Below are 113,502 nucleotides of genomic sequence, written 5' to 3'. Positions count from 1 at the left end.
CCAGGTTGAGCAGTTTGAGCACGCCGTCGCGCAGATCACCCGAGCGCAGGTAGTCGTCGGCCTGATCGAGGAAGGCGCCGTGGTTCATCTCGTGCAGCCACGCGCCACCGGCGGTCTTCATGTGCACCCGCACCGACGCCTCGACGTCCTGGCAGCACAGCAGCCCGGCCCGGTCCCCGGACAGTTCCGACTTGCGGCTCCACTCCATCAGCGCCGCCACGATCGCGCGCAGCGCCCAGCCGCCCACGGGCATCCAGCCCACCGAGGCCGACAGTCGCATCAGATGCATGAGCATCGTGCGGTACACCGCGTGCCCGGACAGCGCGTGGCCCAGCTCGTGGCCGATGACGAAGCGCAGCTCCTCGGTGTCCATCAGTTCGAGCAGGCCGGTGGTGACGACGATGAACGGCCGGTCCATCCCGATGGTGAAGGCGTTCACCGACGGGTCCTGCAGCACGAACATCTCCGGCGTGGTCGCCGCGTCGAGCACGTCGACACAGTCGGCGCGCAGCTCGTGCAGCGTGCGGAACTGCCGCTCGTCGACGCGCACCGCCGTCGCCAGGTACAGCAGCCGGTGCTGACGCTCACGCAGCAGCCCCGACAGCGCCCGCAGCACGGTGTCGAAGCCGCTCAGCGAGCGCAGCGCCACCAGCGCGGTGCGGTCCGCCGGGTGTTCCCAAGCGCGCGTGCTGATTTCCGGCAAACGCACGCGTATCCGGTCAGGTGCCATGGTCATGGTTCGAAATCCCCCCTCGGTGTGGAACTCTCGTCGATTCGAATCATCATGTCGCAATCTGCTACAGTCTGCCTGTGTCGTCGAGTGTCGCCCCGCAGATCCGCCATGAATTGGCGTTGATCGCTGTCGGCAACCTCGCGGTCGCGGACATCCTCTGTCGATGATCGGCCACCGGACACGTCTGCGCGTTCCTGCCCAGTAGACTGGCGCGCGCTTTTCCTTTCGCAGTCGTAGTCCGTACTCCGGGGGCCAGCAGGCCCGAGTCGCGCCAACTGCCGCGGATCCACCGCGCGGCAGGTCTACCGATCGACATGTGCAAGTCCTCCCGCAACGAACGACGTTGCCGGGCAGGTCCTTTCCGAAAGGTTCACCCCGATGTCTCGCAACACCTGGATCGGTTCGCGCCGTCGCGCGGCCGCCGTCGCTCTCACTGCTGTCGCCGCGGTCGCCCTGACCGCCTGCGGCGGCGGTGCCAGCGACTCGGTCGACGGCGAGTCGACCGCCGACGGCAGCGGAGGAACCATCAACCTCTACGCCTACGCCGTGCCCAAGCCGGGCTTCGACAAGGTCGTGCCCGAGTTCAACAAGACCGAGGCGGGCAAGGGCGTGCAGGTGCAGGCGTCCTACGGCGCCTCCGGCGACCAGTCGCGCAAGGTCAAGGACGGCGCCGAGGCCGACGTCGTGAACTTCTCGGTCGAGCCCGACATCACCCGCCTGGTCGACGCGGGCCTGGTCGAGTCCACCTGGAACGCCGACGCGAGCAAGGGCATCCCGTTCGGTTCGGTCGTCACCCTGGTGGTGCGCAAGGGCAACCCCAAGGGCATCAAGGACTGGGACGACTTGATCAAGCCGGGCGTCGAGGTCGTCACCCCGAACCCGTTCAGCTCCGGTTCGGCCAAGTGGAACCTGCTCGCGCCGTACGCGGCCAAGAGCGAGGGCGGCAAGAACCCGCAGGCCGGTCTGGACTACCTGTCGCAGCTGATCTCGCCCGAGCACGTCAAGGTGCAGCCGAAGTCGGGTCGCGAGGCCACCGAGACCTTCCTGCAGGGCACCGGTGACGTGCTGCTGAGCTACGAGAACGAGGCCATCTTCTCCGAGCGCAACGGCGACCCGATCGAACACATCAACCCGCCGATCACCTTCAAGATCGAGAACCCGGTCGCGGTGCTCAAGAACGCCAAGAACCCGGCCAAGGCCGCCGCCTTCCGCGACTTCCTGTTCACCCCGGAGGGCCAGAAAGCCTGGGCGCAGGCGGGCTTCCGCCCGGTCGACCCGAAGGTCGCCGCCGAGTTCGCCGCCGACTTCCCGCAGCCGACCAAGCTGTGGACCATCGATGACCTCGGTGGCTGGAAGTCGGTCGACAAGGAACTGTTCGCGCAGGGCACCGGCAAGGTCGCGGTGATCTACGACCAGGCCACCAAGTAGGTCGTGACCCAGCGCACACGCGATACTGGACAACTGTGACTGACAGCAGTGGGCACGCCGGGACCGGGGACATCCCCGATCCCGGCGGTGCCGTGGAACCCGAAAAAACGACGCCGCCCACCCCGGCGGGCCGTCGCTGGGCGTGGCTGCGGGTCAGCGGCTCGGTGGGCCCGGTCGGCATCGGCGTCGCCGTGCTGTGGCTCAGCGTCATCGTGCTGCTGCCGCTGGCGGCGCTGACCGTCAGCTCCTTCGAGGACGGCTGGTCCGGCTTCTGGGACGCGGTCACCGCGCCCTCGGCGCTGGACTCGCTGCGCATCACCATCACCGTCTCGGTCGTGGTCGCGATCATCAACGTGCTGATGGGCACGCTGATCGCGTGGGTGCTGGTGCGCGACGAATTCCCCGGCAAGGGCATCGTCAACGCGCTGATCGACCTGCCCTTCGCACTGCCGACCATCGTCGCCTCGATCGTGCTGCTCTCGCTCTACGGCCCGAACAGCCCGATCGACATCCATCTCAACGCCTCCCAGCCCGGCCTGATCGTCGCGCTGGCCTTCGTCACGCTGCCGTTCGTGGTGCGGTCGGTGCAGCCGGTGCTCATCGAGGTCGACCGGGAGGTCGAGCAGGCGGCGCTGTCGCTGGGTGCCAGCAACTGGGTCACCTTCCGGCGCATCGTGCTGCCCACGCTGACCCCGGCGATCATCTCCGGCGGCGGCCTGGCCTTCGCCCGGGCGATCGGTGAGTACGGTTCGGTGGTACTCATCGGCGGCAACATCCCGCGCGAGACCCAGATGACCTCGCAGTACATCCAGCAGCAGATCGAGGTCGACCGGCCGATCAACGCCGCGGCGGTCTCGGTGGCGCTGCTGGTGATCTCCTTCGCCAGCCTGCTCGTGCTGCGGCTGCTGGCCGAGCGCACCGCGCGCAAGGAAGAGGCCGCCCGATGAAGCTGTCATTGCTGACCCGGCTCTCGCTGCGCACGGTCGCGCTGGGGTATCTGCTGGTCCTGCTGGTGCTGCCGCTGGTGATCATCCTGGTGCGCACCTTCGAACGCGGCATCGGCGCGTTCATCGACTCCATCACCACGCCCGCGGCGATCTCGGCGTTCCAGCTGTCGATGATCATCGTGGCCATCGTGGTGCCGTTGAACGTGGTGTTCGGCGTGGTCACCGCGCTGGCGCTGGTGCGCAGCAAGTTCCCCGGGCGCAGCCTGGTGCAGGGCATCGTCGACCTGCCGTTCGCGGTGTCGCCGGTCGTCGTCGGTGTCTCGCTGATCTTGCTGTGGGGCGCGGGGGGCTGGTTCGGTGGACTGGAGAGCCTCGGCTTCAAGGTCATCTTCAGCCTGCCCGGCATGGTGATCGCCACCATCTTCGTCACGCTGCCGTTCGTGGTGCGTGAGGTCGAGCCGGTGCTGCACGAGATCGGCGACGATCAGGAACAGGCCGCGGCCACCCTGGGCGCGTCGGGCTGGCAGACCTTCTGCCGCATCACCCTGCCCGCCATCCGCTGGGGCCTGACCTACGGCGTGGTGCTCACCGTGGCCCGCGCGCTCGGCGAGTTCGGCGCGGTGATCATGGTCTCGACCGCCATGCCCGGCAAATCGCAGACGCTGACGCTGCTGGTGCACGGGCGCTACATCGACGACCACAACACCTTCGGCGCCTACAGCGCGGCCACCCTGCTGATGGGCATGGCCCTGGTCGTACTCCTTCTGATGACACTCCTGGAACGCAAGCGGGGCACCGAATGATCACCGTGACCAACGCGCGCAAGAACTACGGTTCCTTCGCCGCTCTCGACGATGTCAGCATCGACATCACCTCCGGCGAACTCACCGCCCTGCTGGGTCCGTCCGGTTCCGGCAAGTCCACGCTGCTGCGCTCGATCGCGGGCCTGGAGTCGCTGGACTCGGGCATCGTGCGGATCGCGGGCAACGACGTCACCCACGTGGCGCCGCAGAAGCGCGACATCGGCTTCGTGTTCCAGCACTACGCGGCCTTCAAGCACATGACCGTGCGCGACAACGTCGCCTTCGGGCTGACCATCCGCAAGCGGCCCAAGAAGGAGATCGACAAGCGCGTCGACGAGCTGCTCGGCATCGTCGGCCTCGACGGCTTCCAGCACCGCTACCCGGCCCAGCTCTCGGGCGGTCAGCGCCAGCGCATGGCGTTGGCCCGCGCGCTGGCCGTCGACCCGCAGGTGCTGCTGCTCGACGAACCCTTCGGCGCGCTCGACGCCAAGGTCCGCACCGACCTGCGGACCTGGCTGCGCAGGCTGCACGAGGAGGTCCACGTGACCACCGTGCTGGTCACCCACGACCAGGAGGAGGCGCTCGACGTCGCCGACCGGATCGCGGTGATGAACAAGGGCCGGATCGAGCAGGTCGGTACGCCGGAGGACGTCTACGACCGGCCCGCCAACGAGTTCGTCATGTCGTTCCTGGGCGCGGTGGCCCGGCTCAACGGCCATCTGGTGCGCCCGCACGACATCCGCATCGGGCGTGACCCGAGCATGGCGCTGGCCGAGCACGAGGGCACCGCGGAGTCGGCCGGGGTCACCCGGGCCACCGTGGAGCGCATCGTGCGCCTCGGCTTCGAGGTGCGTCTGGAACTGCGCAACGCGGCCACCGGCGACCAGTTCGCCGCCCAGGTCACCCGGGGCGATGCTGCGGCGTTGCGGCTGACCGAGGGCGAGACGGTCTACGCCCGCGCCACCCGGATCCCGGATCTGCCGCAGGGCTGACCCGTCCGTACCCGCCACCGGGGCCCCGCGACATCGCGTCGCGGGGCCTCGGTCGCGTTGGTGGCCCGGGTCGCCGCCGAATCGGCGCAGGTTAACCGGTACCGCCGGTCCGTTTTCGGGCGCGACGCGCTCGGCCGGAACGAATTTTCGCCGTCTCGCCGCGCGGCGCGCGCGACTGTGCATGACGCGGTGTCACAGGTAGAGCCATTTTTACTGGTGAGTAGCTTTTTCGGACACGGTTTCGACGCGCCGAAGGAGCGGATTCGAGACGTCAGCAGAGTTGACGTGACTCCTCGTAGGTGTAACTATTGGAAACAGTAAACGTCCCTTGAGGAGAGGCAGTGACGACGATGTCTGCGCCCACCACCCCTGACGTCGATCCCGTAGTCGCGGAGGCTCAGGCGTACGCCGAGAAGTTGCTGATGCTGTCCGAGGCGTCGGTCAACCGCCACTTCGACCCGTTCGAGGACATCGACTGGGACAACCCGGACTTCGACCCCGACTGCAAGCCGGAGCGTTGGGTCCTGGTCACCTCGGCCGACCCGATCGGGCGCCACCCCTGGTACCAGGCGCTGCCGCTCGACAAGAAGATCGAGATCGGCAAGGTCCGCCAGGCCAATGTCGCCAAGGTCGGCCTGCAGTTCGAGGCCATCCTGATCATCGGCATGATGCAGCACATCTTCAACCTGAAGAACAACGACCCGGAGTTCCGGTACTGCTCGCACGAGATGATCGAAGAGCACAACCACACTCTGATGTTCCAGGAGATGGTCAACCGCGTCGCCGACGTGCCGGGTATGAACCCGCTCGTGCGTCAGCTGCGCCACCTGGCCTCCCCGGGCGGCGCGCTGCTGCCGAACTTCTTCTTCATGGCCGTGCTCGCCGGTGAAGAGCCGATCGACCACATCCAGAAGGACATCCTGCGCTCGGGTGACGACATCCACCCGATCATGCGCGGCGTGATGGCGATCCACGTGGCCGAGGAAGCTCGCCACATCTCCTTCGCCCACGAGTTCCTGAAGAAGAACGTGCCCGCGCAGCGGCCGTTCAACAAGTTCGTGCTCTCGCTCGCGATGCCCACGATCATGTTCATCCTCGGCCGCGCCATCGCGACCCCGCCGAAGTCGTTCTTCAAGCAGTTCGACATGCCGAAGGACGTCCGTAAGGAGCTGTTCTACGGTTCCGCCGAGGCCAAGCAGGTCTTCGCCGACTACTTCATCGACGTGCGCGCGCTCGCCGAGGAGATCGGCCTGATGAACCCGGTCGCCAAGCGGCTGTGGAAGCTGCTGGGCATCGACGGCCCGTCGAGCCGCTACCGCTCGGAGCCCAAGCGCTCCGTCAAGCACGCAGTGGCCTGAGGCACGGTCACCCATGCCTTATGTCGTCACGCAGTCGTGTTGTAGCGACGCGTCCTGCGTCTACGCCTGCCCGGTCAACTGCATCCACCCGACTCCCGACGAGCCGGACTTCCTGACCGCGGAGATGCTCTACGTCGATCCGGCGGCGTGTGTGGACTGTGGCGCCTGCGCCACGGCCTGCCCCGTCGACGCGATCACCTCGTCGAAGAAGCTGACCCACGAGCAGAAGCCGTTCATCGAGATCAACGCGGACTTCTACCGCGTGCAGCGCGACCGGCCCACGCTGGCCCGTCCGGTGATGCCGCCCGCCATCGACACCCGGCGCGCGGCGCTGCGGGTCGCGGTGGTCGGCTCCGGCCCGTCGGCGATGTACGCCGCCGACGAACTGCTCACCCAGGCCGGTGTCTCGGTGACGATGTTCGACCGGCTGCCGCAGGCCTACGGCCTGGCCCGGCTCGGTGTCGCACCCGATCACAAGCGCACCCGTAAGGTCGCCGACCTGTTCGACATCATGTCCGAGCAGGACGACTTCTCGACCTACCTCGACGTGGAGATCGGCAAGCACATCACCCACGCCGAGCTGCTCGAGCACTTCCACGGCGTGATCTACGCCGTCGGCGCGTCCTCGGATCGCAAGCTGGGCATCCCGGGTGAGGGTCTGGCGGGCAATGTCTCGGCCACCGACTTCGTGGCCTGGTACAACGGTCACCCCGACCACGCCGAGGACCAGTTCGACCTGGACCAGAAGCGGGTGGTGATCGTCGGCAACGGCAACGTCGCCCTCGACGTGGCCCGCATCCTGACCGTCGATCCGGCCACCCTGGCCAACACCGACATCGCGCCCTACGCGCTGAAGGCGCTGCGCGAGAGCAAGATCGAAGAGGTCGTGATCCTGGGCCGTCGTGGCCCGGCCGAGTCGGCGTTCACGGTGCCCGAGTTCGTCGGTCTGCTGGCCGCCGACATCGACATCGCGATCGACGGCGAGCTGCCCGAGGTCACCGCCGATCTGCCGTACAAGGTCGAGCAGAAGCTGCGCCTGCTGCACAGCGTCGCGCAGCGTCCGTTCGGTGAGCGTCGGCGCATCGTGTTCCGCTACCTGTCCTCGCCGGTGGAGATCGTCGGCACCGACGCGGTGACGGGCGTGCGGGTCGAGCGCAACGAGCTGGTCGCCGACGAGTCGGGCCGCACCAGCGCGGTGCCGACCGGCGAGATCGACCTGCTCGAGGCCGGTGTCGTGCTCACCTCGGTCGGCTACCGCGGGGTGCCGACCAAGGATCTGCCCTTCGACGACGCGCGCGGTGTCATCCCGAACGCGCAGGGTCGAGTCCTGACCGCCCCCGGCGGCGAGGTCGTGCCCGGCACGTACGTGACCGGCTGGATCAAGCGTGGTCCCACCGGGTTCATCGGCACCAACAAGTCCTGCGCGCAGGAGACCGTCCAGCAACTCGCGGCGGACTTCAACGCGGGCACGCTGCGCGAGCCCGTGCGGGACGCGCGGGAGTTCGACCGCCTGGTGCGCACCCGCCGCCCCCAGGCACGCGTCGGCGGGGCCGCGGTGCCCAAGCCGAGCTCGTTCAAGCGTCTGCTCGCGCGCGGCTGACGTAGTACGTCGCAGGCCCGCTCCGTCCACTGGGAGGACGGCGCGGGCCTTCGTCGTACTCAGCGCGCGGTGAAGCCGCCGTCCACCGCGACCGCCGCGCCGGTGACGAACGAGGCCTCGCCGCTGAGCAGGAACGCGCACAGCGCCGCGATCTCCTCCGGCCGCGCGATCCGCCCGATCGGGTGCAGCGCCACGATCGCGGCCTCGCCCTCGGGTGTGCCACCCATCGAGGACATCCCGACCACGCCGAGGTTGCAGGCGTTGTTGAGGATCGCGCCGCCGCCGGAGGTGATGATCGCCGGGACCTGGTGGCGCAAGCCGCGGAACACGCCGGTCAGATTCAGATCTCCTCGGCGGCCCGCTCGCCCTGAGATCCCTTCTCTGCCTTGGTCCCCGGAGGCGGACCGCTTCGGTGCCTCCGTGCTTCGAGTCAACCGAGGGTGGGTCAGGGGTGCTGGCGGGTATCCGCCGTGGCATTGACATGTCATGGAAAAGGGGAGTGGGTACTTCTCGCTGCCGATTCGCATTTACCGGTCTGTGGAATCTTGTGGGCATCAAATGAATTGATTACCGGCCGGTAAGTGCATTCGAATTCGGTCAAAGCAAACCGCAAGAATGTATTTTGACGACGCGTCAGGTGATTACTCGTGAGTAGCTGAATCTCGGCGTCTGTCAGGCGATTCCGCGCGTCGAGGGGACTGGACGGTTGTCCGCAAGCCCGCTCACCTGCGTCGATCATTCAACTAGGGTCTAAAGTCCCGTCTTTCGTATCAATCACGCAGCAATTCGGCCATGGCCCAGTTAATCTGTGCGAGCTGTTTGGAAGACGACCGCGGCCACATGGTGCGCTCGCGTGCTGGACGTGGTCACGGTGCGTTGACGGGATAGCAAAAACATGACCAGAGGTCTGGGCTTGAGTATCGGTGCGGTCAATGCGATTTCGGCGGTCGTCGCCGAGGATACGGCCAAACCGGCGGTGCGAACACGGCGCACCGCACTCACTTTCGACGCCGCGGGACGCCCGCGCATCGGCGCGATCAACGACTTCGCCTCGGCGATCACCGATTTCGCCGACCTGAGTCGCGATCCGGAGCCGATGGTGATCGGTGGCCGGTTCTACTCGGCGACCAATCTGATCGCCGCGGTGGTCACCGGTCTCATCGAACTGGCCGATCCGGCGGCGGGCATCGTGATGACCTATCCGGCGGTGTACACCGACAAACAGGTGTCGCTGCTCGGTCAGGCACTGCACCTGGCGGGCGCGGGCCAGGTGCTGCTCGCGCCGGAACCGGTGGCCGCGGCCGAATGGCTCGAGGTCGAGAACGGGCCGCTGGAACCGGGTTTCGTGCTCGTCTACGATCTCGGCGCCACCAGCCTGGACCTCACGGTGCTGCGGGTGGGGCCCGACTGGCCGCATCATCCGATGGTGGGCACGCCGGTGCGGTCCACCGACTTCGGCGGAAAGCCGCTGGGGGAGATGGTCGCTCGCTACGCGGGCGAGCCGCGCGCTGGCCGTCACGCCCAGACCCTCACCTCCATGGTGAACATCGACGCCTTACGCGGCGAACACATTCGCGACACCTTCCCGCTGGTCAGCAAGACCGTCGCGGGCGCGGGACTGCGCCTGGCCGACCTGTCGCGAATCCTGGTGGTGGGCGGGGCCAGTCGGGCGCCCGAGGTCGCGGGCACGCTCGCCGAACTCGGGGTGCCGCTGGTCACCGTCGCCGACCCCGCCCAGGTGATCGCCTCCGGTGCCGCCGCCCTTGCCGCCCGGACCTTCGCGCCCGAGCAGCCCAACACCGGCGCCGGACCGCACGTGGCCGTGTTCTCCAGCGCCGCGGTGGTTTCCGCGCTGGCCATGTCGGCGATGACGGTGTTCGGCAGCCCGTTCGACCCCGGCCTCACCCCGGTCCTCGACCGTTTCCCCGCCCTCGGCGCCCCCGCCGAGGCCCTGCTCTACGACATGAGCGCCGACCTCGTCGCGGCCCGCGCCTCCGGCCTGCTCGGCGCGATCGACCCCGCCACCGGCCGCGTCGACGTCGCCGGGGCCACCGTGGCCGCCCGTACGGCGTACGAGATGTTCATCGGCTCCGGCGCGGAACCCGGCAAGACGGTCACCGGCGGCGAGCGCGGCAACTCCGGCCACCAGGACGCGAGCGACCCTTGCCGCTCACCCCTGCTGGCCCGCACCACCTACGGCGACCCCGCCCGCTTCACCAACCCCCTGCCCTTCGCCGACCACACCACCCCGAAAACCCCAACCAAGCCGGGCACCCCGTCGAACCCGGGCCCCATCTCCGGCCCCGGCCCGATCACGGGCCCCGGCACCCCCTCGATCCCCGGCACCCCGAGCGACCCCGGTACCTCGAACCCCGGATCCCCTTCGACAGGCACCCCCTCCAACGGTTCCCCCACCCCCGGCACCGGCCTCCCCGGCGACATCGGCACCTCCCACCCCGGAACCTCCCCGGGCACCGGACCTTCCGATCCCTCGGCCCCCGGCCACACTTCCCCCGGTGGGACCGGGGATGGTGCCACCGGGGGAGGCTCGACCGGCGGCGGTACGACCCCGGGCGGCTCGACCCCGTCGCCCGGCGGTGGGACGGGTGAGGGTGGCACCTCCGGCGGCGGATCCGACAGTGGTGGGTCCGGTGGCGGAGCGTCCACCGGTGGCGGTGCCTCGGGTGGTGACAGTTCCGGTGGTTCCGGCGGTGGAGCGTCGGGTGGCGCCGGTTCCGGTGGTGCGTCCGGTGGTGGCGACGGCTCCGGTGGTGGCGCGTCGGGTGGTGGCTCCGGTGGTGGCGCGTCGGGAGGCGGTGCGTCGGGTGGTGGTTCCGGCGGTGGCGCGTCGGGAGGCGGTGCGTCGGGTGATGGCTCCGGTGGCGGTGCGTCGGGTGGTGGTGCCTCCGGTGGCAGTGCGTCCGGAGGGGGCGGCGCCTCGAGCGGCGGGTCCGGCGGAGATTCGTCTGGCGGCACTAGCGGCGGCTCCGGTGGTGGCGCCTCCGGCGGCGGTACATCCGGCGGTGGCGCCTCGAGCGGTGTGGGCAGCGGCGCATCCGGCGGCGGTGCCTCCAACAGCGGCGCCTCGACCGGCGCCTCAGGTGGCGCCTCCACCGGCGGATCCTCGAAGGGCGGCCAATCCTCCTCCGGCGGCGCCTCCAACGGCTCGAAGGGCGGTGCTTCCTCCGGCGGTTCATCCAAGGGCGGCAGCGCCGGTGGCGGTGGCGGCGGTGGAGGGGGAGGCGGTGGAGGGGGAGGCGGTGGCTCTCGCCGCTGACTCTCTCCGGCGACCGCATGGCGTCGTCGGGTGCCCGCTTCGCAGACATCATCTGCCGCACCCATAGTCTGTCGCCCGCATTGCTCGACGGTCGCGGCTGGTGGCCGTGTCGCCTCCCGGGGCCGCCATCATCTGCCGCAGGCGTCGTCTGCCGCGCGCATCACTTGTCGCCAGCGGTGTGTGGCCGCGTCGCCTACTGACCCCCATCATCTGCTGCAGGCGTCGTCTGCCACTCGCATCGCCTGGCGCCTGCATTGGTCTGCCACTCGCCTGGTCTGGTGCGCGCGTGGTCTGGCGCCCGCGTGGTCTTGTGCCCGCGTCGCCTACCCCCGCGTCGTCTGCCGGAGGCGTCGTCTGCCGCAGGCGTCGTCTGCAGCCGCATTGCTGCCGTGGCGCGTGGCCTGGCGGGGGCGCTTGCCGCCCCGCATGTCTGCCGCAGAGGCCACATCGCGCTTGTCGCACGCGTTGCCTGCTGCCCACGGCGCTTGGCGCCCACGATGTCTGTTCCCCGCATCGTCTGGTGTCCAGACGTCAACTGCCCGCACCGCCGCACGTCAGCGGGCGGCGGGCGAGGCGACGAACAGCAGCAGGGCGATGAGTCCGCCCGCGAAGGCGTTGATGGCGACGCCGGTGAGGATCAGGCGTTCCGGGGGTGTATCGGCGGGCCGGAATCGGCTGGGGTGGCGCGGGGTTCGGGGAAGGTGTGCTGGTCAGGGGGCGGAAAGTGGGGTGGGTGTCGGTGGGGGCGGGCACAATGGGGTGGTGGCTGTACGAGGGGGAGCGCCGAAGTTGATCGCGCTCGATGTGGATGGGACCCTGCTGGATTCGGGGTTCGCGGTGCGGGAGCGGGTGATCGCGGCGGTGGGGGCGGCGGTGGCGGCGGGGGCGCATGTGGTGGTCACCACCGGGCGCACGGTGCTCACCACCCGACCCGTGTTGCGGGAACTCGGCCTCACCGAGGGACATGCGTTGTGCTCCAACGGGGCCGTGCACGTCGACGTCGCCAGAGGCGAGCCGGTCGCCGTGCAGGCGTTCGACCCCGGCCCGGCGATCCTCGCGCTGCTGGCGCTGTTCCCGGAGATGGTCTTCGCCGCCGAACGGGTCGGGGTCGGTACCTGGGCGACGGGCCAGGGCCCGGGCGAGTTCTCGATCGGCGACTTCCAACTCGTCGACCATCAGGTGCTGAGCAGCGAACCGACACCCCGGCTCAACGGTTGGTGGCCCGCCGGTTCGGTGGAGCAGATGCTGCGCATGATCGCGTCCCTCGAGGTGCCCGACACCTCCTGGGTGCACGGCGAGTACGGACCGTGGCTCACCGTGTCGCGCAGGGGTGTGTCGAAAGGCTGGGCGCTGGAACGGCTCCGGCGCTCCCTCGATGTCGCCCCGGAGGCCACCCTCGCCATCGGCGACGGCTTCAACGATCGCGAGATGCTGCGCTGGGCGGCGCATTCGGTGGCGATGGCGGGCTCACCCGACTCCGTGCTCGCCCTGGCCGACGAGGTGACCGGCGGTGTCGCCGAGGACGGTGTCGCCACCGTCCTCGAACGCTGGTTCGGCTAACCGCGCTCGGCCGCGGCGGCCGCCGTCATCGCGACGAAGTGCGGATTGGTCATGATCCCGAGCACATTGCCGAACGGGTCCACCACCGCGGCGGTCGCGAAGCCCGCGCCGTCTCCGCGCTGGGTGATCGGCTCGTACTCGGTCGCGCCGAGCTCGAGCAGACGCTCGAAAGTGGCTGCCAGATCGTCGACGTGCCAGAACACCACCCCGCCCCCGCCGGGAGCATTGCGCGCACCCGCCGGGGCGTAGGCGCGATTGATGATGCCCAGCTCGGCCTGCATCGGACCCACCCGGAACTCGTAGTAGCCGCCCGGTACCTCGTAGTACGGGGCGAGGCCGAGGAATTCGGTGTACCAGTCCTTGGCGGCGGCGAGATCGTCGGCGTAGTAGGTGGTGGTGGCCATTCCGCGCAGCATGGGTGCTCCTCGGTAGTCGGTGTGATGAGAACCAGATTGCCAGCCAAAGTGCGCATCGAATGAGCACTTTTCCGGGCAGAATTCCGGAGTATGCGAGCGGACAGATTGGTGGCCACCCTGCTGTTGATGCAGGCGCGTGGCCGGGTGACGGCGGCCGAGATCGCCACCGAGCTGGAGGTGTCGGTCGCGACGGCCCGTCGCGACCTCGAGGCGCTCTCGGCGGCGGGCATCCCGGTGTATCCGCAGCCGGGCCGTGGTGGTGGCTGGTCACTGATCGGCGGGGCGCGCACCGACCTGTCGGGTCTGACCGCGGGAGAGACGCGGGCCCTGTTCCTGCTGGCGGGCCCGGCCGCCGAAGCCGCCCCCGAGCTGAAGTCGGCGCTGCGCAAACTCGTGCGTGCTCTCCCGCAGACCTTCCGTGCCGATGCCGCGGCCGCCGCCGACGCGGTCGTCGTGGACCCGGCCCGCTGGGGTCGCCCCGATGCCTTGCCGCCGCCGACGCTGCGCGATCTCCAGCGCGCGGTGGTGGACCGCCGCCGGGTCCGCGTCGACTACGAACGCGCGGGCACCCGCACCACCCGTACCGTCGACCCGTGGGGTCTGGTCGAGAAGGACACCCGCTGGTACCTCATCGCGGGCACCGACCGTGGCAAACGGACCTTCCGCCTCGACCGCATCGCCACCGTCGACTTCCTCGATGAATCCTTCGACCGCCCAGCCGATTTCGACCTCCGCGCCGAGTGGTCCACCATCGTCACCCGGATGGAGGAGCGCCGTTCCGCCGCCACCGCCACGGTCCTGGTCTCCGCCGCGCTGGCCCCGATCCTGGCCGACCAACAGGGTCGCCACTGCACCCTGCTCGGCCCCGCCGCCGACGGTCGCGTCCGCGCGCACGTCACCGCCGACACCCCGAAGATGGTCGCCCGCCAGCTCGCGGGCTGGGGTGCCGACGTCGAGGTGATCGAACCACCGGAGATCAGAGCCGAGCTCGTCGCCCTCGGCCGAGAGCTGGTCGAGGGCAACAGCTGAGGGCCGCGCATCGAGAACCCGCCGTTCCCCGGGCGGCGGCTTCCGCGTCGCCACCCTGGCCGAGTTCAGCAGCAAGCAGGGCGCGGTCCGCGACGCGGTGGTGGCCGACCGTGCGGTGAGGGCGACCCGGCGGCGCTACCCCGTAGGAGACGCCGCCGGGTGAGCTGTCAGTGGTGGTGGGCGTGTGCGGCGTGCTGGCGTGGCGCGGGGACCTCGGTGGTGAGGGTGAAGGCCGCGGTGCGGACGACATCACCATGACGGAAGTCGAGGAACAGGCGATAGGTGCCGGGGCCGGGGACCGCCGTGTGGAAGGTGATCTCGGGCCCGGCCGGGGTGATGCCGTCGCCGGGTTCGCCATTGGGGTGCACATGCACGTAGGCGAGGTCGCCAGCCCGCAGGATCACCAGGTGACCGAAGGCGGCGAGGTAGGGCTGCAGATCGGTCACCGGCGTGCCGTCTCTGCGGACGGTCAGGGTGAGGAGATCGCCCTCGGTGCGCAGTTCGCCGTCGACGGTGACCTCGTAGCCGTCCACCGTGGTCGTCCGGTTTACCGCCGGAACCGGCTGCGGCGCATAGTGTCCCGCGACCGCGAGATCGGCACCGAGGGTGATGGTGCGACCGAGTGCGTGCGGCGCGATATCGGTGAACACGCGGTAGGCGCCCGCCTCGGGCAGATCCAGCTCGATCGCCCAGGTGCCGTCCGCCTCGCGCCGCGGATGCACATGCCAGAATCCGGTGAGCTCCCGGCGCGCGACGATCAGATGCAGCTCCCGATCGTGAATCGGGTCGAACGCGGTCACCGGCGCCCCGTCCGGGCCGAGGATACGGAACCGGAAGTCGATCTTCCCCGGCTCGGCGATGGTGGTGTCGAGATCGAGGGTGTACCCGTCCTGGGTGATCTGCAGACCACCCGGAACCCCGGCATCGTGCCCGGCGTGGGCATCGTGCCCGGCGGTGTGGCCGGTGTGGTTGTGGTGGTCGGTGTGGGTGGTCATTCTCTTCGCCTCTCTGCCTCGCTTGCGTTGTCCCGAGCATATACCCCTGGGGGGTATGAGAGAAAGGGGTGGAAGCTTGTGAGGTGGGTCACCGGGAGTGGGGGTTCAGGCCAGCTTTGCGAGGAGGGACGCCAGGTCCTCGGCGTGGAGGGCGATATCGACGTGACCGGCGGGCAGGGTGTGGACGTCGAAGGGATTGTCGGGAGTGAGGCGGTCCGCGTCGGCGATCATCTTCGAGACGAGGGCGGGGGAGAGCACATTGTCGTGGGTGAGGCGGACGAAGCTGCGCGGGACGCGTCCCCAGGTCTGTGCGTCGACGCGGGTATCGGCGAACTGTGTGGGCGCTGTCCTCGGGCTGCATCGTGTAGTTGATCAGGGTGAGCGTCTGCGCCAGCGTGGCCTCCGGGCAGAAGGCCGAGACGTAGACCAGCCGCTGGATGGCCTCCGGAACCGCAGTGGCCACGAGCCCGATCGTGACACCGCCCAGACTGTGTCCGACCAGGATCACCGGGCCGTGCTGTCGCACCTTCCGCACCACATCGATCACCTGGGCGACATTGTCCGCCACGGTGATTCCGGCGATCGGTGAGTCGGCGGCCGTGAAGGCCGCGACATCCTGGGGCGCCTGATACGACAGGGGCAGGCGGGCGTCGAGGCCATGTCCGGGCAGATCCACCGCTAGGCCGCGATGTCCGAGCAGTGCGAGCTCGCGGAGCACCGGCATCCAGAAGAAGCTGTTACTGGCCAGGCCGTGAACGAAGACGAATGTCGGTGTGGCGGAGCCACTTTCCGGATCGCGGCGTGCTGGGTCGATCAAGGTGGCCCCCGGGGATCGCATCGGTCGATTCCTCGGCATTACCCGGCGTATCCCCGCCTCAACCCTGTCGCGCGAAGACCTGCGATTTCGTGCGATCACGAGCACGTCGAAGTACTGCCCGGACCGGACTCAGGCCGAGAGTTCGAGATCCGCGGCGACGGCGCTGTCGAATCGCGTCCAGATCACCTCGGTCAGTCCGGCGTGCACCCCGATGACCTCCGCGTGGGGGAGTTCGGGTGCGGCGGCGAGCAGCCGGTCGGTGAGCAGGCCGGGCGCCAGGAACCATGGCGCGACGACGATACGTTCGGCACCACGGGCACGCAGCCGTTCGATCGCGACGGTGATGCCGGGTTCGACTGTCGCGAAGCAGATCTCGGTCCGCAGCCCGGTCAGCGCGGCCAGTCTGCGCGCGACCGCGGCGGTGCGTCGGTTGGCCGCCGGATCGCTCGAACCGACCGCCGCGACCGCTACCCCGGGTCGCGCGTCGAGCGCGCCGTGTCCACGGGTGCGTCCAGCGCGGGCGAGAGTGCGCTCGATACCGCCGCCGAATTCTGGCGTCGCGTCGGTCGATCCCGGATGAGCGAGATGTGGTGTGGCCGAGGCGCGAGGCGATTCGACGTATCCAGCCGCACGGTCGGCGGCAGCGACACGATCACCCAGGGCCGCGACGAGCAGCGGATCGGGGCCGAGGACATCGGCCTGGGTCAGCCGCAGCCGGGGATGGCGCCGGGTCACCTCGGCCAGCAGCGCGGGCAGATCCACCCGCGCGTGGAAAGCGTTGCCCAGCAACAGGGGAACCACGATCACCTCGCGTTGGCCCTGAGCGGCCAGATCGTCGGCGACCTGCTCCACGGAGGGGGCGCTGAGATCGAGGAAGGCCAGCCGCACTGTGAGGTCCGGTCGCGCGGCGGCGACCTCGGCGACCACCGCCGCCATCGTCGCCGCGGACCGGGGATCACGGCTGCCGTGGGCGACCGCCAGCAACGCGGGCCCACCACCGCCGCGCGGCACCCCGACGGGGCCGCGCAGCGGGGCGAGCGTATGCGTCATCAGACCGCGGCACCGACCTCGACGGCGGTCAGCACGTCGCCGACCAGACCCGCGGCCAGGGTGTTACCACCGGCGGGGTCGATCAGCAGGAACGAGCCGGTGTGCCGGTTGGTGCGGTAGTCGTCGGCCGGGATCGGCTCGGCCAGACGCAGCGAGACCCGACCGATGTCGTTGAGCTCGAGCGACTCCGGGCTCTCCTGGGCGGTCAGGGTCTGCTCGTCGAAGCGCTCCACGAGCGCGCCGACGATCGCCTGGGTGGTTTTGGTGCCGTGCTTGAGCAGCAGCCGCGCGCCGGGGCGCAGCGCCTTGTCGCCGAGCCAGCAGACCGTCGCGTCGAAGGTGTCGATCGGCTCCGGGGCGTCGGCGGGCGAGGCGATGATGTCGCCGCGCGAGATGTCGACCTCGTCGGCCAGCAGCAGCGTCACGCTGCGGCCCACCTGCGCGACCGCCAGCTCGCCGTCGGGGGTGTCGACCCGCTCGACGGTGGTGCGCTTGCCCGAGGGCAGCACCACGATCTCGTCACCGGGGGAGACCGAGCCCGCCGCGATCTGACCGGCGTACCCGCGGTAGTCGGGGTACTCGGCGGTACGCGGGCGGATCACGTACTGCACCGGGAAGCGCAGGCCCAGCGCGTGCGCGCCGGTCGAATCCGCGTCCACCGGCACCGATTCCAGGTGCTCGATCAGCGAGGGGCCGTCGTAGTACGGGGTGTTCTCGGAGCGGCTGGCGATATTGTCGCCGTGCAGCGCCGAGACCGGGATCTCGAGCACGTCGGACTCGGCCCAGCCCAGCTTCGCGGTGAGGGTGCCGAACTCGGCCGAGATCTCGGCGAACACCTCGGCCGGGTTCTCCACCAGGTCGATCTTGTTCACGGCCAGCACCAGGCGCGGCACGCCCAGCAGCGCCAGCACCGCGGCGTGGCGGCGGGTCTGCTCGATGACACCCTTGCGCGCGTCCACGAGCAGGATCACCAGCTGCGCGGTGGACGCGCCGGAGACCGTGTTGCGGGTGTACTGCACGTGCCCGGGGGTGTCGGCCAGCACGAACGAGCGCTTGGGGGTGGCGAAGTAGCGGTAGGCCACGTCGATGGTGATGCCCTGCTCACGCTCGGCACGCAGGCCGTCCACCAGCAGCGACAGATCCGGAGTCGACAGACCCTTGTCGACCGAGGCGCGGGTGACCGCGTCGATCTGATCGGCCAGCACGGACTTCGTGTCGTAGAGCAGCCGCCCGACCAGAGTGGACTTGCCGTCGTCGACAGAACCGGCGGTGGCCAGCCTCAATAGGTCGGACATCAGAAATAACCCTCTCGCTTGCGGTCTTCCATCGCGGCTTCCGACACTCGGTCGTCGCCGCGGGTCGCACCACGTTCGGTCAGTCGGGACGCGGCGACCTCGGCCAGGATGGCCTCGTTGTCGGCGGCGTCGGAGATGATGGCGCCGGTGGTGGAACCGTCGCCGACGGTGCGGTAGCGCACCGAACGGGTCTCGAGCACCTCGTTCTCGGTCGGGCCGCCCCACACACCGGGGGTCATCCACATGCCGTCGCGCTGGTACACCGGGCGCTCGTGGGCGTAGTAGATGCTGGCCAGATCGATGTCCTCGCGGGCGATGTAGCGCCAGATGTCGAGCTCGGTCCAGTTGCTCAGCGGGAACACGCGCACGTGCTCACCCGGCGCGTGCTTGCCGTTGTAGAGGTTCCACAGCTCGGGACGCTGACGCTTGGGGTCCCACTGACCGAAGGCGTTGCGCAGCGAGAAGATCCGCTCCTTGGCGCGCGAACGCTCCTCGTCGCGACGGCCACCGCCGAAGACCGCGTCGAAGCGGTGCTCGGTGATGGCGTCGAGCAGCGGAACAGTCTGCAGCGGGTTGCGGATGCCGTCGGGACGCTCGGTGAGACGGCCGTCGGCCAGGTACTCCTCCACCGAGGCCACGTGCAGACGCAGGCCGTACTTCTCGACCACCTTGTCGCGGAACTCGAGCACCTCGTCGAGGTTGTGCCCGGTGTCCACGTGCAGCAGCGCGAACGGCAGCGGCGCGGGCCAGAAGGCCTTGAGCGCCAGGTGCAGCAGGACGGTGGAGTCCTTGCCGCCGGAGAACAGGATCACCGGCCGCTCGAACTCGCCCGCGACCTCACGGAAGATGTGGATCGCCTCGGACTCCAGCGCCGCGAGGGTGTCGAACTCGGTCAGGCCGAGCTCGCGTTCGGTGGTGTGGGTACTCACAGGCTCACTCCCAGAGGTGGTGACGGTCATGATTGGTGCAATCCGCATTCGGTCTTGGCCAGCCCGGCCCAGCGGCCGCTGCGCGGATCGGACCCCGGTTCGGGCTTGCGCGTGCACGGCGCGCACCCGATGGACGGGTAGCCCTCCTCCACCAGGGGATTGACGAGAATGCCGTTTGCCTCGATGTAGGCCTGCATCTCGTCGTCGGACCACGGTGCGATCGGGTTGATCTTCACCAGTCCGAAAGCTTCGTCGAACGAGATCAGCGGCGCGTTCGCGCGGGTGGGGGCCTCCACCCGGCGGATGCCGGTGATCCAGGCGTTGTAGCCCGCCAGCGAGGTGGTCAGCGGGACCACCTTGCGCAACCGGCAGCACTCGCCCGCGTCGCGCGCGAACAGGTCCTTGCCCAGCAACTCGTCCTGCTCGGCGACGCTGTGCTCGGGCCGCACGTTCACCACGTTCACCCCGTACACGGCCTCGACCGCGTCGCGGGTGCCGATGGTCTCGGCGAAGTGGTAGCCGGTGTCGAGGAACAGCACGTCCACACCGGGGCGGGTCTGCGCGGCCAGGTGCACCAGCACGCCGTCCTGCATGTTCGACGCCACGATGTAGCCGGTGCCGAAGGTGCGGTCGGTCCAGGCGATCAGCTCGGCCGCCGAGGCGTCGGGGCCGAGTTCGGCCGCGCCCTGCTCGGCGAGCGCGCGCAGCTCGTCTTCGGACAGTTTCGTCGCGAGGTTGGTTGTCACTGGGGGGATCTCCTCATCGCCTATCGGAGGTCGGCCTCGTCGGCGCGCACGGCCCACACCGCGAAGCGTTCACCGGCTTCCCGGTTCTTCACGAAGTTGCGCACGACGCGTTCGATGTAGTCGCCGAGCTCCACGCTGGTGACCTTGTGCTGACGCAGCTTGCGGCCGAATCCGGAGTCCAGGCCGAGGCTGCCACCCAGGTGAACCTGGAAGCCCTCGACCTGATTCCCGTTGCCGTCGTCGACGAGCTGGCCCTTGAAGCCGATGTCGGCGATCTGGGAGCGGCCGCACGAGTTCGGGCAGCCGTTGATGTTGATCGTGATCGGCACGTCGAGCTGGGCGTTGATGTCGGCCAGGCGCTGCTCGAGCTCCGGGGCCAGCACCTGCGAGCGCTTGCGCGTCTCGACGAAGGACAGCTTGCAGAACTCGATGCCGCTGCAGGCGAGCAGGTTTCGCCGCCAGATCGACGGACGAGCCTGCAGGCCCAGCGGTTCCAGCTCGTCGATCAGCGCGTCGACCTGGTCGTCGGCGATGTCGAGGATGATCAGCTTCTGGTACGGGGTGAACCGGATGCGGTCCGATCCGTACTTCTCGGCGGCGTCGGCGACCTTGCTCAGGATGGTGCCCGAGACGCGACCGGCGATGGGGGAGAAGCCCACGGCGTTGAGGCCGTTGCGCAGCTTCTGCACACCGACGTGGTCGATCGGCTTTTCCGGCTGCTCGGGCGCGGGACCGTCGATCAGCTTGCGCTTCAGATACTCGTCCTCGAGCACCTGGCGGAACTTCTCGATGCCCCAGTCCTTGATCAGGAACTTCAGGCGGGCCTTGGTGCGCAGGCGACGGTAGCCGTAGTCACGGAACACCGAGACCACGCCCTCCCACACGTCGGGCACCTCGTCGAGCGGGATCCACGCGCCGACCCGCTGGGCCAGCATCGGATTGGTCGACAGGCCGCCGCCGACCCAGAGGTCCAGGCCCGGTCCGTGCTCGGGGTGGTTCACGCCGATGAAGGCGACGTCGTTGATCTCGTGCACCACGTCCTGCTGGCCCGAGATCGCGGTCTTGAACTTACGGGGGAGGTTGGAGTACTCCTTCTTCCCGATGTAGCGCTTGACGATCTCGTCCACCGCCGGGGTCGGGTCGATGATCTCGTCGAGCGATTCGCCCGCCAGCGGCGAACCCAGGATCACGCGCGGGCAGTCGCCGCACGCCTCGGTGGTGTGCAGGCCGACCGACTCGAGCCGCCGCCAGATCTCCGGGACGTTCTCGACCTCGATCCAGTGGTACTGGACGTTCTCGCGGTCGGACAGGTCGGCGGTGTCGCGGCCGAACTCGGTGGAGATGCCGCCGACGGTGCGCAGCTGGGCCACGTTGAGCGCGCCGCCGTCGCAGCGCACCCGCATCATGAAGTACTTGGCCTCGAGCAGGTCGATGTTGTCGTCATCGGTCCAGGTGCCGTCGTAGCCCTCTTCGCGCTGCGTGTAGAGACCCCACCAGCGGAAGCGGCCACGCAGATCGGCCTTGTCGATGGAGTCGAAGCCGCCCTTGGCGTAGATGTTCTCGATGCGGGCGCGAACGTTGAGCGGGTTGTCGTCCTTCTTGGACTGCTCGTTCGGGTTGAGCGGCTCGCGGTAGCCGAGGGCCCACTGGCCTTCGGAGCGGCGGCGCACGGGCTTGCCGGTGCGGGCGCGCGGCGCCACCGGGGCGTCACCGTTCGACCGGTCGGGGCGGACGCGGCGCTCGCGCTCGGGACGGGCCTGCGTCGGCTGCTCGGTCGCAGCGGCGTCGGTGCTCGACGTCATGTGGGGTCGCTCCTGCGGGGTGGGTGGTACACGTGCTGAAGGCGCGAGGGGCTGGCTCGCGTCAGGTGGTCAGCGGGCCGATGAAAGTCGAAGGCACCGGGAGATACCCGGGCGTGGACGCCGCTGCGCTACCGGGGGAAACCGGGCCGACAACAGGCGCTGCAGACGCGCTGGAAGTCGACGTGGCGGCGGGCCACGAGTCGTACTCCAGTTGCGTGCATGTGCCTATTGTGCCATGTCAGCCGGGTCGTTCCGACCGCAAGGAGATATTTCCCGCACTTTCGAGGGAAATTCCCTGGACGGCCGTCCTGTTCTGTGACGGGGGTCATATCTAGGGGGCCGTAAGCGACCTCTGATACGCCCGAGCCCCCCGCTGTGCGGTGCGGCACAGCGCGTTGACCTGGAGTCTTGTTGAGGTTGCAGAGATCGACGAGTTCGTCGCGGTCTTCCGCGAGGACGCCATCTGGACCACCGGCCACGGCAAGCGGCTGTTCGGCCGGGCCGCCATCGCCGAGTTCACCGCCCAGGTGCTGCCGGGGGCCACCACCCACGGCAGCGCGACCTACGAGATCGAGCACGTGCTGTTCCTGCGGCCCGATGTCGCCGCGGTCAAGGTGCGCCAGAGCTACTTCACGTTCGATGGTGAGCTGTCGGGCCGGGGCACGCCCATGTACGTGATGACCAAAGAAGACGGCGCGTGGGTACTCACCGCCAACCAGAACACCCCGGTGGTCACCGACTGACCGTGTCAGCGAGGGGTGCGCTGCGCTGATGCGGTCCGTCCGGGGTGGTGACGGCGCTCGCAGCGGGCCAGGGCCCGTGCGGGACGGAGCGTCGGGGGCGGGCAGACTGGAGCCGTGACTTCCAGCGCTGCCACCGGGATCTCCGGCGTGACACCCGTCGACGCCGATCGACCGGTGCTGCGCGATTTCGGGGACGGCGCGTTCGGGGTGTACGTGCACGTCCCGTTCTGCGCGACGCGCTGCGGCTACTGCGACTTCAACACCTACACGGCGGGCGAACTGGGCACCTCGGCCTCGCCGCAGTCCTGGCTCGAGGCGCTGCGTGGCGAACTCGCGACCGCGGCGGCCGAGTTCGCCGCGCTGCCGAGCCCGACCCCCGAGGTGTCGACGATCTTCGTCGGCGGCGGGACGCCCTCGCTGCTCGGCGGCGACGGGCTGGCCGAGGTCCTCGACGCGGTTCGGGCCGATTTCGTGCTCGCCGCGGATGCCGAGGTGACCACCGAGTCCAATCCGGAATCCACCTCGCCCGCGTTCTTCGAGCGCCTGCGCGAGGCCGGGTACACCCGGATCTCGCTGGGCATGCAGTCCGCGGCCCAGCACGTGCTGCGGATCCTGGACCGCACCCACACGCCGGGCCGGGCGGTGGCGGCGGCGCGCGAGGCCAGGGCGGCCGGGTTCGAGCATGTGAATCTGGACCTCATCTACGGCACACCCGGCGAGACCGACGCCGATCTCGACGCGAGTCTGGACGCGGTGCTGGCCGCCGGTGTCGATCATGTCTCCGCCTATTCGTTGATCGTCGAGGACGGCACCGCGCTGGCGCGCAAGGTCCGTCGTGGTGAACTGCCCGCCCCCGACGAGGACGTGCTGGCCGCCCGCTACGAGCGCATCGACGCCCGCCTCGCCGCGGCGGGCCTGTCCTGGTACGAGGTCTCCAACTGGGCCGCGAACGACGCCGCGCGCTGCCACCACAACCTGGGCTACTGGGACGGTGGCGACTGGCTCGGTGCCGGGCCCGGCGCGCACAGCCACATCGGCGGCGTCCGGTGGTGGAACGTCAAGCACCCGGCCCGCTACGCCGAGCGCGTGGCCCTCGGTGGCCTGCCCGCGGCGGGCTGGGAAGCCCTCACCGAGGACGAGCGCTACCTCGAACACCTCATGCTCACCGTCCGCCTGCGCACCGGCCTTCCCCTGGCCACCCTCGCGCCCACCGCGAAGCCCGCGCTCGACCGGGTCGTCGCCGACGGCCTCGCCGAGATCGTCGGTGACCATCTGATCCTCACCGACCGCGGCAGGCTCCTCGCCGACGGCGTGGTCCGCGACCTGCTCGGCTGAGTCGCGGAATGCGGGTTGCGGGTGGCCGGACACAGGGCGCTTGACACCGATTCGTGACCAAATTTCCGGGTCGGCGAGCGGTGGCGGCGGCATCGATGATCGCCCGGTCAGCGGGATGGTCCGACGTGATGCACACCTCACCGGGTGCCCTGGGCACCGGGGTCGCGAAGTGCGCGTATCGATGGGTTCGCGGCCGAAGATAACGATTGGGGGCGTAGGCTTCGGCTCGAAACTAGGGAGCTATATGTCCACCGAACGGCACATCAGTCTCGTCCACGAGCAGAGCGAATTCGCGGAAGCGCGCTCTGCCGAGAAGGCGGAGAACGCGCGCCAGTGCGCGGTCGCCGCGCGGACGGTCGCGTCACATTCCAACGATGCGGACGATTGCATTTCGCTCTTGGCGATGCTCGGCCTCGATGCCCTCGCGGGCAAACAGGTAGGCGCCGCGGTTCCGGCGATCCGGAGCTGACTCCGCCGCGGCGGCCCAGCCAGGGCCGCCGCTGTTCGACCTCTCGGCTCATGGGCACGATCGCCCGCCCTGAGCCGCCGGTCCACGCTGCTCGTCCGGCGCCGCGTCGCCCCCGATCACCCCACCGGCGATCGCGGGCCGCGGCGTCCCGAGCAGCGCCTCGGCGTTCGCCCGGGTGACCAGATACTCCGGCACCCGGTGCTCACCCTCGTCCTCCGCTGCCACGGGCGCACCCGCCCCCACCGGACAGTGGACATGTCGATCGGTCATCCGGCCCTGCGTCGGCCCCGGCGAGACGTCCCCGCCGACAACCGCGCCCACCGTCCCCGGCACGCTCTGCCCACCTCCCGGCCGCACCGGCCCAGGCACCCCAGGCAGTTCCACCCGAGCACCCGACTCCGGCCGAACCGGTCCCGCCGAGATCCCGGCCGACCCGGTCCCCTCCAACGGCGGCCGCACCCCGTAGCCGAGATACGGCGCCCGCCCGTCGCTACCCGCACCCGGCGACGAAACGCCGGATACGCCCCCGCCACCGGGCGCGACGGGCCCGCCCGGACCAGACCACCCACCTGCCGAACCAGCCCGACCCGTCCCACCGTCATACCCGGACCCCGCCGACCAGCCGCTCGTACCAGAGCCCGCCGACGACCAACTTGTCCGCGCACCAGGCGAACCCGACCCGGCGGCCGCCCCGCCCGCAGTGCCCGACCCGGATGTCCCGCCCGCCGTGCCGGACCCGCCCGCTGTGCCGAACGCACCTGACGTGCCCGACCCGCTTGACGTGCCCGACCCTCCTGACGAGCCGGACCCTCCTGACGTGGTGGGGTCAGTGGATGAGGTGCCGGAACCACCCGCTGGACAGGAGCCCGAGGACGACCCGCTCGATGCGCCCGCGCCAGTCGCCGTGGAATCCGGTACCTCGGACGCGGCGGCAACGGTCTCCGACGCAGCCGATGAGGTGCTCTCGGCACCCGGTCCCGGTGACATGTCGGAAAACGCCGTAGAGACAGTGGCATCGGAGACGACGGATGACCCCGGCTTCTCGAATGCTGACGAAAACTTCTCCCGCATCACCGATGCTCCGTTCGAACCGTCGGCGACAGCGGATGTCCCGGCCGGGTCGACGGAGGCGTGGGCTCCGGTGAGGACATCGGCGGCCGCTGACGCGATTCCTCCGGACGGAGTGGCTCGATCGGGCACGGTGGCGGCGTCCGTCGCGGACCCGGGGTCTACTGCGGTGACCTGGTGGAGCCCGGGGCCTTGCTGTCCGCGTACGAGACCGGATCGGGCTTGGGCCGGATCTCGATCGTCGGGACCGGAACCGGGCGAGCGTGCGGCGGTCGGCTCGAGGAGTTCGGGCAGCAGGGGGATGCGGCCGGACAACTCGCCGAACGGCTCCACGTAGCGTTCGTGCATCGCGGTCCTGGCCTCGTCTTCGGCCATGGACGCGGCTCGGCCCGTTTCCGGGCGGCCCGCCGACCAGGCCGCCGCATCGGCATCGGTCACCACCGCCGGGATCGCGTACTTGGTCGCGACGATCGCCGCTGCGGCGGAACGGACTACGCCGGGTAGGTCGTACAGTGCTGCCACCAGTTCTCGGGCCTGCCGGACGTAAGCCCCGACAGCCTGGGTGGCGGCGTCAGCGCTCGCGCCGGACCAGGCCGTTGCCGAGGCGGCTCGGATATCGCGCGCGAAGACCAGTAGCCCCTCCTCGAAACACCGTGCGATCAGCTCGAATTTGTCCGCCTGTGCGTTCGCGGGTGTCACGTCGAGTCCGGCGAAGGTGGTGGCGATCTCGGCGTGCCGCCAGTGCCGCGCGTTCTCCCCGCCACCCGGAATGCCGGGCGGCTCATGGCCTTTCATCGGACCATCGCCAGGACGGGCGAATGAGTCTGTCCGGCAGGTGGTTCCACGGCACGGAGTCGCGCGCCCCACTCCTCGTCGACGTGCGCGAGCCGGTCGAGGGCGGTCCCGTGGGATCGGCGGAGGTCGTCGACGAGTCGAGCATGGCTCGCCAGCACGGCGCCGACACTGTTGCCGGGCCCGTCGGCCTTGGCGCGCAAGCGCGCGACGAGGGCGGGCGCGGACAGCAGCCGGGGGTCGCTCTCACCCAGACCCCAGCACTCCTGGTCGCCGATCTCGGCGGCGAGTGCGCCGACCCGCGCGAGCACCCGCAGGAATTCCGTACACGCGCGGTCGATTCCGGCGAACTCCGTCGGTCGCACCATCACCGACCCCGGAACCGCACGCACTCCATCCTGTCTCACCACAGCCCCTCCCCGTCTGCCATCGAGCATGAAAACCGCTGGTAGAACCGTCGATCGAGCTCGAAAGTACGTCCGGCCGCACGACCTGGGCAAGACCTCGAGCCCCGCCTGTGGACAACTCGGCCCTGTGGAGAACTTTCGACGGCGAAATCGCGCGCTGAAGCAGCGACCGGTACCGCCGGGAGGGGGCCTCGACCGCCGTACTCTCTCGATCGGCGAGCAGACAATTAGACTGGACAACGAGACGCTCCGAGCGTCGGCATGCGAGTCTGTGCGGCGAACACGGCACGCGTGCGGACGCATGACGTACCCGGCACGAGCGAGGAGGTGGGGTCGATGGCGTCGAGCACCGAGGATCGACGTTTCGAGGTCCTGCGAGCGATCGTGGCGGACTACGTCGCCACCAAGGAACCGATCGGCTCCAAGTCGCTCGTCGAACGGCACCACCTGGGCGTGTCCAGCGCCACCATCCGCAACGACATGGCGGTCCTGGAGGCCGAGGGCTACATCACCCAGCCGCACACCAGCTCCGGCCGCATCCCCACCGACAAGGGGTACCGCGAGTTCGTCGACCGGATCGCCGAGGTCAAGCCCCTGTCCGGCGCGGAACGGCGCGCGATCATGGAGTTCCTGGAATCCGGCGTCGACCTCGACGACGTCCTGCGCCGCGGCGTGCGCCTGCTGGCCCAGTTGACCAGGCAGGTCGCGGTTGTCCAGTACCCCACCGTCTCGGCCTCGACCGTGCGCCACATCGAGGTGGTGGCGCTGAATCCGGCCCGGTTGTTACTGGTGGTGATCACCGACACCGGCCGTGTCGACCAGCGCATCGTCGACCTGGGCGCCGTCATCTCCGACGACGATCTCGCCGCCGTACGCGGCCTGCTCGGGGGTGCCATGGACGGCAAACTGCTCTCGGTGGCCAGCGCCTCGGTGGCCGGGCTGCCCGAACGCGCACCGGCCAAGATCCGTGACGTGCTGGTCCGCGTCTCGACCGTGCTGGTGGAGACGCTGGTCGAGCATCCGGAGGAACGCCTGGTGCTCGGCGGTACCGCCAACCTCACCCGCAATGTGGCCGATTTCGGCTTCCCGGGCTCGCTGCGCACCGTGCTGGAGGCGCTCGAAGAGCAGGTCATCGTGCTGAAACTGCTGGCCGCCGCGCAGCAGCCGGGACAGGTGATGGTGCAGATCGGCGAGGAGACCAAGGTCGAGGAGATGCGCGGCACCTCGGTGGTCTCCACCGGCTACGGCGCCGCGGGCGCGGTACTGGGCGGGATGGGCGTGCTCGGCCCGACCAGGATGGACTATCCGGGCACCATGGCCTCGGTGGCGACGGTGGCCCGCTACATCGGCGAGGTGCTCGCCGAAAGGTGACCGCGGCACGAGAAGCGCGTCACCCGCACTGTTAAGGTCGATACTTCGGCCGGTAAAGTTGAGTGGATTCGACTAAAGGAGCGCGCCGCGCTCGGCTGGACCACAGCGACCAAGGACTAGAGAACTCAAGTGGCACGGGATTACTACGGACTGCTCGGCGTCGGCAAGAACGCCACCGACCAGGAGCTCAAGCGCGCCTACCGCAAGCTGGCCCGCGAACTGCACCCCGACGTGAACCCGGACGAGGCCGCCCAGGCCAAGTTCAAGGAAGTCTCCACCGCGTACGAGGTGCTCACCGACCCGGAGAAGCGCCGGATCGTCGACCTGGGCGGCGACCCGCTCGAAAACGGCGGCGGCGGTGCGGGATTCAGCGGCGCCGGTTTCGGCGGCCTCGGTGACGTCTTCGAGGCGTTCTTCGGCGGCATGAGCGGCCAGGGTGGTGGCGCGCGCAAGCCGCGCGGCCGCGTGCAGCCCGGCGCCGACTCGCTCATCCGCACCCGGCTGAGCCTGGCCGAGTGCGCCGTCGGCGTGACCAAGCACCTCACCGTCGACACCGCCATCCTCTGCGACATCTGCCAGGGCGCGGGCACCAACGGCAACTCCAAGCCGGTGCGCTGCGAGACCTGTGACGGTGCCGGTGAGGTGCAGTCGGTGCAGCGCTCGTTCCTGGGCCAGGTGCTCACCTCGCGTCCCTGCCCCACCTGCCGTGGCGCCGGGGAGACCATCCCCGACCCCTGCCACAAGTGCGGTGGCGACGGCCGCGTGCGCGCGCGCCGCGAGATCGCCGCGCCGATCCCGGCCGGTGTCGCCAACGGCATGCGGGTGCGCCTGGCCGCGCAGGGCGAGGTCGGGCCCGGTGGCGGCCACGCCGGTGATCTCTACGTCGAGGTCGTCGAGCAGCCGCACGACACCTTCGTGCGCGACGGCGACGATCTGCACTGCACCGTGCGGGTGCCGATGGTCGACGCCATCCTGGGCACCACGGTCGTGGTCGACACCATCCTCGACGGCCCCACCGAACTCTCCATCGCCCCGGGCACCCAGCCCGGCGAGGTCATCCAGCTGCGCGCGCACGGCATGCCGCGCCTGCGCTCCGGCGCGCGCGGTGACCTGCTGGCCCACCTCGACATCGTGGTGCCGAGCAAGCTCGACGGCAAGCAGACCGAACTGCTGCGCAAGTTCAAGGGCCTGCGCGAGAAGGACCGCGCCGAGGTGATGTCCTCGCAGTCCGAGCACAACAGCGGCCTGTTCGCCCGGCTGCGCGCCTCCTTCAGCGGACGCTGAGCCGGTGGCCGCGACGGTCTTCTACCTCGACGAGGTGCCCGAACCGGGGTCTGTCGCGGTCCTCGACGGGCCGGAGGGCAGGCACGCGGCCACCGTGCGCCGCATCGGGGTCGGCGAGCCGATCACCCTGTCCGACGGACGCGGGGTGCTCGCCGAATCCGAGGTCGTCGCGGCCCAGAAGGGCAGGCTCGAGCTGGCGGTGCGCACGCGCCGGATCGCCGAGCCGGTGACGCCGTCGGTGACCGTCGTGCAGGCGCTGCCCAAATCCGATCGCTCCGAGCTGGCCGTCGAGCTGATGACCGAGGCGGGCGTCGACCTGATCGTGCCGTGGCAGGCCGCGCGCTGTGTCGCCAACTGGGACGCCAAGGCGGCCAAGGGCATCGAGAAGTGGCGGGCGGCGGCCAAGTCGGCCGCGCGGCAATCGCGGCGCGCCTACATTCCCGACGTCGCCGAGCTGCACCGCACCCGCGACCTGGTCGAGCTGGTGCGCGAGGTGAAGGCCGACGGCGCGGTCGTGGCGGCCCTGCACGAATCCGGCGCGGGCAAGTTCACCGAGCTGCCGCTGGCCGCGGCGACCGATGTGGTGCTGATCGTGGGCCCCGAGGGCGGCCTCGACGACACCGAACTCACCGCCCTGGCCGAGGCGGGCGCCGACATCGTGTTGCTCGGCCCGACCGTGCTGCGCACCTCGACGGCCGCCGCGGTCGCCCTGGGCGCTCTTGGCGCGCTCACCACGCGCTGGTAACCCGCCGCGTCCCCGCTGTGACCTGCGATCACCGATCGATCGCGGTTGGGCCGATGCCGCCGTTATATCGCTGGGCGGTGTCGGTGGTGCGCGTTAAACTGAGGTCATCGAACACACAGTCGAGACCGGAAGCAGGCTATAGCCACTTTTGAAGAACACAGGCGAGATCGGCGACCCCACCAACCCCGTATCAGGCATCGGCGCAGGCGGAAACAACGCGGGTCCCGCGGCGCGAACAGTGCGTTCCAGCATCGAACTCGCCCCGGAGTCTGTTTTCCCCTTCCTCGGCTCGGCCGACCAGAATCTGCGTCAGCTGGAGAAGCTCCTTCCAGCCGACATCCATGTCCGCGGCAACACCGTCACCATCACCGGCAAGGCCGGTGACGTGGCGCTGGCCGAACGCGTCATCGAGCAGCTCGTGGCGCTGACCGGCCGCAATCGGGTGATCACGCCCGAGGCGGTGCGCCACACCGTGTCCATGCTCACCGAGGGCGTGTCCGAGTCGCCCGCCGAGGTGCTGAGCCTGGACATCCTGTCGCGGCGCGGCAAGACCATCCGGCCCAAGACGCTCAACCAGAAGCGCTACGTCGACGCGATCGACGCCAACACCATCGTGTTCGGCATCGGTCCCGCCGGTACCGGCAAGACCTACCTGGCCATGGCCAAGGCGGTGCAGGCCCTGCAGTCCAAGCAGGTCACCCGCATCATTCTGACCCGGCCCGCGGTCGAGGCCGGTGAGCGGTTGGGCTTCCTGCCTGGCACGCTCAACGACAAGATCGACCCGTATCTGCGGCCGCTCTACGACGCCCTGCACGACATGATGGACCCGGAAGCCATCCCCAAGCTGCTGGCCTCCGGTGTCATCGAGGTCGCGCCGCTGGCGTACATGCGTGGGCGCAGCCTCAACGACTCGTTCATCATTCTCGACGAGGCGCAGAACACCACGGCCGAGCAGATGAAGATGTTCCTGACCCGCCTGGGCTTCGGCTCCAAGATGGTCGTCACCGGTGACATCTCGCAGGTCGACCTGCCCAACGGGCAGCGGTCGGGTCTGCGCGCGGCCGCGGAGATCCTCACCGACATCGACGACATCCACTTCTCGGAGCTCACCAGCGCCGATGTGGTGCGTCACCGGCTGGTCTCCGACATCGTCGACGCCTACGACCGGTTCGAATCCGAGACCCGCGCGGTGCCGGGCCCGCACTACCCGGGCAACCGGGCGCAGCGGCGCGCGGCCGGGCGCGCCAACCGGGGCTGACGCGCGGCACGCTGGAGGCGATGCCGCTCCCGGCGGCATCGTGCCCAGACCGTACCCTGAACAGGTGAGCATCGAGATCGCCAACGAGTCGGGCATGGAAATCCCCGAAGAAGACCTGGTCAGCGTCGCCCGGTTCGTGATCGGCCGGATGGACGTGCATCCCGCCGCGGAACTGTCGATGGTGCTGGTCGATCTCGACACCATGGCCGACCTGCACGTGCGCTGGATGGACCTGCCCGGCCCCACCGACGTGATGTCGTTTCCGATGGACGAGCTGGAGCCGGGCGGTCGCCCCGACAGCCCCGAGCCCGGCCCGTCCATGCTCGGTGACATCGTGCTGTGTCCGGAGTTCGCCATGGGCCAGGCCCAGAAGGCGGACCATTCGCTCGATCACGAGCTCGCGCTGCTCACCGTGCACGGCGTGCTCCACCTGCTCGGCTACGACCATGCCGAGCCGGAGGAGGAGAAGGAGATGTTCGCGCTGCAGGCCCAGCTGCTCGAGGAGTGGTACGTGAGCCTGCGCGAGGAACAGCGCCGCGCCGAACTGGCCGAGCGCGACGCGCGGCTGCTCGGCAAGGCGGGCTTCACCGCGCCGGGCGACGCGCTGGGCCCCGCGTGACCTCGTTCTGGCTGATCGTCCTGGCGATCCTGCTGATCGGGATCGGGGGCGTGTTCGCCGGGGTCGACTCGGCGCTGAACACCGTCTCGCGAGCCCGGCTGGACGATATGGTCCGCGAGGACCGACCCGGCGCCGTCCGGCTGCGCAAGATCGTCGACGATCGCCCCCGGTACGTGAATCTCATGGTGCTGCTGCGCATCCTGTGCGAGATCACCGCCACCGTGCTGCTGGTCGCGGCCACCCTCGACATCTGGTCGGAGAGCCTCGCGTTGCTGATCACCGCCGCCGTGATGGTGGTGGTGTCGTATGTGGTGATCGGGGTCGGGCCGCGCACCCTGGGGCGTCAGCACGCGTATTCGATCGCGTTGGCCGCCGCGGTGCCGGTGCAGCTCATCGGTGCCGTGCTGGGGCCGGTCAGCAGGCTGCTGATCCTGCTCGGCAACGCCATCACCCCCGGTAAGGGCTTTCGCAACGGGCCGTTCGCCTCGGAGATCGAGCTGCGCGAGGTGGTCGACATGGCCCGCGAGCGCGGCGTGGTGGCCGACGACGAACGCCGCATGATCCAGTCGGTCTTCGAACTCGGTGACACCGCCGCGCGCGCGGTGATGGTGCCGCGCACCGAGATGGTGTGGATCGAGGACGACAAGACCGCCGCCCAGGCGATGTCGCTGGCCGTGCGGTCCGGACACTCCCGCATCCCGGTGATCGGCGAGAACGTCGACGACGTACTCGGCGTGGTCTACCTCAAGGACCTCGTGCCCTTCGCCGACCGCAGCCGCAAGGTGACCGTGCGCGAGGTGATGCGCCCGGCGGTGTTCATCCCGGATTCCAAGCCGCTCGACGAACTGCTCGACGAGATGCAGCGGCGCCGCAACCACATGGCCGTGCTGGTCGACGAGTACGGCGGCATCGCGGGCCTGGTCACCATCGAGGACGTGCTCGAGGAGATCGTCGGGGAGATCGCCGACGAATACGACACCGACGAGACCCCGCCGGTGGAGGACCTGGGGGAGGGGCGCTATCGCGTCTCGGCCCGGCTCTCGGTGGAGGACCTCGGCGAGCTCTACGGCCTCGAGATCGAGGACGAGGATGTCGACACCGTCGGCGGACTGCTCGCGCACGAACTGGGTCGCGTGCCGCTGCCGGGCTCGAAGGTGGCCGTGCACGGGTTGGTGCTGCGTGGCGAGGGCGGCGCCGACGCGCGCGGGCGCATGCGGGTGAACACGGTGCTGGTGCGCCGGGCGGCCGATCCGGCGAAGAAGAACGACAAGTCCCGCAAGGGCACCACCGACGAGGCGAGCGCCGACACCGACCAGGTGCGCGTGAGCACGCCCGACGACAACGGAGAGACCCATGAGTGAACTGGACGCCGAGGACAACAAACTGCTGGTGCTGGCGCGTGGCGCGCTGGGCCGCACCGGCGGCGCGAGCGGTGCCGCGGTGCGCGACACCGACGGCCGCACCTACGCCGCGGGCGAGGTCGCGCTCACCGCGCTGCGCCTGACCGCGTTGCAGGCCGCCGTGGCCGCCGCGATCTCGAGCGGTGCCGAGGGATTCGAGGCGGCGGTCGTGGTCGGCGGGGCCGCCGACGACGCGGGGATCGAGGCCGTGCGCGAGGTCTCGCCCTCGGCCTCGGTCATCCGGACCGACCGCACCGGCGCGGTGCTCAGCGAGGTGCACGGTGGCTGACAAGGAATTCCGTTCCGGATTCGTCTGTTTCGTCGGCCGTCCCAACACCGGCAAGTCGACGCTGACCAACGCCCTGGTCGGCACCAAGATCGCGATCACCTCCTCGCGTCCGCAGACCACCCGCCACACCATTCGCGGCATCGTGCACCGCGAGCACGCCCAGCTGATCCTGGTCGATACCCCCGGTCTGCACCGTCCGCGGACGCTGCTCGGCCAGCGGCTCAACGACCTGGTGCGCGACACCTACTCCGAGGTCGACGTGATCGCGGTGTGCATCCCGGCCGACGAGAAGATCGGTCCCGGTGACCGCTGGATCGTCGAGCAGATCAAGATGATGGCGCCCAAGACCACCGTGCTCGGCGTGGTCACCAAGATCGACAAGGTGGGCCGCGACCAGGTCGCCCACCAGCTCATGGCGGTCTCCCAGTTGCTCGGCCCCGAGGCCGAGGTGGTGCCGGTGTCGGCGGTCAAGGGCGAGCAGGTCGAGGTGCTCGTCGACGTGATCGCCTCGCAGATGCCCGAGGGCCCGGCGTTCTACCCCGACGGCGAGATCACCGACGAGCCCGAGGAAACCCTCATGGCCGAGCTGATCCGCGAGGCCGCGCTCGAGGGCGTGCGCGACGAACTGCCGCATTCGCTGGCCGTGGTCATCGAGGAGATCCAGCCCTACGAGGCCAACGAGGACATGCTCGAGGTGCACGCGCTGCTGTATGTCGAACGGCCGAGTCAGAAGGCGATCATCATCGGCCGCAACGGTGCGCGCCTGAAAGAGGTCGGCACCAACGCCCGCAAGCAGATCGAACACATTCTCGGTACGCGCATCTACCTGAACCTGCACGTGAAGGTGGCCAAGGACTGGCAGCGCGACCCGAAACAGCTGGGGAAGCTGGGCTTTTGACCGTTTGACGGTCGGCGGTTCGGGGTATCGTTCGGCGAACACGCCGGTTCGCTGGGCGTGCTCGCTGATCGTCCGGGGAGGCCGTCGAAGTGCCCGAAGCCAATGATGTCGGCAAGCTGCTGGAGTTGCTGCGGGCGCTCGAGATCCCCGATACCCGGCCGCGCGTGCTGCGGACATTGCTGCGTGGGCGGCGCACGCTGCCGCGTCCGATCGTCGAACTGGTCGGCGTGCAGGGTCATTCGGCGCTCATCGCCGAGCTCTACCGCTGGCTCAGCGAATCCGGTGGCCGCCGCGCCACCCCGCGCGCCAAGGTCGATCTGCGCGCGCCGGACCTGCCGCCGACCACCCTCACCCCGGACCCGCAGGCCCTGGCCAACGGACCGCAGGCCGAGCAGGAGATCTCCGGGCACTGTCTGCCGATCATCCAGCAGCTCGTCGCGGGTTTCGCCGCCGACGACACCGCCATGGGTGCGATCAAGTTCCCGCGCTATCGCACCGCCGACTGGCTGACCCGTCAGCGCGTCACCAGCGACGAGGCCGAGGCGCCCGACGAACTGCGGCGCAGGCTGCCCAAGTTGCTGCGCAGCGGCTCGCCGACCAGCCGTTCCGACACCGCCGAAGGCGTTGCCGGGGACACCATCTCGCGGGTGGTCTTCGGGGTGCTCGCGCTGTGGCCGGTGCTGCGGTTGTGGCTGTGGGTCTCCGGGCGGATACCCGGAATGTCGAAGGTGACGCGCTGGTTCCTGCACCAGCGCTACCTGGCCCCCGAATTGTCGGGTAGTTTCCTGGGTTTCGCGTCCCGGCTCACCGCCTCGCACCGCGTCGACGAGAACGAGGAGCAGGTCGCCAAGCTGCTCATCCACGCCTTCCTCGAAGACCTGCGCGACGCCTATCGGCGCCGGATCTGGCGGCCGTCGAGCTGGCGCCGCACCGCCTATCCGGTGGCGCTGCTGGGCGGGCTGGCCGAGGGCAGCGACGGGGCACGCATCCTCACCTGGATCAACGAGATCCGCAACGAGACCGGCATCTTCGATCCGCTGGTGGTGATCGCGCTGCGGGAGGAGGGGCCGCATCGCGAGGTCGCCGAGCTGTCCTACATCTCCGATCTGCGTCCGCTGCGGACCCTCGAGAGCCTGGCCGAACAGCCCACGCCGCAGCCGCCGGACCCGTTGCAGGTCTGGCTGCGCGAGATCGACAACCGGCGCACCCACCGCCAGGCCGACGCCTGGTTCCTGCCGTTGCGCGCCCTGCTGCCCGCCGACACCCCTCCGCGGGTCAGCGATTCGCGATTCCGCGGCATGGCGCTGCCGCCCGCGCCGCCGTTGGCCGCGCGCAGCTGGTTCGTCGGCCTGTGTGTGCTGGTTCCGGTGGTGCTCGCCGTCGCCGCCGCGCTGACCTACTTCCCGCCGCTGCGCGGGGCGCCGTGTTCGCACTGGCCGTGGACCGACGGGGTCTCGGTGAGCCTGCGCGAGGGCGAATGCGTCGGCTACAGCGACAATGTCGCCCAGACCTTCGCCGACGACCCCGAGCTCTCGGCCATGCAGCGAGAGGTGTTCCGGCTCAACGCCGACGCCGCCGCGGCGCGGCGCGACAACCCCAACCGCCCGCTGGTCTCGCTGGTGTACTTCGCCGGGCTCAGCTATGTCGACACCAATGTGAAGTATCCGCACGCACAGGTCGAGGAGCTGGCCGGGCTGGCGGTGCAGCAGCGACGCGCGCTGCTGGCCGCCGACGAATCGGAACCGTTGCTGCGCGTCGTCATCGCCAACGGCGGCTCGGACATGCGACACGCGCGCTGGGTCGTGGACAACCCGCTGCGCGAGCTCATCGCCGACGATCCCAGCGTGCTCGGCGTGGTCGGCATCGATCGCAGTACCGACGAAACCCGCACGGCCATCACCCGGCTCGGTGAACTCGGCGTGCCCGCGGTGGCCACGACACTGTCGGCCGACGGACTCGACCAGGCCTCGCCGCTGTATTTCCAAGCGGCGCCGAGCAATACCGTGCAGGCGAAACTGGTCGCCGACTACGCGCAGGGCGCCCGCGACGCCACCGGCCGACCCGCCTACGACAAGGTGGCCATCTACCACCCCGAAGGCGACGACGACCTGTACGTGACGACGCTGGTCGAGGACGTGCGCACCGAACTGGCCGAGCGCGGGATGGCCCAGGAGAGTATGAGCTGGCGTGAACAGCAGCAGCTCTACCGGTTCCCGGCGCCGTGCGAGTCGGCCGGGTTCGACCGGCGCACCCTGCTGTTCTTCGCCGGACGCAACGACGATTTCGCGACCTTCGCCAAGTCGGTGAGCCGGGGCTGTCTCAGCGGCGGCGGCCCGGCGATCCTCGGCAACGACGCGGTGACCCGCCTGATCACCGACCAGCGCGCCACGGCCGCGCTGCCCTCGAACCTGACCGTGCGCTATGTCGCCAAGGCCGCGCCGGTGATGCTCGGTGGCGCCGATTGCGTGCGCGGGATCGGCAAACTCGGCAACCAGCCGGTGCCGTTCGAGCACGAACAGCTCTGCGCCGAACTCGCCGGACTGATCGCGGACCTGCGCGTCTACCCCGGACTCGCGAACTACCAGCCCACCTGGGCGGGCGACCGCACCGGCCTGGCCTTCGACGTGAGCGGCCTGTTCCTGCAGGCCGTGCGCAGCAGTCGCGGCGTCCTCGGCGACCAGCCCCCGAACCGCACCGCCATCGCGGTCCAGTTGCGCGAGAGCGACTATCGCGGCGTCACCGGCACCCTGGCCTTCGCGACCAAACGCGTCGCCGACACGTCCTCGATCGCGGTGCTGGTCACCACCGCCGTCGGCGCGGGCGGCCCGCAGCGCTGCCTGCTGATGATGCCGCGCCAACCCGGTCAGGACGGTTGCCCGACGGGCACCGAGAGCGATCTCGAAGGCTGGACCGAACCGGGGCGGTAGTCCGTCGCCGCCCGAATTCCGGAACCGCACGGTCGGATTCGTGCTGTTATAGTCGCTCGAGCGTGACCGGGGGCAAGCGGTTTCCGGTCGACTTCGGGGCGGGAAACCAGCGAAACCGGGTGCCGCCCCGTCACCTGTCGGAAGGGTCCCGGCAGAGCTGTGACCGTGGGAGACCGGGCGGGTGAGTATTGCCGAAGGCGCCGAGTTCGCTGGCTATGTCATCGAGCGGCGGCTGGGCGCCGGAGGCATGGGCACCGTCTATCTGGCCCGCCATCCGCGGCTGCCGCGCCACGACGCGCTGAAGATCCTCGCCGACGATCACGCCGCCGACCCCGAGTTCCGGGCCCGCTTCCTGCGCGAGGCCGAACTCGCCGCCGGACTGGCGCATCCGAATCTCGTCGCGGTGCGCGATCGCGGTGAGAACGACGGCAAGCTCTGGATCGCGACGCAGTACGTGGCGGGATCGGATGCGGCCGAGCTGGTCCGGCGGGGGTCCGGCGGTCTCGATCCGGCGCGGGCGGTCCACATCATCGGGGAGGCGGCGCGCGGCCTCGACGCGGTGCATCGCGCCGGATTGCTGCACCGCGACGTGAAACCGGCCAACATCCTCGTCGCCGAGGAACCGGGCAAGCCCGATCGCGTGCTGGTCACCGACTTCGGGATCGCGCGCCGGGCCGAGGACACCGGCACGCTCTCCGCCGGAGGCGGTCTCACCGCGACGCTGTCCTATGTCGCGCCCGAGCAGCTCGGCGGCGACCGGGTGGACCTGCGCGCGGACGTGTACGCCCTGGGCTGCTCGCTGTTCCACTTGCTCACCGGCACCGTGCCGTTCCCCCGTCAGACACCGGCCGCGGTGATGTACGCGCATCTGCACGAGCCGCCGCCGCGACCGTCCTCGGTGCGGCCCGGGTCGCCCGCGGCGCTCGATGCGGTGATCGCGCGGGCCATGGCCAAGGATCCGGCGCGACGTTTCGCCTCGTGCGGTGAACTGGCGGCGGCGGCCCGTGCCGCACTGGAGAACCAGGAGTCGCCAGGGACGTCCGCGTCGGGCGCGGCACCCGTGGACCGGGAGTCGCTCGCGACGACGGGATCGGCACCCGATTCGCGAGCCCACCCACCCGCGTCGGCCCCGCGTGCGCCGGAGTTCACCGGTGGCAGCTGGACCTCGGACGGCCCCGATCCGTTCACCGCCGCGCTGCTGCGGCGGCGGACACCGTTCGGACGGCTGGTCCGTCGCCGGGGTTTCTGGGCGGTGACGGCGGTCGTGCTCATCGGGATCGTGACCACGGTCGCCGTCGGTATCGGTGGTCGTGGTGCCGACGCCGACTCGAACGCGCGGGTCACCACGTCGCCGCCCCCGCTGCCACCGGCCACCGCCTGGGGTGTCTACAGCTTCGTCGCCGACACCTTCGCCGAGCTGCTGCCCGCCTACCCCTACGGCGTGGGCTATCAGGAGATGACCGCCTGCTACCTGATCGACGACCAGGGCCGCCGGGTCCCCACCGACACTCTCGCGCCGCTGGCGCGGATGCGCTGTGAGGGCAACCGCGACCCGGCGGTGAGCGTGACGGTTGTGTGCAACACCGACCGTTCGCTGATGCTGGTGCCGCCCAGTACCGACAAGGTGGAGGGCCACGAACAGTGGCGTCGGGCGTCCGGGAGCGGAAATGTGTACTGGGGTAACAATCACGGTCGCGACCTCGTCGACATCGGCCATCTGTCCGTCCATTTCGACGAGGCGGCCCGGTCGTTCTGCCGGATCGAGGTCATCGGCGGCGCCGACGGGGCCGAACTGCGCGAGAGGTGGTGGGCCGATGCGCCGCTGTGATTTCCGCGCGGTTCGCGGGCTGCTCGGTGTCGTCCTGCTCGCCGCCGCGCTGACCGGATGCCGGATCTCGGGGACGCCGCAGCCCACCGACGTCGACCTCGCGGCCCTGGATTATGGCACCTACCAGCATGTTCCGCTGACCCCGCCGCCCGGCACCGAGTACTCGGGACGGGTGATCGAGTCGATCCGGATCGGCGAGGTGATGATCAATCCGGCCACCGCCGATTCCGCGCTCTCGGTCTCGCCGCTCGACAAGGGCGCGGTCCCGCTGCCGACCCCGGCGAAGGTGTCGGGGGTGCTGTCGGACCAGGCACGGGCCGTGCTCACCGAACACGGTCTGCTCGCCGGATTCCTCGTCGAGGGCACCGACACGGCGGGCGTCCGGCGGCTGACCGTGCTCGCGCTGCGCATGCCGAATCCGGAAGCGGCGAGCAAGGCGGCGGTGGCGTTGGACGCCGCCGATGCCGCGGTCAGTCCCGACAATGTCGCGGTGTCGGTTCCGAGATACCCGGCGGCCAGGGCGCATTGGCGTCCCACGGTGGCGAGTATGGCGGCCACCGTCGCGCACGGCGCGTTCGTGGTGAGCCTGCTCGCCGTGCACACCACCCCCGACGCCGCCGCGCTGACCGACCTGCTCGCCGCGGCCTTCGACGCGCAACTGCCCGAGCTGGACCGCTTCGTCGCGACGCCCGCCGAGCGCTTCGCCGACCTGCCGATCGATCCCGACGGCCTGCTCGCGCGGATGGTCCCGGAGAAGCCGGGACGCTGGTCGCCGCCCGCGGTGGTACTGATCGACGCGGACGAGATCGCCGGTGGCAAGGCGGCACTGCACGCCAGGGGAGTGGTGTACGGCCCCAACGCGGCCTATCTGTTCGGCTCCCGGCAGCAGCGGACCTCCGAGGATGCCCTGGCCCTGATGAGTTTCGACGGTCTCAAGCGCTACCCCGACGCCGTCGAGGCACGCCGCGCCTTCCAGCGCGGTGCCAAGAGCTTCGCCGACCTGACACCGATCCCCGGACCCGAGGGTATCGTCGACATCCGGTGCGGCGATTTCGGCGCGGGCCGCGGCGACCCGAACATCCGCTACGCGTGCGCGCTGCCGCACGGCCGCTATGTCGCCACCGTCTTCGCGGCGTCGGAGGAACAGATCCGGCAGAAGGCCGCCGCGCAGTACAGCCTGCTGGAACTGGCCGGATGACCGCGCGGTTGCGCCCGGGATCGGTCTTCGCCGGGTATGTGATCGAGCGGGTGCTCGGGAGCGGTGGGATGGGCACCGTCTACGCCGCGCGGCATCCGCGACTGCCGCGCTGGGACGCGCTCAAGGTCCTCAGCGACACCCACAGCGCCTCCGCCGAATTCCGGGCCAGGTTCGTGCGCGAGGCGGAACTGGCCGCGCGGATCGACCACCCGAATGTGGTGGCCGTCCACGATCGCGGCATCGACGACGGTGCGCTGTGGATCGCGATGCAGTACGTGGCGGGCACCGACGCCGCCACGATCCTGCGCCGGGGTGTGCCCGATCCGCGCCTGGCGCTACACATCGTCACCGAGGCGGCCGCCGGTCTGGATGCCGCGCACCGGGCCGGGCTGCTGCACCGCGATGTCAAGCCTGCCAACCTGATGCTGGAATCGCGGGCGGGGGAACCGGACCGGGTGTTGGTCGCCGACTTCGGCATCGCCAAGTCCGGCACCGACGGCACCGCGCTCACCGAAGCGGGCGCGTTCCTGGCCACCCTCGCCTACGCGGCGCCGGAACTCATCCGCCTCGACACCGTCGACCACCGCGCCGACGTGTACTCCCTGGGCTGCACCCTCCACGAGCTGCTCACCGGCCGCAAACCCTTCCCGCGCGAAGTCCCCGCCGCCGTCATCGAGGCCCACCTCACCGCGCCCCCACCCCGTCCCACCGAGTTCACCCCGCACCTGCCACCCGCGATCGACGCGGTCATCGCGCGGGCCATGGCCAAGAACCCCGACGAGCGCTATGCGAGTTGCGGCGCCCTCGCCGCCGCGGCGGCCGCGGCCTTCGGCGTCCCGATCGCGCCGACGGCCCGCGCCGGACAACCGGGCGCGGTGGTGATGTCGAATCCGCATGTCAGCCGACCGGACGCGGTGGTGTCGCCGAATCCGGTGGGCGGACAATCGGGTGCGGGGATGACGCCGACCCCACTCGCCGGACAGCCCGGTGCGGGGATGACACCGAACTCGAAGTTCGGCCAACCGGGTGCGGGGATGACGCCGAATCCGATGGGCGGACAATCGGGTGCGGGGATGACGCCGACCCCACTCGCCGGACAGCCCGGTGCGGGGATGACACCGAACTCGAAGCTCGGCCAACCGGGTGCGGGGATGACGCCGAATCCGCAGGCCGGACGACCTGACGCGCTGATGACCCCGAAACCGCAGTTCGGGCAACCCCGCGACTCCGCAGCTCCCCGGCGGCGCTGGCCGCTCGTCGCCGGGGCGGCCGTCGTCACCGCCGCTGTAGTCGCCGCGGGGATCGTCGCGCTGAACCGGGACGACGGGGCGTCCCCCGAACCCGCCGCGACCTCGGCGGCACCGACCACCCCCGCCGAGTCGCCCTGGAAAGCGCACGAATACATCATCCAGGCGTTTCCCGACCTGCTGCCGAAGTCCCCGTTCGCCAGCGGATACGACGGCACCCGATGCGCCGCGGTCGACAAGAGCTACGACCCGGTGCCCCTCGATCAGCTCGGTGACGTCGGCACCCTGAGTTGCAACGGTGACCGTGACCCGGTCGAGCGGATGACGGTGGCCTGCAAGGGCAATCGCGCGCCCGCCACCTCGGGCCGGTTCGCCGACGGCACGGCGACCAGGGAAGAGGCGTGGCAGCGGCCCTCGGGCAGCGGACGGATCGTCGTCCAGGACATTCCCGGTCGCGATCCCGGCACTGTCGCCGGGGCGCTGAGCATCCAATTCGACGACGTCGCCCGCAACTTCTGCCTGATCATCGTCATCGGCGGCGCCGACGGCACCGAACTCTACGACCGCTGGTGGACGACCGCGCCGCTGTGAGTCACCACCAGGAGGTGGGGCGCGCGCGGTCCCAGCGCAGCTCCGATTCGAGTTGGGCCGCCAACGCGATCAGGGTCGGTTCGGTGTTCGCCGTGCCCATGAGCTGGGCGCCGATCGGTAGTCCCGTGTCGGTGAATCCGGCGGGGACGTTCACACTCGGCCAGCCCAGGACGTTCCACGGCCAGGTGTAGGGGCAGGCGGCGGTGATGAGGTTGTTGGTCGCGCCGACACCGATGCCGTCGATCTCCTCGGCGACCGGCGGCGGGGTGGCGGTGGTGGGGGCCAGCACCACGTCGTAGTCGTCGAAGAAGCCGCCGATCCGTGTGTGCAGCAGCGGTTCCGCGAGACGGGCGGCGGCCAGGGCCGGACCGCCGAGGACCCGGCCGAGGCGGGCATTGGCCGTGGTGCGGGGGTCGACGATCGCTTCCGGCATGGCGCGGCGCACGGTACTGATACCCGCCATCGAGCGCGGCAGGAACGAGGCGCCGATCATCAGCCCGTAGTGCAGGTCGGCCACGGTGACCGTGTGGCCGAGGCCTCGCAGGGTCGTCGCCAGGGCGTGCACCGCGGCGGCGATCTGTGGATCGAGTGCGGTTTTGGTGGCGGTGAACGGTATGCGTAGGGACAGGGCGATGCGGAGTCGGCCGGGATCGCGGTCCATGGCGGCGCTCGCGTCGATCGGTGCCGGGGTGTGCCGGTCACCGTCGTGCGCACCGGCGGCGACGTCCAGCAGCAGGGCGGCGTCGCGGACGGTCCGGGCCAGCGGTCCGTTGACGGTGAGTCCGTAGAACGCCTCGGGATGCGGCCAGGTGGAGATGCGGCCACGCTGCGGCTTGATGCCGACCAGGTTGTTCCACGCGGCGGGAATGCGCACCGAGCCCGCGCCGTCGGAACCCAGTGCGGCGGGCACCAATCCGGCCGCCACCGCCGCGGCCGAACCACCCGAGGAACCGCCGGGCGTGCGGGTGCGGTCCCACGGATTGCGGGAGTGACCGAAGGCGGCGCCGCTGGTGAACGGCAGCTGCCCCAGCTCACACGTATTGGTCTTGCCCACGATCACCGCACCGGCGGCGCGCAGCCTGCGCACCGATTCGGCGTCCTCGGTCTTCGGTCGGAACTCGCCGCCACAGCCGAACGCGGTGATCTCCCCGGCCACGTCGGTGTCGTCCTTGACCGCGATCGGCACACCGAGCAGTGGCAGCCGGGCACCGGCGGCCAGGCGCGCGTCGGCCTCGGCGGCCTCGCGCAGGGCGGCCTCGCGACGGACCACGCGGAAGGCGTTGAGCGTCGGCTGGGACGCCTCGATGCGGTCGAGGGCGTCGGTGACGGCCGCGACCGAGGAGAGATGGCCGTCGGCCAGGGCGGCGGACAGTTCGGTGAGGCCGAGGTCGGCCTGGGGTGCGGTGCGGTCGGGCGCGGACATGTGAGCTCCGTCTCGTCAAGGGCGTGACACGACCGTAGCGCCGTAACTGGTCGATCGTCCACATCCCCTAGGGTGGGTATTCGATCTAGACATACATACGGAATGTATGTAACAGTGAACGGGTACCGACTTCGACCAGGGGAGGACCCCATGGGAATCAGTCCAGCGCTCGGCCCGGCCCGCGAGATCGCCCTGTCGACGGGGCGGATCCGCTATCACGACAGCGGCACCGGATCGCCGGTGGTGTTCGTGCACGGTCTGCTCGTCAACGCCGACATCTGGCGGAAGGTGGTGCCCGGCCTGGCCGCCGCCGGTCATCGCTGTCTCACTCCCGACTGGCCGCTCGGCGCGCACTCGATCCCGATGCCCGAGGCCGACCTCACGCCCACCGGACTCGCCGACCTGATCGCGGAATTCCTCGACGCGCTCGACCTCACCGATGTCACCGTCGTCGCCAACGACACCGGCGGCGCCCTCACCCAACTCCTGATGACCCGCAGACCGGACCGGATCGGCCGGGTCGTGCTGGCCGCCGTCGACTGCTACGAGGTCTTCCCGCCGTTCCCCTTCGGCGCCCTGCTGAAGGTCGCCAAGTGGCCGGGCACCATCGCGCCGCTGCTGGCGCCGATGCGCTGGAAGCCCGTCCAGCGGCTGCCGCTGGGATTCGGCTGGGTCACCAAGCACGCCCTGCCCGAGGAGATCGCGCAGTCCTACCTCGCGCCCGCCCGTCGAGACGCCGCCATCCGCGCCGACCTGCGCCGCTTCGCCGCCGGGGTGAGCAACCGCGACACCCTGGCCGCGGCCGAACGCTTCGCCGGGGTGGACCTGCCGGTCCGGGTGATCTGGTCCACCGAGGACAAACTGTTCCCCATGGCCCTGGCCGAACGCCTGGTCGCGGATCTGCCCCGGGCGAGCCTGCACACCGTCGAGGACTCCTACACCTTCCTGCCCGAGGACCAGCCGGAGTTGCTCACCGAACTGATCGTGGAGTTCACTCGGCTGCATGCAGCGCCGTAGTCAGGAGGATCGCTCCCGCACCACCCGGGCCGCGCTCGAGCGGGCAGGTCGCGACCTGTTCGCCGAGCGCGGCTTCGCGGGCACCTCCGCCGAACAGCTGGTGGCCGCCGCCGGGGTCACCCGCGGCGCCCTGCACCACCACTACGGCGACAAGCGCGGCCTGTTCCTGGCCGTGCTCGAAGAACTCGAAGGCGAGATCACCGCCGAGGTCCAGCGCGCGGTCGACGCCGCCGACCAGGCCGACGTCATGGCCGGGATGACCCTGGGCCTGGCCTGTTTCCTGGAGATCTGCGCCCGCCCCGAAGTCCTGCGCATCGCCCTGACCGACGCCCCGACCGTGCTGGGCTGGCAGGCCTGGCGCGAACTCGAGGCCCGCCACGGCCTCGGCCTCATCACCGAACAGCTCGACCGGGCCACCGGCGCGGGCCTGGTCGCCGCCGCGCCGGTCGCGGTGCTGGCGCAACTGCTGCTCAGCGCCATCGCCGAGGCCTCGCTCATCGTCGCGCACGCCGAGGACCCCGAGCGCGCCCGCGCCGAGACCCAGCAGTCACTGCTGCTGCTCATCACCGGACTGCTGCGCCGGGACTGACCCCCGGGGTGTGGCGTGTGCGCGGTGTCGGGCACCCGTGGAAGACTGGGCCCGTGCGGTTGTATCGGGACGAGGCGGTGGTGCTGCGTCAGCACAAGCTGGGCGAGGCCGATCGCATCGTCACGCTGCTGACCAGACAGCACGGGCTGGTGCGCGCGGTGGCCAAGGGTGTGCGGCGCACCAAATCGAAGTTCGGGGCGCGGCTCGAACCGTTCGCCTACATCGACGTGCAACTGCATCCCGGCCGCACCCTCGACGTCGTCACCCAGGTGAGCACGCTCGAGGCGTTCGCCACCGACATCATCGACGACTACGGCCGCTACACCACGGCCTGCGCCATCCTCGAGACCGCCGAACGGCTGGCCGGTGAGGAACGCGCGCCCGCGCCCAAACTGCACTCGCTCACCGCCAGCGCCCTGCGCGCCATCGCCGCCCAGCAGCGTCCGCACGAACTGATCCTCGACGCGTACCTGTTGCGCGCCATGGGTTTCGCGGGCTGGGCACCCGCGCTGGACGAATGCGCCCGCTGCGCCACCCCGGGTCCGCACCGCGCCTTCCATGTGGCCGCGGGCGGCGCGGTCTGTGTGCACTGCCGTCCGCCGGGTGCCAGCACGCCGGTCGCGGGGGTGCTCGATCTGCTCGTCGCCCTGCTGAAGGGGGAGTGGGCCTACATCGACGGCGTGCCGGACAACGTCCGCCGCCAAGCCAGCGGACTGGTCGCCGCGCACCTGCAATGGCATCTGGAACGTCAGCTGCGCACCCTGCCGCTGATCGAACGCACCGGCACCACCACCACGAATCGGTCCGACGCCGCTGTCGTCGAGCAGGTCGGCTGACCGGCACGCGCGACGCGTCACCCGGTGACGCCCGCGCCGACCGGCGGCCACGGCGGAGCCCGTGCGGGCGATATCCGGCGATCAGGCAGGATGGAGGCCGTGATCCTGCGTCGTGACTCTTCCACCGCGAGCAAGCCGGGTGGCGGCACCCGCACCGTGCGCCCGCCGTCGCCGCACCCCTCCGGCGCGCGTCCGCCCGAGATCCCGGCGGAGCTGGTGCCCAACCACGTCGCGCTGGTGATGGACGGCAACGGCCGCTGGGCCCAGGAGCGCGGGCTGCCGCGCACGGCCGGGCACGAGCGGGGCGAGGCCGTGCTCATGGACGCGGTCGAGGGCTGTATCGAGATCGGCGTCAAGTGGCTCTCGGCGTATGCCTTCTCCACCGAGAACTGGCGGCGCAGCCCCGACGAGGTGCGCTTCCTGATGGGCTTCAACCGCGACGTCATCCGTCGCCGCCGCGACGAGATGCACGAGATGGGCGTGCGGGTGCGCTGGGCCGGACGCCGTCCGCGCCTGTGGCGCAGCGTGATCAAGGAACTCGAGGTCGCCGAGGAGCTCACCCGCGACAACGACGTGATGACGCTGACCATGTGCGTCAACTACGGCGGCCGCGCCGAGATCGCCGACGCCGCCCGCGAGATCGCGCGCCGGGTCGCGGCGGGGGAGATCGATCCGGAGAAGGTCGACGAGGCCACCGTCGCGCGCTATCTCGACGAACCCGATATGCCCGATGTCGACCTGTTCCTGCGGCCCTCGGGCGAGTTCCGCAGCTCGAACTTCCTCATCTGGCAGGCCGCCTACGCCGAATTCGTCTACCAGGACACCCTTTTCCCCGACTTCGACCGGCGTAACCTGTGGGACGCGTGCCTGGAATACGCCAAGCGCGATCGTCGCTTCGGCGGCACCAAATGAGCGACGGAGCCGACATGGACGCGGTGGTCACCCCCGAACTGGACCTGCAGGCGCGCACCGGCGCCTGCCTGCAGATGCAGGACATCGATGTGCGCGTCGACGCCGACGGCTCGCTCGGTTTCGAATACGACGGCGCGCTGTGCTCGATCCGCGCGGTCACCCTCGCGCCCGGCCTCACCGTGCTGTCGCTGACCAGCGTGCTGGCCTGGGACCGGGCGCTCAAGCCGCAGCTGCACAAGCGGGTCGCCGAGCGCAACAACGAGATCCAGTTCGGCTCGGTCACGCTGATCGCGCGCGGCAAGCTCGGCGATGTGATCCTGCGCTACACCTTCCCCGCCGAGGGTCTCGACGACCAGGCGCTGACCACCATGCTGCTGCTGGCGCTCACCGGCGCGAGCAGAGCCCGCGAGGGTCTGCTCGCGCCGTAGCCGTCAGTTCTCGGGCTTCCAGGTGAGCTTGCCGCCCTGGAAGTCCTGGGCCTTGCCGCCAAGGTAGTCGTATTCGTCGCTGGTCGGGTAGCCGTAGCGGCCGGTCTCGGCGCCCGCGCGGATCCAGTCGGCCTGGATGCTGCCCCACACCGCGTGCGCGCCGGTGGCGGCGGTCCAGTAGATGGCGCCGGTCGGGAACATCGAGAACTGGCCGCCCTTGCCCGCGGCGGACACGTCGCTGAGCGGGAAGCCCAGCGGGCTCGACTCCCAGCCCAGCGCCGCCCACTTGTCGCGGATCGGGCCGCTGATCTGGTGCGCGCCGGTGCCGACGGACCAGTAGATCGAGCCCTGCTGGAAGTGGTTGTAGCGACCGGCGCCGTTGGGCGTCGACTCCTCGCGGGTCACCGGGTAGCCCAGCTTGCCCGACTCGTTGCCCAGCTCGGCGTACTTGTCGCGGATCTGACCGGCGACGGTGCGGGCGTCGGTGTCGGGGTGCCAGTAGATGGCGGCGTTGTTGGCGAAGGTCTGGTACTTGCCACCGGAGGCGGCGTCGGCCTCGGGGGAGGTGGGGTCGCCGAGCGCGCCGCCGCCCACCATGTCGTACTCGACCTCGATCGCGCCGCCGACCTCGAATTCGCCGATCTTCCTCGCCTGTGCGGTTCCGGCGACGGCCGCGGGGATCAGGACCGCCACGGTGGCGGCGGCGAGGGCGGCCAGGCCGCGTGAACGAAGGGTTCGTCGGTGCAATACCACAGGAAACTCCCTGGTCGGATCGATGTGTCGATGGCCTGGTGGCCCACGACCCCACCGATGCCGCACCCGAACCTACCCGTTCATCGCCCGTCGTAACAGTGAGCTGTCTTACGTCCCGCCGCGCTGGCCGCGCGATGGTGAGGTGTCAGGGCGTGCTCATCGGCAGCAGGAGTTCCAGGCCGCGGGCGAGGTCGTCGGGGGTGATGTCCTCGAGCAGCAGGTGCTGGAGGATGAAGCCGGGCAGCACACCGATGATCGTCTTGGCGAAGGCGTCCAGATCGGCGTCGGCGGGCAGATCGCCGCGCTCGCGCAGGCGCTCGCCGTACTCGCGCCACAGCTCGCGCATCGACGCGATGGCCTCGCGCACGGGCACGCCCGAATCGGGTTGCACCATGGCCAGCGCCCAGGCCTGCGGTGCCAGTCGCAGGGGGCCGCCGGGACCGCTGCGTCGCACGATCTCGGTGGTCAGCAGGCGCACCACTTCGGCGAGCGGGGGCAGTTCATCGGTGCGGATGATCTCGGCGAGGCGGGCGCGCAGCGGGCCCATGGTGTTGGTCACCAGCGCGCGGATGATCTCGTTCTTGCTGGTGAAGTACCGGTAGACGGCCCCGGCCGAGAGCCCCGATTCGGTGAACACGTCCTGCATGGAGGTCTCGTGGAACCCCTTGCGGGTGAAGCACACCTGGGCGGCGTCGAGGATCTGCTGCCTGCGGCGTTCGAGATGTTCTTCGCTGACTCGGGGCATGCCCAAAAATAAAACGAATATCCGTTCTTGACAAGTGAGCGGCGGCGGTGTCACCGTGGAAACACCAAAAAGAACGAACATTCGCTTTAAGGGAGAATGTCATGACGATCACCCGACGAGCAGTGGCTCTCGGTCTCGCGGCGACCCTGCTGCAGGCCCTGCTCCTGATCGCCTTCGCCTGGCCCGCCGTCAACCTCGCCCCGCGCGACCTACCCATCGCCGTCACCGGCCCGCAGGCCGCGCAGATCACCCAGCGCCTGCAGGAGCACGACCCCGACGCCTTCGCCGTCACCACGCTGGCCGACGCGGGCGCCGCGCGCACCGCGCTGGCCGACAACGAGATCTACGGCGCGATCGTCACCGGCGAGGGCGCACCCCAGTTCCTGGTCGCCTCGGCCGCCTCACCCGCCGTCGCGCAGCAGCTCACCGCGATCGCCCAGCAGCTCGGTGGCGCCACCCCCGCACCGGTCCAGGACGTGGTCGCCACCGATCCCGACGACCCGCGCGGCGCGGGATTCGGCTCGATGGTGCTGCCGCTGGTCATGTCCGGCATCGCCGCGGGCGTCCTGCTCACCCTGCTGGTCCCCGCCTTCGGCGCCCGCCTCGCCGGGCTGGCCACCTTCGGCCTCGCGGGCGGCCTGCTCAGCACTCTGATCTTCCACAGCTGGCTCTCGATCGTCCCCGGCTCCTATCTCGAGCTGGCCGCGATCGCCGGACTCGCCATGTTCGCCGTGGCCGTGACCGTCGTCGGTCTCGCCGCCGCCCTCGGCCGTCCCGGCATCGGCCTCGGCGCCCTGACCATGCTGCTCATCGGCAACCCGTTCTCCGCCGCCACCTCCGCCCCCGAACTGCTGCCGCGGCCCTGGGGCACCCTCGGCCAGCTCTTCCCGCCGGGCGCCGCCGCCTCCCTGCTCCGCGCGGTCGCCTACTTCGGCGGCGCGGGCGCGGCCGGTCCGCTGACGGTGCTGCTGGGCTGGTCGGCGGCGGGTCTGGCGCTGCTCGGGTTCGGGGCATGGCGTGCCCGCACGACGGTCGAGCCCGTCGCCGGGGAGCCGGTCCCGGTCGCTGCCTAACTCTGCCCTGACGCCGACGTGCCGGGAGATGTGAAAGCCCGAGCACGACTCGGCCCCGACGCCATCGCGCCGACCCGATGCGCCGCACAGATCGTGCGGCGCATCGCCCGTTGTCCGGCGGCGCGGACCTATTCAGCGGCGCAGGGCGCCGACGACCGCAGCACGAAACGGGTCGGTGCCGAGCCGTAGCGCAGGGCCGCCACCGAGAATCCCCGCGAGTCGCGGTAGACCCGGTTGACCGGATCGTCGCCGGGAATCGGACTCTCCGCGAGGACGAACCCGTGCGCGGTCATCCCCGCCAGCTTCGCCAGCGCGCTGTCGACGAATTCCGCTGGGGGATCGGCGATCTCCCGCTCATAGGACGGCGCCCACGGCGGCCCGGTGCTCTGGAGGGAATCCCGATCGGTCCGGCAGCCGTTTCCCAGGCGCACCGCGCCGTCCTCGACGGTGACCGGCTCGGGCCAGACGCGCTCGAAGTTGTCGGCGACGAGCGGCACCGCCTCCGCCACGGTCAGCCCGGTGGTGTCGGCGATGTCCTGATTCGACGGGCCCTCGGGGACCAGCCCACCGCAAGCCGCCGTCGCCAACCCGGCCGCCACCACCACGATCAACCCGGCGTGCCTCATGCGACGTCGAGTTCCGGCCCGAGGCCAGGGTTGTCGGTGATGCGCGGATTCGCGTACGGGTCCACGCCGAAGAGCTGCCCGGCGGTCGCCGCCTTGCCCGCGTCGAAGCCCTCCTTGACGCCGTCGCCGTTGTCACCGAGCCCGATATCGATCCAGTCGGTCTCGATCCCGCGCTCGACATACCCGGTGACCTCACCGCCCCGGATCACCCCGACGATGTTCTGGAAGGCCGTGGAGGACGGGTCGTCCCAATACTTTCCGTGCCCGTCGGGCCCGAAGACGACCTCGCCGCGCTCGTGTCCGTCGAAATCCCGCCCGTAGAAGCCGGTGTCGAGCCGGGTGACACCCGGCACCTCGTCGGGGTCGCCACCCACGTCGGCCGCGTGCGGATTGCCCGGGAGTCCACCGAGGCCGGGCAGGCGCAGTCCCTCGTCCGGATAGGACTGCACCACGCCGATGAGATCACCCGGCGCCGTCATCGAATACCGCTGGACCTGCGGATTCGGATTGTTCCAGCCACCGTCGAACACTCCGGTCCCCGCCGAGGACGCGTGCAGCACCCGGTCGGCGCGCAGACCGAGCTGTTCGGCCGAGCCGACGATCGACCCGCCATAGGAATGGCCCACATACGACACCGGTGACCCCGGCGCCTGCGCGCTCACCTCCCGGTCGACCTCGCGCCCGAAATCGACCAGCCGGGGCGCCATCTCGGCCGCGAACCGCGGACTCGGCGCCCCGTCGGACAGGCTCGTCAGGCTCTGCGGGAAGTCGCCCTCCATGTACAGGAACACCGGGCTGCCGGTCTGATCGGCGAGATTCCATGCGGCCACATGATTGGACCCGGACCCGTTCAGGTTGGTGCTGGTCCCCGGCACGTACACCCCGACGCCCGGCACCCCGGACGTCATCGCGCCGACCATCTCGATCATCCGTCCGTTGCCCTCGGTGCTGAACATGACGAACTGCCGGTCGACCATATCCAGGCGCGGTGTCGCGCCCGCCCCGGTCGCCGCGGGAGTGGTGCCGAGCGTGCCCGCGCCGTCGGGATTCGGGATCGGCGCGAGCATCGCCTCCAGTTGCCGGACTCGCGCCTCGTCGGGCTCGGGCTTGCGCTTCTCGGCGGTCAGGGCATTGCGGATATTGATCTCGTTGGCCTCGATCCGCAGCGCGAACGGGACCCCGTTCAGGTTGCCCAGTTTCTCGGGCGCGGCGATCACCAGCTGCCGCTGTGCCTCGGGACTCAGCCCCGCGAGAAAGGTCGCGCGCTCGTCGGCCGACATCGCCGCCAGCCGCACCGCCACGTCGTCGGGGTCCGCCAGCGTTCCGTTGGCCAGGGCGATATCGGGTTGCCCGTCGCGCAGCGCGCCGAGATCGGCCAGTGATTCCCGGAGCCGGGCGCCGAACTGCCCGTCGATGCGCTCGATCTCGTCGAGCCCGCCGAACAGATTGAGCTGGAAGACCCCGGCATCGCCCTCCCTGTCCGGGTCCGGATGACTCACCCGCCCGTCCGGCTCCACCCGGAAGCCTTGCGCGAGGGCGACTCCGCGCTGATCCAGGACATAGGTCCTGGCGTGCCGGAGCCCCTGCCAGGCGTCGGAGGCGTCGTCGGCGATGCGCAGCAGCACCGTGCGCACCTCGTAGCCGTGATCGACTTCCGCGTCGATGCGGCGGGTGGCCGCGTCCTTGGTCCGCCCGTGCCAGCCGCCCGCCGCCGAGGCCGCCCGTGAGCAGTCGTCGACCGAGGCGGAGAGCAGGTCGGCATTGGTCCGCGCGGCCGTCGCGGCGCGCTGCAGACCGTCGAGGTTCCAGCCGTCGAGCTGGGGGAGGGTCGGGCGCATCAGCGGGCCGGGAGGGTGTCGATCGCCGCGGCGATCTCGGCGTCCTGGGCCTGGATGTCGGCGGAGAACAGGTCCACCAGATCCGCCAGCGCCGCGTACCGATCCGCGATCGAGGTCATCGCCGCACCGGCCGGTTCGACCAGGCCGCACACGGCGGTCAGCACCTCGCTGCCCTCTCCGGTGGCCTCGCTCATGGCCGCCCAGGCGAGCCCGCCGACCTCACCGCTCTCCGCGCGCCAGGTTCTAGCCATGGCTTTCAGCTGATCGGGCTCCACGCCCAGGGTGCCGCTCACGAGTTCCCCTCCTTCGGCGCCGAACCGGCCTGCGGCCGTCGGTACCCACCGTGCGGATCGGTCTGTTCGTGAAGGTTGGACGGGGCGCGCGAATCGAGGGTTCCATCATGTGACGTGTGTCACGCGGAAGCGGCTTCTTCCGTCGCGTTCCTGGCGTGCACGCAGTCGCGGCAGGTGCCGAAGATCTCCAGGGTGTGGCTCACCTCGGTGAAGCCGTGCTCGCCCGCGATCGCCTCGGCCCACGCCTCGACGGTGGGGCCCTCGACCTCGACGGTGCGCCCGCACTGCCTGCACACCAGGTGGTGGTGATGCCCGCTCGAGCACTGCCGATAGACCGACTCGCCGGTATCGGTGCGCAACACGTCGACCATGCCCGCGTCGGCCAGCGACTGCAGGGTGCGGTAGACGGTGGTCAGGCCGATGCCCTCACCGCGTTTACGCAGCTCGTCGTGCAGTTCCTGGGCGGAACGGAATTCGTCGATATCGCCGAGCAGGGCCGAGATCGCGCTGCGCTGACGCGTGCTGCGCACCCCGACCTGTTTTCCGGGATTGTGGTCCGTCAACGGTTCATCCTTCCTCGGCATGGGCGACGGCGTCTACGACGATATGCGCAAGATGGTCGTCGACGAGTTCGTAGAGCACCTCGCGACCCGAACGCTCCCCGTGCACCACGCCCGCCGATTTGAGAATGCGCAGGTGCTGGCTGACCAAGGGCTGGGTGACGCCGAGCGCGTCGACCAGCTCGTGCACACAGCGCGGCGACTCGCGCAGTTGCAGCACGATCGCGATGCGCACCGGCGCGGCGAGCGCTCGGAGCAGTTCGCCCGCGTCCTCGAGAATCGCTCGGGCGGGCACCGCCGCGGGCGCGGCGGAATGGTACGGGGTGTGCGCGTGCGCGGCCGCGGCATCGGTGGTCATCAACCAACTCCTTAATGGAAACCGATACCATTTTGACATGCAGACGTGCGCATGTCGAATGTGGCGCGCTGGGCGGTGCGAAACCACTTGCCCGGTGCCGATACGCTGGACCTCACTAGTTGTCCGACTCCCTAGGGATGGAGAAATCTCGCGTGGCACCCAAGTCGAAGGTGGACACCGTTGCCAACCTCGCCAAGCGTCGGGGTCTGGTCTACCCGTGCGGTGAGATCTACGGAGGCACCAAGTCGGCGTGGGACTACGGTCCACTGGGCGTCGAACTCAAGGAGAACATCAAGCGGCAGTGGTGGCGCACCATGGTGACCAGCCGCGACGACGTCGTCGGCCTGGACTCCTCGGTGATCCTGCCCCGCCAGGTCTGGGAGGCCTCCGGCCACGTCGAGACCTTCTCCGACCCGCTGGTCGAGTCGCTGCACACGCACAAGCGCTACCGCGCCGACCACCTCCTGGAAGCCTACGAGGAGAAGCACGGCCACCCGCCCGCCAACGGCCTGGCCGACATCAACGACCCCGAGACCGGCCAGCCCGGCAAGTGGACCGAGCCCAAGAACTTCTCCGGTCTGCTCAAGACCTTCCTCGGCCCGGTCGACGACGAAGAGGGCCTGCACTACCTGCGTCCCGAGACCGCGCAGGGCATCTTCGTCAACTACAAGAACGTCGAGACCACCGCGCGCAAGAAGCCGCCGTTCGGCATCGCCCAGATCGGCAAGAGCTTCCGCAACGAGATCACCCCCGGCAACTTCATCTTCCGCACGCGTGAGTTCGAGCAGATGGAGATGGAGTTCTTCGTCAAGCCCGGCGAAGACGCCGAGTGGCACAAGTACTGGATCGACACCCGCCTGGCCTGGTACACCGACCTCGGCATCGATCCGGAGAACCTGCGCCTCTACGACCACCCCAAGGAAAAGCTGTCGCACTACTCGGCGGGCACCACCGACATCGAGTACCGCTTCCGCTTCCAGGGCAGCGAATGGGGCGAGCTCGAGGGCATCGCCAACCGCACCGACTACGACCTCAAGACGCACTCGGAGCACTCCGGCACCGACCTGAGCTTCTTCGATCAGGCCTCCGGTGAGCGGTTCATCCCGTACTGCATCGAGCCCGCCGCCGGTCTCACCCGTTCGCTGATGGCCTTCCTGGTCGACGCCTACGCCGAGGACGAGGCCCCCAACGCCAAGGGCGGCGTCGACGTGCGCACGGTGCTGCGTCTGGACCGTCGCCTCTCGCCGGTCAAGGCCGCGGTGCTGCCCCTCTCGCGCAACGCCGACCTGACCCCCAAGGCCAAGGACCTCGCCGCCCAGCTGCGCCGCAACTGGAACGTCGACTTCGACGACGCGGGCGCCATCGGCCGCCGCTACCGCCGCCAGGACGAGATCGGCACCCCGTTCTGCATCACGGTCGACTTCGACACCCTCGACGACCAGGCCGTGACGATCCGCGAACGCGACTCGATGGCACAGGAACGCATCGCCCTGGACAAGGTGGAGTCCTACCTGGCCACCCACCTCCTCGGCGCCTGAGTTTTTGGAGCGCTGGCGCGCTCGAGTTCGCGCCCCCTGGGGTCCCGTCGATCAGGCACCGTGGCTTGCTCTTTCGTCGCCTACGCCACGGCGCCTGATCGACGGGACGGGCGCGAACCGCCGACCTCGTCGGCGATCCCTCCTCGGGGTCGGGATGTGCGGGGTTGGGAGTGTGGGGGAGGCGCGGGATCTCGGGGGCGCCCGGGCGGGTTAGCGTGCTTGGTCACAGGAGGGGCGAGCGGGTTTGCGTTCGCCGGGGTGTTGCCTCACGCTTTCCGTTGTGCTGTGGGAACCGGAAGACGTGGTGCGGGTACTCGACCCGTCGGAGCAGCGATTCGTACGGCACGCGACGTTCACCGGGCGGTCGGTGACGGTGCGCGGGGTGCTCGACGCGGTGGCGTTGGGCGCGGCCTTCGCGGCGTTGCAGTGCGCGTTTCCGATTCTGGTGTGCCGCATCGTCGAGGACGCGGAGGAGAACGGAATCCTGCTGCGGCCGGGGCACATCGAGCCGGTGGGCGCGTGGGTGAGCTTCGGTGATCCGGACGAGGTGCGGATTCCGGCCGAATCGTTGAGTCCGCGCGCGCAACTCGGATACCTGGATGTGGTCCTGGCCGAGGAGGATCGGGCCAGGGTCACGCTGTTCGTGCACCACAGCGTCGCCGACGCCGGGCATTGCGTCGAACTGTTCGCGCGGCTGTGGGGGTACTACACCGATCACGTGGAGACCGGGTCGATCGCGGCCGGGCCGCGTGAGTATCCCGACTCGGTCGAATCACTGCTGGCCCGGCGCGGTATCGCCAGGGGGCCGCGTTCGGGGCTCGAGGATGTCACGCGCGCGCTCGTCGTCGCCGACGCGGTCGGGGTGGTGCAGTCCTCGCAGCCCGCCTCGCCCGCGCTGGCGCGGCCCGCCCGTCTCCGGCTCGATCCCGCCGAGACGGCGCGAGTGCTCGAGCTGGCGCGCACGCGGGCGGTGAGTGTCAACGGACTGGTCACCGCGGCGGTCCTGCGCGCCTTCGCGGCGGTCTACGGTGTGGACCAGGTCGGCTGCGTCTATCCGGTCGACCTGCGCCGACGCCTCGATCCGCCGGTCGCCGCGGCCGCGGGCACCAATGTCTCCGGCCTCGCCGCCTTCAGCACCACCGAATTCGACGATGTCGTCACCCTGGCCCGCCGCATCGGCACCGCCCTGCACGACGACCTGGCCACCGGCGTGATCGAACAGTCGGTCCTGCACTTCCCCGACTTCTTCGGCCCCACCCGCGTCCACTCCACCGCCGGGCACATCGCCCTCACCAACACCGGCACGGTCCCCACCTTCCGCGCCCCCGACGGCCTGATCCTCGACGACTACGAGATCGTCTACCTCTCCGCCCACCCCCGCCCCTCCACCGGCGCCTCCGCCGCCGTCACCTTCCTCGCCTACACCTACCTCGGCCGCCTGACCCTCGCCCGCCTCGGCGGCGGCCCCCGCGCCACCGACCTCCTCCCCGCCGTCCTCGCCGAATTGACCTGGGACGCCGCCGATCACGAGGCCGCCACCGCCTGAACCGCGCCGCTGCCACCGCCTGAACCGCGCCGCCGATCGCGAGGCTGCCACCGCCTGAACCGCGCCGCCGATCGCGAGGCCGCCACCGCCTGAGCCGTGCCATCGATCGCGATGCCGCCTCAGCCTGAACCGCGCCGCCGATCGCGAGGCCGCTTCGGCCTGAGCCGCGCCATCGATAGCGAGGCCAGCCGCTCCGCCGATCGCAAGGCCGTCGGTTCGGGCGGAGACCGCTGATCGCGAAGCCGCCTCCTGATGCGCCACCGATCGCGAGGCCACTACGGGCCGAGGCGGTATCAGCCCGGCCTGAGCCCCCGATCGCGGACCGGCCGGAGCCAGTGCCTTAGAACCGCCCGCCGCGACTCACCCGGCGCGATCCCGACGAACCGCCGTACGAGCCCGGCCGATAACCGCCGCCCCCGCCGTACCCGCGCCCGCGCGACCCACTGTTCATCGCCCCGCGCAGGAATCCGTCAAGCAGGATGCCGCCCAGCACGGCGCCGGTCTGCGCCCCGCCCGACATCGGCTGACGGGTTTCCCACGCACGCACACTGGCCTGTGCCTGCTGGAGCGCGCGCCCACCGAGATCGGCGGCGTGCTGTGCGCTCACCAGCGCCCGATCCGGTGCGCTCGCCGCCGAACTCCGCGCTTCATCGAGATGGCGCTGCGCCTCCGAGAGCCTGGTCCGCGCCTCGGCATCCACCCCACCGCGTCGGGTCGTGATGAACGACGAAGCAGCGTCGATGCGCGCCGCCGCGTCGGTGATGGTCCGATCGAGCCTGCGCCGCAGATCCTCCACCGCCAGTTTGCGATCCGAGGCCGCCGCGATGGCCCGGTCCAACTCCGCGTCGGCCTGCACCGCGCTGTGGAACGCGCCCAGCGGGTCGCTCTCGGCCGCCGCCGACGCCGTGTCGACGGTGCTGGTGGCCTTGCCCACCGCGGCGGTCAACTCGGGCCCACCGAACTCGGTGAGTCCCGCGGCGGCCGCGAGGTCCCGACGCAACTCGTCCAGCGCCGCGGGCAACCCGTCGCGGGCCTGCTGGATATTCGCCGCCGCCTGGTCGACCGCGTCGAGCAGCGTGCGCGCCTGACCGATCGCGCCCTCGGCCGCGCGAATCGCCGCCACCGCACCACCCTGCTCGCCGACCGGCTGGGTCAGCGCGGCGCGGGCGGTGTCGATGTTCTGCTCGGCGAAGGCGACGCGCTCGGACGCCATCCGCACGTTGTCGCGAATCGGCGCCAGCACCGAGGCCGGGTAGGCGGCGGTCAGCCGCGACAACTCCGCCTCGGAGGCGGGCGTGCGCGCGGTCAGGTCGACGATGTCGCGGGTGAGCCCGTCCAACCGGGCGGGGGCGTCGATGAGCAGATCGCGCATGGCGTCGAAATCGGCCACCTGGGCGTCGAGTTCGCGATCCGCGGTGCCCGCGACAGCGATCAACTCCACGAGCATGCTGCGCTGCTGTTCCGGCGTCTCGGGGATGGCGTCGTCGAGCTGCTGACGGATGGTGAAGGCTTTGGCGGTCGCCGCGCGGGCCGCGTCGAGCGCCGTACGGAACGGCGTCACCGCCATCTCACCGAATTCGCTGGTGGCCAGCGCCAATTCCTCGGTACTGGTACGCACGGCGTCATCGATCTCGACCAGCCGCTCCCGCGACAGGGCGTGCAGCGTCGGCAGCGACAGCTTCGCCACCGCCGCCGAATCGGCCGGGTCCACCTTGCGCGCGGTGTCGAGCTCCGCCCGGTCGCGAGCCCGACGACGCCTGCGGGAGAACAGGATCAGACCACCGGCCACCACGACGACCACCAGCACCAGGATCAGCAGCGTCTTCCACGGCACCCCGGAGCCACTGATGGCCGAGCCCAGACCGTCGGCGGTGTCCACCGCGGCCTGCGCCCATTTCCCGTCGCGCAGATCGGGTTCCATCGTGCCCGCCAGCAGCGAGTCCAGTTCGCCGTCGCTGACCTGCTCGGGCACCATGCCGTCGAGCCAGTAGCCGCGATCCTCCACCGCCACCGCGAGCAACAGATCACGATCGCTGAACCCGGACAGGTCCGACGTGCGAGCGGCCCAATCACGCGGCGCCATCCCGGCGAAATCACGCACGTAGATCACCCACAGCTTCACCTGGTGATCCCGGTACAGCCGATCGACCGAATCCAGCACCCGGCTCTCGTCGGCCCCGCTGAGCACCCCGGCACTGTCGACCACCTGCGGCCCCATCCGCGACGGCGGCTCCGCGCCCACCCCCGGCGCGCACAGCAGACCCACCGCGGCGAGCATCGCGCAGAGCACACCGGCGGCGCGCGGCCGAACCGATCGGAGAGCCGGATTCATCCTGGACTGGCGCATGTGTCGAATCTAACGGGCGCGCCCCGCGCACGTGGGCGCGACGGCGCACCGCGTGGCTTCTACGATCGGCGCATGGTCACAGTCGATCGCCTCTACACCGGACACGTCACCGCGGGCGGGCCCGCCCAGCAGCGCGATGTGCCCGGGGCCAGGATCGTGAAGATGTCCGTCGGCCCGATGGACAACAACACCTACCTCGTACAGAGCACCACCACCGGCGCCGCGATCCTCATCGACGCCGCCAACGAAGCGCCGCGCGTCATCCAGCTCACCACCCAGGAAACGCCCGGCCAGATCGAACTGATCGTCACCACCCACCAGCACCCCGACCACTGGCAGGCCCTCACCGAGGTCACCACCGCCGTCGGCGCCCCGACTGCCGCCCACCCCCTCGACGCCGACGCCCTCCCGGTCCCGCCCGACCGCCTACTCGCCGACGGCGACACCCTCCCACTCGGCGACCTCGCCCTGGAAGTCATCCACCTGCGCGGCCACACCCCCGGCTCGATCGCCCTCGCCCTCGTCGACGGCGCCCACCGCACCCACCTCTTCACCGGCGACTCGTTGTTCCCCGGCGGCGTCGGCAAGACCCACAACCCCACCGACTTCGACACCCTCCTCACCGACGTCACCACCAAACTCTTCGACCGCTACCCCGACGACACCGCCGTCTACCCCGGCCACGGCGACGACACCACCCTCGGCGCCGACCGCCCCCACCTCCCCGAATGGCGCGAACGCGGCTGGTGAGCGGTTCGGACCCCGGTGCGCTGTCCGATGTCAGCGCCAGGTGAAGGCGGGCCCGGTGAGAGTGAGCCCCACCTCGCCCGCCCCGGCGAAGACCGCGAAGAACACCAGCGCCGCCCCGGCCAGGGCGATGTCCTTGTTGAAGTGGACCATCTCGTGCTGACGTGTCTCGGCGTCGCTCTCCTTCCAGAACGCGTGCATCAGGAACGCTGTCGGCACCAGGAACGCCACCAGCACCAGTGATCCGAGATCACCCCACACGCCCAGCAGCACGCTCGTGGCGGCCACGATCATCGCGGCTCCCGAGGCCGACACCGCGACGACCGGTGCCGGAATGCCCCGACCGGCGGCATACCGCGCGGAGTCGGTGATCGCGGTCAGATGGCCGATACCGGCACCGAGGAACAACGACGAGAACAGGATTCGTCCGATCAGGACAACGACACTCATGGCTCCACCCGACCACCGCGCGTAGGTCACCGTCCAAGTCCGATCTCGCACGCCCGATACCGAGCCGGTATCGTCGCAGCTCATGGACCTCCGTCTGCTCCGGTACTTCACGGCGGTGGCCGAGGAACTGCACTTCGGCCGCGCCGCCGCCCGGCTGCACATGACCCAGCCGCCGCTGAGCCGGGCGATCCGACAACTCGAAGCCGAGCTCGGCGCCGAACTGCTGATCCGATCGCCGTCGGGCGTGAGCCTCACCCCGGCCGGATCGGCCCTGGCAGCTGAGGCCCGCGACCTGCTCGACCGTGCCGACCGACTGCGCACCCGGGTCGCGCTCGCCGCCGGAACCTCCACGCTCACGCTGGGAACCTTCGGCGAGCACACCGGCGCCCGCCTCGCCGCCGTGTACCGCGCGCGGCATCCCGAGGTGCGCGTCCACGTCCGCGAGGGCGACTTCACCGACCCGACAGCGGGATTGCGCTCCGGACGCGTCGACCTCGCCCTCACCCGCACCCCGTTCGACGACACCGGCATCGCGACCCTGGTCCTGCGCACCGATCCCGTCGGCGTCGTGCTGCGCGCCGACGATCCGCTGACCGGCCACGCGCGTCTGCGGCTCGACCAGCTCACCGACCGGCAGTGGTTCCAGTTGCCCCGTGACGTCGATCCGATCTGGCGCGCGTACTGGTCGCACCCGACCGATCCCGACAGCGGTCCGGTCGTGCGCACCGTCCACGAATGTCAGCAGACGGTCCTGTGGAACGGCACCGTCGGACTCACTCCGCTGGGGCATCCGGTCGCCGAGGGGCTCGTGGTCGTGCCGCTGGCCGACAAGCCGCCGAGCAGCCTGGTGCTGGCTTGGCCCTCGGCCGCGCCGAATCCACTGGTCCACTCGTTCGTCGCACTCGCCGGACCCGCCGGTGCGGATTTCACCCGACCGGAATCCGGCGGTGACCGCTGAGGACGCGAGCCGTCGGTGTCACCTGGCAGACTGACGAAGGTGAAATCGGGTTTCTCGCGAACGGCCACCGCCCCGGACGCCAGGCGTCCGCGTGGGCTGGTGCCGACGATGTCGCTGTGGATCGGCCGGTTGATCGCGGGGGCTGTGGTGATCGGGATCGTGCTCGTCGGCGGGACGGCGGTGCGGGTGTGGCAGGTCGCCCGGATCGACGACTACACCCCGGCCGACGCCATCGTCGTGCTCGGTGCCGCGCAGTACTCGGGCACCCCGTCCTCGGTGTTCGAGGCCCGGCTCTACCAGGCCGGACGGCTCTACGCGGCGGGCGTCGCGCCGATGGTGATCACCGTCGGCGGCAAACAGGAAGGTGACCTCTACACCGAGGCCGCCTCGGGCAAGCGCTACCTCGAGGACAACGGCGTGCCCGGCGACCACGTCCTGGCCGTGGAGACCGGCTCCGACACCCTGCGCAGCATCGAAGCCGTCGCCGCCGCCATGCGCGAACGCGGGTTGTCATCGGCTGTACTCGTGAGCGATCCGTGGCATTCACTCCGCACCAGAACCATGGCCAGGGACGCCGGTCTGCGCGCGTGGACCGCACCCACCCGCACCGGCCCGGCCGTCTACACCAGGGAGTCGCAGTTCCACGGCATCGCCCGCGAGACGGGGGCGCTGCTGTGGTACCAGCTGAGCCATTTCTCGGCGGACTTCCCCTACGAGGCGGGACAGTGAGATGACCGACGGCTACACCGCGCACGACCGGGAACGCATGGTCCCCGAGCCCGGCAAGATCGCCTGGCCCGACGCCCCCGGCAACGGTCACCGCAGCGAGTTCGCCCGCGACCGGGCCCGCGTGCTGCACTCGGCCGCGCTGCGCCGCCTGGCCGACAAGACCCAGGTCATGGGCCCGCGCGAAGGCGACACCCCGCGCACCCGGCTCACCCATTCGCTCGAGGTCGCCCAGATCGGCCGCAGCATCGCCGACGGCCTGGGCGCCGACCCCGACCTGGTCGACCTCGCGGGCCTGGCCCACGACATCGGCCACCCACCCTACGGCCACAACGGCGAACGCGCGCTCGACGAATTCGCCGACGAGTACGGCGGTTTCGAGGGCAACGCGCAGAACCTGCGCATCCTGACCCGCCTGGAACCCAAGGTCCTCGACGCGGCGGGGGAGAGCTCCGGGCTCAACCTCACTCGCGCCGCCCTGGACGCCACCATCAAGTACCCGTGGGGCCGCGCCGGGTCCGGCACCAAGTTCGGCGCCTACGACGACGACCTCGAGCGCCTGGCCTGGATCCGCAAGGACGCGCCCGAGCGCACCCAGAGCCTGGAATGCCAGATCATGGACTGGTCCGACGACGTCGCCTACTCGGTGCACGACGTCGAGGACGGCGTGATCGTCGGCCGCATCGACCTGCGCGCCCTGGCCGACCCCGCCGAGCAGGCCGCCCTCGCCGAGCAGGGCCACGGCCAGCACCCCGACCAGTCCGTCGACGCGCTCGCCGCCGCCGCGCAGCGCCTGTCCGAACTCGACGTGGTGGCCCAGGCCGCGCACTACGACGGCACCTTCGCCGCCTCGGTCGCGCTCAAACGGCTCACCAGCGAACTCGTCGGCCGCTTCGCCACCGCTGCCATCGCGGCCACCCACCAGCGCTACGGCCCCGGCCCGCTCATCCGCTACCAGGCCGACCTGATCGTGCCGCCGATCGTCGCCGCCGAGGTCGCCGTGCTCAAGACCGTCGCCCTGCGCTACGTGCGCTCCGACCGCGGTCACCTGGCCCGCCAGCAGACCCAGCGCGAGCGCGTGCAGGCCGTCGCCGACCGCCTGCTCACCACCGCGCCCGCCCACCTGGACGACCAGATGCTGCCCTGGTGGAACGCCGCCACCGACGACACCGCCCGCGTGCGCGTGGTGATCGACCAGATCGCCTCCTATACCGAGAGCCGCTTCGAGCGCGTCGCCGCCTCGCTGGACTGCCGCTGAGCCGCACCCACTAGACTTCGCTCGTGGCCGGACGAATCCCAGATCGCGATATCGCGGCGATCCGCGACCGGGTCCGGATCGAGGATGTGGTCGGCGAGTACGTCGCGCTCAAGCGCGCGGGCGCCGACTCGATCAAGGGCCTGTGCCCCTTCCACGACGAGAAGTCCCCCTCGTTCCACGTGCGGCCCAACCACGGCCTGTTCCACTGCTTCGGCTGCGGCGAGGGCGGTGACGTCTACAAGTTCCTGCAGCAGATCGAGCACATCGGTTTCGTCGAGGCCGTCGAGCAGATGGCCGACCGGATCGGCTACCAGATCAACTACGAGGGCGGCGGCACCTCGGTCCAACGCGACCGTGGCACCCGCTCGCGCCTGGTCGCCGCCAATGCCGCCGCGCACGAGTTCTACATGGCCCAGCTGCGCGAGCCCGAGGCCGAGACCGCGCGCAAATACCTGACCGACCGCAATTTCGACGGCGCCGCCGCCCAGCAGTTCGGCTGCGGCTACGCGCCCGGCGGCTGGGACGTGCTCACGAAACACCTGCTGCGCAAGGGCTTCGAGTTCAAGGAACTGGAAGCGGCCGGGCTGTCCAAGCAGGGCAAGCGCGGCCCCATCGACCGGTTCCACCGTCGGCTGCTCTGGCCGATCCGCAATCTCGGCGGCGAGGTGATCGGCTTCGGCGCGCGCAAGCTCTTCGACGACGACACCATGCCCGGCAAGTACGTGAACACGCCGGAAACCCTGCTGTACAAGAAGTCTCAGGTGCTGTTCGGCCTCGACCACGCCAAGCGCGAGATCTCCAAGGGCCACCAGGCCGTCGTCGTCGAGGGCTACACCGACGTGATGGCCATGCACCTGGCCGGGGTCAAGACCGCCGTCGCCTCCTGCGGCACCGCCTTCGGCGAGGAGCACCTGCAGGTGCTGCGCAGGCTGCTGATGGACGACAACTTCTGGCGCGGCGAGATCATCTACACCTTCGACGGTGACGCCGCCGGTCAGGCCGCCGCCTTGAAAGCCTTCAGCGGCGACCAGCGCCTGGCGGGCCAGACCTACATCGCCATCGCCCCCGACGGCCAGGACCCGTGCGAGCTGCGTCAGCACTCCGGCGACGCCGCCGTGCGCGACCTGGTCGCCCGCCGAACCCCCCTCTACGAGTTCGTGATTCGCGGCCTGCTGGCCGAACACAACCTCGACGATGTCGAGGGCAGGGTCGAGGCCCTGCGCCGCACCGTGCCCGTGGTCGCCCAGATCAAGGACAACGCCACCCGCAAGGGCTACGCCACCAAGCTGGCGGGCTGGGTCGGCTGGGACGACATCCAACTCGTGGTGCGCCGCGTCGGCGAGGAAGCCAAGAAGAACCGGATGGGCGGCGCCGCCCAGAACGGCAAGACCCCCGGACGCCCCGCCCCCGCCACCGCGCCCCGCGTCGAGGAGAGCTCCTCGGTGCGCCCGGCGCCCAACGACCCGGTGCTGTTCGCCCAGCGTCAATCCCTCGGCGCCGCACTGCAATACCCCGGCATCGCGGGCGCGGTGTTCGACTCCATCGACACCGCCGCCTACACCCACCCCGCCTACATCGCGGTCCGGATCATGATCGCCAAGGCGGGCGGCACCGCGGCCGGACTCAGCGGCGCCGAATGGGTCGCCGCCGTCGCCGACCACACCGACGACCTGATGATCCGCGCCCTGGTCTCCGAACTGGCCAACGAACAGCTGCCGGTGCGCTCCCAGAACGACATCCCGCGCTTCATCACCGGCATCCTGGCGCGCACCCAGGAAGCCTGGGTGGGCCGCCAGATCGCCGAACTGAAGTCCAAGCTGCAGCGCCTGTCGGCCAGCGAGGAACCCGACACCTACATGGCCCTGTTCGGCGACCTGGTGGCACTCGAGCAGTACCGCAAGAGCCTCGCCGCCCAGGCGATGGGCAGCGAGGGCTTCGCGGCGGGCGCCTGAGTCAGCGGCGCAGCTGGTTGTGCGGGATCAGCACCGTGGTGCGTTCGTCGATGGGCTCCATCGGCTCCAGCTTGGGCTGCGTGCTCAACTTGTCCGACAGCTTCTGTCGGCTCACCGACACCAGCTTCTTGGTCACCGGCGACCCGGTGACCGCTCGCGTCGCCGCACTGATCTGCTCGTAGCGCGCGCGCCCGGCCTTGGTGCCCAGCACATACCCGGCCGCTACGCCGATGATCAACCGCAGCATCTTCTTGGAGCTCCTCCCACGTTCGTTTGGCCGCTCCATCCTGCCCCAGCAGCCCCACCGATGTCGATCCGCCCACCCATTGTCCGCACATCGTTATACGCCGCATGTCCGCAGGTAGAGCCCCGATTTGGGAACCAGCAACCCCATGCGCTAAAGTTTCATCTCGGTCAGCCCGCCAAGGCCGACCGCCCGAGTCTAACCACCCGGGGCAATCCCCTATAGCTCAATTGGCAGAGCAGCCGACTGTTAATCGGCAGGTTTCTGGTTCGAGTCCAGATGGGGGAGCGCGAAAACAACCCCCTACCAGTGCAAACCGGTAGGGGGTTGACTTGTATCCGGGGTATGTGCTTGCCGATTTCCCCGGATTTTCCCCTGATATTCAATCCCGTACTTTCCCGGACGCGAAGCGATCGAGCGCCGCGCGCACGTCCGGGCCGACCGTCCGGCGCTCGACGTAGTGCTGTTCGGTAGTCGACTGCCGAGCGTGCGAAAGCTGGTGCTGTGCGGCAGCTAGTCCGAGCTCGGCATCGACAACTGTTCCGACCGTCCGCCGGAACGAGTACGGCGTGACCCAGTTCAGTTCCTCGGGCAGGGCGGCCCGCAGTGAGCGCCGGAGATTCGCGAGACTCATCCATCCGCCGTCGCGGTTCGCGAACACCTGGCCCTCGTCGCCGGACTGTCCGACCATCTCGGTAAGCGCGGCCACCGCGCCCGCGGGCAGGATGAGCGTGTGGGGTGGTGCGCCGCCCTTGCGTTCGTCCTGGCGATGCACGGGCAGCGGGTTGCCGTCCGCGTCTTCCTCCTGGCCGTGGTCGATGACCGTCCCGGTGAGCGTCAACGTCGGCGGGTCCGCCAACAGATCGACCTCGTGCCAGTACACCGCCAGCAGCTCATTCGGTCGGCACCCTGTCGCTGCGAGCACGTCGACGACCGCGGGCAACAACCGGCCTGGCTTCGGCCCGTTGCGCCGCGGCCGGTCGCAGTAGTCGCGGATCGCCGCGCGGATGGTGACGAACTCGGCTGGCGTCGCGGCGCGTGCTTCGGCCTTCTTGACCTGAACGGCCGCAGTCTCCCGAATCGGGTTCACCGTCAGTACGTCGTAGCGGACCGCCAGCGCGAACATGCCAACGAGGATGGTCCGCAGCTGCTTACCGGCCGACGCGCTGCGATCGGTGATCTGTTTCAGGTGCGCCTCAGCGCGGCTCGTGGGGAACTCCCGAATCCGTCGCGCGCCAATCTGGGTGTCGGCGTTACGTTTCCATCCGCGCCGGTACTGGGTGGCCGACTGGCCCTTGATCTTGGTCTTTGTGCCGAGCCACACCTCGAACAATTCGGAGAGCGTCGTCTTGTCGGTGACAAGCGCAGTGGACGACACGGGAGTCTGGCGAGATTGCAACTCTCGCAACACTTTTCGGCGCGCATCTTCCCAACTCTTCGGGCTGGATTTCTCGACCTCGCGGCGCCGTCCGTCGTCATCGCGCACGTAGCAGTGCGCGATGTGCAGCCCCTCTTGCCCCTTGCGTGGCTTCTTCGGCTTGATCTCGCCCCACTCGCCGGGCGCCATCCGCTGTCTAGGCATCGTCCACCACGCCACCGGCCGCTAGCGCCCTGCCGCGTGCGTCCGTGACGTTTCCCCCCTTGCGGGAAATCTCCTGTTGTAGCTCGTCTGGCGGAACCTCTTCGTAGGGGTGCATCTCGGGGTGGTCGCGCCGCGACACTGCGGCATCAAGGCCATCCTTGGCGTTGACATAGCTGCGCGTTGCCTGTGTGAGGCGGGGATCGGTTCGGCAAAGGTGAACGGGGGCGATGTCTTCGGAACGTCGCCCTCGGAGCGTGGCCCGCTCGCCCGAGAACCACAGCATCGCATCGGAGCTCAGCGACTCGACGCCGGGCAGCGCTTCAGTCGGTCCGTCGGGCATCTGGGGATAGAGAAGCTGCACGGGGGGTACGCCGAGGGCCGCGGCGAGCACGATGAGTTCTGACACGTCCATTTTCCCTGACCGGCTGCCATTCTCGATCTTGGTTATAGCGGTCCTGTGGATCGGAAAACCTAGCTGCTTGGTTCGCTCTGAGAGCTTCGCAGCCGTGATGTCTTGCCGTTCCCGCGCCGTGGCAACGGCTTCGCCGATCCGCTTCGCGGTGGCCATCTGCCAGTCCTTGGCTTGCTCGTCAATGTGTGGCATTGCGACATGATTGCACACGTCCCGGAACATCTGCTAGCGTCCCGAAGTGTCCGTTCAACAATGAGTCACTATGTGTCGCAATTCGGAACATTCGGAGGTTAGATGTCCACCCAGCAGAAGCGCATGTACGCGGTTCCGGTCGCCGCCGAGCTGCTCGGAATCAGTCGGGCGACGCTGTATGTCCTCATCCGTGATGGCGCGGTGCGCTCGGTCAAGGTCGGCGGGCGCCGCCTGATCTCGTCTGACGCCATCGCGGAATTCGTCGAGCGGGCCGACCAGGGCGCCGCGTGATGCTGTCAGTCTCCGCCCAGTGCAAGAGCGGCCCGGCGAGCGGTTGCACCCGCTCCCGGGCCTGTGAACCCCAACCCTTGCGAAAGAAGGAATTCATGCCCGAGTCTATCGCCCGTACCCCGAGCGGGCCCGTGCTGGTCTACGTCATGCGCGCGTTCTGGCTCATCGTTGCCGAGCGCATCGCCGAGTCGGGCATGACGCTCGACGAGGTCGCCCTGATGTTCGGTGAGCGCGGCAAACGCCTGCGCGCGTACATGGCCGATCCGATGGCAACTCCTGCCGTCTACCTGATCTTGTTCGCGACCATGTTCGACACGCTCCCGTCGGCGCTGTGGGATCAAGCCAACGAGCGCGGCCGACTGATCGAGCGGCAGGTCGCCGACGGCGTGGCCTGCCACCGATGCGGCCGAGCGTTCGCGATCGGTTCGACCTCGAGGCCGGACGGGTTCGGCGAGAACGGGCAACTGTTCCGGTGCCTTCGGCAGTGCCCGGCGGTGGCGGGATGATGACGAAAATCGTTGTGTTGCTGTTCTTCTGGCTGCCGACGGGCTATCTGTGCGCGTCCGTAGTTGCCCACGAATTCGGTGCCCGGCCCACCCGACGAGCATCGCTGACGGCTCCGCTCCCGGCGGTGGTGGCTCCGTCGATAGGGCGGCCCATCCGCAGCGCGGAAGATGCGCGCGCGGTCTGGGAGCGGCACAACGGCGCCCAGCCAGTACCCACCACCGACCACACCGCCACCGCAGTACGGCGGGCACTCGACAGCGCCGCACGAGAACAACGACGGCGTAGCCAGCTCGAGGCCGCACACCGCCACCTCGAGGGGGTCGCCGAACTGTCCTGGCCCGATGCCGAAGCCGCATGGGTCGCCGCCAACCGCGCAGCACACGCCGCATTCCGCGGCTGACGAACTAGCCGGGGCCCGCCATCGCGCGGGCCCCGAGGAGGAGGTGAACCCGAATGCCCCGAGGCGTCGAGACCGTCGCACCGTCGGCGCGGCCCGCCGTGGAACCACCCCCGCCGCAGTCCTGCCCCCGGCACCCCGCCGGGCGCGATCGGGCGTGCCTGACCTGCCGCGCCTACCACGACGACTACACGGCATGGCTCGACAGCCAACCGGCCACCGCAACGACCGGCGCCGGGACCACTCAGGACCACGCACAGGACCAGTCGGGGACCGGTGGTCCTGGTCCTGAGCCCCTAGGGGGTGAGGACCAAGGACCACGCACCCGGAAACGCCCGCGAGCTGCGAAAACAACGCCGAAACGTGGTCCTGGCACCCCCAAGGCCGAGGACGGCCCGCAGGACCGCGCCGAACAGCGGTCCCGGACCACTCAGGACCACTCTCAGGACCACGCCGAACAGGTGGACTACGGCCGGTATTTCGACGTGGCCGCACTGCTCGCCGGTGGCCTACCCGAGCCGCCCGCCCCGGCCTACGGGATCCGCGACGATCAACGTGCGTTGTTCTATGCCGGTGAGGTCAACCTCGTGTTCGGCGACCCGGAATCCGGCAAGACCTGGCTCGCGCTCGTCGCTGCGCGGGAACTGCTCGGCGAGTACGGCAGCGGCCGGGTGCTGGTGATCGACCTCGACCACAACGGGCCCGGCCCCACGGTCGGGCGCCTGCTGGCGCTCGGCGCCGACAGAGCAGCGCTGGCCGATCCCGAGCGGTTCCTCTACGTCGAGCCCGAGGACCGGCTACACCTGGCCGCCATCGTCGCCGACATGCGCACCTGGGCGCCGGGCGTGGTGGTGCTCGACTCGCTCGGCGAGCTGCTGCCGCTGTTCGGTTCGTCGTCGAACTCCGCCGACGAGTACACCAACGCGCACCGGTCGGTGCTCAAGCCGCTAGCGAAGTCCGGCGCCGCGGTGCTGGTGATCGACCATCTCGCCAAGGGCACCGAATCGCGCACGCTCGGACCGGGCGGTACCGCGGCCAAACGGCGCACCATCGGGGGTGTCTCGCTGCGCGTCACGATCAATGAACCGTTCGCCCCTGGCAAGGGCGGCTCGGCGTGGCTCACGGTGAACAAGGACCGACACGGCGGCCTACGCCAGCACTGCCCCGGCTCGGGCAAGGAACCGGCTGCCGGGCTGCTGCGCCTCGACCCACACGCCGCCGTCGACGGGCTGCTCGAGCCGGTCATCCGTGCGCCCACCAAGGACGACAAGGCCCCGACGAGTTGGGGAATCAGCGTGACGGACTCGGCGCGCGTGGCCGACGACGTGGCCGCCCTCGATGCCCTCGACCCCGCGCCGAAATCGAAGCGCGACGTACAGGACCGGATGGGATGGGGCAGCGATCGAGCGAACTCGGCGCTCCGGGCGTGGCGCGAGGAACGGGGCGAGTCGTGATCTGGCCGAAGGTGCGCGCGCTCGTCGCCGACCTCGCCGACGAGCGGCTCATCGGGGCCGCCTGCACCGGCCGCGCGCCGTTGTTCGACGCCGAGGTGCCCGACGAGGACGACGACGACCGGCGATACCGCCTCGAGGCCGCGGCGCGCATCTGCCGGAGCTGCCCCGTGCTCGTCGAGTGCAACGGCGTCGCCCGCGAACTGGGCCGCGCAGCGGCCGGGGTGTGGGCCGGGCGCGCCCGCAACCTACCGGCCCCGGTGGGCCGACCGAAGGGAGACGCGGCATGAACAACCGCCCCGAACGCGCTCGCCGAGCGGTGGCCGCCCGCCTGGCCGCGGGCATGGACCAATGGCGCGCCCTCGTCGCCGAGGGCGTCGCGGCGGCCGAACGATGGTCCAACGGCATTGCGAGACTGGAGGATTGGGTGAACAGCAACGACAAGCCCGCGCCGGGCAACCCCGATGATTTCGCGGACAACGGTCGCCACTACTTCGCCGATCGACGGCGCGCGCTGGCGGTGTGGACACACGTACTCGGCGCCAGCGACCCCGACGAGCGCGCGGGACTGGAATCGGTGGTCGCCGAAGCGGCCGAGCAAGGGCGCGTGGTCGAACTGCTCGCCGAGGTCTGCGCGACCGCGCTGCGCATGTCCCCGGCGCTGCCCGAACACCTGGCAGGCGTCGCCGAGGAACTGCTCGAGGCCGCCTATAGCGAGGTAGCCGAGCGGCAGGCCAACGCCGACGGCTGGGACATCGACCCCGAAAGGGGGAGCGGTGGCGAATGACCCCGCCGAGTGCGTACGCCTGGGGGAGTACGTCGCGCTCGGGCCGCGTCCGGCCCGGGAGGTGGCCGCGGCGCTGAATCTGGCCGCGCAACTGGCCGCCCGCGCCGGGTTGCCGCCCCTGCCGCCGCGTCTCGTGCGCCTGGCCGATCTCCTGGCCGGTTCCGACAGCGGAAGCACGGTCCTTCCGGTCGCGCCCGAGTCCGCACACTCGGCGGCAATGCTCGACCCGATCGGCACCACCGAGGCCGCCGCGCTGCTCGGCACAACGACCTCGGCAGTGCGGCAACGACTTCGACGCCGAACACTGCCCGGCCGCCGAGTCGGTGGCCGCTGGATGGTCGACCGGCTCGAGCTGACCCACCACTTGGAGAGGAACCGTACCGATGCCGAACAACTACTCGCTGAGCCCGAGCCTGAGCGGGCGCAACCTCACCGTTGACGCCGTGCTCAAGCAGCCCTCGCGCATCTCCACCCGGATCGCGGAACTGACCAACACTCAGCTGTTGGTCGACAAGTTCCTCAAGCCGTTCGGGGCGCCGGTACAGGGCGGCGCCATCCTGTACACCGAGGCAACGGCCGCGCAGATGTACACCACGCGCAACCTCGAGCAGCGCGCGCCCGGTTCGGAGTACGCCGTCGTCAACGGCGAACGCCCCGACCCGAAGCTCGCCCACGTCGAGGACTGGGGCGGCAAGTTCTTCATCACCGACGAGAACCGCATCCGCAACAACATCTCCGACCTCGACGACAGCGTGACCCAGTTGTCGAACACCATCGTGCGCAAGATCAATCAGCGCCTCGTCGACGCCATCGAGCAAGTACTGACCGGGCCCAACGTCGTGCCCGGCAACGACTGGAGCAACGTCGTCACCGTCGGCCCGCCCGAGGACCTGACCCCCAACGCCGGGCGCCCGGCCGCGGACCTGGCCGCCGCGCAGCTCGCCGCCGACGTGCAGGAACTCGGGCACCGATACGACACGCTGATCCTCAACCCGCAGGAGAACTACAACCTGTCGGTCACCTACGGCGAAGGGCTCGCGGCCGTGCTGGAATCGGCCGGCATCACGACTCTGTTCTCGAGCCCGCGCGTCGCGGCCGGCACCGGCTACGTGACCCAGTACGGCACCGCGGGCACCATCGGATTCGAGGTGCCGCTGAGCACCGAGGTGTGGCGCGAGGAAGCCACCCGGCGCACCTGGGTGCAGTGCTACACGGTGCCCGCAATCGCGATCACCAACCCCGGCGCGATCAAGAAGCTGACCGGCCTCGCTGGCTGACCCCAGTTCTGCCGGGCGGGTGCGAGGTGTTGGCCTCGGTGCTCGCACCCATCCCGGTACGCGCTCACCCCCTGCCCGATCCATTCCGGGTAGGGGGTGAGTTGCGTTTGACAGCCGATACCGCCGGTGGCTAACTACTGGCAATAGCTCGGGAGGGGTACCCCCGTCCTAATCATCCGACCCCCACCCCCTGACTCGTCCGTGGCAGTCAGGCTATTTCTCTCTCCCCGGGGGTGCGTGCCGGGCTCGGGCGGGTGGATGGCGGGCGCACCCCTGGGTGCGCGTGTGGCAGGTGAACGGCCGGGTTCTATTCGTTCGGCGAGGTTCGGGCGCGCTCGCGTGCCAATGTGGCCGCGAGGGATGCTAATCGCGGTTGCAGCCGTCCGAGCGGCCGGATGTCGGCCCGCAGCGTGAGGCTGCTGGGTTACTTTTCGGCAATCACTCGGTTGTGGTTCGCCCACAGTCGGCAGTCGTCGAGCGTCTGCCCCACGAACGGGCCCACCTCCTCGGCGCCGTCACGGTCCGCGGTGACTCGCCATGCCCCGTGCCATCGGTTCGCCCACATGCCATTGGCGAGGACGATCGGCCCGGTCAGTCCGTCGTCTTCAACCGCGGCCAGGGCCGCGACGACATCGGCGCCGAGCTCGACGAGCTCGCCCTCACTCGGCCCGCCGGTCACATCGACCCGTTCGCCGGACGCGGCACGATGCGGCCCGCGGCAACGAGCACGTTCCACGCCGCGGTTTTCCGCGGGCACTGCCAGCGCTCACACGCGCGGTGCACCTGCAAGACCGTGTGTGCCTGCTCGGGCGTCAACAACGACGACGGCGCGCAGTGATCGAGCACCGGCGACGGCTGTCCCTGCTGCTCTGCCTCGCTCGCCAGACGCGCGATGATGTCCCACACGGTCGGCTGTGCCGGTACGGATTGCTTCGGCCCCCACATGCTCCGCCCTCTCTGTCGAGTTGAGGTGCCCCGCCGCCGGGGATTCGTGGTCGACCCGGCGGCGCGGCCTGGAATCAGAGTCGCCGCCGGCAAGAGCGCCGGGGGACAGTAAAGGGACAGTGACACCGCAGACATGAGCGGACGCCTACACGTACGCTCGGACGTATGGGGACGCATGTAGGCCAAGCCATCGCGACCGAACGCAAGATTGCCGGGCTGAATCAACGCCAGCTCGCGACCCGCGCCGCGTACAGCCTGAGCATGGTCAAGGCCGTCGAGCAGGGCCGCGAACTCGCCTCGCCGGGTTTCGTGTCCGCCGTCGCGCGAGCCCTGCGCGTCACTCCCGAGCAGTTGACCGGCGCCCCATTCGACGACGGCAAGCCGCTCGCCGACGCGGTGAACGGGCTGTCGATACTGCTCGCCGAAGGTCGCTACGCGCGCGCCGAGGAACCGGGCGCCCTCGCCCAGCTCGAGGCCGACCTCGCCGCCGCTCAGGATTTGTACCGCCGCGACCGCACCCGCCAGACCATCGAGGTACTGCCCGGCATCATCCGCCGCCTGCACGGCGCGGTGCGCGAACTCCGCGACGACGACCGGGCACACGCCTACTCGCTGCTCGCGTCTGCCTACATCCTGGCCGAATGGTCGGCCCGCCGCACCGGTCACCTCATGCTCGCGTTGCCCGCGCTCGACCTCGCCGACAGCTACGCGCCCCACGGTGACGACCCGAATCACGGCGCGTTCTCAGCGCTCGCCCGCGCTCGCATCCTCACCCACTACGGCGAATCCGAGGTAGCCGCGCAGCTCATCGAGCAGGCGATCGCCGCGGCCGACGACACTCAACCGGGTATGGTCCTGGCCGGATACTCGCACCTCGCCGGAGCGATCAACGACGCCCGCAAACTGGACTACTCCGGCGCCGTCGCTCACGTCGACGCCGCGCGCGAGCTGGCCGCCCACACCGGCGAAACCGACATGTACATGACCGCGTTCGGTCCGCTGAACGTCGACATCCACGCGCACGCGATCGAGCTCGAGGCGGGCGACCCGAACCGCGCAGCGTTCGACGGCGCGGCGCTGACCTACGGCACCGATGCCCCGCCGACCCGCGTTGCGCATCACTGGCAGGACAATGCCCGCGCGTGGCTCATGAGCGGCAAGCCGGACCGCGCGCTCGCCTCGCTCAACAAGGCCCGCGCCGCAGCACCGCAGCAGACCCGGCTGCACCCGTCCGTGCGCGAAACGGTCTACGGCATCGCCGCCGCCCAGCGCCGCCAGTCCGAGGGACTGCTCGGGTTCGCGCATTGGCTCGGCGCCAGCCTGTAGCGCCGCCGGTCCCGTACTTTCCCCGGATAAACGCGGTCGGATTCGCGTGGATTCAGGTGGACACCGAAACCGGTCGAACTCTCGAAAGTCGTTGCAGCACTGGACAATCTAGGACACATCGGGACAGTTGAAAGTACGGGAACCGCCGGAAATTTCACCGGCAGGTTTCTGGTTCGAGTCCAGATGGGGGAGCAATATTCGGCGCCTGACCGGCGAAAGTATTTCGCCGGTCAGGCGCCTTTTTGTATTTGTACCATGCGGCGTCGAAACCACGGTGTGGTGACCGCTTCCCACCAACTCACGCACCGGTGCGATGCGTGTGGTCGGTCGCGCGTGTGGATGTCGTCAAGGTCGAGCGCGGCGCCGTCAATGTGGCGTAAGTGGGCTGATGGGGCGGGCTTTCGCTCGATAGAAAGGGGGATCGGTCGGCGGATGGGCTGACGAATTCGAGGGTGGAAGAGGGATCGCTGTGGTGACCGTTGGGGTGATCGTGGTGTTCGTGGGGCTGTTGATGGTGGTGCGGATGCTCAATGCGGCCATCGTGGGGTCGGTGCCGGGGACGAGGGGTGGTGACGGTGATCGTCCCGATGACGGCGATGCCGAACGCGAACGCCAGCGCCGCGGTGGCCAGCCGCCTGGTCACTCACTTCGAGGTGATCGGGTTCTCGGAGCCGATGTGGGTGAGTTTTTCCGGGTTGCGGACGAAGTAGAGGCCGGTGATGTGGTTGTCGTCGACGCGGGCGGCCATGACGCCGTCGAGTTCGCCGTCGAGGTGGAAGGCGAGGGCGGGGTTGCCGTTGACGGTGGTGGGGTGGATGGTCAGGGCGGCGGTGGTTTTGGCGAGGCCGCCGAAGAAGAAGCGGATCACGCGTTCGGCGCCGGTGATCGGACGCAGGGCCGCCTGTTTGACGCCGCCGCCGTCGCTGATCGCGACCACGTCGGGGGCGAGGACATCGAGCAGACGTCGCAGGTCATGGTTTTCGAGTGCTCGCTGGAAGGCGTCGAGGACGGCACGGGTCTGGGTGGGGGTGACCACTCGGCGGGGGTGTCGGGCCTCGACGTGGCGGCGGGCGCGGTGGGCGATCTGGTGCACCGCGGCGGGGGACTTGCCCACGGCGGCGGCGATCTCGTTGTAGCCGATGCCGAAGGCCTCGCGCAGCACGAACACGGCGCGTTCGGTGGGTGAGAGGGTTTCCAGGACCACCATCAAGGCCATGGACATGCTCTCGGCCAGCTCGACGTCGTGGGCCGCGTCCGGGGCGGTGAGGAGGGGTTCGGGCAGCCAGGGGCCGACGTAGGATTCCCTGCGGCTCTTGATCGTTCGTAGCCGGTTGAGCGCTTGACGAGTGGTGATGCGGACCAGGTAGGCGCGCTGGTCCTCGATCTGGTCCAGGTCGACCTTCATCCAGCGCAGCCAGGTTTCCTGCAGGACGTCCTCGGCGTCGGCCGCCGATCCGAGCATCTCGTAGGCGACGGTGAACAGCAGGTTGCGGTGCGTGAGGAAGGACTCGGTGGCCGGGTCGGTGGGTGTCGATGTGTCCATGGTCGTTCAGCCGGTGAAGGGCTCGGCGACGAAGCGGCCCCACGCGAGGAAGGCCGCCAGCAGCAGGTAGACGACGTTCAAGCCCACGAGCGCGTACTGGCCGTAGCGGCGGTGGGTGAGCATGGCGCCGAGCATGAGCATGATCCAGCATACGGCGGTGACCGGCACCAGGACCGGCGCGATGACGAGTACGGCGGGCAGGATCAACCCCACGGCAGCCAGTAGTTCCAGGACACCGAGGGTCTTCACCACGCCGGTGCTGACATCTCCGGTCCACTGTCCGCCGTCGTGGGCGGCCAGTTTCTCCCGGGGGACGAAGGTCTTGCTGATCCCTCCGGCCAGGGCGACGGCCGCCAGCACTCCGGCGGCGATCCACAGGGCGATATTCACGAGTTCCTCCTCGGGCGTGAATTGTCAGCGGGCGGCGGGTTCGGGGGCGACAGGTGCGAGGCGCAGTCGGCGTTTGTCGTCGGTGAACTTCCAGCGGAACGTGCCGGGTTTTGTGGCTTCGTCGATGAGTTCCTGGACCACGCCTCGGCAGGCGCGTTCCTTGATCGCGGCGGCGAGGCGGCCGCCGAGGGCGAACCTGTTCGCGGTGTCGTCCTCGGCGGCGAATTGCAGGGTGGCGGCTCGTCGGCCCAAGGCGATGCACTGGCCGAAGTAGCCGATATTGATCTCCGTCGGCTGTTCATCCGCGATCCGGGCCAACACCGTGTCGGCGGCGTGCGCGCCCAGGGGCCGCGCGGTCTGGCAGCTCATCCGCAACGGCAGATCCGACGGCGCCACCGCATCCCCGGCCGCGACGATGCGCGGGTCGTCGACGCTGGTCAGCGTCTCGTCGGTGAGCAGGCGACCGGCGGCATCGGTACTCAACCCGCTGCGTGTGGCCAGGTCCGGCACGTCGAAACCCGCTGTCCAGATGGTCACCGCGCTGGGCATCACACGACTGTCGCTGAGCCGCACGGCGTCTCGGGTCACCTCTGTCACCTCGGCCCGGGGGCCTTCGATCACTCTCACGCCCAGATCGGCCAGCCGCCGGGCCACCGAGCGCCGCACCCTCGGGTGCAGGTAGGGCCCGAGGACTCCGCCGCACACGAGGGTGACGGCCCGCCCCTGCTCGCCCAGTTCGGCCGCGATCTCGATACCGGTCGACCCGGCGCCCACCACAGTCACCGCGGCCGCCGCGGGCGCGGCGTTCAACACCGCACGCACACGCCGCGCCTGCTCCAGGCTCGCGATCGGATAGGCGAACTCGGCCGCACCGGGCACGGTCGGGACGGCACTCGTGCTCCCCACCGCATAGACTAGATAGTCGTAGTCGAGACTGCCGCCGTTGCCCAGGGTCACGGTCCGCTCGGCCGCGTCGATTCGTCCGACGGAGTCGACCACCAACCGAACGCGCTCGCCCAGTATCCGGCCGTAGTCGACCACCGCCGCATGCGATCCGCCGACGACCTGGTGCAGCCGGACCCGCTCGACGAAACTCGCGCGCGGGTTGACCAGCGTCACTCTCACGTCCTCGTGCCCCGTCAATCGGTTGGCTGCCATCACGCCCGCGTATCCGCCGCCGATCACGACCACATGCTCACTCATGGTGTCTCCTTCGCTCGAGGTGTCGAGCACAAGACACAGCGGTACCGCGATTTCTGACAGCATGTGACACGCATCACTCGTAACGATTGCCTGTCGGGTTACGTGACGAAACGGTGTGTGTCCGAATTGCTAGCATTCCCAGGTGATTTCGGAACGGAAGGTGTTCCCGGTGCTGGCGGGGGTCGCCTTGATCTGCTCGATGGCCGCCTGCTCCAGCGAGAACGCCGCCGCGTCGGCGCCGAGCTCGTCGGCCTCGCCCACCGCGACGGCGGGGCCGGTGCAGACCGACGGCACGCTGCCCGACGGCACCGACGCCTCCGGCTACCGCGACTCCTTCGCCCGCTGCGTGGGCACCGAGCGGCTGGTACTGCTGGTCGGGCAGACCACCGGACGGCCGATGACCATGTTCCAAGGCACTCCGGCGGGTGGCGACCAGCGATTCGTCGTGTGTGAGGACCGCGCGGGTACCCGGCTCCTGCGGGCCTCGGCGCCGGGGCTGCGGCCGGAGCCGTTCGAGGGCACCTTCTTCACCTTCACCGCCAACAGTCAGCAGTTCGTGGCCGACGGTATGAAGATCGACCTGGCCCGCGCCACGATCACCGTCACCGACGACCCGACCCGCCCACAATTCCGCGCGGTGACCTGGACGGTGAACGAGTACTGGAGCGCGGTCTACTAGGGGCGTTGGTCGCTCGAAACGAAAGAACGGGACGAAATTCTCCGTTCCGACGGAATTCTGTCACGGAACGATGGCAGGTCGTCCAGGGTATCGAAATGCCTGTTGTTGTTCGGTAACGTGAACATTCCGGCTTGCTTCGGAGTGATCCGGCGTGGGTCTGTCAATGGTGACGAGTGAGGTTTGTTCATGTGCGCAGCGTCGTCGCATGCGGGGGCGTCGGAAACGGCGATCCGGGGGAGTGCGGCTCCTCAGTTCCAGGAAGCGATCGATCGGTTCGGCCGGTTGTTCGGGAATCGACGCGGTGGCGGGGCGCTGGCGGTCTATCACCGGGGCAGGCGGGTGGTCGACGTCTGGACCGGTTGGGCCGACCCGGCGGGGACGATGCCCTGGCAGGAGAACACGGCGGCGCTGTCGTACTCGACGTCCAAGGGCGTGACCTCGACGGTGCTGCATCTGCTGGCCGAGCGCGGGCTGGTGGACTACGCGGCGCCGGTGGCGGAGTACTGGCCCGAGTTCGGGGTCAAGGGCAAGGCGGGGATCACCGTCGCCGAGGCGATGAGTCATCGGGCGGGATTGTCGCGGATCGGGGTGTTCGCCCGTAGCGTCGACGAGCTGGCCGATCACGAGCTGATCGAGGAACGCCTCGCGGCGGCCGCGCCGGACCGGTTCCGGGGAATCCCGGCCTACCACGCGATCTCCTATGGCACGCTCATCGCCGGGATCGCCCGGGCGGTCACCGGCAAGAGCATGGGCGAGCTGTACCGCACGGAACTGGCCGAACCGCTCGGCGAGAGCGGGCTGCACCTGGGTGATCCCGGCCCGGACGCGCCGGTCACCGTGGCGAGGACACACGGTTCGGAGATTCCGTTCGGCATCCCGCAGGCGGGCCTGATGATCAAGTACGCTGCGCGCACCCCGGTGCCGGGCGCGGGCTTCCTGCGGGCGATCTACACCGAGGGTGTCGACCGGATGTCCTCCGGGCCCGAACCGGCCATCCTGCGCGGCGAGATGCCTGGCGCCAACGGTGTTTTCACGGCCCGCTCGCTGGCCGCGGTCTACAACGCGATCGCCACCGAGTCGGCGCTGTTCCCGCGCGCCCGGGTGCGCGCGATGGCGCGGCTGCAATCGGTTCTGCCGGACCGCAATCTGCTGCTGCCGATGGGCTGGCGGCTGGGCTACCACTCGTGGCCGGTGGTCGGCGCGCCCAATGCCTTCGGGCACGTGGGTTTCGTCGGCTCCGGTGGCTGGGCCGACCCGGCTTCCGGGCTGGCCGTCGGCTTCGTGCACAACTGGGCGCCGGAGGCCCGGCTGCTGCCGCGCGACCAGTTCGTGCTGCTGGGTCTGCTCTCGGCGATTGTGCGCGGCGCGGCCAAGGAAGCCGGTGAGACGGTGGCCCTGCCGAAGGCGGGCTGACCGGGTGTGACGACGCCGCCGCGCACCGCCGATCAGGACATGTGAGCAAGTCGGTGCCCCGGATTCTCACGTTCGTACAGTGACAGAGACCGCTCGGTTCCAGAACAATCATGGTGAGGCCGTGTGTTTTTCGGCGCCCGCTGGGTGTCGTGCGGCTGTGACCGGACGCCGGGGCCAATGGGGGTCCCGGCCAGGAAGGACCCGAGATGACCGTCAATGTCGACGTCTACGACGACTGCGCGCCGGTGGAACCGCGGCAGTTCCCGCATCCCGCCGACACCCATCGGCCCGAGGACGATCCGTTCCACACCCCGCCGCGCGGTTGGGAGACGACGGGGCCCGGCACCCTCCTGCACACGCGCCCGGTCACCGTGGGTGCCTTCGGCCTGGTCCGGCAGTCCGCCGTCACCGCCTGGCAGCTGCTCTACCGCACCACCGACCTCGACGGCCGCCCCGACACCACCGTGGTCACGGTGCTGGTCCCCGAGCGGGTCACCGGAACTCCCGACCGCGTGCTCAGCTTCCAGTGCGCGATCGACGCGGTGTCCTCGCAATGCTTCCCGTCCTACGCGCTACGGCAGGGGGCCCGCGCACTCGGCGCGGTACCCCAGTTCGAGTTGTTCCTCATCGGGGCCGCGCTGGAGCGGGGTTGGATCGTCGCCGTGCCCGATCACGAGGGCATGCTCGGCGTGTTCGGCGCGCCCCGCGAGCCCGGCTACCGCTCGCTCGACGGCATCAGGGCCACCCTCGGTTTCACCGCGCTCGGCCTCGACCCGGGCACCCAGGTGGGCCTGTTCGGGTACTCCGGCGGCGGCATGGCCACGTCGTGGACCGCCGAGATGGCCGGGTCCTACGCTCCCGAGCTGAACATCGTCGGCGCCGCGGCCGGGTCACCGGTGGGCGACCCGGCCTCCACCTTCCTGCGCCTGAACGGTTCGGTGTTCTCCGGCCTGCCCGGCATGGTGGTCGCCGGATTGCGCCGGGTCTACCCGGCGCTGGACGCCGCGCTGGCCGAAACCGCCACCGACGCCGCCGAACGCAGACTCAGCGCGCTGACCGACCGGACCACCATCGGCGCCCTGCTGAGCGCGCCCCGGATGGACTGGGACGCCATGATGACCACCCCGCTGGCCGATGTACTGGCCCGCCCGCAGATCGTCGAGCTGCTGCGCAGCCTGCAACTGGGCCTGCACGTGCCGTCCATGCCGATGTTGGTGGTGCAGAGCGTCGCCGACCCGCTCATCTCGGTCGACGACGTCGACGGCCAGGTGCAGCGCTACCGCGCGGCGGGCGCCCACGTCACCTATGTGCGCGACCGCCTCAGCGAACACGTCACCCTGGCGATCTTCGCCGCTCCCTTGATGTTCGACTGGCTCGACGACCGCTTCGCCGGGCGTGCTCTCCCCGAACCGACCACCAGCACCGTCACCACCGTCCTCACCCATCGCGGCACCCTGCCGGGCCTGCTGCGTTTCCTGCGGGTGTGTGTGCGCATGCTGGCCGGACGCGGCGTGCGCGCCTGAGACAGCCGGAGTCACCGGGCCCCGGTGGAGTCGGTCAGTCGGTGGCCGACTCGCCGGGGCGCCAGCACAGGGCGAGCAGCAGGCCCGCCGACAGCACACCGAGCACGACCGCCACCGCCAGACCCACGGCGCCGTCGGAGGCGACGCCGAGCGCGTGGTCCAGCGACCAGCGCCCGGGACCGAGGGTGGCGGCGGCCGTCGCGGTCGCGGCCAGCACGGCGGTGTACTCCCAGCCCTGACCGGGCCGGAAGATGAAGAACCCGTTGGTGCGATGCGCGGTGATCAGGGCGACCGTCATGGTGGAGACGACGGCGGCCGCGGCCAGCGGCGTGCACAGGCCGACCAGCAGCAGCGCGCCAGCGACGATCTCGGTGACGGTGGCGAGCACGGCGTGCGTGGTGCCGGGCCGCAGGCCGATCGAGGCGAACCAGCGCGCGGTCCCGGCGATCTTGCCGCCGCCCCAGGCGTGGTTGACGCCGTGGGCCAGCACCACCGCGCCCACGGTGCCGCGCAGAATCAGCGCGGCGGTGTCGACCGAGTTCACGCGGCCTGCTTGTCCGGTGCGGGCACGGCGGCACGGCGGTCGGCGGGCTCCCAGCCGGGCGGGGCGAAGATGTAGCCGAGCCGGTCGCGCCAACGGGTGGCGGCGCGGACGTCGCGCGCGATGTTGCCGTACTCGTGATACTGCAGGCGCAGCAGGTTGTAGGTGCCGACCGGGGTGGTCAGCCCGTAGGTGGGGGTGTGCGCCTCCTGCTGGAAGGTGCCGAACATCCGGTCCCAGATGATCAGGATCCCGCCGTAGTTGCGGTCCAGGTACAGCGCGTCACTGCCGTGGTGCACTCGGTGGTGCGAGGGCGTGTTGAGGACGAATTCGACCGGGCGCCAGAGCTTTCCGACGGTCTCGGTGTGGGTGAAGAACTGGTAGATCAGGTTGAGCGCGAAGGCCACGTAGATGGTCCACGGCGCGAAGCCCAGCAGTGGCAACGGTGCCCAGAAGATCGCCTCCGACCACGGATTCCACTTCTGCCGCAGCGCGGTGCCCAGATTGAAGTACTCGCTGGAGTGGTGCGCCTGGTGCGCGGCCCAGCCGATCCGCACCCGATGCGAGAACCGGTGATTGCAGTACCAGGCGAGGTCGACGACGAGCATCAGCAGCGGCCAGTACCACCACGTGTTCGTGGGCAGGTGCCAGGGCGCGAGCTCGGTGTACACGATCACGAACAGCACCAGGGTGATCGCCTTGAACAGCAGCATCGCCACGATCGCGCCGGACCCCATGCTGAGGCTGGTACGCGTGTCGATCGCCGAATACGGGCGCGGGTTCTCCTCGGCGTGCGTGTGCCGCAGGCTCGCCGCCTCGACGGCGATGAGCACCACGAAGAACGGTAGTGCGTACAGCAGCGGGTTGTTGATGTGGTCCCAGAACGCGGACAGCATGCCGACTCCTCATATAGACGTGAGGGTAATTTACGAAATAGTCAATTCTGAGTCAATGCGTGGCGTCGCCTGTAACGCCGGGGTGGTAGCCGCGCATACATCCCCTGACGGAAAGTTCGCGGGAACAACGATCGGAGACGGTATGCGCACCTCGGCTCGAGCACTGGCGATGTGTCTGGCGGTTCCAGCGGTCGCGGTGGCGTTGACCGGGCTGGCGTCCGGCACGGCGGTCGCCGATTCCGGGTGCCAGGGGTCGATGAACGGGCCGTGGGCGTTCAACGCGCAGTGCCAGGGCGAACCGGGCACCTACCGGATCGAGGTCGACTGCCTCGGCTACGACTTCAGCACGCTGCCGCCCGCGCTCGGTCAGTACACCGTGCGCCGGGATCTGCCGGTCGGGCAGGCGGCCAGTATCGGGTGCATCGGTCCCGGCTGGGTCAGCGCGGGCTGGGGTGTGGGCGGGCGCGTCTTCCGGCTCTGAGACACGCCGGATCAGGGTGTTCCCCGATGTCGCGGGCGCGGCAGCGGGGCACACTGGGGCGAGGAGCCCCGCGAGAGAGGCGCAGCATGAAGCAGCCGAGCACCGACGAGATCGCCGCCCTCTTCGACCGCTACGCGCCGAACTACGACCGCCAGATCGGCTGGTTCGAGCGCGTGGTGCTCGGTGACGCCCGCACCTGGGTGATCGGGCACGCGCGCGGCCGGGTCGTCGAGATCGCCGTCGGCACCGGCCTGAATCTGCCGCACTACGGCACCGACGTCGACCACATCACCGGCGTCGACCTGTCCCCGCGCATGCTCGACATCGCCCGCCGCCGCGCCACCGCCCTCGGCCTGACGCACGCCGACCTACGTCAAGGTGACGTCCAAGCCCTGGACCTCCCCGACGACAGCGCCGACACCGTCGTCTCCACCTACACCTTCTGCACCATCCCCGACCCCGAGCGCGCCGCCGCCGAGGCCTTCCGCGTCCTGGTCCCCGGCGGCCGCTTCGTCCTGGCCGAACACGGCCCCGCCACCGCCCTGCCCGCCCGCGCCCTCCAGCGCCTCCTCCAACCCCTGTCCCTCCACTTCGGCGCCGACCACCTCCTGCGCGACCCCGTCCGCTACCTCACCACCGCGGGCTTCGTCATCGACGAAACCCACCGCACCGGCCGCGCGGGCCTCACTTTCCGAGTCCTGGCCCACAAACCCCTCCCGTAACCCCAGGAACGGTCGTATGGATCAATTCACCACTCGGACAGCGGTTTCCATCGAGTGGGCGGCGAGGTGGCAGGTGTCGCGGGCGGGGCCGGGTGGGAAAGACCAGGTGCATTCGGACGCCAGGTCGATCCCGAACGCGGTGTGGCAGGCGTCGTATCCGGCCTTGCCCTCGCGCTGCATGCACTGGTCGTGGCGGGCACAGGCACCGCGGAAATCCACGCCGGGAGTGTCGTTTCCGGCGACGGTGCAGTAGTCGTGCAGCGCGCCCCGGGACGGGTCGTAGTCGTAGTCGGCCGGAACGGGAACAGCGTTGCCTCCGGACCCCGGTACCGCGTGCGCGATCGGCGCCACACCCAGCAGCGTGCCGAGCAGGACGGCGCAGGCGGTGCGCCCCAATGTGTTTCGCGCGGTGTTCACAGTTCGTCCGCCGTGATCAAACCGTCCTTGATCGCGCGGGCGACCAGCGCGGCCTTGGTCGGTGCGGAGCGGCCGACCGCGGCGTACTTCGTGCGGATGCGCGCCAGGTAGGTGTCGACGGTACCCACCGACAGATACAGCTGCTGTGCCACCATCGCCTTCGATTCGGTCTGGAACCAGTAGAGCAGGACTTCCCGTTCGCGCGCGGAGAGTTTCGGGCGGATCGCGGTGCGGCCGGAATGCATCGCCTTGGCCATGGTCGGACTGGGATAGGACCTATCCTCGACCGCGCTACGCAGAGCGTCGATGAGTCGATCGCGCCCTTCCTCCTTGGACAGATACGAGATGGCGCCCAGGTCCAGGCAGTCCAGGACGATGTCGGGTTCGTCGCGGTGGGAGTACACGACCACCCGGTGACCGTCGGAGCTGAGTTGCTCGACGGTGGTCAGGTCGGCGGCACGACCGCGGAATTGCAGGTCGAGGACCACGACGTCCGCCTCGACCGCGCCCGCGTCGTGGAACTCCTGGGGTTCGGCGAACTCCGCGACGACCTCGATCGGGGGATCGGCCGCCGCGCACCAGCCCCGGATACCGTCCCGCACGAGCGGGTGATCGTCGACGACGGCGATGGTGATCATGCGATGCTCCCTGGTCGGTGCGTGGGGACGAGGCTACGCCGCCACCGGTTCTCGGTTCCGGATCCGGCAGCGCAGGCGCAACCACACGGCCCCGGACTCCGGGTCGTGCAGCAGCGAGGTCGACACGTCGTCGGCGGGTGGCAGGGCCGCCAGCTCATCGGTCGCGGCATGGGTAGCGTCGCACATCACGCTGACAGTCATCTCGTCCTCTTCGGTGACGACGGTGATCCGGACCTTGGATCGGCTGTCGTCCAGCAGGATTCGCGTCGCCGCCGAGACCAGGGCGTGCGCCGCGGCCGGAATCTCGGGGAGGTCGGGGGCCGCCTCGACCGCCACCGTGACTCCCCGCGCCTCGGCCAGTTCGATCGCGGTGCGGGTGTCGGCGAACAGTTGATGGTCCATGCTGTCGACCCGGGCGAACAGACGCCGCAGTCGGGCGTATTCCGTCCGGGCGCCGAGGACGACCCGCGGGGAGTTCAGGTCGAGCGCGCCGTCGGCGATGTCACGCAGAACCGGCAGCACCGAGGCCAATTGACTTCGATACCGACGCTCACACTCCTGTTTCAGCTCGAGGTCGACCGCGGCGGACGCGGCTGCCTGACGCCGCTGCCGCTCGTGCCCGGACACCACCTGGACGACCCGGTGAGTCGACGCGGCGAACAGCACCACGGCGATCTCGAGGAAGAGGAGAGCGGCGGTCAGGTAGGTCATCCCCGCGAGGTTCGCCAGTTCCGGCCTGCGAGCGAGGACGATCACCACGACGATCGTCCACCACACGATCAGCGCGGTGATGCTCACCGCTCGCGGTCCGAGCAGCCCGAGCGCGACGATGGTCCAGCCCACCGCCCCGTGTGCCCAATTGCCCTGGTACGGCGGAATCAGCAGGCACAGCAGTGTGGAGACAGCGGTGACCAACGCCATCAGCAGTAGCGTCGTCGCGCGGTTCCTGAACGGTGTCAGTGGGGCGAGGACCGCGCAGGCGACGACGAGAGCGGCCAGGCCGTAGTGCACCTGCGCGGGGGGTATGGAATCGGCCAGGTCGAGCCGCGACACCTGCACGACCGTATTGGCGACCGCCACCACGGAGATCGCGATACACAGCCCGGACTCGATCCGCCGCACACCCGCGCTCGTATCGGCGTTGTCTTCTTCGGTCGATGGAGTTACCGGGCTCCCGAGCGGCCAGCACAGTTCGACCCGTGTTCCCTGACCGGCGGTGGTGGTGACTGAGGCCGAACCGCCGATCGCCGCCATCCGCTCGACGATCGAGCGCTGGACACCGTGTCGGCCGGAGGTCGTCACCGCCGGATCGGCGAACCCCACGCCGTCGTCGGTGACGGTCAGACCGGTGGCGCCCACGTGGATGTCCACCGAATCGGCACCGGCGTGCCGATCGACATTGGTCAATGCCTCGCGGACCGCCGCGACGACGGTCCACGCCACCATCGGATGGAGCGGAAGCTCTGCGGGAGCGTGCAATTCGACGCGTGTCCGGCACCGCTGCACCGGTTCCGCGAGCATCTCGATCAGATCGACCACCCGATCCGCTTCGGCTTCGTCGAAGACCGGCACCCCGGCCTCGAGCACCACGAGGTCGCGGCGGGCCTGCTCGGCGACGACATCGCGACCGATCGGCGCGCGACTGCCCACCAGCATCAAGGTCGAGGCGGCGGTGTCGTGCAGGATCGACCACTGCTCACGCTCGTGGCGACGTCGGGCCGCCGCCACCGCGGCGCCGATTCGCGTGCGCGTCAACGCCGCCCGTGAGGTGTCGACGCTGTGCGCGGCCGCGAGGACCACCTGCCGTGCGGCGACGGCCATCAGCCACCCGACGAACAGGAAGCGGACGGTGTACAGCGAGGCGAACGCGCCCGGAGTCAGGTCGATGACGCCCCGGAAACCCACGAACAGCGCGACGACCAGCACCGCGGCGAAGCACAGAGATCGGTGCCAGGCGAGCGAGACTCCGAAGGAGATGACCGCGGCCCCGGCCACTCTGCCCTCGATGGCACCGGTATCGGCCAGCGCGACAGCGTAGGGCGCGGGAACCGCCAGAAAGAGCACGGCGGCGGCGAGGTCGGCGACTTCCCATCGGGTGCCGGTGCGCCGCGTGCACAACCGGAAGACCGACCACGCGATCAACGACACGCACATGACCAGTCGCGACGTGGCGTAGGGCGGCTCGATCAGCAACGCCAGACATGCCGCCACCCACACGACGTGGCGGAAGCTGACGGCCAGCGCGATCGCTTCCTCGCGCACACCTCTGAACGTCAGGTCGGCGCCATGGTCCACGTGAACGAATCTAGCGAGCTGGCGGTCACCGCGGAACGGTTTTGTCCCGTGATCACGGGACAGACGAACAGCCGCGCACTCGCCATCCTTGATTCACCGGCACGAACGAAAAGCGCTGGTACGCAATCCGAGAACACGCGGATCGGGTCACCCGGTCCGTGGGTCACGCCGCCGCCGAGGGGTCGGCGGCACTCACGTCGATGGAGGACGACATGTTCAAGGCAACGATGGCCGCGGTGGCGATCACGGTGCTCGGTGTACTCGGCTCGGCCGGGACGGCGCACGCCGAGACCTATGGGCCGTACTGGTACGAAGACGACTGCTACGACGCGCTGAACCTGGTGCAAGCCGAGTTCGAGGAGTGGGACGAGTGGGATGACCTGGCGCAGGGCGGCAATCGCGAGTACGGCGGCGACTTCACCACCGAAGGGGAAGCGCCGTCGGCGATCTGGGAGGACGAGCCGAATGGCTTCCAGGGCTACTGCTACCTGGAGGAAGACGGCTTGTGGTACTTCGACTACTGACCAGCGACCGCGCGCGGAGGACGGGACCGCCCGCCGCGCGCGGCTCGGGTCAGTGCCCCCGCGCGATCCAGTCGGCGAGTGCGGGCTTCTCGGTGCCGATGGTGGTGGTGTCACCGTGGCCGGTGTGGACCACGGTGTCCTCGGGGAGGGTGAGCAGGCGGTCGCGGATGGAGTCGATGATGGTGTCGAAATCGGAGAACGAGCGGCCGGTGGCGCCGGGGCCGCCCGCGAAGAGGGTGTCGCCGGTGAACAGGGCCGACAGTTCGGGCAGGTGCAGGGAGACCGAGCCGGGGGAGTGGCCGGGGGTGTGCAGGATGTCGATGTCGGTGCCCGCCACGGTGATCCGGTCGACGTCGGCGAGGGAGCGGTAGGTCGCCGACGGGTGGGTCATCCGCCACAGCGGATCGTCACCGGGGTGCAGCAGGACCGGGGCGTCGAGGCGCTCGGACAGCTCCGGGGCGACGGTGACGTGATCGTTGTGGCCGTGCGTGCACAGGATCGCGCGGACGCGCCGGTCGCCCACGGCCGCGGCGATGGCGTCGGCGTCGTGGGCGGCGTCGACGACGAGCACCTCCTCGTCGTCACCGATCAGCCAGACATTGTTGTCGACGTCCCAGGTGCCGCCGTCGAGCGCGAAGGTCCCGGAGGTGACCACCCGGTCGACGCGCGCGCTCACCAGACCACCACCGAGCGCAGCACCTCGCCCGCGCCCATGGCGGCGAAGGCCGCTTCGACCTCGTCGATCCCGATGCGCTCGGTGACGAACCGGTCCAGCGGCAGCCTGCCCTGGCGGTGCAGGTCGATCAGCATCGGGAAGTCGCGCTCGGGCAGGCAGTCGCCGTACCAGGACGACTTCAGCGAGCCGCCGTGGGAGAACAGGTCGATCAGCGGCATGTCCAGGGTCATCTCGGGGGTCGGGACGCCGACGAGCACCACCGTGCCCGCGAGGTCGCGGCCGTAGAAGGCCTGCTTCCAGGTCTCCGGCCTGCCCACCGCGTCGATCACCACATCGGCGCCGAAGCCGTCGGTGAGCTCCTTGATGCGCTCGACCACGTCGCCCGCGGTGGCGTCGATGGTGTGGGTGGCGCCGAAGTCCTGGGCCCACTCCAACTTTCGCGCGTCCCGGTCGATGGCGATGATGGTGCCCGCGCCCGCCAGTCGCGCACCGGCGATCGCCGCGTCACCCACGCCACCGCAGCCGATCACCGCGACGCTGTCGCCGCGCGAGACCGCCCCGGTGTTCACCGCCGCGCCGATCCCGGCCATCACGCCGCAGCCGAGCAGACCGGCCACGGCCGGATCGGTCTCGGGATCGACCTTGGTGCACTGCTTCTCGTGCACGAGGGTCTTGTCGGCGAACGCGCCGATACCCAGGGCGGGGGTGAGCGGGGTGCCGTCGGTGAGCGTCATCGGGACGCTGGCGTTGTGGGTGTCGAAGCAGTACCAGGGCCTGCCGCGGCGACAGGCCCGGCACTCGCCGCAGACCGCGCGCCAGTTCAGCACCACGTAATCGCCTTCGGCGACATGGGTGACCGCCGCGCCGACCGACTCCACCACACCGGCGGCCTCGTGCCCGAGCAGGAACGGGAACTGGTCGTTGATCCCGCCCTCGCGATAGTGCAGGTCGGTGTGGCACACCCCGCACGCCCGCACCCGCACGACCACATCGTGTGGACCGGGGTCGGGAATCACGATGTCGACCGTTTCGACCGGCGCGTCCTTGGCGCGGGCGATGACTCCGCGGACGGTGTCGGGCATGCGGACCTCCTCAGTGTTCGTCGTCGGAGCCAACGCTAGCCGGTCGGGACCGCGCGGGACCGCCGGGATCGGCATCGGATCCGGCGAGCCATAGACGGTGTCGATGGCACCGATCGGCGCTGCGTCCTGGACGAGCGGCCAGGACGTGGGCACGGTGGAGAAGACCAGCAGGAGGAGATCGAGATGAACGTTCGTGGTACCCGCGTGGCCGTCGTGGTCCTGGCGGCATTCGCGCTCGGTGCGGGCGCCTGCTCGGCCGACCCGGCCGCGTCACCCACCCCGGCCGCCGCGCCGACCACGACGTCCTCCGGGACCGCCTCGGCCTCCGACGCAACCACCCCGGCGCCCACGACGCGCCCGGTCGATCATCGTCTCGACGCCGACCTCTACGCCGCGGCCGTCGCCGACGACGCCACCGCCGTCCGCGACCTGCTCGCCCGCGGCGCCGATCCGGAATCGCGTGGCGACCGCGACCGCACGCCGCTGATCGCCGCCACCAAGAACCAGGCCACCGCCGCCGCGCTGGCCCTGATCGAGGCGGGCGCCGACGTGAACGCCAAGGACGATCTCCAGGATTCGGCCTACCTCTACGCCGGGGCCGAGGGCTACGACGAGATCCTCGCCGCCACCCTGAGCCACGGCGCCGACCCGCGCAGCGTCAACCGCTACGGCGGCACCGCGCTCATCCCGGCGAGCGAGCACGGGCACGTCAGCACCGTGCGGATGCTCATCGCGGCGGGCGTGGACGTGAACCACGTCAACACCCCGCGCTGGACCGCCCTGCAGGAGGCGATCGTCTACGGCGACGGCTCCCAGCGCTACCAGGAGACGGTGCGCGCCCTGCTCGACGCGGGCGCCGACCCGCTGATCCGCGACGCGGAAGGCCGCACGGCCGTGCAGAACGCCGAGCGTCTCGACCAGGACGCGATCGTCGCCCTGCTGCGCTAGAACCCGCTCGGCCGCAGCGCTATTCGTGCGGACCGATCCGGCCGAGCACCGCGCCGACGACGAGGCACGAACTGTCGACCACATCGCCCAGCGGGGCGCGATAGCCGTCGAGGACCCACTTCTGCGCGATGATCAGGATCGCGCCGACCAGGCCGTAGAGCACGGTGCGCACGGTCGCCGCCGGGTGCTCGGCCACGTCCACATGCGGGGTGACCAGCGCCAGACAGATGTCGACCAGGGCGTCGAGGACCTCGTGATAGGCGCGGTCGACCGCCGGACTCACGCCCAGGATCTCGAAGAACGCGATCCGCGGCACCCGGGGATCGTCGAGGATGAGCTGGAAGTACGCCGTGAGCGCGAGCCGCACCTGGGTGTCGAGGTCGGCGGTGGGGTCGGCGAGGCCGTGGTGGAGGGCCTCGATCATGCGCGCGGTGACGTCGCGATACACCTCGAGCAGCAGATCCTCGCTGTCGGTGAAGGATTCGTAGAAGTAGCGCTTGCCCACCCCGGCATTGCCGCAGATGGTGGTGACCGTGGTGTTGCGGTAGCCCTCGGTGCCGAAGGCGTCGGTGGCCGCCTCGACCAGGCGGGCGCGGCGCTGCTGCTGACGTTGCCCGGGGGCGGCGCCCCGGTACCGGCGACCGTCGAGATCGCGATCGGCCACTGTCACATCGTCGATTCTGGCAGGCGATGCGGACCGTGTGGCGGCTGGCGCCGCGGGGAAGTGGCCGAGAACATGTTCTTGCGATCGTACGTGACGCACGCTACGTTACTTCCCGGTACGGGAACGTCGTGGTTCCCGATGGTGGAGGGCTGAGACCGAAGCATGAACAAATATCGTGGGCGACTGGGCGCGCTGGTCGCATCCGTCGTCGTGTTCGCGGGTGCGGTGGCATCCGCCCCGGTGGGACAGGCTGTCCCGGCCGCCGAGGGTCTCGACGCGCAGTTCGTCGCCACCCACAACGGGCCGCAGGAATACCCGAATGTCTTCATCGAATGGGACGTCCCCATCACGATGAGCGACGGAACGGTATTGAAAGCCAACGTCTATCACCCGGCCGGTGCGGACGGTCGGCCGATCGCCGAACCGACGCCCACCATCGTCAACATGACGCCCTACACCAAGCTGGTGTCCAATGTCGCCGACTCGGCGCTGGCGGTGCCCGGGCTCTCGGAGGTGCTGCTGCCGATCCTGCAGAACCTGGACTTCTCGGCCTTCGGCTTCAGCAGCCTCAGCGACATGATGAACGCGCTGCCCGGCGGCGCCGCCCGCACCTTCGGCGTGGACCGCAACCTCGTGCGCGGCGGCTACACCCAGGTCGTGGTCGACGTGCGCGGCACCGGGTTCTCCCAGGGCACCTGGCAGGTGTTCGGCGAGCGCGAACAGCTCGACGGCGTCGAGGTGGTCGACTGGGCCGCCGCGCAGGGCTGGTCCAACGGCAAGATCGGCATGAGCGGCATCTCCTACTCGGGGATCAACCAGCTCCAGACCGCCCAGCGTCATCCCGAGGCACTGAAGGCGATCTTCCCGATCGTGCCCGGCAGCGACCTGATCCGCGATGTCGCCGCCCCCGGTGGCGCGCTCGGCATCGGGTTCATCCCGGCCTGGCTGCTCGCCGTCGACGGCGCCAAGCTGCTGCCCGACCTGGTCTCGATCTTCAGCGGCAAGTTCGACTGGACCTGGCTCGGCGACCGTCTGCGTGACCCGTTCACCTTCTTCAATGTGCTCATCGCGGCGCTGACCACGCCGAGTATCGACCAGATCCCGCCGGAGATGGCCTCGATCCTCGACGACCAGAGCCCGCTGCGCACCGCCTGGGTGGGTCAGCCCGACCAGGTCGACGTGCCGACCTTCCTCTACGGCGGCTGGCACGACATCTTCACCTACTCCACCCCGCGCATCTACAACGCGGTGAACGTGCCCGCCGAGCAGAAGAAGCTCATCATGGGCGACGTCTACCACGTCACCGTCAGCTCGGGTCTGGGCCAGCCGGGGGCGCCCGCGCCGCTGGACTCGTTGCAGCGCGCCTGGTTCGACAAGTGGCTCAAGGGCATCGACAACGGCATCGACCGCTACGACCCGGTCACCCTGTGGCAGCAGGGCAGCGATCAGTGGACCCGTGACGTGGCCTTCCCGCGTCCCGGCATGGACTACCGCCGCATGTACCTCGATCCGGCGTCGTCGGGCACCGCCCCCGGCGCGCGGTTCGACGGCAGTCTGGTCGCCGCATCCGGTGCGGCCCAGCGAGTCTCGGTGGATCCGAGCCTGACCACCATCTGCTCGCGCGACGCCGCCCAGGGCACCGCCGGGCTCGTCCCGCTGCCCGACATCTGCGCCAAGGACGCCCGGATCAGCGAGGGTGCGGCGTTGACGTTCACCACCGCCCCGGTGACCCAGCCGACCCGGATCTCCGGTGAGATCGCCGCGCACCTGAACACGGTGCTCGACGCCACCGACGGGTACTGGACGGTGACGGTCAACGATGTCGCCCCCGACGGCACCTCCACGGTCTGGTCGCAGGGTCAGCTGATGGCCTCGCTGCGCGCGGTCGACGAGTCCAAGTCGCGTCGCTCGCCCAACGGCGACTACACCGACCCGTACCCGTATCTCACGCTCGATACCCGTCAGCCGGTCGTGCCCGGTGAGCCGACCACCATCGACATCGGTATCCGGGCCACCGACGGCGTGCTCCAGCCCGGCCATCGGCTGCGCGTGGACGTCTTCGCGGGCAACTTCCCCAGCGGAATCCCGTTGCGGCCGTTGCTGAACGAGAGCGGCCTGCGCACCCAGCACCTGGAACTCGACCCGGCCCGCCCGAGCTGGATCAACATCCCGCTGGACACCGATCCCGGCTGGTGACACCGGTCCGCCGCACCCCGCCTCGCCCGTCGAGGCGGGGTGCGGCGGTGCCGGGGGTGGCTCGCCGGGCGCCGGTGCCGTTCGCGGGGCCCGCGCCCCTGGCACACTGGCCTGGTGGCGACATCGGGCCGGATGACGGCGCGGATCGGCCGGGCGGTCGCGACGGCCGGGCGGTGGGTGCGCAGCGCGCCGGGGACCTATCTGTGGCTGGCCGCGCTCGCGGTGACCACGCTGATCATCGATCGTCTGCCGCCCGAGGAGGCCAGGGCCTGGCTCGGGCACCGCTCGACCAATCTGCATCATCTGGCCGAGGACCCGATCCGCGTGCTGATCGGCAGCGCCTTCTGGACCGACGGCGGCGGCTGGTTCGGCTACGCCGTGCTGTTCACCCTGTTCCACGCCAATGTCGAACGCTGGCTCGGCACGCTGCGCTGGGCGACGGTGGCGGTGCTCGCGCACGTCGGGGCGACCTATCTCAGCCAGGGGGTGCTGCTGTGGGCGATCCGCCACGGGCACGCGCCGGAGCGGGCGATGTTCACCCTGGACGTGGGGGTCAGCTACGCGCTGGCCGGTGTCGCCGCGGTGCTCGCCTATCGCCTGGTGTGGCCGTGGCGGCTGGGGTATCTGATGGTCCTCGCGGCGGTGGTGCTCCCGCCGATCTTCGTCAACCGGACCTTCACCGATATCGGGCACGCGAGCGCGGCGGCGATCGGGCTGGCCTGCTACCCGCTGACCCGGGGTCGCGGCCCGCTCTGGGACCCCGTCGAGATGCTGCGTGACCGGAAAACCGCAGCAAAATAGGTGTTACCTCGAATACTACATAGATGTATCATTGGCCTACCGCAAGGACAGGCGCACCGATGCGCCCGGCGCTCGACGGGTGTCGTGCGGGGAGGACGAGGAGTATCGATGAAGCTACTTCGCCGGGCGGCATCGCGCCCGGAGACCGATCCGGGTCAGGTGGCTCTGCACGCTCGCAACGTGCGTTTCGACTGGTCGGACGTGGCACTGCAGTGGATGCCCGACGAACCGATCGCCGGACATCTGATCTGCGCGCTGAACATGCTGCTGCCCGAGGGCGAGCGCATGTTCATCGAGACCTATCGCGAGGCACTGCCCTACGTCAAGGACGAGAAGCTGCGCGAGGACATGCTCGGCTTCATCGGGCAGGAATCCATGCACGCGGAGACCCACGAGAAGGTCCTGCACGATGTCTTCACGGCCAACGACATCGACGCCACACCGTACGTGCGCCAGATGGAATACCTGTTCCGCAAGACTCTGGGCCCGCGCGGCGGCGACGACCGCGCCGCCCGGCAGATGCTGGTCGAACGCCTGGCCTTCATCGCCTGCCTCGAGCACTTCTTCGCCTGGCTGGGCGACTGGGTGATCAACGCCGACCTGGAGAAGTTCGGCGCCGACCCCAATATGGCCGACCTGTTCCGCTGGCACGGCGCCGAGGAGGTCGAGCACCGCAATGTCGCCCACGATGTTGCCGAGTACTTCGGGGTCGGCTACGCGCGGCGCTGCGCCTCGATGACGCTGGTCTTCCCGATCTTCATCGCCCTGCTGGTGCGTGGTGCGCGTTTCCTGGTGCACCAGGACCCGAAACTGCCCGATCACGGCTACCTGCGGCTCATCGCCGGGGTGTTCGCCGCGATGTGGCGGGGTGCGCTGCCGGGCCTCCCGTCGCTGCTGCGCAGTGCGCTGTCGACCTTCCAGCCCGGCTACAGCCCGGAGACCGTCGGCTCGACCGCCCAGGCGGTGGCCTATCTGGCCAGCTCGCCCGCGGCCCGCGCGGCGGCCTCGTGACGGCCCGCGTCGTCCCCCAGGTCCTGCCCGGTGATCTCTACGGCAAGCATCGGCACGACCCGGGGACCCGGATCCTCGACGCCATCGCCACGGCCCGCCTGCGCTGGAGCGCCCTGGCCAACCGTCGCGATCTGCGTACCCGCGTGGACGACCGCCGCTTCCCGGTGGTGGTCACCGAACGCCGGATCGAGGCGCACGACCAGGACGTGGTGAGCCTGCGTCTGCAGGCCCCCGACGGCCGGGTCCTGCCGCGGTGGCGTCCCGGCGCGCACCTGGACCTGGAACTGCCCTCGGGCAGGCTGCGGCAGTACTCGCTGTGCGGCGACCCCGCCGACGAACGCGCCTACCGCATCGCGGTACGCCGCATCCCGAACGGGGGCGGTGGCTCGACCGAGGTGCACGACGAACTCCCGGTCGGCACCCGGTTCGTGGTGCGCGGTCCGCGCAACGCCTTCCCGTTCGCGGTCCCCGGCCACGGCTCGCCCGCCCAGCGGCTGCACTTCGTCGCCGGAGGCATCGGCATCACGCCGATCCTGCCGATGGCCCGGCTCGCGCACCGCCTCGAGCTGCCGTGGACGCTGGTCTACAGCGGTCGCAGCCGCGACACCATCCCGTTCCTGGACGAGTTGGAGAGCTTCGGCCCGCGCGTCACCGTCCGCACCGACGACGAACACGGCCTGCCCACCGCCGCCGAACTGCTGCCCGAGGTGGGCGCGGGCACCGCCGTCTACGCCTGCGGTCCCACCCCGATGACCTCGGCCATCGTCGCCGCCGTGCGGGACCTGCCCCGGGTGGAACTGCACTTCGAGCGGTTCTCGCCACCACCGGTGGTGAACGGCACGGCCTTCGAGATCGAATTCGCCTCCACCGGGCAGGTGATCACGGTTCCCGCCGACCGCACCGTGCTCGACGCCGTGCTCGCCGAACGCCCCGACCAGCCCTACTCGTGCAGACAGGGTTTCTGCCGGACCTGCGTGGTGCGGGTGCGCGCGGGCGAACCCGACCATCGCGAGTCCGTACTCTCCGATGACGAACACGCGGCAGGCGCCATGCTCGCGTGCGTATCCCGTTCCCACGGTGAGCGTTTGGTGCTCGACCTGTGAGTTCGCTTCCTGGACAAGGAGTCCGACAGCCCATGACGATCGACAGCCCCCAGGCCGCCAACCAGCGCACCGTCCGCAGCGGCGATTTCGACATCGCCGTCTTCGAATACGGCGACCCCGCCGCCGACACCGTGGTGCTGGTGCACGGCTGGCCCGACACCCACCATCTGTGGGACCGGGTGATCCCGCTGCTCGCCGAGCGCTTCCACGTGGTCGCCTACGACACCCGCGGCCACGGCGCCTCCACCCGCACCCAGCGCACCGAGGACTTCCGCCTCGACGAACTCGCCCGCGACTTCTACGCCGTGCTCGACGCGGTGAGCCCCGACCGTCCCGCGCACGTGCTCGCCCACGACTGGGGTTCGGTGCAGGTGTGGGAGGCGGTGTGCGAGCCGCAGGCCGCCGAGCGGGTTGCCTCGTTCACCTCGGTCTCGGGCCCCAATCTCGACCACCTGGCCAGCTGGGTGCGCGACCGCCTGTCCCGGCCCAGCCCGCGCAACATCTGGCAGCCGATGACCCAGCTGGCGTCCTCGGCCTACACGTTCTTCTTCATGACCCCCGGCCTGCCGCGCGCGACCTTCAACGCCGTCGGCACCGAGAAGGTCTGGCAGCGCGCGGTCTCGCTGATGAACGACACCCCGGCCGCGAACGTGAAACTCGGCCCGACCTTCCGCCGCGACATGGTCGACGGCCTGCTGATCTATCGCGCCAATATCGTCCAGCGCATGCTGGCCCCGCGCGAGCGCCGCACCCGCGTGCCGGTGCAGCTCATCGTCGCCGGTCGCGACGTGGCCGTGCGCCCGGCCGGGTACGACGACTCGGCCAAGTGGACCGACCGGCTGTGGCGCCGCGACGTGCCCGCCGGGCACTGGATGCCGTTCTCGCATCCGGAACTGCTGGCCACCGCCACCACCGAGCTGATCGACGCGCTCGACGGTGCCCCCGCCGCGCGCGGGCTGGCCAGGGCCGAAGTCGGCCGCAGCCGCAGGGAATTCGAGCACAAGCTGGTGGTCGTCACCGGCGCGGGCAGCGGCATCGGCCGCGAGACCGCGCTGGCGTTCGCGCGTCTGGGCGCCGAACTGGTGGTCTCCGACGTCAACGAACTGGCCGCCAAGCAGACCGCCGAACTGGTCGCGGCCGAGGGCGGAGTCGCCCACTCCTACGCGCTGGACGTCTCCAGCGAGGAGGCGGTGCGCGCGCACGCCGACACCGTGATCGCCGCGCACGGCGTGCCCGATGTGCTGATCAACAACGCGGGCGTCGGCCAGGCGGGTGGCTTCCTGGATACTCCGTCCGAGGAGTTCGACCGCGTGCTGCGGATCAACCTGGGTGGTGTGGTGAACGGCTGCCGGGCCTTCGGCGCGGCCATGGCCGACCGTGGCCTCGGCGGGCACATCGTGAACCTGTCCAGCATGGCCGCCTACAGCCCGCAGCGTGACATGAGCGCCTATGCCACCAGCAAGTCGGCGGTGTTCATGTTCTCCGACTGCCTGCGCGCCGAACTGGCCGACCGCGGCATCTCCGTCTCGACCGTGTGCCCCGGCATCGTGCACACCAATATCGTGGCCACCACCCGCATCTCGGGCGTCACGGCGGAGGAGGAGGCGGCCGCGCAGCAGAAGTTCGACAAGCTCTACGAGCGTCGCGGCTACACCCCCGACCGGGTCGCCGCGCAGATCGTCAAGGCGGTGCGCGACGGTCGCGAGATCGTGCCCGTGACGCCGGAATCGTGGGTCCAGTACCGGCTCAACCGCCTGGCTCCCGGCGCCGTCCGCTTCGCGGCGCGTCGGATGAAGCTGGTCTAGCGGCCGCTCACGCCCGGCGCAGTCGCCCCTCGACGGCGGCGACGTGCCGGGCGTCCACGCCCCACGGCTCGGCCACGCCGACCCGTCGGTCCAGATCCCAGAGCACGCACGGCTCGTCGGGTTTCGCCACCATCGACCAGGCGACCACCGTGCGGCCGAGCTGGTCGATCATCGACCCGTGCGCGTCGGTGGCGTCGCCGACCCCGTCGGGGAAGTGGTGCAGGAACCGGCCATAAGCCTGCTCGCAGAACCGCGCGTAGAGCCGCGTGCACAGGATCAGCCCGTGCCAGGCCTCGTCGACCGCGTGCGAGGGCATGCCGATCACCTGATCGTCGCGCATCGCCGCGCCACAGCACCGCAGCCACTGCCGCAGACCGGTTTCCACCAGGCCACGGGGTTGCCAGGGGCAGGTCTTGAAGACCGCGTCCGGCAGCTGGAGATCGGCCACGACGCGGTCGACCGTGGCCGGATCGACCGGTCGACGGCCGAGCCGGGGGATCGAGAGCGCCATAAGCCCACTGTAAGCGGCGTGGGTTAGCCTGCGGGCATGGTGCTCCTGATCGTGCTGTTGTTTTTCGCCTTGATGATCGGCGGGGTCGTGGTGGTCATCGTGAAGGTGGTCTCCTCGGCGACCCGCCCGCGCACGGGTCCGTTCGATCCGCGCTGGACCGCGGGCTCGTCGACGGGTGCCTACTACGGATACACCGATTCCTCGTCGAGTCAGCCGTGGACGCACGACAGCGGGCCCGACTATCCGGGGTCCGGTTCGCACGGCGGCTGCGGTGGTGGCAGCAGTTGCGGCGGCGGTAGCGGTAGTAGCTGTGGTGGCGGCAGCAGTAGCAGTTGCGGCGGGGGCAGTAGCAGCAGCTGTGGGGGCGGCAGCAGTTGCGGCGGCGGCTCCTGATGGTGTGATCCACGCCGCGGTCTCCTTGACCTGAACTTCCCTTCAGGTTTCATGCTGGACGCATCCGAGAACACCACGAAGGAGTCGCGATGCGTGCCGTGCAGGTCAAGGAATTCGGTGGACCCGAAGTGCTCGCGGTCCGGGAAGTGCCGGTGCCGCAACCGGATTCGGGGGAGGTGCGCGTCGACGTCGAGGTCGCCGACGTGATGTTCCTCGATACCCGGCTGCGTAGCGGCTGGGGTCTGGACTTCTTCGCGCTGAGCCTGCCATATGTGCCCGGCGGGGCGGTCGGTGGTGTGGTGAGCGCGGTCGGCGCCGGGGTCGATCCCGGGTGGCTCGGCAAGCGGGTGGTCAGCCAGACCGCCGCCAGTGGCATCGGCGGCGGCGTCCCCACCGGCGGCTACGCCGAACACGCCCTGGCCAAGGCCGAGACCCTGGTCGAGATCGCCGACGGGCTGAGCACCGAGCAGGCCGTGGCCCTGTCCCACGACGGCCGCACCGCCCTGGCGGTCTTCGACCGCGCCGCGGTCGCACCCGGTGACTGGGTGCTCGTCACCGCCGCGGCCGGTGGGCTCGGCACTCTGCTCACCCAGTTGTCCGTCGCGGCCGGGGCCGAGGTGGTCGCCGCCGCGCGCGGAACCGACAAGCTCGCGCTCGCCACCCGACTCGGCGCGACCGCGGCCGTCGACTACTCCGAGGAGGGCTGGGCCGACCGGGTACGCGAGATCACCGGCGGGGGCGCGCGGATCGTGTTCGACGGCGCGGGTGGATCGCTCGGCGCGGACGCGCTCACCGCCACGGCGGACTCCGGCCTGTTCCTCGGATACGGCTCCGCGGCGGGCGGTTTCGTCGAGACGGGTGCCGAAAGCGCTGTGGCCAGGGGAGTTACGGTGCTGGGTCTGTTCGACGTGGTCAGCGGGCCGATCGATTGGTCCGCCCTGGCCCGTCGCGCCCAGGCCGAGGTCGCCGCCGGACGCCTCGAAGTGATTGTCGGCCAGGCCTTCCCGCTCGACCGGGTTCGCGACGCGCATAGTTCCATCGAGAATCGTTCCGCGCTCGGCCGTACACTCTTGACGATCGCCGCGCGATTGTAACTTGTTCAGCGCCGCAAGGGAATACGCGTTAAGTTCATTGTGTGCAGGGAATAATTGTCATCGCAGTGATTGCTGCTGTTCTGTTGCTGGTCGTCGCCGTCATCAAAGTCGCCAGCAACCCGGGGGGTTCCACCGAACGTCGCGACCGTGCGCTACGCGCGCGATCTGAGCGTCAGACGGCCGACAGGGCTTGACCCGCACCCCTCACGCCCACCCCATCCATCCACCACTCCCAGCGACCGGGCCGTCGCATCGTCCCAGGACAGCCCGGCCCGGTCGCCCCGACCACCCCGCACAGCTGGTCAACCCCACGCCCCACCGGGTACCATCCGACACGCCCGCGGACACCCGCGGCCAGGGGCGGTAGCTCAGTCGGTTAGAGCCGCGGACTCATAATCCGCTGGTCGTGGGTTCGAGCCCCACCCGCCCCACATTCCCCCTTTTTCCCGCCGGGCCCGAACTCTACCCGCCGAGCGAAACCTACCGGTTCCAGAATTTCTTTCTCCAGCCGCACCCCACCGATCGAATTCATTGTCCCGAAAGGTGCGCTTATCGGTATGAACTAGCACACATTCCGGACCATCCAGTTAGCGGATTCCGACGTTCAGCGGACCTGGAGATTGCTCGGCCGCGATCACAGGCGGGGTGTGAGGAGGACTATGGGGATGGTGCGGGTGGTGGTTTGTTCGTAGGCGGCGTAGCTGGGGAAGATGGCGACCAGGTGGGGCCAGAGGAGGGTGCGTTCTTCGGGGGTGGCTACGCGGGCGTGCACGGGGAGGGTGGTGGGGCCCAGTTGGATGGTGGTGTCGGGGTGGGCTTTCAGGTTGTGGAACCAGGCGGGGTGGTGGGGCAGGCCCGCTTTGGAGGCGACGATGGCGAGGGTGTCGCCGTCGGCGTAGTAGATGAGGGGAGAGGTGCGGCGGTGGCCGGTGCGGGCGCCGGTGTGGTCGAGCAGGAGGATGCGGGCCTCGGGGTGGGCGGGCATGCGGGCGCCGAGGCGGCCGTGGGTGCGGCGGTAGAGGGCCACGTGCAGGGCGGTGGAGCGGCGGCCGAGATAGAGGCCGTGCCGGTTGGCGAATTGGGAGCAGGAATCGATCAGGCGTGCGGTCAGCGTGGTCGTGCCGTCACTCATGGGTCCTCCATGCCTCGACTCGGTTCAGGCTAAAGGCCGAGGGTGGGAGACGCGGAGCGCGACACGTGTCCGATCAGGCCGGATTCCAGCGGCGGTCGAGCAGTTCGCGCCAGCGCTCCATGAGCAACTCGGTGTAGAGGTCGGGGGCGATGTCGTAGGCGCCGAGGGCGAAGCCGTCGTTGGCTTCGATCAGGGCGGTGCTGCCGTCGGCGAGGACACCGAAGTCCAGGGCGTAGGCGCTCGGCGCGGTCCCGGCACGCCGATGGGCGGTGACGGCCGATTCGACCACGGCACGGTCTAGACGACGGGCGCGGTCACCGGCGTAGTGGTCGACGGCGAGGATCCGGCCGCGCGAGACGTAGACGCGGTACTCCGAGAGCCAGGTGACCAGCTCCGAACAGTGCACCGGCTGCCGGCGGCTGACATGCCCGAACGCCGCGAAATCGCGATCCGAGTAGCACACCGTCCCGGGAAAACTCTTGCGCCGGTAGGCCGGTTTCACGAACAGCGGAGCCAGCTCACCGCTGTCGAGCGCGCGCTCGACCTCACCCAGCGTCGAGGTCCAGACCCGGCGCCGCAGATACGGGCGCAACGCCTCGGGATAGTCGTCGGGGGCGGGGATCGGGATCTGCAACTGGCGCATCGCGCCGTGCATGGCATCCACGTCACCGGCGATGAATGTCCCCGGTCCCAGCGGTAGCTGACCCCGCCGGACCCGGTTGAGGCTGTAGTGGCGCACGGGGATCTCGAGACGTTCCAGCACCTGGACGAGCAACGTCTCTTCGTGCCGCATCGGTCCCGATCCGGCGTACTGCACAAACGCGGTGGTGAATTGCATCACCTCAATCATGCACCCGCGCAGCCGGTTCGGCGAGGTATTCGTCATCCGGACCGCCTCGCATCGGCATGGTTGCCTCTAGGGTGTGGTGGATCACGGCCGAACGTGGTGCGCGAAGAGGAGAAGGCAGTGACTGCTGTGCTGGTCAAGGGACAGAACGCGGGACTCGACGGCGCCGAGGTGGTGCTGGCGGTGCGCGGCGGGGTGGCGGCGGACCTGTCGGCGCTGCTGGTGACCGAGGCGGGCACGGTGCGCTCGGACGCGGACTTCGTGTTCTTCAACCAGCCGCAGGCGCCGGGGGTGCGCTGGACCGGTGCCGCGCTGGAGGTCGAGCCCGCGGCGGTCCCGGCGGACATCGCGCAGGTCCGGGTGGTGATCACCGCGGCGACCGACGGCGACCGGTTCGGTGGTGCGGCGGCGCCGGTGGCCTCGGTGCGCGATCGGGCCGGAAACGTGCTGTTCGAGTATGTGATCGAGGGGCTCGATCAGGAATCGGTGGTGATCGCGGTCGAGCTGTATCGGCGCGGCGCGCAGTGGAAGGTGCGCGCGGTCGGGCAGGGCTACGCCGGGGGATTCGCGGATCTGGTGACCGATCACGGCGTGACCGTTGACGACGAACCAGAACCGGCGGCCGCGCCGAGCGTGCGGACCGTGCCGGGCGAGGCCGCGCTGAGCTTCGAGAAGAAGCAGCTGTTGGACCTGCGCAAGCGCGCGGTCGCCAAGGTCCTGATCGACAAGAGCGCCTTCGGGACCAGGGCGCGGGTGGTGCTGGTGATCGACAAGACCGGCAGCATGCAGAAGCTGTATCGGGGCGGCACCGTGCACCGGGTGGTGGAGCGGATGATCCCGGTCGCCACCCAACTCGACGACGACGGCACCCTCGAGGCCTATCTCTACGCGCTGACCTACGCCCAGCTGCCCGATATCACCGTGGCCGGTGGCGAGCAGTGGGCGCGCACCTACCTGCATCTGAGCGGCACCCACGAGGGCATCGACTACGACCGGCTCGGCGGCCGCAACGACGAACTGCCGATCATGCGCGCCGTCATCGACACCCTGGCCGCGAGCCCCGCGCCGACGCTGGTGCTGTTCTTCACCGACGGCGGCTTCGCCAAGAAGCGTGAGATCGCGGCGCTCATGCGCGAAGCCGCGCATCTGCCCGCGTTCTGGCAGTTCATCGGCCTGGGCAAGGCCAATTTCGGGGTGCTGCGAACGCTGGACGAACTCGACGGACGGGTCGTGGACAACGCGGGCTTCTTCGCCCTCGACGACATCGACCGTGTCGACGACGCCGAGCTCTACCGCCTGCTGCTCGGCGAGTTCCCCGACTGGCTGCGCGCCGCCAGGGCCGCGGGCATCGTCGGGCCGTAGCGTGCGGAAAACCGGTTGTCGCCATCCGGGGTGATCGTTAGCGTGTCTACCGTTTGTGGATCGCAGGCTGAAAGGACACACCATGGACCCCGTCACCGAACGTGACATCAGGTCGTCGTTCGTCAACTGTTCCAAGGGCGACGCCAAACGCCTCAACGTGCCGCGTGACCTGGCCGAACGCCCCTGGGAAGATCTCGACTTCCTCGGCTGGACCGACCCGTCCTACGCGGGCCGCTGCTACCTCACCGTTCCGCGCGAGGACGGCCTGGTCAGCGTCGCCCTGCGGCACGAGACCGGCGGCACCGGCAAGACCCAGATGTGCACGATCTGCCTGACCACCCACTCCGGTGGCGGCGTCTCGCTGATGACGGCCGCCAAGGCCGGGGAAGCGGGCAGGCGCGGCAATACCGTCGGCACGCTCATGTGCACCGATCTGGCCTGCTCGCTCTACGCGCGCAACAAGAAGCGGCCCGCGATGGGCAGCCGGTACCGCGAGGACCTGACCCCCGAGGAGAAGGCTCAGCGCGTGCGCGACAACCTCGACGCCTACCTCGCCCGGCTGCTGGGCTGAGTCGGACTCAGAGCATCGCGTTCATGATGGTGCCCGCGCTGGTGGCCACGACCCCGCCGATCATCGCGCCCGCGATCATCTTCGGCGACTCGAGCCCGCCGCCGGTCCACTTCTCCCAGGCGAACTTTCCGCCCGCGTAGGTGATGGCGATCACACCGGACAGCAGGATGAACCAGGTGAAATACCGCACGAGCTGCAGGATCTTCTCCGACAGCGGCGGTGCCTCCGGCGTCGGATTCCCGATCTGCGCCAAGGTATCGGTGACGACGGCAAGGATCATGTCTGCTCACTTGGTGACTAGGGGAACGGCGGCCAACTGCAGAGCCGATGGTATCGGTTTTGTTGGTGTGCCGGGGGTTCGGGCCCGTATCCTGGAATCGTTCGAATACGACAGTGCTGGAACGTAGTTCGCATCACGCGACCAAGGGGAGCAGGCTATGAGCATCATTCTGACGTCGATGGCCGACACCGTCACGACGTTCGCGCAGGTCGGAAATCCCACGCCGGAGGCGCCGCCGCTGTCGGACAAGATCATGCAGATGGTCCAGTACCTGACCTGGTTCATGATCCTGTCGGGCGTGCTCGCCATCACCGTGGCGGGCGGAAAGTTCGCCTGGGAGAAGTGGAGCGGCAGCTCCATGGAATCGCCGAAGATGATCGCGGGCGCGATGATCGGCGGCGTCATCGCCACCAGCGGCGGCACGATCATGAACGCGATCCTCGGCTAGATCCGGGCACCCTTCACGCGATTGCAGTTGCGGCACAGGATTTGCAGATTCGCCGCACTGGTCGCGCCGCCACGACTGAGCGGGATGATGTGGTCGAACTCCAGGTAGTGCCCGTCGCCGCACTCCACGCACTTGCCGCCGTCGCGTTGCCAGACCTGGGCTTTCACGTCCTGGGAGATGCTGCGGCTGTCGCGCTGGCCGGGGGCCAGGACCAGGCGCTTGGCGACGCGCAGCGCACCCTCCAGCGCCGCGGCCACATAGTCGGGATCGGTGACGCCGAAGGTGGCGCCTCCGCGCGCCGAGGTCGCCGCGATCACCACGGTGCCGTGCTCGGGATGCACCGACACCACCCGGTTCCAGGGCAGCTCGATGCCGGTGCCGTCCCCGACGAACCGCAACTTCTTGGTACTGGCGATCAACCTGCCCTCGGTATTGCGCGGACCGCGCGCGAGCATCCGGACATGCACCGCGGGCAGATCCAGGTGCACGCGCTCCTCCGGATCCAGATGCAGGCCGGGGGTTTCGACGCTGGGCAGCTCACCCGAACGCAGCCGTGACAGGGTGCGGCCGCGATGCATCCGGCGGCGCAGATCGTCGACCACGGCACCGTTGAGCGCCAGTTCGCTGACGACGTGCTCGAACGCGTCGAGTTCCTCGGCGAACACCTCGCCGTCGGCGAAGGCGAAGGCCACCATCCGCTCCACCTGCGTCAGGCCCGCCTCGCGCAGCACCACCCGGCCGCGTTCCTCGTCGACGCGCTGGAACCGCAGCGCGGCCCACACCTCGATCCACTCCTCGGACTGGGTGCCCGGTCCGGCCAGCACCCGGCGGGCGCGCGTACGCCAGTGGGTGAGGAACTCCTCGACCTCCTCGGCGCACCGCTTGCAGGGGCCGTGGCCGCCGAACAGCTTGCGCCGCAGCAGGTGACCGCAGCGCGGGCAGCGGACGCGGTGATCATCGATGTGTGGATGGGTGCTGGCGGTCCACTCGGTGCCGTCCCACCAGCGCAGCTGGCCCGGGGTCTCCGGGTCGGGATGCCAGTCGGCGTGGTCGGGGTCGTGCGGTGGGGGTGGGGGGACATCGATGACGCGACGGGTCAACGCGGGGGCGCGGCCGGAGGACGGGAGGGCGCGCTCGGCGGTGGGCTGATCCGCGAGCGACGCGTGGTAGCCGGACAGATCGGCGGTGCGCGCCGCGTCGACCCGTGCCGGTCGGACCGGCGGTTCGACCTCGTCGGTCTCCGGCCGACGCAGCGTGGCGGCCGGTTCGTCCACGGTCACACCGAACTCGGTCGCCAGACCCGGCAGACCGCCGACCCAGCCCTGACCGATCGCCCGGAACCGCCACCGGCCCTCCCGGCGGTAGAACTCGCCGAACATCATCGCCTGCACGCGCTCGATCCCGTCGAGGACGTACCGGACCACCGGACCGTCGGCGGCGTGCACGGTCAGGGTCAGGTCGGTCAGCTGATCGAAACCGCCCTCGTCCAGCGACGCGCTCACCACGATGCGCGCCACCTCGGCCTCGGTCCTGGGCAGCGACACACTCAACCGCGCGGTGCCGGGCGCGGGTTGCTGATCGAGCGTGACCGCCTGCGACATGTGGCGCGGCGCGTTGAAGAAGACGAAATCGCGATCGTCGCGCACCAGGCCGGACTCGTCCACCAGCAGGGCGTGCGCGTCCACGGTATGCGCCGAACGCCATGAAAGAACCACGGCGAGAAGCGATGTCGGCACCGGCGCGTGGGCGCCCTTACTGATTTCCATGGTCTTGGCATGATGCCACGCTCGTCCGACAGGTTTCGTGGAGCGGGGTCGCGACAGTGGGGCCGGTCGGGTGACACGCGTTCGGTTCGGAGTGGGTCCCTGCGCGGGCGGGGTCGGTGCGGCACAGTGGGAGGATGACGAACCCGAAGAAGCGGGGGCGCGGGAGCGGGGCCGCGCCCGTGCCGGAACCGCAGGGGCGGAAGGTGCCGGGGGCCGATCTGCTCTCGGCGGCGCAGGCCGCGGTGGGCGCGGCCCAGGTGGCGGCCGGGCAGGCCATCGACGCGGCGCAGCAGACGGCGGGATACGCGTTCGACGCGGCGGTGCGGTTGCCCCCGGCGTCGGCGCAGTTGGCGGCGCAGCTGCCGGATCTGGTGGAGAACCTGTCGATCGCGGTGGACCGGCTCAACAGCACCATCGACCGGCTCGACCGCACCCTGGCGCTGGCCGACCCGGTCTTCGCCACCTACGACCGGCTGCTGCCCCGGCTGGAAGCCATGATCTCGCTGGGCGAGGACCTGTTCGGGGCGCTGGCGAAGCTGCCGGGCGTGGGATTGCTGGGCCGGATCACCGGCCGTGGCGGGGACGAACCCGCTCCGGAACCGGCACCCAAGAAGCGCCCCCGCCGCTGATCCCACCGCGCCGCGTGCCGGGCTCGGCGAGGTGACCGCGAGCTCCGGCGGTCAGGGTCGCGGGGTGAGGGCGCGGAAGGTGGCGGCGGCCTTGAGGACCATCTCGGCGAACTCGTCCTCGGGGTCGGAATCGAGGACGATCGCGCCACCCGCGCCGATGCGCCATTCGTCGTCGTAGCGCACGGCGGTGCGGATGACGATATTGAGATCGGCGGTGCCGCCGAGGCCGAGGAAGCCGATGGTGCCGGAGTAGATCCCGCGCGCCTGGGTCTCGAGTTCGTCGAGGATCTCCATGGTGCGCAGCTTGGGTGCGCCGGTCATCGAGCCGCCGGGGAAACACGCGCGCAGGCAGTCGATCACTCCCGCGTCGGGGCGCAGGGTGCCGCGCACGGTGGAGACCAATTGGTGCAGCGTGGAATAGGTTTCGGTGGTCATGAGCTCGGGCACGTGCACCGAGCCGACCTCGCAGACCCGGCCCAGATCGTTGCGCAGCAGGTCCACGATCATCAGGTTCTCGGCGCGGGTCTTGGGGTCCTCGGCCAGGGCGCGGCGCAGGTGTTCGTCCTCGGCGACGGTGCGTCCGCGCGGGGCGGTGCCCTTGATCGGCTTGCTCTCCACCACCCGGTCGCGGTCGATCCGCAGGAAACGCTCGGGGGAGGAGCAGGCCACATCGAGCCCGTCGAACCGCAGGTAGGCGGCGTACGGCGCGGGATTGCAGCGGCGCAGCCGCCGGTAGAGGACCAGGCCGTCGTCGGGGGCGGCGGCCGCGGCGACGGTGTCGGTCAGGCAGATCTCGTAGGACTCGCCCGCGTGCAAGCGCTCCTGGCAGACCGCGATGTCGGCCAGGTAGCGGTCCCGCCCCCTGATCAGCCCGGCCAGCACGGTGTCGGGATCGGCGGGCACGGGCAGGTCGGGCGGATTGGCCCAGGTCGGCAGGTCGGCCAGGGCGGTGCCGGTCTCGCGCAGCCAGGCGTCGGCGGCGTCCTCGGTCGCCTCGACGCACAGCGCGAGCAGGTGGGTGCGCCCGGCTTCGTGGTCGACGACGATCAGCCGGTCGGCGAAGATCCATTGCGCGTCGGGAGTCGGCGACCGGTGCGCGGCACGCGCGCCGCAGTCGGCCTTCACCTCGTAGCCGAGATACCCGACGTACCCGCCCGCGAAATCGAAGGGCACGTCCGGGAGTTCGCAGTGCCTGCGTCGCAACTCGCGATCCAGATGGTCCAGTACGGTGCCGGGCACGGTGCGGACACCCTCGGCGTCCGTCACGGTGACGGCACCGTCGCCGACCCGATAGCTCACGATCTCGGCGTGCGGCCCCTCGGCGTCACCGAGGAAGGAGAACCGGTCCAGCCCCGGCTCGACGTGTTCGCTGTCGAGCCAGAACGCGGTGGTCGAGTCCGCGTACCGGCGCAGGAAGATCGCCTCGGTGTCGATGGCGCGTTCGATGACGCTGTGCCGCAATCGGAATCGCCGATCGGGTGCCGGACCCGCGGTCCCCACCGGTCCGCGCACGGCGATCGGCGCGCTCACCGATGTGCGCGCCTTGGTCAGGTCGGCGAAATTGCGGATCAGCGCCGCGCCGAACTCGCTCGACACCGACTCCGGATGGAACTGCACACCCCACTGCGGCCGTTCCCGGTGTCGCACACCCATGATCACGCCGTCGCCGGTGGACGCGGTCACCTCGAGCGAGTCCGGCACCTTCTGAGCGGCCAGCGAGTGATAGCGGACGACGGTGAAGTCCTGCGGCAATCCGGCGAACAGGTCACGGTCGTCGTGCGCGACCTGGTCGAGATACCCGTGCCGAGCCCGTGGTGCCCGGCCGACGGTGCCGCCCGCGCCGATCACGATGCCCTGATGTCCCAGGCACACACCCAGCAGGGGCAGTTCGGTCTCGGCGATCACCCGGGTGGAGATGCCCATGTCGCGGGCGCTGTCGGGGCGGCCGGGTCCGGGGGAGATCACCACATTGTCGAAACGCGACAACTCGAGCGCGGCGAGATCGTGGACGTCGTCGTTGCGCACGACGGTCGGCTCGTTCCCGTTGACCTCGCTGATCAGCTGATAGAGGTTGTAGGTGAACGAGTCGTAGTTGTCGATCAAGAGCGTGCGCATCGTATCGGAAACCCTACGCCGGGCCCATGGACCGGCCCGCTCGGGCACAATGATCGCCATGTCTGTTTCGCAACCGGTCGACGTCGACCAGAGCCTCGCCGATTTCGCGGCGATCGGTCGATGGATGGACGAACGTGGCCTGCCCGGCGGCGCCTTCGGCGAGGTCACCGCGATCGGCGGCGGCACCCAGAACATCATGCTGCGGTTCACCCGTGGCGAGCGCGAATACGTGCTGCGGCGCGGTCCCAAGCATCTGCGCGCCAAGAGCAACGAGGTGATCGGCCGCGAATCGCGGTTGCTCGGCGCGCTCGACGGCACCGAGGTCCGCGCGCCCCGGGTGATCGCGGCCTGCGACGACGAGTCGGTCATCGGCGCGGTCTTCTACCTGATGGAACCGATCCGCGGCTTCAACCCGCAGACCGAACTGCCCGAACTCCACGCCGGTGACCCCGAGATCCGCAGGCGGATGGGCCTGTCCGCGGTCGAGGCCATCGCCCGTCTCGGTGCGCTGGACTACCAGGCGCTCGGCCTGGCCGACTACGGCCGCCCCGAGGGTTTCCTCGAACGCCAGGTCCCGCGCTGGCTGCGTGAACTCGACTCCTACAGCGCCAACGAGGGGTACCCGGGCCCGAAGATCCCCGATGTCGAGCGCATCGGCGACTGGCTCGACCGCCACCGGCCCACCGACTGGACCCCGGGCATCATGCACGGCGACTGTCACCTGGCCAACATGATGTTCGACTACGACAGCCCGGCCGTGGCGGCCATGGTCGACTGGGAGATGTCGACCATCGGTGACCCGCTGCTCGACCTCGGCTGGCAGCTGGCCACTCGTCCCGAACCCGGCACCGTCGGCGCCGGGCTGATGGGCACCCTCGGCGCGGTCGGCGGCCTGCCCACACCCGAGGAGATGGTCGCGCACTACGGCGAGTTCTCCGAGCGTGACCTGGGCGCGGTGCCCTGGTACACGGTGCTGGCCTGCTTCAAGCTGGGCATCGTGCTCGAGGGCACCTACGCGCGCGCCTTCGCGGGCAAAGCGCCCAAACCGGTCGGTGACTTCCTGCACGCGGTGACCTTGGAGCTGTTCGAGAAGGCGCGCCAGCTCGCGCAGTGATGCCCGGATCTCGCCGCAACCTGGCTGGATCTTGATGGATAACAAGATGCGGTCATCCTAGGCTGGGATCATGATCGTTCCCGACACCAAGAACTGGACCTGGGTTCTCGAACGCCGCTGCCCCGAGTGCGGATTCGACGCCGAAAGCGTCGCCTACGCGGCGGTGCCCGAGCGGGCTCTGCGCAGCGCCGCGCGGATCGGCACCGCCCTCGAACGCGACGACGCGCGCGTCCGTCCCGACGACGCCACCTGGTCGGTCCTCGAATACGGCGCCCACGTGCGCGATGTGTGCCGGATCTTCGACACCCGGTTGGCGCTGATCCTGGCCGCCGACGGCGCCGAGATCCCGCGCTTCGAGAACTGGGATCAGGACGCGACGGCGGTCGCCGAACGCTACGGTGAGCAGGACCCCGCGCGGGTCGCACACGAGTTGTCGACCGCCGCCGACCGGGTCGCCGCCGCCTTCGCCGCGGTGCCCACCGACCGGCTCGACCGGCGCGGCGCCCGCAGCGACGGCTCGCTGTTCACGGTGACCTCCCTGTCGCGCTACTTCCTCCACGACCTCGTGCATCACGTCCACGACGTGCGGGGCTAGAGATTTTCCGATTTATTTCTAGAACGTGTTACAGATTCGGCCGAAATTTCGTTAGGGTGAGTGCAGTCACTACGAGGCACCAAGTTCGGCGAGAGGTCGAGGCGGAACATGAAGACCAAGGGCGCGATCCTGTGGGGCACCGACCAGCAGTGGTCGGTGGAGGAGATCGAGGTCGGCGATCCCGTCGCCGGTGAAGTGCAGATCCGGATGGAAACGGCGGGCATGTGCCACTCCGACCATCACATCGTCACCGGCGCCACGCCGATGCCCGCGTTCCCGGTGATGGGCGGGCACGAGGGCGCCGGTGTCATCACCAAGCTCGGCCCGAACTGTCCGAGCGATCTGGCCGTGGGCGACCACGTCATCCTCTCGTTCATTCCCGCCTGCGGCCGCTGTCCCGCCTGTGTGGCCGGGCACATGGCCCTGTGCGACCTGGGCGCGGGCCTGCTGATGGGTCAGGCGATCTCCGACGGCACCTACCGCATCCAGGCGCGCGGCGAGAACGTCATCCCGATGTGCCTGCTGGGCACCTTCGCGCCCTACATGACCGTGCACCACACCTCCGTGGTGAAGATCGACCCGACCATCCCGTTCGAGGTCGCCTGCCTGGTCGGCTGCGGTGTGCCCACCGGCTTCGGCTCGTCGACCCACGTCGCCGAGGTGCAGCCGGGTGAGACCGTGGTGATCGCCGGTATCGGCGGTGTCGGCATGAGCGCGCTGCAGGGCGCGGTGCTCTCCGGCGCGTCGAAGGTCGTCGCCATCGACCCGAATCCGTGGAAGCGGGAGCAGGCGCAGAAGTTCGGCGCCACCCACACCTACGAGAGCATGGCCGCCGCGATCATGCCGCTCATGGAGGCCACCGAGGGTCGGATGGCCGAGAAGGTCATCCTCACCATGGGCGAGATGCACGGCGACTACGTCGAAGAGGGGCTGATCCTCACCGGCAAGGCGGGCACCCTGGTCGTCACCTCGATGGGCCGCATGGACGCGGGCGAGGTGAAGATGAACAGCTTCCTGCTCTCCATGCTGCAGAAGACGGTCAAGGGCTGCATCTTCGGCGGCGGCAACGCTCGCCAGGACGCGCCGCGACTGCTTTCGCTCTACAAGGCGGGCCAGCTCAACCTCGACGACATGGTCACCCGCAGCTACAGCCTGGAAGAGATCAACCAGGGCTACCAGGACATGCTCGACGGCAAGAACATTCGCGGCATCATCCGCTACACCGAAGCCGACTGGTAGGTCAGCGCTGCCGTTCCCGCGCGGCGAGCCGGAGCACGATCTGCGCGATCAGGTCGTACGGAATCGGTTCGCCGAGCGGGAACTTCACTGTTCCCCGCCCCGACGCGTACGGGGCGACGGCCCGGTCGAACTCCGCGTCCCCCTCCGGGACCGGATACAGACTCACATGGGCCTTCCAGCCCGCGAAGGACACGAACGCCCGGCCATCGAGCGTGGCCGCGGGCATCGCGTAACTGATCTTCTCGCCCGCCTCCGGGACCACCCGCCGGATGGTCGCGCGGATCTGCTCGAGCACCGCGCGCGTGGCGTCGGGCTGCTCGGCGAGATAGGCGTCGACCGATGCGGGCGCCTCTGCCATGGATTCCTCCTCGATGCCGGGGCCATGGCCGATTCTAGGCGCTGACCAGCACGTCTTCCGGGAGACCCGCGGCGATCAGCTGCCCGTCGCGCAGCAGTAGGCAGTGGTCGGCGCGGGCCGCCTTGTCGCGATCGTGGGTCGCCTGGACGACCGTCACTCCCGTCGCGGCCACTTCGGTGAGCACCTGGGAGATCGCCGTCCGCGAGACCGTGTCCAATCCGGTCGCGGGTTCGTCGAGCAGCAGGAGATCGGACTGCTGGGCCAGTGCCTGGGCGAGCAGGGTGCGCTGTCGCTGGCCGCCGGAGAGGGTGTCGAGACGGCGCGTGGCCAGCTCCGCCAGATCCATCCGCGCCAGGCACTCGGCCACGAGGGCGCGGTCGGCGCGCGTGAGCCGACGCCACGGGCTCCGGTGCGCCCACCGTCCCATGGCCACCGCGTCGCGCACCGTGATGGGGAGCGTCGACGGAATCGCGGTGTGCTGCACCACGAATGCCGGTCGGCCCAGCGCGTGCTCGACCGTGCCCGACGCGATCGTCACGGTGCCCGCCAGCGCGCCGAGCAGGGTCGATTTCCCGGAACCGTTGTGCCCCACGATCGCGGTGATCCGCCCGCGCGGGATCGTCGCCGACAGCTCGCGCAGCACCGGGGTGCGCGCGTAACCGGCCGTCAGGTGGTCGATTCGGACCGCTGTGTGTTGCATCTCACCTCAATTGAAACGATAACCATTTTCAGTATAGCCTTCCGCGCTATGGATTGGCTGATCGCCCCGTTCGAGGTGGCATTCGTGCAGCGCGCGCTGTGGGGCGGGCTGCTCGTGTCGTGCGTGTGCGCCCTGGCCGGGACCTGGGTCGTGGTGCGCGGCATGGC

At 69.9% G+C, this 113,502-nt stretch carries 116 protein-coding genes and 2 tRNA genes (2 of these 118 cut by a window edge); 71 read left to right on the top strand and 47 right to left on the bottom strand.

Annotation, left to right across the window (positions count from 1 at the left end):
- Positions 1-736, bottom strand: the 5' portion of a protein-coding gene (locus QC180_RS12120; protein WP_278262790.1) for a M48 family metallopeptidase. 314 nt of this gene lie to the left of the window's left edge; only the first 736 of its 1,050 coding nucleotides appear in the window; the start codon lies at positions 734-736; its stop codon lies beyond the left edge, outside the window.
- Positions 737-810: 74 nt separating this feature from the next.
- Between QC180_RS12120 and QC180_RS30230 the strand changes: the two genes are divergently transcribed.
- From QC180_RS30230 to QC180_RS12090, 7 genes are all read left to right on the top strand, one after another.
- Entirely contained in the window at positions 811-900 is a 90-nt protein-coding gene (locus QC180_RS30230) for an Ms4533A family Cys-rich leader peptide (protein WP_019045829.1), read from the top strand.
- 211 nt (positions 901-1,111) lie between these two features.
- On the top strand, positions 1,112-2,161 hold the full coding sequence (locus tag QC180_RS12115; protein ID WP_278262789.1) for a sulfate ABC transporter substrate-binding protein: 1,050 nt from the start codon (positions 1,112-1,114) through the stop codon (positions 2,159-2,161).
- A gap of 92 nt (positions 2,162-2,253) precedes the next feature.
- Complete coding sequence (gene cysT, locus QC180_RS12110) at positions 2,254-3,108, top strand: sulfate ABC transporter permease subunit CysT (protein WP_474646440.1); 855 nt, start codon at positions 2,254-2,256, stop codon at positions 3,106-3,108.
- Positions 3,105-3,911, top strand: a complete 807-nt coding sequence (cysW, locus tag QC180_RS12105) for a sulfate ABC transporter permease subunit CysW (RefSeq protein ID WP_278262788.1) — start codon at positions 3,105-3,107, stop codon at positions 3,909-3,911. The genes cysT and cysW overlap by 4 nt, the downstream gene beginning before the upstream one ends.
- Positions 3,908-4,903: a sulfate/molybdate ABC transporter ATP-binding protein gene (locus QC180_RS12100; RefSeq protein ID WP_278262787.1), complete on the top strand. Its 996-nt coding sequence runs from the start codon at positions 3,908-3,910 to the stop codon at positions 4,901-4,903. Before cysW ends, QC180_RS12100 begins: the two co-directional genes overlap by 4 nt.
- A gap of 341 nt (positions 4,904-5,244) precedes the next feature.
- Positions 5,245-6,261: an AurF N-oxygenase family protein gene (locus tag QC180_RS12095; RefSeq protein WP_474646423.1), complete on the top strand. Its 1,017-nt coding sequence runs from the start codon at positions 5,245-5,247 to the stop codon at positions 6,259-6,261.
- 13 nt (positions 6,262-6,274) lie between these two features.
- Positions 6,275-7,861: an FAD-dependent oxidoreductase gene (locus tag QC180_RS12090; RefSeq protein WP_278262786.1), complete on the top strand. Its 1,587-nt coding sequence runs from the start codon at positions 6,275-6,277 to the stop codon at positions 7,859-7,861.
- A 59-nt stretch (positions 7,862-7,920) separates the two neighbouring features.
- Here QC180_RS12090 and QC180_RS12085 read toward each other — a convergent pair whose 3' ends face one another.
- Complete coding sequence (locus QC180_RS12085; RefSeq protein WP_278262785.1) at positions 7,921-8,190, bottom strand: SDR family oxidoreductase; 270 nt, start codon at positions 8,188-8,190, stop codon at positions 7,921-7,923.
- A 566-nt stretch (positions 8,191-8,756) separates the two neighbouring features.
- On the opposite strand from QC180_RS12085, the gene QC180_RS12080 reads away from it, so the two are divergent.
- Together QC180_RS12080 and QC180_RS12075 are read left to right on the top strand one after the other, a co-directional pair.
- Positions 8,757-11,138 carry an Hsp70 family protein gene (locus QC180_RS12080; protein WP_278262784.1) on the top strand — a complete coding sequence of 794 codons (2,382 nt, stop codon included), beginning with the start codon at positions 8,757-8,759 and terminating at the stop codon, positions 11,136-11,138.
- 762 nt (positions 11,139-11,900) lie between these two features.
- A complete protein-coding gene (locus QC180_RS12075; RefSeq protein WP_278262783.1) occupies positions 11,901-12,698 on the top strand; it encodes an HAD family hydrolase in 798 nt (265 codons plus the stop codon).
- Here the strand turns inward: QC180_RS12075 and QC180_RS12070 are convergent.
- Entirely contained in the window at positions 12,695-13,114 is a 420-nt protein-coding gene (locus QC180_RS12070) for a VOC family protein (protein WP_278262782.1), read from the bottom strand. The two genes, QC180_RS12075 and QC180_RS12070, sit on opposite strands and share 4 nt — an antisense overlap.
- Positions 13,115-13,204: 90 nt before the next feature.
- Between QC180_RS12070 and QC180_RS12065 the strand changes: the two genes are divergently transcribed.
- Positions 13,205-14,143, top strand: a complete 939-nt coding sequence (locus tag QC180_RS12065; RefSeq protein WP_278262781.1) for a helix-turn-helix transcriptional regulator — start codon at positions 13,205-13,207, stop codon at positions 14,141-14,143.
- A gap of 167 nt (positions 14,144-14,310) precedes the next feature.
- On the opposite strand, the gene QC180_RS12060 is transcribed toward QC180_RS12065, so the two are convergent.
- The 7 genes from QC180_RS12060 to QC180_RS12030 form a co-directional block, all read right to left on the bottom strand.
- Complete coding sequence (locus tag QC180_RS12060; protein WP_278262780.1) at positions 14,311-15,138, bottom strand: hypothetical protein; 828 nt, start codon at positions 15,136-15,138, stop codon at positions 14,311-14,313.
- A gap of 88 nt (positions 15,139-15,226) precedes the next feature.
- Positions 15,227-15,976 (bottom strand): alpha/beta fold hydrolase, encoded by a 750-nt coding sequence (locus QC180_RS30335; protein ID WP_474646422.1) that lies wholly within the window; start codon positions 15,974-15,976, stop codon positions 15,227-15,229.
- Between the two features lie 108 nt (positions 15,977-16,084).
- On the bottom strand, positions 16,085-17,005 hold the full coding sequence (locus QC180_RS12050) for a sirohydrochlorin chelatase (RefSeq protein ID WP_278262778.1): 921 nt from the start codon (positions 17,003-17,005) through the stop codon (positions 16,085-16,087).
- On the bottom strand, positions 17,005-18,300 hold the full coding sequence (locus tag QC180_RS12045) for a sulfate adenylyltransferase subunit 1 (RefSeq protein ID WP_278262777.1): 1,296 nt from the start codon (positions 18,298-18,300) through the stop codon (positions 17,005-17,007). Before QC180_RS12045 ends, QC180_RS12050 begins: the two co-directional genes overlap by 1 nt.
- Positions 18,300-19,277 (bottom strand): sulfate adenylyltransferase subunit CysD, encoded by a 978-nt coding sequence (gene cysD / locus QC180_RS12040; RefSeq protein ID WP_278262776.1) that lies wholly within the window; start codon positions 19,275-19,277, stop codon positions 18,300-18,302. The genes QC180_RS12045 and cysD overlap by 1 nt, the downstream gene beginning before the upstream one ends.
- Entirely contained in the window at positions 19,256-19,975 is a 720-nt protein-coding gene (locus QC180_RS12035; RefSeq protein WP_278262775.1) for a phosphoadenylyl-sulfate reductase, read from the bottom strand. Before QC180_RS12035 ends, cysD begins: the two co-directional genes overlap by 22 nt.
- 20 nt (positions 19,976-19,995) lie before the next feature.
- A complete protein-coding gene (locus QC180_RS12030) occupies positions 19,996-21,777 on the bottom strand; it encodes a nitrite/sulfite reductase (RefSeq protein WP_278262774.1) in 1,782 nt (593 codons plus the stop codon).
- A 395-nt stretch (positions 21,778-22,172) separates the two neighbouring features.
- Here QC180_RS12030 and QC180_RS12025 point away from each other — a divergent pair, with 395 nt between their 5' ends.
- The 3 genes from QC180_RS12025 (at position 22,173) to QC180_RS12015 (ending at position 24,324) form a co-directional block, all read left to right on the top strand.
- Positions 22,173-22,520 (top strand): SgcJ/EcaC family oxidoreductase, encoded by a 348-nt coding sequence (locus QC180_RS12025; protein ID WP_278262773.1) that lies wholly within the window; start codon positions 22,173-22,175, stop codon positions 22,518-22,520.
- 138 nt (positions 22,521-22,658) lie between these two features.
- On the top strand, positions 22,659-23,855 hold the full coding sequence (gene hemW / locus QC180_RS12020; RefSeq protein ID WP_474646439.1) for a radical SAM family heme chaperone HemW: 1,197 nt from the start codon (positions 22,659-22,661) through the stop codon (positions 23,853-23,855).
- Between the two features lie 244 nt (positions 23,856-24,099).
- On the top strand, positions 24,100-24,324 hold the full coding sequence (locus tag QC180_RS12015) for a hypothetical protein (protein ID WP_278262772.1): 225 nt from the start codon (positions 24,100-24,102) through the stop codon (positions 24,322-24,324).
- Between the two features lie 48 nt (positions 24,325-24,372).
- On the opposite strand, the gene QC180_RS12010 is transcribed toward QC180_RS12015, so the two are convergent.
- Both QC180_RS12010 and QC180_RS12005 read right to left on the bottom strand, forming a co-directional pair.
- The gene (locus QC180_RS12010) at positions 24,373-24,549 is read right to left on the bottom strand and encodes a hypothetical protein (RefSeq protein ID WP_278262771.1); all 177 of its coding nucleotides are present in this window, start codon (positions 24,547-24,549) and stop codon (positions 24,373-24,375) included.
- Between the two features lie 1,634 nt (positions 24,550-26,183).
- Positions 26,184-26,552, bottom strand: a complete 369-nt coding sequence (locus tag QC180_RS12005) for a hypothetical protein (RefSeq protein WP_278262770.1) — start codon at positions 26,550-26,552, stop codon at positions 26,184-26,186.
- Between the two features lie 375 nt (positions 26,553-26,927).
- Between QC180_RS12005 and hrcA the strand changes: the two genes are divergently transcribed.
- From hrcA to QC180_RS11945, 12 genes are all read left to right on the top strand, one after another.
- The gene (gene hrcA / locus QC180_RS12000; RefSeq protein WP_278262769.1) at positions 26,928-27,962 is read left to right on the top strand and encodes a heat-inducible transcriptional repressor HrcA; all 1,035 of its coding nucleotides are present in this window, start codon (positions 26,928-26,930) and stop codon (positions 27,960-27,962) included.
- A gap of 129 nt (positions 27,963-28,091) precedes the next feature.
- A complete protein-coding gene (gene dnaJ, locus QC180_RS11995; RefSeq protein ID WP_278262768.1) occupies positions 28,092-29,246 on the top strand; it encodes a molecular chaperone DnaJ in 1,155 nt (384 codons plus the stop codon).
- Positions 29,247-29,250: 4 nt separating this feature from the next.
- Entirely contained in the window at positions 29,251-29,991 is a 741-nt protein-coding gene (locus QC180_RS11990) for a 16S rRNA (uracil(1498)-N(3))-methyltransferase (protein WP_278262767.1), read from the top strand.
- Between the two features lie 196 nt (positions 29,992-30,187).
- A complete protein-coding gene (locus QC180_RS11985; protein ID WP_278263132.1) occupies positions 30,188-31,249 on the top strand; it encodes a PhoH family protein in 1,062 nt (353 codons plus the stop codon).
- 64 nt (positions 31,250-31,313) lie between these two features.
- Positions 31,314-31,868: an rRNA maturation RNase YbeY gene (gene ybeY / locus QC180_RS11980; protein ID WP_278262766.1), complete on the top strand. Its 555-nt coding sequence runs from the start codon at positions 31,314-31,316 to the stop codon at positions 31,866-31,868.
- On the top strand, positions 31,865-33,229 hold the full coding sequence (locus QC180_RS11975) for a hemolysin family protein (RefSeq protein ID WP_278262765.1): 1,365 nt from the start codon (positions 31,865-31,867) through the stop codon (positions 33,227-33,229). Before ybeY ends, QC180_RS11975 begins: the two co-directional genes overlap by 4 nt.
- Entirely contained in the window at positions 33,222-33,557 is a 336-nt protein-coding gene (locus QC180_RS11970) for a cytidine deaminase (protein WP_278262764.1), read from the top strand. Before QC180_RS11975 ends, QC180_RS11970 begins: the two co-directional genes overlap by 8 nt.
- Positions 33,550-34,455: a GTPase Era gene (era, locus tag QC180_RS11965; protein ID WP_278262763.1), complete on the top strand. Its 906-nt coding sequence runs from the start codon at positions 33,550-33,552 to the stop codon at positions 34,453-34,455. The genes QC180_RS11970 and era overlap by 8 nt, the downstream gene beginning before the upstream one ends.
- A gap of 89 nt (positions 34,456-34,544) precedes the next feature.
- Positions 34,545-37,382 (top strand): ABC transporter substrate-binding protein, encoded by a 2,838-nt coding sequence (locus QC180_RS11960; RefSeq protein WP_278262762.1) that lies wholly within the window; start codon positions 34,545-34,547, stop codon positions 37,380-37,382.
- Between the two features lie 181 nt (positions 37,383-37,563).
- Complete coding sequence (locus tag QC180_RS11955) at positions 37,564-39,210, top strand: serine/threonine-protein kinase (protein WP_278262761.1); 1,647 nt, start codon at positions 37,564-37,566, stop codon at positions 39,208-39,210.
- Entirely contained in the window at positions 39,197-40,408 is a 1,212-nt protein-coding gene (locus tag QC180_RS11950; protein ID WP_278262760.1) for a DUF7373 family lipoprotein, read from the top strand. Before QC180_RS11955 ends, QC180_RS11950 begins: the two co-directional genes overlap by 14 nt.
- The gene (locus tag QC180_RS11945) at positions 40,405-42,246 is read left to right on the top strand and encodes a serine/threonine-protein kinase (RefSeq protein ID WP_278262759.1); all 1,842 of its coding nucleotides are present in this window, start codon (positions 40,405-40,407) and stop codon (positions 42,244-42,246) included. Before QC180_RS11950 ends, QC180_RS11945 begins: the two co-directional genes overlap by 4 nt.
- Position 42,247: 1 nt before the next feature.
- On the opposite strand, the gene QC180_RS11940 is transcribed toward QC180_RS11945, so the two are convergent.
- Positions 42,248-43,669 (bottom strand): amidase, encoded by a 1,422-nt coding sequence (locus QC180_RS11940; protein ID WP_278262758.1) that lies wholly within the window; start codon positions 43,667-43,669, stop codon positions 42,248-42,250.
- 150 nt (positions 43,670-43,819) lie between these two features.
- Here QC180_RS11940 and QC180_RS11935 point away from each other — a divergent pair, with 150 nt between their 5' ends.
- From QC180_RS11935 to QC180_RS11915, 5 genes are all read left to right on the top strand, one after another.
- A complete protein-coding gene (locus QC180_RS11935; RefSeq protein ID WP_278262757.1) occupies positions 43,820-44,686 on the top strand; it encodes an alpha/beta fold hydrolase in 867 nt (288 codons plus the stop codon).
- On the top strand, positions 44,673-45,275 hold the full coding sequence (locus QC180_RS11930) for a TetR/AcrR family transcriptional regulator (RefSeq protein WP_278262756.1): 603 nt from the start codon (positions 44,673-44,675) through the stop codon (positions 45,273-45,275). The genes QC180_RS11935 and QC180_RS11930 overlap by 14 nt, the downstream gene beginning before the upstream one ends.
- 53 nt (positions 45,276-45,328) lie before the next feature.
- Positions 45,329-46,111, top strand: a complete 783-nt coding sequence (gene recO, locus QC180_RS11925; RefSeq protein WP_278262755.1) for a DNA repair protein RecO — start codon at positions 45,329-45,331, stop codon at positions 46,109-46,111.
- A 90-nt stretch (positions 46,112-46,201) separates the two neighbouring features.
- Positions 46,202-47,023, top strand: a complete 822-nt coding sequence (locus QC180_RS11920; RefSeq protein ID WP_278262754.1) for an isoprenyl transferase — start codon at positions 46,202-46,204, stop codon at positions 47,021-47,023.
- Positions 47,024-47,097: 74 nt separating this feature from the next.
- Positions 47,098-47,451 (top strand): YbjN domain-containing protein, encoded by a 354-nt coding sequence (locus QC180_RS11915; RefSeq protein WP_474646438.1) that lies wholly within the window; start codon positions 47,098-47,100, stop codon positions 47,449-47,451.
- Positions 47,452-47,454: 3 nt separating this feature from the next.
- On the opposite strand, the gene QC180_RS11910 is transcribed toward QC180_RS11915, so the two are convergent.
- Positions 47,455-48,204: an LGFP repeat-containing protein gene (locus tag QC180_RS11910; RefSeq protein WP_278262752.1), complete on the bottom strand. Its 750-nt coding sequence runs from the start codon at positions 48,202-48,204 to the stop codon at positions 47,455-47,457.
- Positions 48,205-48,349: 145 nt separating this feature from the next.
- Positions 48,350-48,949: a TetR/AcrR family transcriptional regulator gene (locus QC180_RS11905; RefSeq protein ID WP_278262751.1), complete on the bottom strand. Its 600-nt coding sequence runs from the start codon at positions 48,947-48,949 to the stop codon at positions 48,350-48,352.
- A gap of 101 nt (positions 48,950-49,050) precedes the next feature.
- Between QC180_RS11905 and QC180_RS11900 the strand changes: the two genes are divergently transcribed.
- Complete coding sequence (locus tag QC180_RS11900; RefSeq protein ID WP_278262750.1) at positions 49,051-50,022, top strand: hypothetical protein; 972 nt, start codon at positions 49,051-49,053, stop codon at positions 50,020-50,022.
- A 128-nt stretch (positions 50,023-50,150) separates the two neighbouring features.
- Here QC180_RS11900 and QC180_RS11895 read toward each other — a convergent pair whose 3' ends face one another.
- The 5 genes from QC180_RS11895 to QC180_RS11875 form a co-directional block, all read right to left on the bottom strand.
- The gene (locus tag QC180_RS11895) at positions 50,151-50,648 is read right to left on the bottom strand and encodes a hypothetical protein (protein WP_278262749.1); all 498 of its coding nucleotides are present in this window, start codon (positions 50,646-50,648) and stop codon (positions 50,151-50,153) included.
- Positions 50,645-52,486, bottom strand: a complete 1,842-nt coding sequence (locus QC180_RS11890) for a hypothetical protein (protein ID WP_278262748.1) — start codon at positions 52,484-52,486, stop codon at positions 50,645-50,647. The genes QC180_RS11895 and QC180_RS11890 overlap by 4 nt, the downstream gene beginning before the upstream one ends.
- Entirely contained in the window at positions 52,486-52,779 is a 294-nt protein-coding gene (locus tag QC180_RS11885) for a hypothetical protein (RefSeq protein WP_278262747.1), read from the bottom strand. The genes QC180_RS11890 and QC180_RS11885 overlap by 1 nt, the downstream gene beginning before the upstream one ends.
- Before the next feature lie 119 nt (positions 52,780-52,898).
- Positions 52,899-53,342 (bottom strand): Fur family transcriptional regulator, encoded by a 444-nt coding sequence (locus QC180_RS11880; protein ID WP_278262746.1) that lies wholly within the window; start codon positions 53,340-53,342, stop codon positions 52,899-52,901.
- A gap of 4 nt (positions 53,343-53,346) precedes the next feature.
- Complete coding sequence (locus QC180_RS11875; protein ID WP_278262745.1) at positions 53,347-53,697, bottom strand: ArsR/SmtB family transcription factor; 351 nt, start codon at positions 53,695-53,697, stop codon at positions 53,347-53,349.
- A gap of 137 nt (positions 53,698-53,834) precedes the next feature.
- On the opposite strand from QC180_RS11875, the gene QC180_RS11870 reads away from it, so the two are divergent.
- Both QC180_RS11870 and QC180_RS11865 read left to right on the top strand, forming a co-directional pair.
- Positions 53,835-55,235 (top strand): glycine--tRNA ligase, encoded by a 1,401-nt coding sequence (locus tag QC180_RS11870; protein WP_474646421.1) that lies wholly within the window; start codon positions 53,835-53,837, stop codon positions 55,233-55,235.
- Positions 55,236-55,515: 280 nt separating this feature from the next.
- Positions 55,516-56,781 (top strand): phthiocerol/phthiodiolone dimycocerosyl transferase family protein, encoded by a 1,266-nt coding sequence (locus QC180_RS11865; protein ID WP_278262743.1) that lies wholly within the window; start codon positions 55,516-55,518, stop codon positions 56,779-56,781.
- Between the two features lie 340 nt (positions 56,782-57,121).
- Here QC180_RS11865 and QC180_RS11860 read toward each other — a convergent pair whose 3' ends face one another.
- A complete protein-coding gene (locus QC180_RS11860) occupies positions 57,122-59,128 on the bottom strand; it encodes a TPM domain-containing protein (RefSeq protein WP_278262742.1) in 2,007 nt (668 codons plus the stop codon).
- 72 nt (positions 59,129-59,200) lie between these two features.
- Here QC180_RS11860 and QC180_RS11855 point away from each other — a divergent pair, with 72 nt between their 5' ends.
- A complete protein-coding gene (locus QC180_RS11855) occupies positions 59,201-59,878 on the top strand; it encodes an MBL fold metallo-hydrolase (RefSeq protein ID WP_278262741.1) in 678 nt (225 codons plus the stop codon).
- A 30-nt stretch (positions 59,879-59,908) separates the two neighbouring features.
- Here the strand turns inward: QC180_RS11855 and QC180_RS11850 are convergent, their stop codons facing one another.
- Entirely contained in the window at positions 59,909-60,325 is a 417-nt protein-coding gene (locus tag QC180_RS11850; protein ID WP_278262740.1) for a DoxX family protein, read from the bottom strand.
- Positions 60,326-60,407: 82 nt separating this feature from the next.
- On the opposite strand from QC180_RS11850, the gene QC180_RS11845 reads away from it, so the two are divergent.
- The 4 genes from QC180_RS11845 (at position 60,408) to dnaG (ending at position 65,219) form a co-directional block, all read left to right on the top strand.
- Complete coding sequence (locus tag QC180_RS11845; protein ID WP_278262739.1) at positions 60,408-61,283, top strand: LysR family transcriptional regulator; 876 nt, start codon at positions 60,408-60,410, stop codon at positions 61,281-61,283.
- 108 nt (positions 61,284-61,391) lie between these two features.
- A complete protein-coding gene (locus QC180_RS11840; RefSeq protein ID WP_278263131.1) occupies positions 61,392-62,012 on the top strand; it encodes a YdcF family protein in 621 nt (206 codons plus the stop codon).
- A 1-nt stretch (position 62,013) separates the two neighbouring features.
- A complete protein-coding gene (locus QC180_RS11835; RefSeq protein WP_278262738.1) occupies positions 62,014-63,267 on the top strand; it encodes a deoxyguanosinetriphosphate triphosphohydrolase in 1,254 nt (417 codons plus the stop codon).
- A gap of 23 nt (positions 63,268-63,290) precedes the next feature.
- Entirely contained in the window at positions 63,291-65,219 is a 1,929-nt protein-coding gene (dnaG, locus tag QC180_RS11830) for a DNA primase (RefSeq protein WP_278262737.1), read from the top strand.
- A 1-nt stretch (position 65,220) separates the two neighbouring features.
- Here dnaG and QC180_RS11825 read toward each other — a convergent pair whose 3' ends face one another.
- Positions 65,221-65,466, bottom strand: coding sequence for a hypothetical protein (locus tag QC180_RS11825; RefSeq protein WP_278262736.1), 246 nt, complete (start codon positions 65,464-65,466; stop codon positions 65,221-65,223).
- Positions 65,467-65,678: 212 nt separating this feature from the next.
- Between QC180_RS11825 and QC180_RS11820 the strand changes: the two genes are divergently transcribed.
- Positions 65,679-65,751: transfer RNA gene (locus QC180_RS11820), tRNA-Asn, on the top strand.
- Between the two features lie 94 nt (positions 65,752-65,845).
- Here the strand turns inward: QC180_RS11820 and QC180_RS11815 are convergent.
- Entirely contained in the window at positions 65,846-67,045 is a 1,200-nt protein-coding gene (locus QC180_RS11815; protein WP_278262735.1) for a site-specific integrase, read from the bottom strand.
- Positions 67,038-67,613, bottom strand: coding sequence for a helix-turn-helix domain-containing protein (locus tag QC180_RS11810; RefSeq protein ID WP_278262734.1), 576 nt, complete (start codon positions 67,611-67,613; stop codon positions 67,038-67,040). The genes QC180_RS11815 and QC180_RS11810 overlap by 8 nt, the downstream gene beginning before the upstream one ends.
- A gap of 138 nt (positions 67,614-67,751) precedes the next feature.
- Between QC180_RS11810 and QC180_RS11805 the strand changes: the two genes are divergently transcribed.
- The 8 genes from QC180_RS11805 (at position 67,752) to QC180_RS11770 (ending at position 72,359) form a co-directional block, all read left to right on the top strand.
- Positions 67,752-67,940, top strand: a complete 189-nt coding sequence (locus tag QC180_RS11805) for a helix-turn-helix domain-containing protein (RefSeq protein ID WP_278262733.1) — start codon at positions 67,752-67,754, stop codon at positions 67,938-67,940.
- A gap of 131 nt (positions 67,941-68,071) precedes the next feature.
- Positions 68,072-68,446 (top strand): hypothetical protein, encoded by a 375-nt coding sequence (locus QC180_RS11800; RefSeq protein ID WP_278262732.1) that lies wholly within the window; start codon positions 68,072-68,074, stop codon positions 68,444-68,446.
- Positions 68,443-68,847: a hypothetical protein gene (locus QC180_RS11795; protein WP_278262731.1), complete on the top strand. Its 405-nt coding sequence runs from the start codon at positions 68,443-68,445 to the stop codon at positions 68,845-68,847. The genes QC180_RS11800 and QC180_RS11795 overlap by 4 nt, the downstream gene beginning before the upstream one ends.
- A 458-nt stretch (positions 68,848-69,305) precedes the next feature.
- On the top strand, positions 69,306-70,298 hold the full coding sequence (locus QC180_RS11790; RefSeq protein ID WP_278262730.1) for an AAA family ATPase: 993 nt from the start codon (positions 69,306-69,308) through the stop codon (positions 70,296-70,298).
- Positions 70,295-70,585, top strand: coding sequence for a WhiB family transcriptional regulator (locus QC180_RS11785; protein ID WP_278262729.1), 291 nt, complete (start codon positions 70,295-70,297; stop codon positions 70,583-70,585). Before QC180_RS11790 ends, QC180_RS11785 begins: the two co-directional genes overlap by 4 nt.
- On the top strand, positions 70,582-71,082 hold the full coding sequence (locus QC180_RS11780; protein WP_278262728.1) for a hypothetical protein: 501 nt from the start codon (positions 70,582-70,584) through the stop codon (positions 71,080-71,082). The genes QC180_RS11785 and QC180_RS11780 overlap by 4 nt, the downstream gene beginning before the upstream one ends.
- Positions 71,072-71,521 carry a helix-turn-helix domain-containing protein gene (locus QC180_RS11775; protein WP_278262727.1) on the top strand — a complete coding sequence of 150 codons (450 nt, stop codon included), beginning with the start codon at positions 71,072-71,074 and terminating at the stop codon, positions 71,519-71,521. The genes QC180_RS11780 and QC180_RS11775 overlap by 11 nt, the downstream gene beginning before the upstream one ends.
- Positions 71,466-72,359, top strand: a complete 894-nt coding sequence (locus QC180_RS11770) for a major capsid protein (RefSeq protein ID WP_278262726.1) — start codon at positions 71,466-71,468, stop codon at positions 72,357-72,359. Before QC180_RS11775 ends, QC180_RS11770 begins: the two co-directional genes overlap by 56 nt.
- Positions 72,360-72,783: 424 nt before the next feature.
- Here QC180_RS11770 and QC180_RS11765 read toward each other — a convergent pair whose 3' ends face one another.
- Both QC180_RS11765 and QC180_RS11760 read right to left on the bottom strand, forming a co-directional pair.
- Positions 72,784-73,038: a hypothetical protein gene (locus QC180_RS11765; RefSeq protein WP_278262725.1), complete on the bottom strand. Its 255-nt coding sequence runs from the start codon at positions 73,036-73,038 to the stop codon at positions 72,784-72,786.
- Positions 73,035-73,304, bottom strand: a complete 270-nt coding sequence (locus QC180_RS11760; RefSeq protein ID WP_278262724.1) for a hypothetical protein — start codon at positions 73,302-73,304, stop codon at positions 73,035-73,037. The genes QC180_RS11765 and QC180_RS11760 overlap by 4 nt, the downstream gene beginning before the upstream one ends.
- Positions 73,305-73,469: 165 nt before the next feature.
- Between QC180_RS11760 and QC180_RS11755 the strand changes: the two genes are divergently transcribed.
- Positions 73,470-74,630, top strand: a complete 1,161-nt coding sequence (locus tag QC180_RS11755) for a helix-turn-helix domain-containing protein (RefSeq protein ID WP_278262723.1) — start codon at positions 73,470-73,472, stop codon at positions 74,628-74,630.
- Positions 74,631-74,928: 298 nt separating this feature from the next.
- On the opposite strand, the gene QC180_RS11750 is transcribed toward QC180_RS11755, so the two are convergent.
- Genes QC180_RS11750 through QC180_RS11735 form a run of 4 tightly spaced genes read right to left on the bottom strand, consistent with a single transcriptional unit; the run spans position 74,929 to position 77,766 of the window.
- Entirely contained in the window at positions 74,929-75,273 is a 345-nt protein-coding gene (locus QC180_RS11750) for a hypothetical protein (protein ID WP_278262722.1), read from the bottom strand.
- Entirely contained in the window at positions 75,274-76,173 is a 900-nt protein-coding gene (locus tag QC180_RS11745; RefSeq protein WP_278262721.1) for an RNA polymerase sigma-70 factor, read from the bottom strand. It abuts the gene before it with no gap.
- Between the two features lie 6 nt (positions 76,174-76,179).
- Complete coding sequence (locus tag QC180_RS11740; RefSeq protein WP_278262720.1) at positions 76,180-76,563, bottom strand: DoxX family protein; 384 nt, start codon at positions 76,561-76,563, stop codon at positions 76,180-76,182.
- Between the two features lie 24 nt (positions 76,564-76,587).
- On the bottom strand, positions 76,588-77,766 hold the full coding sequence (locus tag QC180_RS11735; RefSeq protein WP_278262719.1) for an NAD(P)/FAD-dependent oxidoreductase: 1,179 nt from the start codon (positions 77,764-77,766) through the stop codon (positions 76,588-76,590).
- 142 nt (positions 77,767-77,908) lie between these two features.
- Here QC180_RS11735 and QC180_RS11730 point away from each other — a divergent pair, with 142 nt between their 5' ends.
- The 3 genes from QC180_RS11730 to QC180_RS11720 all read left to right on the top strand — a co-directional run bounded on the left by QC180_RS11730 (position 77,909) and on the right by QC180_RS11720 (position 81,381).
- Positions 77,909-78,445: a hypothetical protein gene (locus QC180_RS11730; protein ID WP_278262718.1), complete on the top strand. Its 537-nt coding sequence runs from the start codon at positions 77,909-77,911 to the stop codon at positions 78,443-78,445.
- Positions 78,446-78,727: 282 nt separating this feature from the next.
- Positions 78,728-79,858 (top strand): serine hydrolase domain-containing protein, encoded by a 1,131-nt coding sequence (locus QC180_RS11725; RefSeq protein WP_278262717.1) that lies wholly within the window; start codon positions 78,728-78,730, stop codon positions 79,856-79,858.
- Positions 79,859-80,064: 206 nt separating this feature from the next.
- Complete coding sequence (locus QC180_RS11720) at positions 80,065-81,381, top strand: lipase family protein (protein ID WP_278262716.1); 1,317 nt, start codon at positions 80,065-80,067, stop codon at positions 81,379-81,381.
- Between the two features lie 34 nt (positions 81,382-81,415).
- On the opposite strand, the gene QC180_RS11715 is transcribed toward QC180_RS11720, so the two are convergent.
- Entirely contained in the window at positions 81,416-81,925 is a 510-nt protein-coding gene (locus tag QC180_RS11715) for a DoxX family protein (protein WP_278262715.1), read from the bottom strand.
- Positions 81,922-82,818, bottom strand: coding sequence for a sterol desaturase family protein (locus QC180_RS11710; RefSeq protein WP_278262714.1), 897 nt, complete (start codon positions 82,816-82,818; stop codon positions 81,922-81,924). Before QC180_RS11710 ends, QC180_RS11715 begins: the two co-directional genes overlap by 4 nt.
- A 142-nt stretch (positions 82,819-82,960) precedes the next feature.
- Here QC180_RS11710 and QC180_RS11705 point away from each other — a divergent pair, with 142 nt between their 5' ends.
- Positions 82,961-83,299 carry a hypothetical protein gene (locus tag QC180_RS11705; RefSeq protein ID WP_278262713.1) on the top strand — a complete coding sequence of 113 codons (339 nt, stop codon included), beginning with the start codon at positions 82,961-82,963 and terminating at the stop codon, positions 83,297-83,299.
- An 86-nt stretch (positions 83,300-83,385) separates the two neighbouring features.
- The gene (locus tag QC180_RS11700; protein WP_278262712.1) at positions 83,386-84,021 is read left to right on the top strand and encodes a class I SAM-dependent methyltransferase; all 636 of its coding nucleotides are present in this window, start codon (positions 83,386-83,388) and stop codon (positions 84,019-84,021) included.
- Between the two features lie 21 nt (positions 84,022-84,042).
- On the opposite strand, the gene QC180_RS11695 is transcribed toward QC180_RS11700, so the two are convergent.
- From QC180_RS11695 to QC180_RS11685, 3 genes are read right to left on the bottom strand one after another with little or no spacing between them, the layout of a single operon-like run.
- The gene (locus tag QC180_RS11695) at positions 84,043-84,438 is read right to left on the bottom strand and encodes a hypothetical protein (RefSeq protein WP_278262711.1); all 396 of its coding nucleotides are present in this window, start codon (positions 84,436-84,438) and stop codon (positions 84,043-84,045) included.
- Complete coding sequence (locus QC180_RS11690; RefSeq protein WP_278262710.1) at positions 84,435-85,076, bottom strand: response regulator transcription factor; 642 nt, start codon at positions 85,074-85,076, stop codon at positions 84,435-84,437. Before QC180_RS11690 ends, QC180_RS11695 begins: the two co-directional genes overlap by 4 nt.
- Positions 85,077-85,109: 33 nt before the next feature.
- Positions 85,110-87,338: a sensor histidine kinase gene (locus QC180_RS11685; RefSeq protein WP_278262709.1), complete on the bottom strand. Its 2,229-nt coding sequence runs from the start codon at positions 87,336-87,338 to the stop codon at positions 85,110-85,112.
- A gap of 245 nt (positions 87,339-87,583) precedes the next feature.
- Between QC180_RS11685 and QC180_RS11680 the strand changes: the two genes are divergently transcribed.
- The gene (locus QC180_RS11680; RefSeq protein ID WP_278262708.1) at positions 87,584-87,895 is read left to right on the top strand and encodes a hypothetical protein; all 312 of its coding nucleotides are present in this window, start codon (positions 87,584-87,586) and stop codon (positions 87,893-87,895) included.
- A gap of 49 nt (positions 87,896-87,944) precedes the next feature.
- Here QC180_RS11680 and QC180_RS11675 read toward each other — a convergent pair whose 3' ends face one another.
- Together QC180_RS11675 and QC180_RS11670 are read right to left on the bottom strand one after the other, a co-directional pair.
- The gene (locus tag QC180_RS11675) at positions 87,945-88,571 is read right to left on the bottom strand and encodes an MBL fold metallo-hydrolase (protein WP_278262707.1); all 627 of its coding nucleotides are present in this window, start codon (positions 88,569-88,571) and stop codon (positions 87,945-87,947) included.
- Positions 88,568-89,653 carry an S-(hydroxymethyl)mycothiol dehydrogenase gene (locus tag QC180_RS11670; RefSeq protein ID WP_278262706.1) on the bottom strand — a complete coding sequence of 362 codons (1,086 nt, stop codon included), beginning with the start codon at positions 89,651-89,653 and terminating at the stop codon, positions 88,568-88,570. The genes QC180_RS11675 and QC180_RS11670 overlap by 4 nt, the downstream gene beginning before the upstream one ends.
- Positions 89,654-89,836: 183 nt before the next feature.
- Between QC180_RS11670 and QC180_RS11665 the strand changes: the two genes are divergently transcribed.
- Positions 89,837-90,601, top strand: coding sequence for an ankyrin repeat domain-containing protein (locus QC180_RS11665; RefSeq protein WP_278262705.1), 765 nt, complete (start codon positions 89,837-89,839; stop codon positions 90,599-90,601).
- A 19-nt stretch (positions 90,602-90,620) separates the two neighbouring features.
- Here the strand turns inward: QC180_RS11665 and QC180_RS11660 are convergent, their stop codons facing one another.
- Positions 90,621-91,271, bottom strand: a complete 651-nt coding sequence (locus QC180_RS11660) for a TetR/AcrR family transcriptional regulator (protein ID WP_278262704.1) — start codon at positions 91,269-91,271, stop codon at positions 90,621-90,623.
- A gap of 156 nt (positions 91,272-91,427) precedes the next feature.
- Between QC180_RS11660 and QC180_RS11655 the strand changes: the two genes are divergently transcribed.
- The 5 genes from QC180_RS11655 (at position 91,428) to QC180_RS11635 (ending at position 98,181) form a co-directional block, all read left to right on the top strand.
- A complete protein-coding gene (locus QC180_RS11655; protein WP_278262703.1) occupies positions 91,428-93,461 on the top strand; it encodes a CocE/NonD family hydrolase in 2,034 nt (677 codons plus the stop codon).
- Positions 93,462-93,575: 114 nt separating this feature from the next.
- On the top strand, positions 93,576-94,262 hold the full coding sequence (locus QC180_RS11650) for a rhomboid-like protein (protein WP_474646420.1): 687 nt from the start codon (positions 93,576-93,578) through the stop codon (positions 94,260-94,262).
- 108 nt (positions 94,263-94,370) lie between these two features.
- A complete protein-coding gene (locus tag QC180_RS11645; RefSeq protein WP_278262702.1) occupies positions 94,371-95,273 on the top strand; it encodes a metal-dependent hydrolase in 903 nt (300 codons plus the stop codon).
- The gene (locus QC180_RS11640) at positions 95,270-96,376 is read left to right on the top strand and encodes a PDR/VanB family oxidoreductase (RefSeq protein ID WP_278262701.1); all 1,107 of its coding nucleotides are present in this window, start codon (positions 95,270-95,272) and stop codon (positions 96,374-96,376) included. The genes QC180_RS11645 and QC180_RS11640 overlap by 4 nt, the downstream gene beginning before the upstream one ends.
- 32 nt (positions 96,377-96,408) lie before the next feature.
- Entirely contained in the window at positions 96,409-98,181 is a 1,773-nt protein-coding gene (locus QC180_RS11635; RefSeq protein ID WP_278262700.1) for an SDR family oxidoreductase, read from the top strand.
- Between the two features lie 7 nt (positions 98,182-98,188).
- Here QC180_RS11635 and QC180_RS11630 read toward each other — a convergent pair whose 3' ends face one another.
- A complete protein-coding gene (locus QC180_RS11630; RefSeq protein ID WP_278262699.1) occupies positions 98,189-98,692 on the bottom strand; it encodes a glycine-rich domain-containing protein in 504 nt (167 codons plus the stop codon).
- 36 nt (positions 98,693-98,728) lie between these two features.
- Between QC180_RS11630 and QC180_RS11625 the strand changes: the two genes are divergently transcribed.
- The 3 genes from QC180_RS11625 (at position 98,729) to QC180_RS11615 (ending at position 100,610) form a co-directional block, all read left to right on the top strand.
- Positions 98,729-99,085: a hypothetical protein gene (locus QC180_RS11625; protein ID WP_278262698.1), complete on the top strand. Its 357-nt coding sequence runs from the start codon at positions 98,729-98,731 to the stop codon at positions 99,083-99,085.
- An 89-nt stretch (positions 99,086-99,174) separates the two neighbouring features.
- Positions 99,175-100,179 (top strand): zinc-binding dehydrogenase, encoded by a 1,005-nt coding sequence (locus tag QC180_RS11620; RefSeq protein WP_278262697.1) that lies wholly within the window; start codon positions 99,175-99,177, stop codon positions 100,177-100,179.
- A 357-nt stretch (positions 100,180-100,536) separates the two neighbouring features.
- Positions 100,537-100,610 (top strand) — tRNA-Ile (locus tag QC180_RS11615).
- A 203-nt stretch (positions 100,611-100,813) separates the two neighbouring features.
- Here the strand turns inward: QC180_RS11615 and QC180_RS11610 are convergent.
- Both QC180_RS11610 and QC180_RS11605 read right to left on the bottom strand, forming a co-directional pair.
- A complete protein-coding gene (locus tag QC180_RS11610; RefSeq protein ID WP_278262696.1) occupies positions 100,814-101,311 on the bottom strand; it encodes a nitroreductase family deazaflavin-dependent oxidoreductase in 498 nt (165 codons plus the stop codon).
- Between the two features lie 73 nt (positions 101,312-101,384).
- Positions 101,385-102,149 (bottom strand): ATP-grasp domain-containing protein, encoded by a 765-nt coding sequence (locus tag QC180_RS11605; RefSeq protein ID WP_278262695.1) that lies wholly within the window; start codon positions 102,147-102,149, stop codon positions 101,385-101,387.
- 129 nt (positions 102,150-102,278) lie between these two features.
- Here QC180_RS11605 and QC180_RS11600 point away from each other — a divergent pair, with 129 nt between their 5' ends.
- The gene (locus QC180_RS11600; protein WP_278262694.1) at positions 102,279-103,520 is read left to right on the top strand and encodes a vWA domain-containing protein; all 1,242 of its coding nucleotides are present in this window, start codon (positions 102,279-102,281) and stop codon (positions 103,518-103,520) included.
- Between the two features lie 82 nt (positions 103,521-103,602).
- Positions 103,603-104,091 carry an FBP domain-containing protein gene (locus tag QC180_RS11595; RefSeq protein ID WP_278262693.1) on the top strand — a complete coding sequence of 163 codons (489 nt, stop codon included), beginning with the start codon at positions 103,603-103,605 and terminating at the stop codon, positions 104,089-104,091.
- Positions 104,092-104,098: 7 nt separating this feature from the next.
- Here the strand turns inward: QC180_RS11595 and QC180_RS11590 are convergent, their stop codons facing one another.
- Positions 104,099-104,371, bottom strand: coding sequence for a hypothetical protein (locus tag QC180_RS11590; RefSeq protein ID WP_278262692.1), 273 nt, complete (start codon positions 104,369-104,371; stop codon positions 104,099-104,101).
- Positions 104,372-104,528: 157 nt separating this feature from the next.
- On the opposite strand from QC180_RS11590, the gene QC180_RS11585 reads away from it, so the two are divergent.
- Positions 104,529-104,819: a hypothetical protein gene (locus QC180_RS11585; RefSeq protein WP_278262691.1), complete on the top strand. Its 291-nt coding sequence runs from the start codon at positions 104,529-104,531 to the stop codon at positions 104,817-104,819.
- On the opposite strand, the gene QC180_RS11580 is transcribed toward QC180_RS11585, so the two are convergent.
- Entirely contained in the window at positions 104,816-106,585 is a 1,770-nt protein-coding gene (locus tag QC180_RS11580; protein WP_278262690.1) for a TerD family protein, read from the bottom strand. The genes QC180_RS11585 and QC180_RS11580 overlap by 4 nt on opposite strands.
- A gap of 134 nt (positions 106,586-106,719) precedes the next feature.
- On the opposite strand from QC180_RS11580, the gene QC180_RS11575 reads away from it, so the two are divergent.
- Positions 106,720-107,214 (top strand): hypothetical protein, encoded by a 495-nt coding sequence (locus tag QC180_RS11575; RefSeq protein WP_278262689.1) that lies wholly within the window; start codon positions 106,720-106,722, stop codon positions 107,212-107,214.
- A gap of 51 nt (positions 107,215-107,265) precedes the next feature.
- On the opposite strand, the gene pabB is transcribed toward QC180_RS11575, so the two are convergent.
- The gene (gene pabB, locus QC180_RS11570; RefSeq protein ID WP_278262688.1) at positions 107,266-109,329 is read right to left on the bottom strand and encodes an aminodeoxychorismate synthase component I; all 2,064 of its coding nucleotides are present in this window, start codon (positions 109,327-109,329) and stop codon (positions 107,266-107,268) included.
- Positions 109,330-109,378: 49 nt separating this feature from the next.
- On the opposite strand from pabB, the gene QC180_RS11565 reads away from it, so the two are divergent.
- The 3 genes from QC180_RS11565 to QC180_RS11555 all read left to right on the top strand — a co-directional run bounded on the left by QC180_RS11565 (position 109,379) and on the right by QC180_RS11555 (position 112,277).
- Entirely contained in the window at positions 109,379-110,443 is a 1,065-nt protein-coding gene (locus tag QC180_RS11565) for a phosphotransferase family protein (RefSeq protein ID WP_474646419.1), read from the top strand.
- Positions 110,444-110,510: 67 nt separating this feature from the next.
- Positions 110,511-111,038: a DinB family protein gene (locus QC180_RS11560; RefSeq protein ID WP_278263128.1), complete on the top strand. Its 528-nt coding sequence runs from the start codon at positions 110,511-110,513 to the stop codon at positions 111,036-111,038.
- A gap of 108 nt (positions 111,039-111,146) precedes the next feature.
- Positions 111,147-112,277, top strand: coding sequence for an NDMA-dependent alcohol dehydrogenase (locus QC180_RS11555; protein ID WP_278262687.1), 1,131 nt, complete (start codon positions 111,147-111,149; stop codon positions 112,275-112,277).
- A 1-nt stretch (position 112,278) separates the two neighbouring features.
- Here QC180_RS11555 and QC180_RS11550 read toward each other — a convergent pair whose 3' ends face one another.
- Together QC180_RS11550 and aztA are read right to left on the bottom strand one after the other, a co-directional pair.
- Complete coding sequence (locus tag QC180_RS11550; RefSeq protein WP_278262686.1) at positions 112,279-112,635, bottom strand: iron chaperone; 357 nt, start codon at positions 112,633-112,635, stop codon at positions 112,279-112,281.
- A gap of 34 nt (positions 112,636-112,669) precedes the next feature.
- Positions 112,670-113,335: a zinc ABC transporter ATP-binding protein AztA gene (gene aztA / locus QC180_RS11545; RefSeq protein ID WP_278262685.1), complete on the bottom strand. Its 666-nt coding sequence runs from the start codon at positions 113,333-113,335 to the stop codon at positions 112,670-112,672.
- Between the two features lie 48 nt (positions 113,336-113,383).
- Here aztA and aztB point away from each other — a divergent pair, with 48 nt between their 5' ends.
- Positions 113,384-113,502: the start of a zinc ABC transporter permease AztB gene (gene aztB, locus QC180_RS11540; RefSeq protein ID WP_278262684.1), read on the top strand. The gene runs 1,879 nt beyond the window's last position; only the first 119 of its 1,998 coding nucleotides appear in the window; it begins with the start codon at positions 113,384-113,386; the stop codon falls past the right edge of the window.

The sequence above is a fragment of the Nocardia anocheti genome (assembly GCF_029675105.1).
Lineage (GTDB): Bacteria > Actinomycetota > Actinomycetes > Mycobacteriales > Mycobacteriaceae > Nocardia.
The sequence above is the reverse complement of the archived record's forward strand: the minus strand, read 5'-3'. Positions and strand labels throughout refer to the sequence as shown.

Coding starts and splice junctions, on each gene's coding strand:
- QC180_RS12100 (WP_278262787.1), top strand. CDS start 3,908: ATGATCACCGTGACCAACGCGCGCAAGAACTACGGTTCCTTCGCCGCT.
- QC180_RS11780 (WP_278262728.1), top strand. CDS start 70,582: ATGAACAACCGCCCCGAACGCGCTCGCCGAGCGGTGGCCGCCCGCCTG.
- cysW (WP_278262788.1), top strand. CDS start 3,105: ATGAAGCTGTCATTGCTGACCCGGCTCTCGCTGCGCACGGTCGCGCTG.
- cysD (WP_278262776.1), bottom strand. CDS start 19,277: ATGCGGATTGCACCAATCATGACCGTCACCACCTCTGGGAGTGAGCCT.
- QC180_RS11835 (WP_278262738.1), top strand. CDS start 62,014: ATGACCGACGGCTACACCGCGCACGACCGGGAACGCATGGTCCCCGAG.
- QC180_RS11735 (WP_278262719.1), bottom strand. CDS start 77,766: ATGAGTGAGCATGTGGTCGTGATCGGCGGCGGATACGCGGGCGTGATG.
- QC180_RS11770 (WP_278262726.1), top strand. CDS start 71,466: ATGCCGAACAACTACTCGCTGAGCCCGAGCCTGAGCGGGCGCAACCTC.
- QC180_RS11690 (WP_278262710.1), bottom strand. CDS start 85,076: ATGATCACCATCGCCGTCGTCGACGATCACCCGCTCGTGCGGGACGGT.
- QC180_RS11945 (WP_278262759.1), top strand. CDS start 40,405: ATGACCGCGCGGTTGCGCCCGGGATCGGTCTTCGCCGGGTATGTGATC.
- QC180_RS11890 (WP_278262748.1), bottom strand. CDS start 52,486: ATGCGCCCGACCCTCCCCCAGCTCGACGGCTGGAACCTCGACGGTCTG.
- QC180_RS12070 (WP_278262782.1), bottom strand. CDS start 13,114: ATGCTGCGCGGAATGGCCACCACCACCTACTACGCCGACGATCTCGCC.
- QC180_RS11590 (WP_278262692.1), bottom strand. CDS start 104,371: ATGATCCTTGCCGTCGTCACCGATACCTTGGCGCAGATCGGGAATCCG.
- QC180_RS11710 (WP_278262714.1), bottom strand. CDS start 82,818: ATGCTGTCCGCGTTCTGGGACCACATCAACAACCCGCTGCTGTACGCA.
- QC180_RS11875 (WP_278262745.1), bottom strand. CDS start 53,697: ATGACCACCGATGCCGCGGCCGCGCACGCGCACACCCCGTACCATTCC.
- QC180_RS11940 (WP_278262758.1), bottom strand. CDS start 43,669: ATGTCCGCGCCCGACCGCACCGCACCCCAGGCCGACCTCGGCCTCACC.
- QC180_RS11970 (WP_278262764.1), top strand. CDS start 33,222: ATGAGTGAACTGGACGCCGAGGACAACAAACTGCTGGTGCTGGCGCGT.
- QC180_RS12080 (WP_278262784.1), top strand. CDS start 8,757: ATGACCAGAGGTCTGGGCTTGAGTATCGGTGCGGTCAATGCGATTTCG.
- QC180_RS11915 (WP_474646438.1), top strand. CDS start 47,098: ATGCAGGACATCGATGTGCGCGTCGACGCCGACGGCTCGCTCGGTTTC.
- QC180_RS11585 (WP_278262691.1), top strand. CDS start 104,529: ATGAGCATCATTCTGACGTCGATGGCCGACACCGTCACGACGTTCGCG.
- QC180_RS30335 (WP_474646422.1), bottom strand. CDS start 15,976: ATGCGATCCCCGGGGGCCACCTTGATCGACCCAGCACGCCGCGATCCG.
- QC180_RS11920 (WP_278262754.1), top strand. CDS start 46,202: ATGGAGGCCGTGATCCTGCGTCGTGACTCTTCCACCGCGAGCAAGCCG.
- QC180_RS11565 (WP_474646419.1), top strand. CDS start 109,379: ATGATCGCCATGTCTGTTTCGCAACCGGTCGACGTCGACCAGAGCCTC.
- QC180_RS11935 (WP_278262757.1), top strand. CDS start 43,820: ATGGGAATCAGTCCAGCGCTCGGCCCGGCCCGCGAGATCGCCCTGTCG.
- QC180_RS11555 (WP_278262687.1), top strand. CDS start 111,147: ATGAAGACCAAGGGCGCGATCCTGTGGGGCACCGACCAGCAGTGGTCG.
- QC180_RS11645 (WP_278262702.1), top strand. CDS start 94,371: ATGAAGCTACTTCGCCGGGCGGCATCGCGCCCGGAGACCGATCCGGGT.
- QC180_RS11580 (WP_278262690.1), bottom strand. CDS start 106,585: ATGGAAATCAGTAAGGGCGCCCACGCGCCGGTGCCGACATCGCTTCTC.
- QC180_RS11900 (WP_278262750.1), top strand. CDS start 49,051: ATGACGATCACCCGACGAGCAGTGGCTCTCGGTCTCGCGGCGACCCTG.
- QC180_RS11810 (WP_278262734.1), bottom strand. CDS start 67,613: ATGGCCACCGCGAAGCGGATCGGCGAAGCCGTTGCCACGGCGCGGGAA.
- QC180_RS12005 (WP_278262770.1), bottom strand. CDS start 26,552: ATGGTGCGACCGACGGAGTTCGCCGGAATCGACCGCGCGTGTACGGAA.
- QC180_RS12115 (WP_278262789.1), top strand. CDS start 1,112: ATGTCTCGCAACACCTGGATCGGTTCGCGCCGTCGCGCGGCCGCCGTC.
- QC180_RS11895 (WP_278262749.1), bottom strand. CDS start 50,648: ATGAGGCACGCCGGGTTGATCGTGGTGGTGGCGGCCGGGTTGGCGACG.
- QC180_RS11720 (WP_278262716.1), top strand. CDS start 80,065: ATGACCGTCAATGTCGACGTCTACGACGACTGCGCGCCGGTGGAACCG.
- QC180_RS12015 (WP_278262772.1), top strand. CDS start 24,100: ATGTCCACCGAACGGCACATCAGTCTCGTCCACGAGCAGAGCGAATTC.
- QC180_RS11665 (WP_278262705.1), top strand. CDS start 89,837: ATGAACGTTCGTGGTACCCGCGTGGCCGTCGTGGTCCTGGCGGCATTC.
- QC180_RS12045 (WP_278262777.1), bottom strand. CDS start 18,300: ATGTCCGACCTATTGAGGCTGGCCACCGCCGGTTCTGTCGACGACGGC.
- QC180_RS11840 (WP_278263131.1), top strand. CDS start 61,392: ATGTCGCTGTGGATCGGCCGGTTGATCGCGGGGGCTGTGGTGATCGGG.
- QC180_RS11620 (WP_278262697.1), top strand. CDS start 99,175: ATGCGTGCCGTGCAGGTCAAGGAATTCGGTGGACCCGAAGTGCTCGCG.
- QC180_RS11745 (WP_278262721.1), bottom strand. CDS start 76,173: ATGGACACATCGACACCCACCGACCCGGCCACCGAGTCCTTCCTCACG.
- aztA (WP_278262685.1), bottom strand. CDS start 113,335: ATGCAACACACAGCGGTCCGAATCGACCACCTGACGGCCGGTTACGCG.
- QC180_RS12090 (WP_278262786.1), top strand. CDS start 6,275: ATGCCTTATGTCGTCACGCAGTCGTGTTGTAGCGACGCGTCCTGCGTC.
- QC180_RS11630 (WP_278262699.1), bottom strand. CDS start 98,692: ATGGCGCTCTCGATCCCCCGGCTCGGCCGTCGACCGGTCGATCCGGCC.
- QC180_RS11605 (WP_278262695.1), bottom strand. CDS start 102,149: ATGCAATTCACCACCGCGTTTGTGCAGTACGCCGGATCGGGACCGATG.
- QC180_RS11930 (WP_278262756.1), top strand. CDS start 44,673: ATGCAGCGCCGTAGTCAGGAGGATCGCTCCCGCACCACCCGGGCCGCG.
- QC180_RS11550 (WP_278262686.1), bottom strand. CDS start 112,635: ATGGCAGAGGCGCCCGCATCGGTCGACGCCTATCTCGCCGAGCAGCCC.
- QC180_RS11655 (WP_278262703.1), top strand. CDS start 91,428: ATGAACAAATATCGTGGGCGACTGGGCGCGCTGGTCGCATCCGTCGTC.
- QC180_RS11950 (WP_278262760.1), top strand. CDS start 39,197: ATGCGCCGCTGTGATTTCCGCGCGGTTCGCGGGCTGCTCGGTGTCGTC.
- QC180_RS11575 (WP_278262689.1), top strand. CDS start 106,720: ATGACGAACCCGAAGAAGCGGGGGCGCGGGAGCGGGGCCGCGCCCGTG.
- QC180_RS11680 (WP_278262708.1), top strand. CDS start 87,584: ATGTTCAAGGCAACGATGGCCGCGGTGGCGATCACGGTGCTCGGTGTA.
- QC180_RS11870 (WP_474646421.1), top strand. CDS start 53,835: ATGGAGAAATCTCGCGTGGCACCCAAGTCGAAGGTGGACACCGTTGCC.
- QC180_RS11625 (WP_278262698.1), top strand. CDS start 98,729: ATGGTGCTCCTGATCGTGCTGTTGTTTTTCGCCTTGATGATCGGCGGG.
- QC180_RS11850 (WP_278262740.1), bottom strand. CDS start 60,325: ATGAGTGTCGTTGTCCTGATCGGACGAATCCTGTTCTCGTCGTTGTTC.
- pabB (WP_278262688.1), bottom strand. CDS start 109,329: ATGCGCACGCTCTTGATCGACAACTACGACTCGTTCACCTACAACCTC.
- QC180_RS11755 (WP_278262723.1), top strand. CDS start 73,470: ATGGGGACGCATGTAGGCCAAGCCATCGCGACCGAACGCAAGATTGCC.
- QC180_RS12060 (WP_278262780.1), bottom strand. CDS start 15,138: ATGACCACCCACACCGACCACCACAACCACACCGGCCACACCGCCGGG.
- QC180_RS11855 (WP_278262741.1), top strand. CDS start 59,201: ATGGTCACAGTCGATCGCCTCTACACCGGACACGTCACCGCGGGCGGG.
- QC180_RS11705 (WP_278262713.1), top strand. CDS start 82,961: ATGCGCACCTCGGCTCGAGCACTGGCGATGTGTCTGGCGGTTCCAGCG.
- QC180_RS11670 (WP_278262706.1), bottom strand. CDS start 89,653: ATGCCCGACACCGTCCGCGGAGTCATCGCCCGCGCCAAGGACGCGCCG.
- QC180_RS11610 (WP_278262696.1), bottom strand. CDS start 101,311: ATGAGTGACGGCACGACCACGCTGACCGCACGCCTGATCGATTCCTGC.
- QC180_RS11845 (WP_278262739.1), top strand. CDS start 60,408: ATGGACCTCCGTCTGCTCCGGTACTTCACGGCGGTGGCCGAGGAACTG.
- QC180_RS11905 (WP_278262751.1), bottom strand. CDS start 48,949: ATGCCCCGAGTCAGCGAAGAACATCTCGAACGCCGCAGGCAGCAGATC.
- QC180_RS12065 (WP_278262781.1), top strand. CDS start 13,205: ATGCGAGCGGACAGATTGGTGGCCACCCTGCTGTTGATGCAGGCGCGT.
- QC180_RS11760 (WP_278262724.1), bottom strand. CDS start 73,304: ATGTGGGGGCCGAAGCAATCCGTACCGGCACAGCCGACCGTGTGGGAC.
- QC180_RS11825 (WP_278262736.1), bottom strand. CDS start 65,466: ATGCTGCGGTTGATCATCGGCGTAGCGGCCGGGTATGTGCTGGGCACC.
- QC180_RS11860 (WP_278262742.1), bottom strand. CDS start 59,128: ATGCGCCAGTCCAGGATGAATCCGGCTCTCCGATCGGTTCGGCCGCGC.
- QC180_RS11635 (WP_278262700.1), top strand. CDS start 96,409: ATGACGATCGACAGCCCCCAGGCCGCCAACCAGCGCACCGTCCGCAGC.
- QC180_RS12030 (WP_278262774.1), bottom strand. CDS start 21,777: ATGACGTCGAGCACCGACGCCGCTGCGACCGAGCAGCCGACGCAGGCC.
- QC180_RS11815 (WP_278262735.1), bottom strand. CDS start 67,045: ATGCCTAGACAGCGGATGGCGCCCGGCGAGTGGGGCGAGATCAAGCCG.
- QC180_RS11805 (WP_278262733.1), top strand. CDS start 67,752: ATGTCCACCCAGCAGAAGCGCATGTACGCGGTTCCGGTCGCCGCCGAG.
- QC180_RS12050 (WP_278262778.1), bottom strand. CDS start 17,005: ATGACGCATACGCTCGCCCCGCTGCGCGGCCCCGTCGGGGTGCCGCGC.
- QC180_RS11795 (WP_278262731.1), top strand. CDS start 68,443: ATGATGACGAAAATCGTTGTGTTGCTGTTCTTCTGGCTGCCGACGGGC.
- QC180_RS11700 (WP_278262712.1), top strand. CDS start 83,386: ATGAAGCAGCCGAGCACCGACGAGATCGCCGCCCTCTTCGACCGCTAC.
- QC180_RS11595 (WP_278262693.1), top strand. CDS start 103,603: ATGGACCCCGTCACCGAACGTGACATCAGGTCGTCGTTCGTCAACTGT.
- hrcA (WP_278262769.1), top strand. CDS start 26,928: ATGGCGTCGAGCACCGAGGATCGACGTTTCGAGGTCCTGCGAGCGATC.